The sequence below is a fragment of the Flavobacterium sp. ACN2 genome (assembly GCF_002303885.1).
Lineage (GTDB): Bacteria > Bacteroidota > Bacteroidia > Flavobacteriales > Flavobacteriaceae > Flavobacterium.
Genome location: NZ_MRCM01000007.1, coordinates 57,672 through 173,014 on the forward strand (window position 1 = coordinate 57,672; position 115,343 = coordinate 173,014).

Consider the following 115,343-nt stretch of genomic DNA (forward strand, 5'->3'; position numbering starts at 1 on the left):
CTCTTTTTTTGTATCCATTGATACGGAAGGAGCTCTTTGATAGTCTGCCAAATCTAAAATAGATTTTGAAGGTTTTTGATAAGTTAGATTCTCCTGTGCAAAAGAGAAAAAGCTTATATTTAAAAATAAAAACAGTGTAACCTTTAATTTCATAATTTGAATTTTATGGGTTTGTAAATTGGTATTCAAAATTGTTTGTCTAAGATAGTTTTGTCTTGTTACATCTTGAGCCTGATTTTTAATTTTTTTCAATGTTTGCATGCGAAAATTGTCTTTTCAAGAAGCAAATGATAATAAGTTAGCGTAGAATTAGAATATATTAAATTGCTAATAACGAAAAAAATAGTATTTTGTGTACGTATATTTTAAAGTATGCGTAAATTTGCAATCCAATTTTTTAATAAATAATAATAGATATATGTATCATTCAAAAATAGCTGGTTTAGGATATTATGTTCCTTCTAATGTGGTGACTAACGATGATTTGTCTAAGATAATGGATACCAATGACGAATGGATTCAGGAAAGAACCGGGATTCAGGAAAGAAGACACATTATCCGTGGAGAAGACACTACTACTTCAATGGGAGTAAAAGCAGCTAAAATTGCAATAGAGCGTTCTGGTGTTGCCAAAGAAGATATTGACTTTGTAGTTTTTGCTACATTAAGTCCAGATTATTATTTTCCAGGACCTGGAGTTCTGGTTCAAAGAGATTTAGGTTTAAGAACAGTTGGAGCATTGGATGTTAGAAATCAATGTTCTGGTTTTGTTTATGCAATTTCTGTTGCAGATCAGTATATTAAAACCGGAATGTATAAAAATATTTTGGTTATTGGTTCTGAGGTTCACTCTACAGGATTAGATATGACTACTCGCGGACGTGGAGTTTCTGTAATTTTCGGAGATGGAGCAGGAGCTGCAGTTTTAAGCCGTGAAGAAGATTTAACCAAAGGAATTTTATCTACACACTTACACTCTGAAGGAGAGCATGCAGAAGAATTGGCTTTGCAAGCGCCAGGAATGGGAGCGCGTTGGGTAACAGATATTATTGCAGATAATGATCCGAATGATGAAAGTTATTACCCATATATGAACGGACAGTTTGTATTTAAAAATGCTGTAGTTCGTTTTGCTGAAGTAATCAATGAAGGATTGGAAGCAAATGGTCTTCAGGTTTCAGATATTGATATGCTGATTCCGCATCAGGCGAATTTGAGAATTTCTCAATTCATTCAAAACAAATTCAAATTAACAGACGACCAAGTTCATAACAATATTCAGAAATACGGAAACACAACCGCAGCATCTATTCCGATTGCTTTGACTGAGGCTTGGGAACAAGGGAAAATTAAATCTGGAGATACTGTAGTCTTAGCAGCCTTCGGTAGTGGATTTACTTGGGCAAGTGCTATTATTAAATGGTAAAATAATCATCTTACATTATATTTTTTTAAAACCTGCTTCTTATTGGGAGCAGGTTTTTTTATAAATTGCGTACTCAAACCTGATAGATTTTAAAAACCTGACAGGTTTCATTTGGAGAAAAACTATTTAAATCAAAATGAAAAAAAATCAACTAGAAATAGCTTGTTTTAATTATGAATCGGCATTAATTGCTCAAGCAAACGGTGCGGATAGAATTGAGCTATGTGAAAATATGAAACTGGGAGGAACTACTCCAAACTCTATTTTGGTAGTAAAGGTTCGCGAAAGTATAAATATAAAAATGCATGTTATTATAAGGCCTAGAGGTGGTGATTTTGTTTATTCTGACGAAGAGCTTACCGAAATGAAACAAGATATCAAGCAATATAAAAAACTAGGTGTTGATGGTTTCGTTTTCGGAATTTTAAAAGAAAACGGAAAAGTAAATAAAAAGCAGAATAAGGAATTAGTGCATTTGGCGCATCCGTTATCGTGTACTTTTCACCGTGCTTTTGATGTAGTTAAAAATCCTGAAAAAGCACTTGAAGATGTGATTGATTGTGGCTTCAAAACCATTTTGACTTCAGGTCAAGGTGTAAATGTAGAAGAAGGAATTTTGGCTCTAGAAAGGCTTCAAGAACTAGCGGGAGACAGAATTGAAATTATGCCAGGAGGAGGTTTAAGATCTTCAAATATCAAACTGTTGCAAGAAAAATTAGATCTCACTTTTTATCATTCTTCAGCAATCACAGATAATTCTGAAACTGCAAATCCAGAAGAAATAAAGGAGTTGCGTAACTTTTTATAGAATAGAATAAAACAAAAAAAGTCTGGAGGTGGCAATCTCCAGACTTTTTTTCTACAAGAAATTATTCAAAAAATTATTTAAAAAATTTTCTCAGACAAGATTAGAACATTCCGCCCCCGCCTTTGTTAGTATTGTCATCTCTTTGTTTACGCTGTAAATTTTTGATTTTTCCGCCTCCAAAGTTATAAGTCAAACCAAAGTAAACCGTTTGGCTTTCCCATTTAAACTGACCTGCTTGAGGGTAAGGATACATGGTATCAAAAGCATATTTCATTGTATTGAAAACGTCATTGAAACGAACGCTTAAATTCATTTTGTTGTCCAACAAGGTGTAACGTGTACCAATATCCATTTTATACATTTCGTGACTGTTGTTTTGAAGTCCGTCTGTAGCACCTCTATAGAATCCGAAAGCTAAGAAACTTAAACGTTTGTTTACTTTAAAATTAGAGTTCATACGTCCGTTGAAAGCAGCAACAGTAATTTTTCTATCGATTGGATTACTTGTATTTGTTGCAGGATCGTATTGGAATACAATACCTTGCTGATTAATACTTGAGAAATCAATCGATGGTTGAATATCCCACCATTTTGTGATTTTATAATTGAAAGAAACTTCAAATCCATAAGCTGTATTGTGATCGTAGTTGGTAAAACTCATGATTTGTTTTTCCATGCTCGGATCTGCTGGATCAGGATATAAAATTCTGCTGATTTGGTCATTAATACTTCTCACAAAAACTCCAGTTGTAAAACTTCCTTTTTCAAGAGTTTTAGTATAATTTACTTCAACTGAGTTGGTAAACTGAGGTCTTAATTCAGGATTTCCTAATGAAGTAACTAATGGAGTAGCAAATTCACGAATAGGTTTTGTCTGTTCTAAACTCGGACGGTCTACACGACGGCTGTAGCTAAACTGCAACGTGTTTTTCTCATTCAAATTATACGTTAAATATGCTGATGGATACAATGTAATATAATCATCATCAAATTTAGTCTGACCGTAATTTAAGTTAGCCTGTACTTTATAGCTTTCAAAACGCGCACCCAATTGATAGCTAAACTTTTTGTATTTCTGTCCAAATGTTACATAAGCAGAATAAATATCTGTGTCATACGTATAATGAGACGTTTGGTCTGCTACTGGTAACAAAGGATTTCCAGTCACATAATCGTTATCTGTTCTCGTGATTCTTGCCTCAGCTCCAGCTTCAAGGGTTGTTTTTTCGTTTAACGGATTAACATAATCTACGTTTACAGTACTTAATTTTCTAGTTCCTTGCAGAAAATCATTATATACAATACCCGAAGCAGTATTGTCTATTTTGGTCGTTTTAGTGTCAAAAGCAGCATTTTGAGTTTCTTTATTATCACTATAATTTGCTTCAAAATCTAAAGTGTGACCTTCTTTTTTAAAGATGTGTTTGTATGCCAAATTGTATGTTCCAACTCTATCAGGCCCCCAATAGCTTGATTTCTGAAAGATATTAGAAATATCAGAACCCGTTACATTATTGTAATCAATATCAGTGTCTACAAAACCTTTTCCGTTAGATTTGTTTTGATTGGTGTAGATAGACAAGGTGTTATGATCATCAATTAAATAATCCATTCCTATTTTGTATAAGTAAGAATCATTATCATTCAATACAGCTATATTTTGAACTATATCTTGATCAAATCTTTGGATGAATCCTGTGTTTTGGTAAGTACCAAAGTTTTGCCCCACATTTCCAAAGAAATTTACTTTACCTGTTTTGTAATTTAAATCTAAAGATTGATTGTATTTTGCCGTTTTACCAAAAGTAATACCACCACTATAGCTTCCATTAAAACCAGTGTTTGCATTTTTGTGCAAGATGATATTAATGATTCCAGACATTCCTTCTGGATTGTATTTTGCACTTGGGTTCGTAATCAATTCAATTTTCTTGATAGAAGTTGACGGAATTTGTTTTAACAATTGAGCAGGGTCAATATTACTCGGACGCCCATCAATTAATACACGAACATTATCATTTCCGCGAAGTGAAAGCTTTCCGTCCTGATCCACATTCACAGAAGGAATATTGTTCATAATGTCAGATGCTGAAGCTCCTGCAGTTGTCAAATCCTTACCAACGTTCACTACTTTTCTGTCAATTTTTTGTTCGATTGTAGAACGTTCTGCGATAATGTTGACACCTTTTAATTGCGTTGCTTCTTCTTCAAGAGAAACATTTAAAGTGGCACTTTTTTTGTTTTCGCTCAAAAGTACAGAACCGATATATTTTCTAAATCCAATATATTGAATCTCGATGGTGTAACTTTTTAGAGCAATGTTTTTAAATGAATAGTCTCCGTTATCGTCTGTATTTACTCCAGAAACCACTTTTCCATTTTCTTTAAGCGAAACAGTTGCATAAGAAATCGGCGCGTTGTTCGACTTTTCTGTAATTTTTCCAGTAATACTTCCAGTATTCTGGGCCTGTGCAGTTGCGATTATACCTAATAACGCAAACAGAAAGAATTTTAATTTCATGATTTTTTTACTTATTATTTTTGATTTGATTGATGATGATGATTTCGTTTTGTTAGTTTTTTCTTTTTTTGTTTTTCTTGACCTTAAAAAATTAGAGTCACTATTAAGACTCTTTTACAATTGATATGTTACAAGAAATTAAATAAAAAAGTGTGTTTTTTTTCTCATGGACTGTTTTGTAAGAGATTACGGTTTTGATTTTTTGATAATTTTAACAATTAATAAATGCGCTTTTTTGTCAGATTGAAACTCTTTTTCTGAATTTAATATGTTTTTGATTTTCTCTAATTGATGAATAAGCAGTATCTTTGCTCACTTTAAAATAAGTTTACATGTCATTATCACAAATTCTTACACCTTCTATACAAAAAGCAATACAAGCATTATTTGATGTTACTGTTGATAAAATCGAGTTTCAAACTACTAGAAAAGAGTTTGAAGGAGATATTACAATGGTAATTTTCCCTTTGCTAAAAGTGATTAAAAGTAATCCGGTTGAATTAGGAAATAAAATTGGAAATTATCTAGTTGAGAATGTTTCTGAGGTTGCTCGCTTTAATGTAGTTTCTGGTTTCTTGAATATTGTTATTTCAGACAGTTATTATGTGAATTTCTTTAACGGAATAAAAGACCAAAAACAGTTTGGTTTTGTAGCTCCAAATCCGGCAGAGAAGGCAATTATGGTAGAATATTCTTCTCCAAACACCAACAAACCATTGCACTTAGGACACGTTCGTAACAATTTGTTAGGATATTCTGTTGCAGAAATTTTAAAAGCTTCTGGTAAAAAAGTGTATAAAACTCAAATTATCAACGATAGAGGAATTCATATCTGTAAATCAATGCTGGCTTGGGAGAAATTTGGAAACGGAGAAACGCCTGAAGCATCTGGTTTAAAAGGGGATAAACTAGTAGGTAAATACTACGTAGAGTTTGATAAAGCTTACAAAAATGAAATTAACGGTTTAATAGAAGCTGGAAAAACAGAAGAAGAAGCCAAAAAGCAAGCGCCGATCATTATCGAAGCGCAAGATATGCTTAAGAAATGGGAAGCTGGTGATGAAAAAGTAATTGAGCTTTGGAAAAAAATGAACGAATGGGTTTATGAAGGTTTCGCAACAACTTACACAAATCTTGGAGTTAATTTTGATAAATATTACTACGAAAGCAATACCTATCTTTTAGGAAAAGATGTTGTTCAGGTAGGTTTGGATAAAGGCGTTTTCGAAAAAGATCCAGACGGTTCTGTTTGGATTGATTTGACAGATGAAGGTCTTGACCGAAAAATTGTTTTACGTTCTGATGGAACAGCGGTTTATATGACACAAGATATCGGAACCGCAATTCAACGTGTTAAAGACATGCCAGATGTTGGAGGAATGGTTTACACAGTTGGAAACGAGCAAGATCATCATTTCAAAGTTTTATTCTTAATCTTGAAAAAATTAGGTTTTGATTGGTCTTCAACTTTATATCATTTGTCATACGGAATGGTTGATTTGCCATCTGGAAAAATGAAAAGCCGTGAAGGAACCGTTGTAGATGCTGATGATTTGATGCAAGATATGACCGATACAGCCAAACAAATCTCAGAAGATTTAGGGAAATTGGATAGCTATTCTGCCGAAGAAAAAGCAAAGTTGTACAAAACAATCGGTTTGGGAGCTTTGAAATATTACATTTTAAAGATAGATCCTAAAAAACGTATTTTATTTAATCCAGAAGAATCTGTCGATTTTGCTGGAAATACAGGACCTTTTATTCAATACACATACGCGAGAATTCAGTCAATAATCCGTAAAGCCGATTTTGATTTTTCTAATAAAATTGAAATCGAAGAATTGCATGAAAAAGAGAAAGAATTGGTAAAACAAATCCAACTTTTCCCAGAAGTAATTCAGAATGCGGCTCAGAATCATAGTCCAGCATTAATTGCTAATTATACGTACGATTTAGTAAAAGAATATAACTCTTTTTACCAATCAGTTCATATTTTAGGAGAAGTTGATTTAACTAAAAAAATATTCAGAGTGCAGCTTTCTCAAAAAGTTGCCGAAGTAATCAAATCTGCATTCCAACTATTAGGAATTGAAGTTCCAGAGAGAATGTAAGAATTAAAGCTTAAGAAATTTTAAAGCCAATAGTTTTTGAACTATTGGCTTTTTTTATTGCTTTTTTGGCTTATCCGGTAATATTTACAGTTTGACTCTTTATTAGTTTTGTGTCATATTTCACAGTACTTAATTGCATAGTCATTAAGATATCTCCTAATATTCGTTTTTTAACTATTTTGAATTAGTAAGCTTTTAGTATAAATGATACAGGATTAAAAACCATCTAGAGATAGGTGGTTTTTTTGTTTGTTTAATTTATTTGTAAGTTTATTTTTATAATAAATTATGTTAAATGAATGTATAATCTTGTTAAAATTAATTTAATTTTATAAGTTGCGCCCCTTAATTCAAATAAACTATAATGAAAAGAAAATTTAAAGGATTTGCAATTCTTGTGTTTTTGTTGACTGCTCAATTGTTTTTTGCGCAGGAAAAAACAATTTCAGGAATTGTATCAGATGGAAGCGGACCAATTCCGGGTGCGAATGTTATGGTAAAAGGAACTAGCAATGGAGTTCAAACCGATTTTGATGGAAAATACAAGATTAAAGCAAAAACAGGAGATGTTCTGGTTTTTTCTTACATGGGGATGAAAGATCAGTCGGTTACCGTTGGAAATTCATCTTCTATAAATATTAAAATGCAGGAAGGTGGAGAACAATTAGAAGAAGTTGTGGTTCAGGTGGCTTATGGGACACAAAAGAAACAGGAAATTACAGGAGCTGTTTCTAAAATTGATTCAAAAATGTTAGAAACATCTCAAGCATCTAATGCAGTGCAATCCTTAACAGGGAAAGTTGCCGGCGTACAAATTAGCGCTAATTCTGGTCAGCCTGGAGATGCTCCTCAAGTAAGATTTAGAGGTATTGGTTCGATTTCATCTTCAAATGCACCATTATATGTGGTAGACGGAATACCATTTAATGGAGATATCAACTCTATATCAACTCAGGATATCGAATCAATTAGTTTTTTAAAGGATGCATCGTCTAATGCACTGTATGGAAGTAGAGGAGCAAACGGAGTAATAATTGTTACCACCAAAAAAGGAAAGAAGGGACAATTGACAGTTACTTATGAAACTAAAATTGGAGTTAATTCACGAGCTGTACCTGAATATGATATGATTAAAAGTCCAGCTGATTATTATAAAGCAGTATATAATAGAGTTAAAAATGGTTTAATTTATCAAGGACAAACACCAGCTAATGCTTCAAATATTGCTGCCCAAAATTTAATAGAAGGTGATACTTATTCTCTTGGATATAATAATTATAATGTAGCCAATAATCAGGTTATAAATCCAGCAACAGGAGAAATAAATGCAGATGCTAAGTTACTGTATCATGATAATTGGTCAAAAGCATTATTTAGAGATGCTATTAGACAAGAGCAGTATTTAAGCCTATCAGGTAGTACAGACAATCTAAACTCTTATTTATCTATTGGTTATTTATCAGATGATGGATATACGATCAATTCAAACTTTGAACGTGTAACATTGAGAGCTAATGTAGATTATAATGTTTCGAGTAAAGTAAAAATTGGAACAAATGTAAATTATGCACATTCAAACCAAAATGCTCCAATTTCAAAAACATCATCTTCAACATATAGCAATTTATTTAGTTGGGCTCGAAATATTGCACCTATATATACTATTTGGCAAAGAGATGACAGTGGTAATATGATTTATAATCAAGATGGTACTAAATCTTATGATTTTAACCAAAAAGGAGATCGACCTTATGGTTCAAATTTGAACCCTTATGCAACTACATTATTAAATATTAAATCAAATGAAGAAAATAAATTTGGTGCCAGAGCTTATGCTTCTGTTGAATTCTTAAAGGATTTTAATTTTAGATATAATATTGGATATGATTTTTTATCAGGCTATTATCTGACAAGTACAACAGGTGAAGGTGGTGACGATATGGGAGTGAATGGTCGAATAGGAACGGCTACTAAAAATGAATATACATTAACTAATCAGCAATTATTATCCTGGAAAAAAACTTTAGGAGAGCATACGCTTGATGTATTAATCGGTCATGAATCATCTGATTTTACTTCAAAAATGTTAGCGGGGCAAAAAAGTAATGTGGTCATATCTAATTTACCAATCATTAGCAACGCTACAAAATATGGTTATTTGGATGGTTATAATGACTTATATAAAGTAGAAGGTTATTTTTCAAGATTAAACTATAACTATAAAAACAAATATTTTGTTAATGCAAGCTTTAGAAGAGATGGATCTTCAGTATTTGCTCCAGAAAACAGATGGGGTAATTTTTATGGTTTTGGAGCTGCTTGGTCTGTGATTAAAGAATCATTCTTTCCTAAAACAAAATGGATCACCGATTTTAGAATAAAAGGTAGTTACGGAGAGCAAGGGAATGATAATATAAATTACCCAGTTACGTCACAAATTAGTCATCGCAGTTATTTTGGTAGTTTAAGAAACTATTATGCCTATGAAACTCAATATGAAATAGTACCAGATTCTGACGGTAATGCTAGTGTTTTAAATGTTTTTGAAGCAGATAAGAGTGTTAAATGGGAAAAATCTAAAAATTTAAATATAGGTTTTGATATTAACTTATTTGATAGAATTTCTATTGAAGCTGAATATTTTGAAAGAAATGTTAGTGATTTGATATATAATTTTCCTATCGCTTTATCTACAGGAACATCATTTGTTTCTAAAAACATTGGAGATATGGGAAATAAAGGGATAGAGATAAATTTAGGAGTTGATGTTGTTAAAAATAAAAATGTAGACTTCAATATTTGGGCTAATGCAACAAGGTATAGAAACAAGATAACGTCGTTACCAAAAGCATTTACAGATGGAATTTATCGTTTTGAGGTTGGGGCTCCTGCTTATTCATATTTTTTAAGAGAATTTGCTGGAGTTGATAAAGCAAATGGCGATGCATTATGGTATAAAGATGAGAAAGATACTAATGGAAACTTAACAGGAAATAAAGTAACTACTAATGTCTTTGGAGATGCTACAACATATTTGAGTAAAAAAGATGCCAATCCAGATGTATATGGTGGATTTGGAACTTTATTAAGATATAAAAATATTACGTTTCAAGCTAGTTTTGCTTATCAATTTGGTGGTTATATGTACGATGGAGTTTACCAATCTGCCATGTATTCGGGGTCGGATAATATAGGTCAGAATTATCATAAAGATGTCACAAAAGCATGGACAATTGATAATCCGACTTCAAACATACCAAGAGTTGATCATATATCAATCTATCAAATGGGAAATTCAGATTATTTCTTAATAAAGTCTGATTATATAAGCCTTCAAGATGTTTCGATAGGATATAACTATAATGATACTTGGCTTAAGGATTTAGGTATACAATCTACAAAATTTACTTTGATGGGCTCGAATTTAGCATTATGGTCTAAGAGAACAGGAATGGATCCAAGGCTAAATAGATTAGGAGAAAGGGTAAATAATGGGCAGTCGCTTAATGTGTATGGTGTGATGAGAAGTGTTTCATTTGGTTTAACAGTAAATTTTTAAGGACATGAAAAAGATAATAATAGCAATTCTGTTTTTACTGACTCTTACAAGCTGTGATAAAGAGTTTCTTGATACAGTTCCAGAATCAACAATTAATAAAGAACAATTGGCAACTTCTGCATCGGCGAATCAAGCTATTGTAAGTGGAATTTATTCTGCATTACGATCTTATGGATTAGCAATTGGAAGCAATCATGAAGATTATGGTCATAAATCTGTGCTTTCTGCAATGGATATGATGTCTAATGACATGCTAATGACAAAATCAAGCTGGTATCAATCTTTCTATACTTATATTGGTAGACAACAAACGAATTCAAGATCTAGATTAGTGTGGAATACATACTATCCTCAGATTAAATCTACAAATATTGTACTTGGAGGTATTCCGTCAAGCACTACCGATGAAAATTTAAAGGCAATTCGAGGCCAAGCTTTGGCTTTAAGAGGTTATTTCTATTTTATGTTGGCTCGCACATATGGACCTACATATATTGGCAATGAAACTAAATTATGTGTTCCTCTATATATAGAGCCTACATTAGAAGGTAAGGCGAGATCTAACGTGAGTGAGGTGTATAGCTTGATAGAAACCGATTTGAAGGAATCTATAGAATTATTAGCATCGTATAAGAGATCGAACAATGATTCTGTGGATCAAACAGTTGCAGAGGCTTTTTTAGCAGAAGTATATTTAGAAATGGGAAAGTATACGGATGCGGCAAATATGGCTCATCTTGCAAGAAAAAACTATACTTTGCTTAATGAAGCAGAATGGATGAATGGTTTTTATATTACAAAATCTAATGAAACCATGTGGGGAGCAACACTAAATTCTTCAATTAGTACTTTTGTTGCAAATTTCTTTGGTCATTTTGATAATACAAACGCTTCGGGATATGCAGGAGGAATGGGAATTTATAAAAATATAGACAAAAGTTTGTATAATAGTATTTCAGAAACCGATTTTAGAAAAAAAGCCTTTGTCTCTACATCAGGAAATTTGATCTATCCGTCTTTGCCAGCTTATGCAAATATAAAATTTAGAGATCCAACTATAGACGCCGGTAGTTATATTTATTTGAGATCTTCTGAAATGTATTATATAGAAGCAGAAGCACTAGCAAGATCTGGAAATGAAGCTTCAGCAAAGCAAGTATTGTATGAGATAACAATAACTAGAGATCCGTCATATACGCTTTCTACAAATTCAGGTTCGTCATTAATTAATGAAATAATTCTTCAAAAAAGAATTGAATTGTGGGGAGAAGGTTGTGCTTGGTATGATATGAAGCGATTAGGAGTTTCTTTGACAAGAGATTACGATGGTTCAAATCATCCTGCATTTGGTAAATTTAATATTCAAGCAGGAGATAATAGATTTATTTTTCAAATTCCTCAAGCAGAAATTGATGCCAATCCATTAATTGTGCAAAATCCATTATAATAAAAATTAAAAAACAAAAAAATCCGGAAGCTTTAAAAGCTTCTGGATTTTTTTTTAACAACTAATTCTAATTACTTAACAAATTTGTCAATGATTTTATCTGTTTCTGCTTTTGCAGTATCTGGTTTCAAATCAAATAAAAGAGAGTAAAGTGCTTTTCTGTCAACTTTTGCCTCTAAGTTTAAATCTTGGTGTCTGTCAAAAAGAGTCTGCCATTTGTCACGAACGTTTTTCCAAAGCGCGTTATTTTCTTTCCACCATTTTTGAGCTGCTAGACATTTAACATCTGGAACTTTAGTATAAACGTCAAATCCTTTTTCTTGTGCTAACAAAACATCTTTTCCAGCATCGGCACGAACCAATTTGTCATTGTCTTGTTCATGATTCCATCCTGTAGAAGTAATTTCATGAATGTTTCTTCTTTTTAATACATTGTAATCGTTGCGTTTTGTTTGCTCTCTTCTTGGAAGCGGTGCATCAGCAACGTTTGCCCAATAATCTTGCCCGTCAACGTGAACCCATGTTGAAGACCCTTCATATCTTGGACTATCATCTACTTGATATACTTTTTGAGTCCATTGTCCTTTAACCGCTTTTTTGTCTAGTTTTTTGTATTTCCAAGTATTGCCTTTGTCAAAAGAGTATAAGTCTGTGTTTTCGTATAGCCAATCTTGTCTCCAGTGTTTGATGATCATATCGTCACTTACAATCAATAAGTGCTGCATTACAATTTTGTTTGGAGTATCTTCTAATAACTCTACCCATTCTAATGCAGATTCATGTTTAGTCTCTGACGGCTTATAAGTAAGAGTGTCTTTTGGATATGAAAATGTTTCTGTGAAGTTAAACTTCACTTCGTAACAACCACACATTGATTTAATTGACTTAATGTCTTGTTGTTTTTTGTCCTGACTAAAACCAAGACCACATGTTAAAGCCAAAGCGGCTGACAGAAAAAGGCTTTTTGAAATCATAACTTATTGTTTTGTTTTTAAATTTTTCGCAAATATATAAATTTAATTTAGAACAATTAAAAATAGTTATATATTTGCACCGATTATTAAGACTGAATAAAAATAATGAAAATTAAAATTACCCTTTTTGCTGGATTTCTATTTTGTACATATTCTTTTGCTCAGCAGAAAGATATTATTGCTTCTAAGGAAAAGCTTTCCGAGGTTGTTGTTACGGGACAGTTTGAACCACAATCTATAAAGAAGTCTGTTTTTAATGTGCGTGTAATTTCGAAAGAAAACATAAAACAGCTGGCGGCAAATAATTTAGCAGATGTCTTGAATCAGTATTTAAATATTAGTGTAACATCTAATGGTGATGATGGACGTTCTAAGGTTTCAATGTTTGGACTGGATGCACAATATTTTAAGATTCTGGTTGATAATATACCCTTAGTGAGTGATACAGGAATGGGGACAAATGTTGATTTAACACAGGTCAATCTTGATGATGTAGAGCGAATAGAGATCATTGAAGGATCTATGGGAGTAACTCACGGAGCAAATGCCGTAACAGGAATCTTAAATATTATTACTAAAAAAGGTGGAGGCTATAAATGGCAGATTAGCGCCGCTATTCAGGAAGAAACAGTTGGGAAAGAATTTGCCTTTTTTGATCAGGGTCGTCATATTCAATCAGTTAAAATTGGGCATAACTTCAATGAAAATTGGTTTGTAAACATTGGAGGAAATCGTAATGCAATGGCAGGTTTTTATGATAACAGGCAAGGAAAAGATTATGATGTTAATGATGGATTAAGAGGATATACACAGTTGCCGAAAGAACAATTGGTAGGTAATGCAATTCTTGGTTATCAAAAAGATGCCTTCAGGATTTTTTACAAATTTGATTATTATGGTGAAGATGTACATTATTATAATCCATTAATAAATATACAGGATAATTATCCCTTTGCAGATACTTATTTCTCAAGAGATAAAAGATATATTACCAATCGTTATTACCATCATTTAAATGCTAGTGGAAATCTTTTTTCAAAGTTAAAATATAATGTTTCAGTTTCTCAACAGAAACAAGAACGTGATTTAGAGAAGTTTGTTTATCAATTAGATACAAAACAGGAAGTAGATAATGAAAGAGATACTTATCAGTCAAAAGAAGTATTTTATTCTACTGGTACTCTAAGTAATTTCTTTGATAATAAAAAAGTAGATTTTCAACTCGGGTATGAAATTACTAATGAAAACGGATTTTATGATTCATCTGTTGGGGCTTTTAGAGACGATAATCAAGTAGGACAAGATATTAGAAAGAGGCTAGAGAATTATGATATTTTTTCGGTTGCTGAAATAAGTGTAAATGATAAATTTTCTATTCGTCCCGGGCTTCGATTTTCATTTCAATCTGCTTTCGAAAATCAATATGCAAGTTCATTGGGTTTAAGATATCTCTTTGATAAGGGACTCGAGGCAAGAGCCTCTTTAGGTAAATCTTATCGTACTCCGAATTTTGATGAATTATACACTTATTTTGTTGACTCTAATCATAATATGCAGGGAAATCCAGATTTGATTCCTGAAAATAGTACTTCGTATGAAGTGAGTTTTAAGAGAGCCTGTAGTTTTGATTCGGGAGCTCAGATATCGAACAACTTAGCGGTTACTTTCTTAGATGTTGATGATAGAATTGATATGGTAGTAACGCAGACTATTCCTAGCTGGAATTATAAATATCTTAATATCAATAAATATAAGATGTGGAACATTTCAACAGTTGAACAATATACCCATAAAAATTGGAATGTAATGCTAGGGGCGGCTGTAGTAGGGATTTCAAGAAGACTTGACCTAGCGGCTGAAAACTTAGTATCTGATGATAAATTTTTCTACTCGTTCAGATTGAATTCAAGTATCTCCTACAATATCCCTAAGTGGAATGCTTTGTTAGCAGTTTTTTATAAATATAATGGGCAGCAGCAGCAATATGTTGCTGGTACTGGTGCGGATGGAAAAGCCGCTTTCTTTTTAAGTGAATTACAGCCGTACAGCTGGATGGATGCCTCAGTTCGAAAATCATTCTTTAAAAATCAATTTGAAGTTACAGTTGGAGCAAGGAACCTATTTAATGTTACGAATCTTCAGTCTGTTCAAAACGGAGGAGGAGATGCTTCTGGAGGAGCACACGGTGGCGGCACAAGTACTGACATGATGTTAGGATACGGCCGATCTTACTTTTTAAAACTTTCATATAATCTAAATTTTAATTAATAAATCAATACCATGAAAAAGAACTTTATTCTAATACTATCGTTTGTATTGCTTGCTCTTGGAGCTTGTAGCAGTGATGATGAAGTAGCTCAAGCTAATGCTGTGGCTTTTGCTTCTACATCGTTAAACTTATCCGCGGAAACTACTCCGATCGAAATTAAATTTGCATCTCCAACAGCTGCTGCTGGATCACTAACTTTAACTTATACTGAAACCGCAGTTGCAAATGGTACAGATTACAGTACTACACCAGCTATCGCCGCAAGTAAAGTTGTAGTTCCTTTTGAAAAAAATGTATCTACGGTATCTTTTACATTCAAGAAACTAAAAGAAGCTATTGAAGGTGAAGTAAAAAATGTGGTTTTCACAATCAGTAGTGTAAGTATCAATGCTGTAATTTCTGAAAACAAATCCATTCAGGTAAATTTTAACGAAACTGCATCTTTAGGAAATGCATTGGCTCCAGAAGTTGGAGGTCCTACTGAACCAAATCAAGTTTTTGTTGATTTAAGTAGTGGAAAAATGACTGCTGTTCCTCGAGTTTCATGGGATTTAGGGTTTTATTCTGGAACAGATTTTAGAGTTATAATAAATCATACAGTGAAAATGTCTGCTAAACAAACTGCGAGTACAAATATCGATGAAGTTCAGGAGGAAGATGCAACTATGATTTTCAATCAAGGATCTGGTAGTACAACTCAAGTAGACGATCCAGCTGGAGATATTACTAAAACTACTATTGCAGCTATCTCGGCGACAGACAGTGAAAATAAAGTTTATGTGATTAACATGGGAAGTAACCCAGCGACAACTAAACCAGAAACTGGAAATGAGGGCACTGCTAATGGACCTTCTAGAGGATGGAAAAAAGTTAGAATCTTAAGAAGTGGAAATGATTATAAAGTTCAGTACGCTGATATTGCTGCAACTACTCATAATGAAATTACTATTACTAAAAATGCAGCTTATAACTTTACATTCTTAAGTTTGTTAGACAAGAAAACAGTTAGTGTTGAGCCTCAGAAAGCACAATGGGATATCAGCTTCACAAGTTTTACTAATACAACTAATTTTGGAACAGGTTTAGTGCCATATAATTTTGCAGACTTCGTTTTAAATAACGTTAAAGGTGGTGCAAAAACATATCAGGTGCTTACATCAGCTTTTACATATGATGCTTTTACATTGGCAAATGTTGATAATTCTAAATTTACAGAGGATCAAAGAAATATTGGTTCAAACTGGAGAGGAACTGTTTCAGGAACAGATGCAAATGGTAATCCAACTTCGGGATTTGCAGCTAGATCAGATCGTTTCTATGTGGTTAAAGATCCAGCAGGAAATGTTTATAAAGTAAGATTTACAGCTGGTTTAAATGCCGCTGGAGAAAGAGGTTATCCAACATTCCAATATGCGATCTTAAAATAAATTCATAGATGAAAAAATCTAAAGATTATAAAGAATATTTCATTTTAACTTAAAAATGCTTCGGCATTAAAATTTAGTTAATCATTAGCTTTGTTTTTTTTATTTTTTTTTTTTGATTCAAGAGGTTAGAATTTCTAACCTCTTTTTTTTGTTCTACTTTCTTGTTAAAATGAAACAGAAACAAAATGTTATTCTATCTTTGCACAAATTTTTTCTGCAATAAGTTAACCATTATTTAATTGGTTTAATTTTTGAATGCAGTTCTTCATATTTTATAATTATTTAGGTGAATACAAAATCTTATTTTTTTCAGTCTTTTGCGATCGTGGCGTTAGCGCTGGTTGCTTTTATTGGGTTTAAGCAAATTCTTCCAGACAAAATATTTTCTGAGACTAAATTAGATTCTAAAAATATATTGATAGACAGTCTGCTTTTGGAATCTGTTGCCGAAGATTCTCTATCGCTAGACAAAGACAGTATTGCAAAAAGTGAGCAAGCACTAAACGGGCAAAAAATTGTTTTTGATGAAACCGAAGGAATCGAGTTTCCAGCCGAAACATTTGAAAACTACAAAGGTTATCAATACCTAATTTCTTTCTATGAGAAATTGTATCAGTTAGAAAAAAAACCTCAGAATAAGGTTAGAATTGCTTATTATGGAGATTCTATGACCGATGGAGATTTAATCGTGCAAGACGTTCGTACCAATTATCAGGAGCGATTTGGAGGAAATGGAGTTGGATTCGTTTCTATTACTTCAGAATCTGCTGCTTCGAGAGGTTCTGTAAAATCAAGCTATTCTAAAAACTGGAAAACACAGTCTTACTTAAATGTAAAAAGACCCACAAGTCCTTTTGGAGTTAACGGACATGTGTTTTTTGCAAATGATAAAGCCAATTCGACTTGGGTTCAGTACGAAGCTGGACTTAATAAATATTCTACTTCTTTAGATAATGCAACCTTATTTTACGGTCGCTCGTCTAAAACAGGAAAAGTTAATTTCATTATCGGAAAAGATACCATCAAGAAAAATCTTTCGCCAAATAGTTTAGTGAACACACTAAAAGTTTCATCTGGAAGTTTAAAAGCTTTTAAGGCAAACTTTGTTCAGGCGGATTCTATTCCGATTTACGGATTTAATTTTGATAACGGAAGCGGGGTTCACGTAGATAATTTCTCGCAGAGAGGAAATTCTGGACTTCCAATTTCAATGTTCAATGCAGATGTAATGAGAGCTTTTAATAATAGTCTAAAATACGATTTGATTATTCTGCATTACGGAACGAACGTTTTAAATTACGGAACAAAAAATTATTCTTGGTATGAAAAAGGAATGACTAAAACCGTAAATAAAATTAAAGAATCGTTTCCAGGAGTTTCAATCCTGATTGTTTCTACTGCCGATAAATCGACAAAATATGATTTACAAATGAAGACCGATTCTGCTGTAGTTCCATTAATGAAAGCACAAAAACACTATGCGTTGGAAGCGCAGGCAGGATTTGTGAATTTATATACTTTGATGGGAGGAGATGGTTCTATGATTAAATGGGTTGATGAAACTCCTGCAAAAGCAAATAAAGATTATACCCACTTTAACCAACGTGGTGCAAAAGCAATTGGTAATTTGCTATACGGACAATTGAATAAAGGATACGAAGAATATAAAGTGCTCAGAGAAAAAAGAGATGCTGAAGGAACTAAGCCAAAACCAGTAAGAAAAGCCAGACCCGATTCCGTTTCAGTAACAAAAGATAGTGTATGATAAACAAACTTATTTTTTTCTTTTGTTGTCTTTTTTTTGCAACAAATGAAAAAACTCCAAAAACAGATGTACATCCAACACCCAAAAGTATGATTCAAAAAGCAGATACAGCAATAATTGATGCTCCTTCTGATGGTCAAATTTATAATGCAAAAGCGTTAAATGATTTTTTTCAGAAACTGGAAAAGAACGAAGATCAGAAGAGTCAAAAAATCAATATTGTGCATATCGGAGATTCGCACATTCAAGGTGATTTGATGACTAATGAGATCAGAAAAAAACTGCAGCAGAAATTTGGTAATGCAGGACGCGGTTTAGTGTTTCCGTATCAATTAGCTAAAACAAATGGTTCTTATAACGAACGTTTCAAATCGAACAGAACTTGGGAAAGTTATAGAAATATTCACCCAGTTAAGAATTGTCCGATTGGGTTAAGCGGAATAGGACTTTGGAGAGATTCTGGCGGATTTGTGATGGAAATGAACGTAAAAGATTTGGCTTACAAATTCAATACAATAAAAATTATTACGCCACAGAATCAGAATATGTTTGATTTGGCAGTTTCGTCAAAAATCAATTCCATTCAGACAACAGAGCCAAAAGTTATTACGCACAAAATTAAAAAAGGCGAAGTGCTTGGTACAATTGCAGACAAATACAATGTTTCGATTACAGAAATTAAAAGAGACAATCATTTAAAGTCTAATAATATCAGAGCGGGAAGAACCTTAAAAATTGCCACAAAGGAAACGAGACAAAAGACGATTTCAATGTCAGAGTTTGTTCCCTTAGCAGTAAAGTCTGATTCGTTTTCGCACTATTATAATTCTGAAAATGCTTTGAGCCGAATTTTCTTGATTCCGAACAAAGAAGCAAAGGATTTTGAGTTAAACGGAATTGTTTTAGAAAAAGACACTCCCGGAATTATTTACAGCGGAATTGGAGTAAACGGAGCTAAATATTCAGATTACAATAAATATCCGTTATTCTTTGAGCAATTAAAATCGTTACATCCAGATTTACTGGTTTTCTCTTTAGGAACAAATGAAAGCTATGATCATTTAGATCCAGAAAAATACATTCGTGAGCTAAAAGAATTTATAAGCAATATAAGAGCACAGAAAATAGATGCGCCGATCATTGTAATGACACCGCCGCCATCTTTGCTAAGAAGAAAACCAAATACCTATATTGATGATTATGCTAAACAAATTCTTAATATAGCTCAGAAAGAAAATCTTGCCGTCTGGGATTTATACGATGAGTTTGGCGGAATGAGCGGCATCAAACAATTAAAAGTACAAGGATTAATAGGACCCGATTGGGTTCATTACTCAAAAAAAGGATACGAGAAACAAGGAGATTTGTTTACTCAGGCGTTTTTAAGATCATACGATAATTTTAAATCAAAGAAGTAAGTTGACAACAATAGATAGCATTAATAATTGGTTTATTCAAAATTTTGGTGCAATTACAATAGAGCAAGTTAAAAGTTGGTTCGTTTATAATGAAGACGAAAAACTTTTATTCAATACCGGTTTATTCTTAGGTTTATTTCTGGTTTTCTATTTTGTGTATGGTTTTTTACGCAAAACATTTTATTTGAGATTAACGTATGTTATTCTCTTTTCACTATTCTTTTACTACAAATCGAGCGGAATTTACTTTTTGTTGTTATTGCTCTCATCTGTTGTAGATTATGGTTTGAGCCAAATCATTTACAGAGAAAGCAGAGACAGCGTTAAGAAATTTTACTTGGTAATAAGTGTTATTTTAAACTTAGCGCTTTTAGGCTATTTTAAATACATGAACTTTTTGATTGTGACTTACAATGATATGTTTCATGGTAATTTTGCACTTCACAATGTTTTTCTTCCTGTTGGAATTTCGTTTTATACTTTCCAATCCATGAGTTACATTATTGAGATTTATAGAGAAGAAATTAAACCGACAAAAAATTACATCGAATATTTATTCTTCGTGTCGTTTTTCCCGCAATTAGTTGCTGGACCAATTGTACGTGCGAAAGACTTCTTGCCTCAGATTTATCAAAAATTAAACTTGACTAAAGAAGATGTAAACAATGCTCTGTTTTTAATTATTGGAGGTTTAATCAAAAAAACAGTAATCTCAAATTACATATCAGTAAACTTTGTTGACCGTGTTTTTGACACGCCAATGAGTTATACTTCATTCGAAAACTTAATGGCTTCGTATGGATATGCCATTCAGATTTACTGTGATTTCTCTGGATATTCAGACATGGCAATTGGTATTGCGTTATTGCTTGGATTTAAATTGCCAGTCAACTTTAGAACTCCATACAAATCGACTTCGATTACCGATTTCTGGAGAAGATGGCATATTTCGCTTTCGACTTGGTTAAAAGACTTTTTATACATTTCGATTGGAGGAAACAGAGAAGGTTCTTTCGCAGGATATTTATTCCCAAGTTTATTTTTCTTCGGATTATTGCTTTGGGGAATGTCTTGTTATAATGAAAGTATAATTCCGCTTATCATTGCAGGAGTCAGTATTTTAATTTTCGCTTTGTCATTTTTATTGTCAAGCAAAATAAAACAAACCTTGGTAACCAATTTCAATCTGTTTACCACGATGCTTTTGGGAGGTTTGTGGCACGGAGCAGGAGCACAGTTTATCGTTTGGGGAGCACTTCACGGATTAGCATTGGCAGTTCATAAAATATTTATGGAATTTTTTCCTTCGAAGAAAGACAAAAGTCCAAATTTCTTGTGGAGATTTTTCTCAATCGTAATCACATTCCATTTTGTGGTTTTCTGTTGGATTTTCTTCCGAGCTAGAGATTTCGAAACAGCCTTGCAGGTAATTAATAATATTGGTCAATTAACATTCGAACCAGAACTTTGGAAAACAATTGTATTAGGTTATAAAAATGTTTTCGGATTGATGCTGTTCGGTTATGTTTGGCATTTCTTGCCAGATTCATTCACAAACGGAATGAAATCTGTTTTCGATAAAACACCATTATTAGTAAAAGCAATAATTCTGGGATTTGTTTATTGGATTGTTTACGCAACCGCAGTAGCTGGTTCGCAGCCATTCATTTACTTCCAGTTCTAAAAAGATATGGCCGCAAAGGCGCAAAGGTTTTATTCTTTGCGCTTTTTTTTGTTTTTGCCACAGATTAAAGAATTGAAAAGATTTTTTCACGCAGATTCTGCAGATTTTTTAGCAGATTTTATTTTTTAGATTTTAAATAATAATAATCTGCGCGAATCTGCTTAAATCTTTTTAAATCTGCGTGAAAAAACTTTGCGACTTTGCGAGCAAAAAAACATAGCGTTCTTTGCGTAAACCTTCGTGCACTTTGCGGTTAAATTGCGCTTAAATAAAAATTGCCTGAAATATCTAATTAGATTATCTTTGCACTTCATATAAAGAAAATGATATGTTTGATAATTTAAGTGATAAGTTAGATAAAGCGTTCCATATATTAAAAGGACACGGTAAAATTACAGAAGTAAACGTTGCCGATACCTTAAAAGAAGTTCGTCGAGCATTACTTGATGCCGATGTTAACTTTAAAATTGCTAAAGATTTTACCGCTAGAGTAAAAGACAAAGCAATTGGTCAGGATGTATTAACAACATTACAGCCAGGACAATTATTGGTTAAGTTAGTAAAAGACGAACTTACTGAATTAATGGGTGGAGACGTTGCTGGTGTGAACCTTTCAGGAAATCCAACAGTGATTTTGATGTCAGGACTTCAAGGTTCTGGTAAAACGACTTTCTCTGGAAAATTAGCTAACTTCTTAAAAACAAAGAAAAACAAGAAACCACTTCTTGTAGCGTGTGATATCTACCGTCCAGCGGCGATTAACCAGTTACATGTTGTGGGAGATCAAATAGGTGTTGAGGTTTACTCTGAGCCAGAAAATAAAAATCCTGTAGAAATTGCTCAAAACGCAATTAAACATGCAAAAGCAAACGGATTCAATGTTGTTATCGTCGATACAGCAGGACGTTTAGCCGTAGATCAAGAAATGATGGACGAAATTGCTCGTGTTCACAAAGCAATTCAGCCACAAGAAACATTGTTCGTTGTAGACTCTATGACAGGACAAGACGCTGTAAACACAGCAAAAGCTTTCAACGATATCTTAAACTTTGATGGAGTTATCTTAACGAAATTAGATGGTGATACTCGTGGTGGAGCTGCACTTTCAATCAAATCGATTGTAAACAAACCAATTAAATTTGTTGGTACTGGTGAGAAAATGGAAGCAATTGATGTTTTCTATCCAGAACGTATGGCAGAGCGTATCTTAGGAATGGGAGACGTTGTGTCTCTTGTTGAAAGAGCTCAAGAACAATTTGACGAAGAAGAAGCAAGAAAACTTCAAAAGAAAATCGCTAAAAACGAATTCGGATTTGACGACTTCTTAACGCAGATTCAACAAGTAAAGAAAATGGGTAACATGAAAGACTTGGTTGGAATGATACCAGGTGCTTCAAAAGCCATGAAAGATGTTGAGATCGAAGATGACGCTTTCAAACATATCGAAGCGATCATTTATTCGATGACTCCAGGAGAAAGAAGCAAACCAGCGATTATCGACGTAAAAAGAAAAGCCAGAATCGCAAAAGGTTCGGGAACTAAAGTCGAGCAAGTAAATCAGCTGATGAAACAGTTTGACCAAATGAGCAAGATGATGAAGATGATGCAAGGCCCAGGCGGAAAAAATCTGATGAAAATGATGGGAGGTATGAAAGGGATGCCGGGTGGTATGCCAGGAGGAATGCCGAAATAATAAAAAGAGTTTCAAGTTTAAGGTTTCAAGTTAAGAAACCAAAACTTGAAACTTTTTTAATTCAATAAATAGTAAGTTTCAACAATAACATGAAACTTGAAACTTGAAACAAAAATTAAAACCTGAAACAACACACAATGCAACTACTAGACGGTAAAAAAACATCTAACGACATTAAAAACGAAATTGCAGCCGAAGTTCAATCAATAAAAGTAGCTGGAGGAAAAGTGCCTCATTTAGCAGCCGTTTTAGTAGGTAATAACGGAGCAAGTTTAACTTACGTAGGAAGTAAAGTAAAATCATGCCAAGAGATTGGTTTCGATTCAACTTTGGTTGCTTTACCAGAAACGATTACAGAAGACGAATTATTGGCTAAAATTAAAGAATTGAACGAAGATGATAATCTTGATGGATACATCGTTCAGTTGCCTTTGCCAAAACATATCGACGAGCAAAAAATTTTATTAGCAATCGATCCAGACAAAGATGTTGACGGATTTCACCCAACTAACTTTGGAAGAATGGCTCTTGAAATGGAAAGTTTTATTCCGGCAACACCATTCGGTATTATGGAATTGCTAGAGCGTTACAAAGTAGAAACGGCAGGAAAACATACAGTCGTAATTGGAAGAAGCCATATCGTAGGACGTCCAATGAGTATTTTAATGAGCCGTAAAGGAAATCCAGGTGATTCTACAGTTACGCTAACTCACAGCCGTACAAAAGACTTAGCAGAATTCACTAAAAACGCCGATATCATTATTACAGCTTTAGGAGTTCCAGAATTCTTAAAAGCCGATATGGTCAAAGAAGGAGTAACCGTTATCGACGTTGGAATTACGCGCGTAGACGATGCATCAAATCCAAAAGGATACGTTATCAAAGGAGATGTTGATTTTGACGGAGTAAGCAAAAAAGCTGCGTTTATTACACCAGTTCCAGGTGGAGTAGGGCCAATGACAATTGCAATGTTGCTTAAAAATACTCTTTTAGCGAGAAAAATAAGAAGCGCAAGAAATAAATAAAAATTGCGTCAAAATATAGTTGCAAAGCCTGTTCGATCGAACGGGCTTTGTCTTTTTAATATATAATTAATAGTTTAAAGTTTTGGTTCTTAAAAATAAAGGATACTTTTGCACCACTTAAAAAACACTTCTCCAAATGGACGATTATTATTCGTTAGTATTTAATTAAAGCAGCTTTTGAAATTTTCAAAATGCTGCGCTAAAAACCTGTATTTTGAAATGAAAGCCTTTTACACAAACAACAACGGATTGGTAGAAATCCAAAAATGGACTTCAAATTGCTGGATTCACATCGAATCTCCAACAGAATCAGATAAAAACTATTTAGTGGATGAACTTCAGGTTCCTGAAGCTTTTTACAATGATATTGAGGATATCGACGAAAGACCCCGTATCGAAATCGAAGACGGCTGGACACTTATCATTATGCGTATTCCAGTTAAAAGTGGCGATATCAAAATTCCTTTTCATACCGTTCCTCTCGGAATCATTTTTAAAGATGATATCTGTGTGACCATCAGCTTTTATAAAACAGAAATCATTGCCGATTTTGTGTCGTATTCACAACGTAAAAACATCGAAATTGAAGACAATTTCAACCTTGTACTAAGATTGCTTTTGTCGTCAAGCGTTTGGTATTTGAAATATCTAAAACAAATCAATCATAAAATAAAACTTGCCGAGGATAACTTAGAGAAATCGATCAAAAATGAAGAATTGCAAGCCTTGCTTCAAATCGAAAAATGTTTTGTATTCTTCATCACTTCCCTAAAAGCAAATGACGTTTTATTTCAAAGAATTAAAAATCTAAAAGCCCACAAAGCCAATTACGACCCAGAATTATTAGAAGATGTCGAAATCGAATTAAATCAGGCCCAAGACACAGCCAATATTTACAACAACATCTTAACAGGAATGATGGATGCCTACGCTTCTGTAATTTCAAACAATATGAATACAATCATGAAACAGATGACTTCCATTTCGATCATCTTAATGATTCCAACCCTAATCGCCAGTTTGTACGGAATGAACGTGCCAAACGGCCTAGAAGAAAGTAAGTACGGAATCTGGATTCTACTTTTAGTCTCTATAATTCTATCTACTTTCGGAGTTCTTCTATTCAAAAGAAGAAGATGGTTTTAATTCAAAATTTCAAAATAGTAAAAGCCTGTTCGTTAAGAATGGGCTTTTTGTTTTTATAATTTGGGCGTGACCCCGACCCGTTGAAAGGGCAAACATACTTTACGCTTATGCGCCCTATCAACGGGTCGGGGTCGGGCTATCCGCGCTACTTCGGTAGCCAGCTCCTATCCCTCACGCAACTTTACGGAGAGACCTAACAGGTTTTTAAAACCTGTTAGGTCTTACTTAAATAAAAAAATCACTTTTTTTATTTGTCAATTCAAAATAAATAATAACTTTGTAACGCAAAGTACTTTAATTATGAATCAAAAGCACCAAGAAGATTTAGCACATATTCGTTCCATGATGGAGCGCTCTTCACGATTTATATCATTAAGCGGACTTTCGGGAGTTTTCGCAGGTCTTTCGGCTTTAATTGGCGGAATCTATGTTTACCAGCTTTTTAAAGCAAACGGAATGGATTATCTAAATGATGAGCATAGATTATATTCTACCAATCTGGTTTCAGAATTATTCTGGATCGGAATCACAATTTTAGTATTTGCATTTGCATTCGGAATCTTTTTTACCATTAGAAAAAGCCGAAAATACAATTTGCCAATCTGGACTTCAGCAACAAAAAAGATGTTGTTCAATCTAGCCGTTCCGCTTTTAGCTGGTGGAGTGTTTTGCTTAGCAATGATGTACCACGGTTACTTTGGTTTAGTGGCGCCATCGACATTAATATTTTACGGATTAGCCGTTATAAACGCAGAAAAATATACATTTTCAGATATTAAATATCTAGGTTTTTCGGAACTGATTTTAGGATGTATTGCACTTTTTAATATAGGATATGGTTTGATTTTCTGGATTATCGGATTCGGGATCCTACATATTGTATACGGATTAGTGATGTTCAAAAAATACAAATAACCCAATGGGAATTATTGATAAACTAAATAAAGATTTTGAAAGCCGTGTCAGACTGGGTATAATGTCCGTTCTGATGGTTAACGACTGGGTAGATTTTACCGAGATGAAAGCGCTTTTGAATATCACCGACGGTAATTTAGCGAGTCATTCCTCTGCGCTTGAAAAAGCAGCTTATATCGAAGTGAAGAAAGAATTTGTGGGCAAAAAGCCAAAAACCTCTTATCAGGTAACCGATCTGGGGCGTGCAGCTTTTAAAGAGCACTTATCGTACCTTGAAAAATTAATGAAATCATAAATAACGCTATTTTTTTACCTAAAAACTTTGAATTACAAAGTACTTTTAAATTCATCAATCATGAAAAAACATCAAATTATCTTAGCCTGTACAGCGGTTTTTATACTGCTTTTTTACAACCAATCGGTAGGAATCAATATTTCTATTTTCGGTGTAGTTCTTACGCTCTTGATTAGTTATTTCTTTCAGGAAAAGTTTGTCGACAGATCGCATTTAGTTCTTGTAATGACGTCTATCTTGTCTTGTTTCGCCTTTGCATGGTACGGAGATGCAGCATCATTTTTTGCTTTAGCTTTATCCATTTTATTTTTACAATTTAAAACACAAGATGGAGAACTTAAAATGATTCAGGTTTTCCCTCTAATAGTCTTAAACGGATTTACTTCTATTGGCAGAATATTCATTTTTAAACAATGGCTTCCAGAACGCAAAATCCACAATGATTTTGCTAAAAAATTAATTGCCTTTGTTCTTATTCCAATTATTTTTCTCGGATTGTTTTTTATCGTGTATTCTTTCGGAAGTGATCATTTCTCTTCATTATTTACAGATTACGAATTAGATATTAATCTTCCACAATTAATTGCAATGTGCATTTTAGGATTCTATATCTCGTTCAGTTTTTGGAATTATTGGGTTCCAGACACTTGTTATGAGTACAATCCGAAATTAAATAATGATTTCAGCAATATTTCTGAAATAAAAAATCAAAGTACTTTTTCATTTTTAGATCTTGATTTCGAAAGGAAAAGTGGCGCAATTACTTTATTTCTTTTAAATATCATGCTACTAGTTTTTATAGCAACCTACAATTACGAACAGTTTTTTGAAGTAGTTGAAAAAACAAATCTAAGTTCTGATACGCACGAACGCGTAAACGCCGTAATTTTTTCAATCTTAATGGCAGTAGGGGTAATCTTATTTTATTTTAAAGGAGGTTTTAATTTTGATGAAAAAGCATCTTCTTTAAAAACGCTGGCTAAAGTTTGGCTAGGGCTAAACGTGATTTTAATTATAAGCGCGATTATTAAAAACTCAGAGTATGTTTCTTTTTATGGTCTTACTTATAAAAGGTTAGGCGTGTATGCTTTTCTAATTTTAGCCATTATCGGATTAGTAGTTTCATTTCAGAAAATCAGCAAACAGAAAACAAATGCTTTTCTTTTCAATCAAATGCTTTGGTATTTCTACGGAACGATTCTTTTATGCAGTTATATAAACTGGGGCGGTTTAATTACGAATTACAATATTTCTGTAAACAAAGGCGTAGAGCCAATTTTCCTTAGCGGGTTAAATTTTAATGATGAAGCTCGACGAGAATATTTCAAAAAGAACAATTTAGACGGAAAATATGCAGAATCGGTCAGAGAAGAAATGATCTGGAATTATCAAGATGCTAGCTTTTTATCTAAAGCATTATATTATGATTTTTTGAATAAAGAAAAGAAATAGAACAAAATGAAAAATCCCATTCAGTTACTTGAATGGGATTTCTGTTTTATTTATTATCTCCTCTTTTTTTAAATCGAGGATCGTGTTTGGAGATATAATTTTTTCTTCTAGTTGGAGTTGCACTTGAATTCGAAGTTTCAACTTTAGGAAGACTCGCTTCTTCGGTTTTGCTAGAAGGCTCAATCAACTGATTTAATTCTTTTATTTCAGCATCTGTTAAATCTCTATATCTTCCAACAGGAACATCCAAAGAAATATTAATGATTCTAATACGTTTTAACGCCGTAACTTCATACCCCAAGTATTCAGACATTCTTCTAATCTGACGGTTTAATCCTTGCGTTAAAATGATCTTAAAAGTGTATTTGCTGATTTGCTCTACTTTACATTTTTTAGTAACCGTATCTAAAATCGGAACACCATTTCCCATTCTCTGAATAAAACGATCTGTAATGGGTCTGTCAACGGTAACGGTATATTCTTTTTCGTGATTGTTTCTAGCACGAAGAATCTTGTTTACGATATCACCATCATTGGTCATAAAAATTAATCCTTCGCTGGCTTTATCCAATCTTCCAATTGGGAAAATACGTTTTGGATAATTGATATAATCAACAATGTTATTTTTAACCTCTAAGTTGGTAGTGCATTCAATGCCAACTGGTTTATTGAAAGCCAGATAAACCAGTTTCTCGTTTTTTTCAACGATTAATTTTCCGTCAATACGTACTTCATCATCTGGCGAAACTTTAGTTCCCATTTCAGCCACAGCGCCATTTATTGTAACGCGTCCTTCTTCGATCAATTTATCGGCTTCACGACGAGAACAATAACCAGTTTCTCCTATAAATTTATTGAGACGTTTCAAATTTTCTTCCATACTGCAAAAGTAGGCAAAAGTTTAGATATCTTAGAATTTTAGAATTTAGACTTTAGATTTTAGATTTTTGAGAAAAAACTTAGAACCTTAGTAGCTTAGAATCTTAGCACCTTTTCTACGAATCATGAAAAACCGAACTATCACTCGGAGTTTCTTTTCGATCAAACATTCCATAATCACGAACCACAGTCGCAATTCGTAAATGATAATCTTTAAAAACTTCATTTCGACCTTTTGCCTGCGCGTGACGATGCATTTCCAGATTTCTCCATTGCTGAATACTTTCTTCATCTTTCCAAAATGATAAAGACAACACTTTTGAAGGATCGGTAAAACTTTGAAATCGTTCTATAGAAATGAATCCTTCAAATGGTCTAATTCTGGACGCAGACTTGCAGCGATGTCCAGATATTCTTCTTTTTTTCCTTCGTTAGGAATTACTTCAAAAATTACAGCTATCATATTTTTATTTTTTTTATTGTAATGAAATCCAGATATTCTTCGGTAATCTGGCATTTATCATGGGTTCGTATTGAATATTATTTTCTAGAATGGTAACGGTATTGAATTGATTAAATAAAAAACATAAAGCTTCGGTAGTTAAATGAATAGAGAAATGTTTAGCCAGACACATATGACCGCCAATTCCGAAAGTTAGATTTTCAGCATTATTATTTCTTTCAATGTCAAATTTTGATTCATTTTCAAACTTCTTCCAATCTCGATTTGCCGACGCAAGCACAACTAAAATAGGATCATTTTTTTTAATTAGGCTTTTGCCGATGTAAAAATCTTCCGTCGCAACTCGTCTTGTATTGTGAATGGGCGGGTCAAAGCGTAAAGTTTCTATTACCGATTTTTCAATTTCTGTTTTACTAGAAAAAGTTTTATTATTCAGAATCTGCAAGAGAGAATTGCTCAAAATTCCTCTTCCCGCATCAAAACTCTGAATAAACAATCCAATTAAATTGCTAATGCTTATTGTTTTAATTTCGTCAAGCGAAAGAGAATTTGATTCCGAAATTTTGGCTGATAAAGATTCATAAAAGTTTAATTGAAAAAGCTGTTTTTCTACGATTGAAAATATTGTTGCTGAAACTTCATTTATAGATTTTACTTGTTCTTCTGTTTTCTGCGGAAGCATTATTTTAACCATAGATTCTATTTGGTTTGCAATAAACTCACAATCCTTTTCTTCAAAATTAAAACTTTGTAAAACAACTAGAACTGGCAGTTTCTTGCAAACCGAATTTACCCAATCTATTTTGTTTTCAGCTAAATTGCTTTTTATTAATTGGGAAATAATTGAATTGATATCTACAGATTTCATTTTTGAAAACAACAACATTGCGATTTCTTTTGAAATTTTATGCTGAGTTCCGTTTGATAATCGTGTCAGATTATTTAAAATTTCCAATGCCTTTTTATTTAGTTTTTGTTCGTTATTTGGATTTATAACCGGAATTTCGGCTTTAGGATTTTTCAAAATAGAAACACAATCTTCATAAGAATATATTGCCCATATTTTATTGGTTTCATCCCAATAAACGGGATTGTTTTGCAACATGGTTTTATAGATCAAATAAGGATCGCTGCTTTCAGATTGAAGGAATAAAGTTGACTTCATGTGGAATGTTTTTAGCAAAGTTATTTAACTTTACAAGGCAATAGTTCATTCTGCACTTAACTATGAACATCTAAATGGAAGATCAATTTATAAAAACAGCATCCTTAATTGGAGATCCTACTCGCGCTTCAATTTTGTGGACTTTAATGGACGGAAGGGCTTTTACAGCTACAGAACTGGCAGTAAGCGTCAACACATCTCCGCAAAATATTAGTATGCATTTAGGGAAGCTTCTCGATGCCGATTTGCTTTGTGTAGAAAAACAAGGGCGTCATAAATATTACCGATTTTCAAATAAAGAAGTCGCATACGCGCTTGAAGCAATGGCAAGTTTAGTTCCGAAACCTGAAGTTGCTTCGAAAGGTAAAGCAGAAACTTATCCTCCAATAAAATTCTGCAGAACTTGCTATGATCATCTAGCGGGAAAGATTGGCGTGGCTTTAACGGATAGTTTATTGGAACAAAAAATAATTGTCAATCAAAATAACACTTTTGAAATAAGTTCAGATGGGAAAAAGTGGTTTTCAGATTTTGGAATTAATTTGGAAGAAGCACAAAAACAAAAACGAATTTTCTTAAAACCGTGCTTAGATTGGAGTGAACGTAGAAATCATATTGCCGGTTCAATTGGAACATTGCTTTTTAATAAAATGTTGAAAGAAGACTGGCTCAGAAAAACTGAAAATTCGAGAGCTATTACTGTTACTGGAAAAGGAGAGAAGGAATTGCTGAAGTATTTTAAGATTGTTGTTTAAAAATTTTAGATTGCAGATTTTAGATTAATAGATTTCACGCAATCTTGTCATTTCGACGAAGGAGAAATCTTCGTGAGAAGCTCGACAAAGATTGGGTTTTCGTTACGGAGTTACTTGCGAAGATTTGCTTCGCCTGTTCGCTATCGCTCGAGTCTCCTTCGTCGAAATGACAATACTGCCGTTTTTTAAGGGAAAAACTTAGTGCCTTAGCGACTTAGTGGCTCAGAACCTTCAGGCGAAAAAAGAAACTCAATCACTTTATCATACAATTCATCATCATGCATTCCGTGGCCTAAACCAGAAGTTTCAATAAACTGACTATTTTTCCAATTGCTTGCTATTTTTTGCCCTTCGGCGAAAGCCACAATTTTATCTGAAGTATCATGAGCAATAAATCCAGGAATAGTAAATTGGGAGGCAAATTTCTGTCCCGAAAAATCTTCCAATTTAAAATTGAAGTGGTCCAAGAATTTACTTTCTAAAAGAGAAAACATTTTGGTATTTAGGCTCAGCATTGAAACGTAATTGTCTATTAAAGTTTTTAACTCTGAAGGAGCTCCTAAAATTACCATTTTGTTGATGCTGGTATTCGGGAATAAATATTGATGGTAAACGCAAGCTGCGCCTCCAATCGAATGTCCGATAATAATTTCTGGCTGGTATTTTTCTACTGCTTTATTAATAAATTCGGCATAAAGCGGAACATTAAATTCTTTTCCGCTGCTTTGCCCGTGAGCTGGAGCGTCAATGGCAATAATAGTGCTTCCAGATTTTTGAAGGTGAGGTAATGTTTTTTTCCATCGTGCGGCATTGCTTTCCCAACCGTGCACTAATAGGATTTTAGTTTCATTTCCTTTCCAGATGTAGGTTTGAAAATGATGTTCGTTATGATGAAACGTTTCTGTTTCTGTGTGTCGCAAAACTTTCGGAAGTTCTTCTTTTTTTAATCGGCCAATTCGCGGTTGGCTAAAAAGAGCATAAGAAAGCTCCATTGCTTTTTTCGGACGCACATAACTCAAAAAATTAATATAAGATCCGACTGATTTTAATGTAATAAAACGAATGCCTTTTTTAATTCCCAAAACTTAAATTTTTTCTAAAGGTAAAAAATGTTTTGCCACAGATTAAAACGATTAAAAAGATTTTATTCAGCATAAGAATAATTTAATGTGTGTTATTCCTTTTATCCCGATTTCTATCGGGAGTAGCAAAAGTAAAGGCAAAAAAAAGTCCCGATTTAATCGGGACTTGATATTAGAATTTTGCGAACAATTGTTCCATTTTTTCTTTTTCTTCTTCAGCTAACTGAGTATCAACTAAAATTCTTCCAGAGTGCTCATCAGTAATGATTTTCTTTCTTGAAGCAATTTCAACCTGAGTTTGTGGCGGAATTGTAAAGAAAGATCCAGCAGAAGCTCCTCTTTCGATAGAAACTACAGCTAATCCGTTACGAACACTGCTTCTGATTCTGTTGTAAGCTGCTAATAATCTGTCTTCGATTTGTGAAGCAAATTCAGCAGATTTTTCAGTTAAGAAAGTTTCTTCTTTCTGAGTTTCAGCCATGATAGCATCTAACTCAGATTTTTTATGTTTTAAATGAGAGCTTTTAGCATCAAGTTTTTCTTTTAAATTAGAAATAACTTCTTTTTTGTGCTCGATAGAAGCTTTCATTTCTTTGATTTGCTTTTCAGCCAATTGAATTTCTAATTCTTGAAATTCAACTTCTTTTGTCAAAGAATTAAATTCTCTGTTGTTACGTACTGATTCTTGTTGTTTAGTGTACTTCTTGATAACCTCTTTATGCTCCTCAATAGCAATTTTCTTTGCTTTGATTTGCTCCTCAATCACTTCAAGTTCACCTTTCAGTTTTTCTGAACGAGTGCTCAAACCTGCAACTTCATCTTCTAAATCTTCAACCTCTAAAGGAAGTTCTCCTCTAACGTTTCTGATTTCGTCAATTCTAGAGTCAATAAGCTGTAAATCGTATATTGCTCTTAACTTGTCCTCAACACTTAATTCTTTCGTATTCGTCATATTCTATAAGTACTTAACTGGATTTGTATTTTCTTCCGATAAAATGATTGCAAAATTAAGAATTTTTTTTCGAAGATAATCAACAATATAATTTTTTGTATAGCGTTCGCTCTCAAAATGACCAATATCTGCCAAAAGTAGCTTGTTTTCAGCTTCATAAAACTGGTGATACTTCAAATCGGCAGTCAAAAAAGCGTCGGCTCCAGCCTGAATTGCATTTTTTATGGCAAAACTTCCAGATCCTCCCAAAACAGCAACTTTTTTTATTTTTTTACCTAAAAAAGCAGAATGACGAATTCCGTCGGCAATCATTTTTTCTTTTACAGAAACAAGGAAATCTTTTTCATCCATTTCAGTTTCAAACTCACCAATCATTCCTAAACCAATATTTTGGTGAGCATTCTTTAAATCGTAGATCTCATAAGCGACTTCTTCGTAAATATGATTCGCAAAAAGTGCTTTTAAAATTCTGGACTGAAGATGTTTTTCAAAAACCACTTCAATTTTAATTTCTTCTCCTGTATGCAGTTTTCCTTTTTCTCCAATTACAGGATTGCTGTCTTCATTTCCTTGAAAAGTAAAAAAACCTTGCGTGTTGAAACTGCAATTGTCATAGTTTCCAATTGTTCCAGCTCCAGCTTCAAACATGGCATTTCGAACTTTATCTGCATTATCTGGAACAGTGAAAGTGACTAATTTTTGAATGAAATTTTGTTTCGGAATCAAAACCTTAGTATTTGTCAATCCTAATGCATCGCAGAAAATTTTATTTACGCCTTGCGAATGATTGTCAAGTGCGGTATGAACGGCATAAATAGCAATATCGTTTTTGATCGCTTTTAAAATAGCGCGTTCTACATAATTTTTGCCTGTAATTTTTTTAATTCCAGAAAATAATATCGGGTGAAAACAAACGACTAGATTACAGTTTTTAGCAACAGCTTCGTCAATAACACTTTCTAAGGCATCATGACAGACTAAAACTCCCGTAGATTCGGTTTCAGAATCTCCAACTAAAAGTCCAACATTGTCAAAATCTTCGGCATAAGCCAAAGGAGCCATTTCTTCAAGAGCCGATATAATATTTTTGATTTTCATTTTCAGTTTTTTCCAAATTTTTGTTGGTAACAACTATTTATACTAATGGTAATAATAGTTGATACTAAAAGTACAAATTTAGTACATTTGTAATATAAAATTTATAAGTTATGACAACTATAAAAATTAACGAACGCACGAAGACAGGAAAAGCATTTATGGAAATGTTTGAAGCTTTCTTTAAAGGTCTTGATGGTATTGAAATTGTAGAAACGGATAGTTATGGACAGGTTAATGAGGAGCCAAGTATTTATAGTGCAGAATTTATTGAAAAAGTTAAAAAAGCAGAAGAGAATATTAAACAAGGAAAAACGACAAGATTAAATCCAGATGATATATGGGGAAGTATTTTGTAGAATTTGACGATATTGCTCGTAAAGATTTGAAAAGTCACTATAAATCAGGAAATAAAGCTACCATAAAAAAGATCGAAAAAATACTTTTGGAACTAACTGAAACCCCTTTTTTTGGAGAAGGACAACCAGAGGAATTGAAGTATAGTCTTAATGGATATTGGTCTAGAAGAATTAATCAAAAAGATAGAATGATTTATCGGGTAGAAGAAGATATCGTAACCGTTATTATAGTTTCAGCAATGGGACATTATTCAGATAAATAATTCTATGAACTTACTTCGAAAAATACTTTTCCCTTTCGCCATTTTATACGGATTCATTACTTCGATCCGTAATTTTCTTTTTGATAAAGGGATTCTAAAATCCACTTCGTTTGATATTCCAGTAATTGCGGTTGGAAATCTTAGCGTTGGCGGTACTGGTAAAACACCTCAAATAGAATATTTAATTCGTTTATTATCTGATAAATATAAAATTGCCACTTTAAGCCGCGGTTATAAAAGAAAGTCAGAAGGTTTTGTTTTGGCTAATGAAAATTCGAATGCCGAAATTTTGGGAGATGAACCTTTTCAGTTTTATCAAAAATTTCAAAATATAATGGTTGCTGTTGATGCCAATCGTACAAACGGAATTCAGCAATTACTTTCTCAAAACGAACAGCCAGAAATTGTTCTGTTGGATGATGCCTATCAGCATAGAAAAGTAAAAGCTGGTTTTTATATTTTACTGACTTCTTATGGTGATTTATATGCAGACGATTTTATGCTGCCAACGGGGAATTTGCGTGAAAGCAGGAGCGGAGCAGAAAGGGCTAGTATAGTAGTTGTTACAAAATGTCCTAAAATTTTAACAGAAGAAGAACAAACTGAGATTAGATTAAAATTGAAGTTGAAAGGCAGTCAGAAAGTCTTTTTTACTTTTATAGACTACGATATGATCATTTATGGTAAAAACGAAAAAATTGCCGTTAGTGAAATCAAATCAGAACCAAAACTTCTTTTAGCTGGAATTGCAAAACCAAAACCATTTTTTGACTACCTAAAAAATGAAAGTGATGAATGCTTGACTTTTCCAGATCATCATCATTTTTCTGATGCAGATTTAAATTCAATTCGAAATAAAGCAAACGGAAGGAAAATAATCACCACCGAAAAAGATTATGTGAGATTGAAAGACTCAGAGTTAGTAGATCAATTGTATTATTTGCCAATAAAAAGCTCGTTCATCAATCATCAGCAAGATTTTGATGCAACGATTTTAGAGTATGTAAAAGAAAACTCAAAATCTTAGCATCTCAGAAACTTAGTTTCTCAGTTAATCAAAAAACTTAGCAATAGTAGTGTAGAAATCGTCTGGTACAAAAGGTTTGGTAATTACGTCATCCATTCCAAAAGAAAGAAGCATATCTCGGTTTTCGTCAAGCGAAATAGCTGTTAAAGCAATAATTGGAGTCGCTTTATCAAATTCGCGAATCAATTTGGTAGCTGTCGTTCCGTTAATTCCAGGAAGATGAACATCCATTAGAATCATGTCGAAGCGTTTAACTTTTAAAAGTTCGACAGCATCTTCTCCATTGTCAACAATTTCGCAAGTTATATTTTTGTTTTCCAACATTTTGCGAGTGATCATTTGATTGATCTTGTTGTCCTCAATCAATAAAATAGATTTGTTTTTCAATTGTTTGTCATTATAAGGTTTTACTTCTTCGATTACTTCCAATGGTTCATTATTGATTTTGAAGTTTAACTTGAAGGTAAATGTAGAACCTTTACCTACTTCACTTTTTAATTTTATTTCGCCTCCTAAAAGTTCTATTAATTTTTTTACAATTGTAAGACCAAGACCTGTTCCTCCATATTTTCTGTTTACTTCGATAGAACCTTGAGAAAAGCTCTCAAAAACAGATTGAAGTTTGTCTTCAGGAATTCCGATTCCAGTGTCGACAATTTCGAAATAAACCGTTGCATTTTCTTCTTCCTGAGAATACAGTTTTGCGATAACATTTACGTGGCCGTTCTGAGTAAATTTTAAAGCATTGTTGATTAAGTTTAGTATAATTTGAGATAATTTAGTTGGATCTCCAATTAGATTGTCAGGAATGGTTTTGTCTATCTCTAGGTTGAAGTAATTCTTATTAGCGGTTGCCAATTCTTTTAATGAACTTTGAATGTTAAAAAGCAGTTCTTTAAGATTAAAACTGATATTTTCAATTTCGACTTTAGTCGAATCAATTTTGTTGATCTCTAAGATTTCATTGATAAAAGTGGTCAAATAATTCCCAGAGAATTTTAAAGATTCTAAGTATTTTAATTGTTTTTTCTTCGGTTTGTCTTCCAGTAGAATATGGGTAATTCCGTTAATTGCATTCAAAGGTGTCCGGAGTTCATGGCTTACTGTAGACAAAAATTCAGATCTTGCTTTTGATGCTTTTTCTGCTTTGTTTTTGGCCAGAATCAATTCTTTGTTTTTTTCTCGAAGCAATAAATTGTTCTGGTTTCTGATGATGTTGTTTTTGTATAGCGCTAAACTCAAAAGAGATAAAATCGAAATCAAAGCAATTGCCAAAATACTAACCAATTTAGAATAGCGATATGTTTTGAGTTGAAATTTTTCTTCGCTTTCTTTCTTAATTGTGTTGCTTAAAGATTGATTTTTTTTGAACTTTTGAAATTCATCCAAATCAATTTTGGCATTTTTTAGTTTTAGCATATAATTTTCCAGCTGATAATGCTCGTCTAGGTAGGAATATGCCAGATCATAGTTTTTATTTTGCTTGTAGTATTGACTTATGGCTAAAACGATTTTCGATTTCTTCGGAAAATCATTGATTTTGTCATTGTAATCTAAGGCTTTATTAAAATATATAATTGCCGAATCATTTCTTTTAAGTTGGCCTTCAATTAAACCAAGCTGATAATAGGTATCTACTTTGGTTTTTATAATTGCATTGTTGTCTGGTTTTTTAGTGATCGCTTTAAAAGTCTTTAGTGCCGATTTAAGATCGTTATTGGTTTTAAATGCTAAAGCTTTCTGATAATTTAATATTTCTGCGTTGTCATTGATGTTCAGATTTTTAAGTAAATCTTTGGCTTTTGTGTAATAAACGTTAGCTGTTTTGTAATCGCCTTTTGCGGTATTTGTTACGCCAATATAATGCAATGCCAAAACTTTTGTGCAGCTTGGTTTTAAAGTGTCAAATAAAGAAACCGTTTTATGAAAGTTTTTTAAAGCGTCTTCAAATTTTTTCTGGTTGTAATAGATTTTTCCAAGCTTAAAAGTCTGATTGGCCAAATTCTCTTTTTTGCCATTTTCTTCACAGAAATTAATCGACTTTTCGGTGTAATAAACCGCCTGATCAAACTTTTTATTGTTAAGGTTAGAATTAGCCAGCTTGTTATAATAGGTAACACTATCTGTATTCTTTTTAGCTTGAGAATACAAAAATGAGTTAAAAAAACAAACAACAATAAAAAGATAGTATTTCATGTATGGCAATGCTATTACAATGAATCTTATTTTTTTCTTATCAGTAAAATTAAATCGATCAATCTTGATGAATAGCCAATTTCGTTATCGTACCAGCCTACAACTTTTACCATTTTATCGATAACCGAAGTTAGCTGTGCATCAAATAAACAAGAATTTGTATTGCCAATTACATCAACCGAAACAATCGGATCTTCGGTATAATCTAATATTCCTTTTAAATTTGTCTTTGAGGCTTGTTGGAATGCTTTATTTATTTCTTCAATGCTCACGGCACGTTTTACATTGAAGGTTATGTCTGTTAATGAACCGTCTGGAACTGGGACTCTAATACCACAACCGCCCATTTTATTGTGCAATTTAGGAAAAATTTTTGTTAATGCCTTAGCTGCACCTGTAGTTGTTGGAACAATCGACTGGCTGGCACCTCTCGCACGGCGTAAATCCTTATGAGGCTGGTCATGAAGACTTTGGTCTGTCGTGAAAGAATGTATAGTAGTAATGTAAGCTTGCTCAATTCCGCACAATTCTTCGATAATTTTGATCATCGGAGCAGCATTATTCGTTGTACAGCTTGCATTAGAAACTATATCTTCGTTTCCATCCAAAATATGTTCGTTTACACCAAGAACTACCGTTTTGATAGTGTCAACTTCTGATGGAGCCGAAAGAATTACTTTTTTTGCTCCAGCTTCCAGATGCGCATTTAATTCTTCATGCGTTTTATATTTACCTGTCGATTCAATCACAATATCAATCGAATGCGATTTCCAGTCTATGTTTGAAATGTTTTTTTCATGAAAAAAGAAAAAATGCCTTCCGTCTACAATGATACTATTTTCGTCATGACTTACTTCGGCTTTCAAAACACCGTGAATACTGTCATATTTAATTAAATGCGACATGGTTTTGTTGTCTGCAATATCATTTATAGCAACGACTTCGATTTCGGGGTGATTTAAAAGCAATCGGAATAAATTTCTTCCAATTCTCCCAAATCCATTAATAGCAATTCTTGTTTTCAATTATTCGGTTTATTCGTTTAATTGGTTAATCGTTTAATTGTTTCAAACCGTTAAACGTCTTTGCGATTAAACGATTAACCTAAATTTATAAAATATGTTTTTGTGCTTTATATGAAGAACGAACAAGAGGTCCACTCTCAACATGTCTGAAACCTAAATCAAGACCAAATTTTTCATATCTGGCAAATTGTTCAGGTGTAATAAATTCTTTTACAGGAAGATGTTTTTTACTTGGTTGTAAATACTGTCCAATTGTTACAACATCAACATTTGCATTTCTTAAATCTGTCATAGTCTGGAAAACTTCTTCTTCAGTTTCTCCAAGACCAAGCATAATTCCAGATTTTGTTCTGTTGATTCCTTTTTCTTTCAGATAACGAAGTACTTCTAAACTTCTGTCATATTTAGCTTGAATACGAACTTCGCGAGTCAAACGTCGTACAGTTTCCATGTTATGCGAAACAACTTCAGGATTTGCTTCTACAATTCGATCAAGGTTTCTTTCAATTCCTTGAAAATCTGGGATCAAAGTTTCAAGAGTAGTTTGAGGGTTCATTCTTCTGATGGCTCTCACGGTTTCCATCCAAATGATAGAACCACCGTCTTTAATATCGTCTCTGTCAACGCTAGTGATTACAGCATGTTTGATATTCATGATTTTAATAGAACGAGCTACTTTTTCAGGCTCATCCCAATCTACCGTTTCTGGTCTGCCTGTTTTTACACCGCAGAAACCGCAAGAACGCGTACAGACATTTCCTAAAATCATAAAAGTTGCTGTTCCTTCACCCCAACATTCGCCCATGTTTGGACAGCTTCCAGAAGTACAAATGGTATTTAAACTATATTTATCAACTAAACCTCTAAGTTCAGTATATTTTTGTCCGATAGGTAATTTTACTTTTAACCACTTTGGTTTTGTGGTTTGTATATTTTCAGTGACTGTTTCCATATATCAATGTTCAAAGTGCAAAGATACGGAATGTAGTTTATTTTGAGATGTTTATTTGCTTTTCCTTTGCTTTTTCGAATTTGCTTTTTTTTAAATTTTTTAGCGTATACCTTAATCTATTGCAAATTTGTCTTTTTGGGATACTGCAGAAAAAAAAGGGAAGCTAATTTTACCCGATACTTTAAAAGATTAAGGACATGAAAAAGAAATTTGTTGTATTAGGAGTTTTAATTGCAATCTTAGGTCTTACTAAAATGAATGCACAAGAGAGCTCAGATAAGAAAGAATTATCGCTTTTAGATAAAACTATGTTAGGATTTACTTTTAGTGACGCCGATGCAGTAGCTATGGCTCAAAAAGGAATTACAGAACTAGATGCAAATAATCCGGTGGCTGAAGCGACAGATGGTTATGCAATTCGATTAAATCGCTTATTTGGAAAACATTCTTCTAGTGAGGGCGTTACTTTGAATTATAAAGTTTATTTAGTAAAAGACATAAATGCTTTTGCTTGTGCGGATGGAAGTGTTCGTGTATTTGCAGGTTTAATGAATATTATGGACGATAATGAATTACTGGCAATTATTGGGCATGAAATTGGCCATGTGGTAAATCATGATAGTAAAAATGGAATTAAAGCATTTTATAAAAAAGAAGCTTTATTGCATGCGGCGGCATCACAGTCGGATATTGTATCTACTCTTTCAAAATCTGAATATGGAAAATTAGGAAGTGCAATGATTGATAGTGGGCATAATAGAAAACAAGAGTCTAAAGCAGATTCTTTTGCTTACGATTTTATGAAAAAAAATGGTTACGATGTTAACGCTGTAGAGTCATCTTTTAGAATTCTACAAAAAATAAGTGAAGGAGCAGACTCATCTTTTATTTCAAGAATGCAGAGTTCTCATCCAGATCCAGGAAAAAGGGCTGATGAAGCCAAAAAAAGAGCAACAAAAGATGGTTTATATCATGTTTATGAGCAACAGAAAATTGTCAATACAGCTCCAGTAAATGCTACAAAAAAGACAACCACAGCAACAAAGAAAACAAGTACAGCAAAAAAGAAATAAGTTATACATTATTCAAAACCGGTAAATCTAAAGAGTTTGCCGGTTTTTTCTTTTTAGGATAGAAGCAAAATCCACTATATATTGATTATCAGCTCATAAAAATGTTATATCTTTATTTGTTGAAAAACAAGTTTTGTGTGAAATTAAAAAAGCATTTTGTTATGCTACATTTGTTGTTAAATTGTAATTATAAAAAAATATGAAAAAGAAATTTATAATAGCGGGACTTTTATTTACAGCATTTGGTTTGACTAAAATGACTGCACAGATTAATTTTGGAGATAAGGCGATTGGTGCAGTTCAAAAAGGAGTTACGGGTTTTACTTTTAGTAATGCCGATGCGGCAAAATTATCTAAAGAAGCGGTAGATAAATTAGATGCCGAACATGAAATTGCTGGACCAACTGACGGTTACACTTTAAGATTAAATCGTGTTTTTGGAAAACATGCTTCTGGTGACGGATTTACTTTAAATTATAAAGTATATAAGTTGAAAGAAGTAAATGCTTTTGCAACTGCAGACGGAAGCGTTCGTGTATATTCAGGTTTAATGGATATTATGGATGACAATGAATTAATTGCTGTAATTGGGCATGAAATCGGACACGTAGCAAACAATGATTCGAGAGATGCTATTCGCGCGGCTTATCAAAAAGAAGCTTTAATGGATGGAGCAGCTTCTCAGTCTGCAACAGTGGCGACAGTTACCGATAGTCAGCTTGGAAAAATTGGAAGCGCAATTATTGATAGTAAATATAGTCGTAAACAAGAATCTGAGGCAGATTTATTTGCTTACAATTTCATGAAGAAAAATGGTTACGATGTAAATGCTGAAGAATCTGCTTTTAGAATTTTGGCAAAAATGAGCGAAGGGTCACAAGCTTCGTTTATTGATCAAATGATGAGTTCGCATCCAGATTCACAGAAAAGAGCAGATGAAGCTAAGAAAAGGGCAGAAAAAGATGGTTTGTATAAACCTTATGTGCAACAAAAGATTGTAAATACAGTTCCAGCAGCCACTACAACTAAAAAAGCAACAACTGCTAAGAAAACTACAACCAAAAAGAAATAAGAGTTGTGTGTAATCATAAAAAACAAACCCGGCATTTTGCCGGGTTTGTTTTTTATCCTAATACATGAAAAGCAAGAATCTTTTGCACTTCATAAACATTAACCGATTTATTGAATTGTTTTACAATACTCGGATGTTGTTCGCTTGAAATCCAGATTTTTAATTCGGCATCCAAATCAAAAGTTCCAGCTGTTTCTACACTAAAACGAGTAATGCTTTTATAACCAATAGATTTGTATTCTGTTTTACTTCCTGTAATTCCTTGTACATCAACCAAGATTAATCGTTTGTTGGTGAAAATAAAAGTATCGCGAATAAGTTTAAAACCCATTTCGATTTCTTCATTTGCCGTCAAAAGCTGTCCGTATTTTTTAATTAAATCTTCTTGACTTACTGAACCTGCATTGCCAAGAATTGCTGAAAATATTCCCATTATTCTGTTTTAATTTAGTTAAAATGATTTCAGTTTTGAAGGAGTAAATGTAGTCGATTTTGTTAATTTTTTTGGTTTGATTTAAATTTAATTATTAACGGAACAACTGTTATGGCCGTTAAGAAGGATGCTATAAAAGTGACAATTAAATTTCCAATATTTAAAGCTTTTGGATCTAATGCAAATCTCATTAATAAAATCGTAGCGGTAAATAAAACAACAGCACTCCAATACAGTTTATTAATAGCGGTTTGGGGATAAGAAACTTTTGGAAGTTTAGAGAAAGCATATACTATAACACTAATTCCAAAAAGAGTGCTTGAATGCTGAGCTATTTTCCAAAACGGAATTTCTACTCCAAATATTGATAAGGTGTTTTGAAAAGTATCAAATTGATGAACAAAATAACCATGTTTATGTGTAAAAGCATCCCAGAAAATATGAGAAAATATTCCAACCAATAAAGAGATTAAAACGATAAGCCAATTTTTTTTAAAATAAACATTCCAGTCAAAATCTGTAAAAATTAGAATTCTGTTTTTTATAAAAAATGGAAGATTTTGAAACAAGAGATTTCTAGTTAAATTATGGAAAAGAAAAGTTAGTAAAAGAGCAAAAGGCAAATCAAACCAGAAAACACCATTTAGAGTATGGCTGTAATCGCTTTTGACTTTCATGCGGAGAAAATATTCGAAATCAGGAGTAAGGCTTCCGATTACTAAAGCTGTTAAAGAAAACCATGATTTTGGTAAATATCTTAACGGAAGAATTATTGCAGGATGCGAAAATGTAAAAGGCATTAAAGTTGAATTTTAATTAGATAGGGTTTGATAGATGAATTAAATGTAAACAAAAAAGCAGAACCTAAGTTCTGCTTTTTCACTTTTCAAAATATTTATATTATTCGACTTCTGTTTTTATTGTGATTGGAAGATTGTATGCAGTTCTAACTGGTTTTCCGTCTAGAACTCCTGGAGCCCATTTTGTTTTTAATGATTTCAAGACTCTAATAGCTTCTTTTCCTACTCCATAACCAGGATCATTTTTTACCATAATGTCTGTAAGCGATCCGTCTTTTTCAACTACAAACGATACATACACTCTTAATGTTTTTTCTACATCAAGTTCTGGTCTGCGGAAATTGTTTCCAACATACTTGTAAAACTGCGCGATTCCACCTGGGAATTCTGGAAGCTTATCCAGAACCGCAACAGAAACAGGATCGTTTGTTGGCGGTGCAACCGAAGCAACATCTCCATTTCCTCCAGAAGAAGGCATTGTATTAATTGCAGGTCCATTTCCAGTTGTATTGTCTGTAGCAGGTACATTTTCTGTATTTGATGCAATATTTTCAACTGCCTCTTGTGTTCTCGCTACTACAGGATTTGTTAGCTGTACCGCATCTGTTTTTGGTGCTGAACTCTGTTCAACCATAGGTGCAGGCGGAGCTGGCGGTGGTGGCACAACAATAGGATCTACGGGGATAACCGTAGGTTTGTAGATTGTTGGTTCTGGCTCAACTTCAACAGTTGAAGACGTAATTTTGCTAATAAGTACAGGTGCACTTCCTAAAGCCGTTATTAACAATAAACCCATAAAGAGAGCTGTAACAGAGTTTTTGGAATTCTCCTGACGTAGCTGATAAGCGCCGTATTCTTTGTTTTTGTTCTCGAAAACAAGATCGGTCCACTTGTTTTCATAAATGCTTAATTTAGACATAATTTTTGGGTTTTAAGGTTAAGTAACTTTAAATCATACGCAGAAAAGGTTTAGGTTTGAGCTAACAACGTAAAAGTTGTAGTTTTAGTATTATGGAAATCTGTTTATTTTAAGAATAAAACGAGTAATTATTTATTCTTTATTTAAAGATAATAAATTATCTGTTACGTTCGATAATTTCGGCTAATAATTTTTTAGCTCGCAAAAGTTTCACTTTAACGCTACTTAATGGTTCGTTTATCTTAACGGCAATTTCCTGATAAGACATTTCCTGAAAATAACGAAGCTGAATTACTTCTTGGTAGTGTGGTTTAAGTTCTTTGATGCATAGAAGCAGACGAGAAAGATTCTGTTCTTTAATTAAAGCATCTTCTGCAGATGGAGTAGGGTCGGCAATGTTGTATGCCTGCTGGTCTTCGTTGTCTGTGATTTCTATAAAAAGATTGGTCTTCTTTTTTCGAAGCAAATCAATATAGACATTTTTTGCAATTGCAATAAGCCAGGTGTTAAACTGAAATTCTGAATTATAAGAAGCTATTTTATCAAAAGCTTTAGAGAAGGTTTCTATGGTAATATCTTCTGCGGTGGTTTCGTTTTCGGTTCGTTTGAGCATAAACGAATACACTTCATTCCAATAATGATCTAATAAAAAAGTAAAGGCGATCTGATCGCCTTTTTTTGCTTTTTCTATTTTAGAATTTATTTCCAATATACGGGTTTTGAAAAGATATTAGTTATAAAGATATTAATTTGCGTTAATATAAGCGCTATCTCAACAACTGGAAACCAAATTTTAATATCTTTTTCTTTTAATTTTCCTGCTGAAAATCCAATTACGGTCCATACAACGGTATAGCGTGTCGCTAAAATTGCTAATACGGCAATCCATTGGAATTGAAATGCTAGTAATACAATAACTAATAAAAAGAAAAATAATTGTGAAATGAAGAATAATCCTAACTGCATTTTATCAAAGAACTTGTAATGTTCTGCGGTAGAAATATGTCTTCTTTTCTGAGTAAACCATTCCTTGTAAGTGGTCTTAGGTTTTGAATAGGTAAAACTTTCAGGGGTATAAGAAATAGTCGTGTTTGTTTTATTTGCGGCCTGATTAATGAATAAATCGTCATCGCCAGAACGAATCTGAATGTGGTCAATAAAACCATTTACATTAAAAAACTCTTCTTTTTTGTAAGCAAGATTTCTGCCGACTCCCATATAAGGAAGTCCCATTTTTGCCCAAGAAAAATATTGTATTGCTGTTAGGACAGTTTCAAAGCGAATAATTTTATTTAAAAACGAACGTTCTACTTTTTCGTAACCTCCATATCCTAAAACGATTGTTTTGTTCATAGTAAAATGAGAAGTCATAGAAGTAATCCAGTCTTTTGAATTTGGGAAACAATCTGCATCTGTAAAAAGCAAATAATCTTTCTTTGCCGCTTTTATTCCAAGCGTTAAAGCGTATTTTTTATTTCCCCAGAAAGCCTCGTTATTTTCAACTTTTACCAAACGGATATTAGAGAATTCTTTTTCAAATTCTTCAAAAACTTCAAGAGTTTCATCGCTAGATGCATCGTCAATTAAGACAATTTCAAAATCTGGATAATCTTGCTGTGCCAAAAGCGGAATGTATTTTTTTACATTCTCTTCTTCGTTTTTAGCGCAAACGATTACAGAAACTGGAAGATTTTTAGGCTTAATGTGCTGTGGTTTAGCAAAAGCAAATTTCCCAAAGACTCCTAAATAATAAAATAATTGAACTACGACAATAGCAATAAAAAAGTAAAATATGTATATAAGCATCTGATTTATTTGATTCTATTAATTTTCACGTTCTGCGACTGCAAATGTACTTATCAATTCGATAATTTCAATAGCTAAAGCAGATTTACTTTCGGCATTTTGACATTTCTTTTGCAACAGCAATAGACTGAGGGTTTTCGGTTTTTTCTAATTCCGAAATTATGTTTTTGTAATTATGATCGTCACGGTTTTGGGAGAGTTTTTTTGTGGCTTGAATTTCGTCAATTTCGATTTCAAAACCAAAAATCTCTCTGGCTTCGCGCATTGTTTTTTCAGATAAATCTTCAACTCGTACTGGATTTTTAGAATTTGCTTCGTATTTATCTACAAGTTTTTTCAGTTGTTCTACTGAAGTTTCGTAATCCACAATCTTGATTCTTCCGTAAACATGTACAGCTATGTAATTCCAAGTTGGCACATTTTCGTGATCGTACCAAGAAGAAGAAATGTAACTGTGTGGACCTGTAAAAATGGCCAAAATCTGATCATTTGCCACAAAACCTTCCGCTTGCGGATTCAGTTTTGAAATATGCCCTTGCAAAATTTCTTTTCCGTCAGCATTCATTTCCAATTCTATCGGAATATGCGTTGCGCATAATTTTCCGTTGGTCTGATTGATCAGGATTCCAAAACTATTTTCTTTCAAAAAAGCTCTAATTTCCTCAGGATTTTCGTTTTTATATAAATCAGGTGTGTACATTATTTGTGGTTTAAGAAAGAGATTTTACAAACAAACTCAAGGTTTAACTCTCAATTGTTGCTTTGTTTAAGTTGAACAATTTTGAATTTGCGCCAAAATAAATAAGGACAAAACCAATAATGGTAAAGATAATTCCTTCTATTAAACATTGTATGGCAAAACTATCTGAAAGTAATACTCTAAGTGGTCGGAAAAGAAGTGAAAATATTTCTTTTCTAAAAAACTTTAATCGTAAAAGAACATATAGGGCAAGTGCCAATAAAATAGTGTTTATAGAAGAAAGTCTGTTTTTCCAGTTCAGGAATCCAACATAAAAAATGCCAACCAGAAGAGCAAAAAAGATCCAGATATAGACACTTGGCCAGAAATTTAAAACATCTTCATTTGTAGGGAATAATCTATTCCAGATTTCAGGTTTCTGAAATTGAAATTGATGCTTCATGCAAATAACTTTATCTGCAACAGTAAATAATCGTAATTGATAAATGCCATCAATTAGGAAAATCATTCCTAAAAAATGAATTATAAGAATCCCTACGTTTAATTTTTTCATTAAAAAGATTTCATTAATGAAGTTTTATTTTCAAATCACATTTACTTCTGCTTCAATTTGAATGCCGAATTTTTCAAAAACGGTTTTCTGAACTTCTTTTGAAACGGCTAAAATTTCTTGTCCAGTTGCATTTCCATAATTCACTAAAACTAAAGCTTGGTTTTTATGTACTCCGGCATCTCCAAAACGTTTCCCTTTAAAACCAGCTTGTTCAATCAGCCAACCTGCAGGAACTTTTACTTCGGTTTCTGAAACTTCGTAAAATTTCATTTCTGGAAATTTTTGGTGGATTTTCTCAAAATCAGATTTCAATAAAATCGGATTTTTGAAGAAACTTCCGCTGTTTCCTAGTTCTTTCGGATCTGGCAATTTACTTTGTCTAATCGCGATTACAGCATTGCTCACATCTTTTAGTGTTGGTTCTGTAATGTTGTTTTTAGCCAATTCGGCCAAAATATCTCCATAAGAGGTGTTGATTTTATGATTGCGTTTGGTCAATTTAAAAATAACCGAAGTAATAATATATTGGTCTTTTACTTCATGTTTGAAAATACTTTCGCGGTAGCCAAAATTACATTCAGCATTGTTGAAAGTTCTCATTTCCTGAGTTTCAATATTCATGGCTTCGCAAGAAACGAAAGTGTCTTTAATTTCCGTTCCATAAGCTCCAATATTCTGAACTGGCGTTGTGCCGACATTTCCAGGAATAAGCGACATGTTTTCTAATCCGCCAAAATTATTATCAATTGTATAAAGTACGAAATCGTGCCAAGTTTCTCCAGCCTGACTTTCAACCCAAACAAAATCGTCGTCTTCTTTAATTGTTTTTTTGCCTTTTAAATCGATATGAATCACCAAAGCGTCAATATCTTTTGTTAAAAGCATATTGCTTCCGCCTCCTAAAATAAATTTTTTCTCGTTTTGGTTTGCTGCTAAAACTGTTTTCAATTCAGCAATAGAATGAACGGCAACAAATTGTTTGGCATTGGCTTCAATGCCGAAAGTATTATATTTTTTTAAAGAAAAATTGGATTGGATTTCCATAAATAAAAGGCTTTTTAATATAGTTCAAAAGTATGAATTATAATTTATTTGTGGCTGTATTTTACCGCAAAGGCACAAAGTTTACGCAAAGTTCGCTAAGCTTTGCGTTCTTGGCGTTTAAATATCATGCAGATTCAGCAATTCATGATACTTCTCCGAAATAACTTTCATATTAATATCATAATTCGCATTTTCCTCGACAAATTTTCTATTTCGAGTAATCGCTTCATTTCGCAATTTAGGATTTTCAAAAGACCAGATTAATTCATTGGCTAACATTTTAATGTCATCAATTGTAATTAATTGACCATTTTCTCGGTGTGTAATCCAGCTTTGGTTTCCAGGAATATCAGAAACAACAGGAAAACAATTGGAAGCCATTGCCTCAAACAAAGAGGCCGAAACGCCTTCGGTAATTGGCATGCTGATATAAATATTCGATTGCTGTAATAATTTTGGAAGCTCTGTATTCGGGATTCTTCCTGTAAAAATCACTTTATTTTCGATTTGCAGCTCTCTCGCCAAATCTTTTAAATATTGCAGTCTTGTTCCATCGCCAACAATCGTCAAAGAAAAATCAATTCCTTTTTGGCTTAAGATTCCGAAAGCTTTTAAAATAGAATCGTGTCGGTATTCTGGCTGAAGCGAGCGCGTAACAATCGCTTCAATTTTGTTTGAATTATTTGTTGATGGAGTAAAAAGTGATAAGTCAATTCCTTTTGGAAGAACTAGAACTTTGTTCATGTCAACTCCAGATGCTTTCATGTGAATTGCCATAACGGGTCCCCAAGCATGAATTAAATGTGCTTTTTTGAAAGCGTATTTTTGGATAAATTTCTTAAAAGGATATAATTTAGATTCTTCTGGCCATAAATCGGTTCGTCCTTGCTGTGCGATTGCAATGGTTTTAGAGCCAGAAATTGCTGCAAGAAAACCATAACTAGTGGTTCTTTCAGCAATTACCATGTCTGGTTTTTCTTTTCTGATTGTTTTTCGAATGGAAAAAGGAGAGAAGAAATACTCTAAAATACGTTTGAATCTATGGTTGTTAGAAGTTTGAAGTTCCCAAGTAATAATTTCAAAATCACCAAATTCTTTCAGGCCTTTCATCCAAGTGATAGCATCAGCGCGATAAGATTCTCCAAGAAAAAGTATTTTCCTTTTCATTATAAAAGTTTTTTCACCACGAATTCACGAATTAATTTTGAATAATTCGTGAATTCGTAGCGATTTTTTTTTATCTCTAAAATTCTTCAGTATCCAAAGCGCGGTTGATGAATTCGTTTAGTGGTTTTAAAGCAATAAGTTTTTGGCTCATTTTCTTTACGAAATCTTTTTCCGTCACCTCAGAAACATTATAAACCTGAGTTGCAGTGAAACTTTTCAATTTTAAAAACTCAATTGCAGGATGGTCTTTTTCATAACCGCGAGGCATGCTTTTAAGTGAATTGTTTTCGTTGATGTCTAAACTTCCAAATTCTTTCTTGAAGTTTTTATCGTTTAAAATTTCCTGTAAATCTTCGTAGAAAAAAGCGATTTCTTTACGGACTTTCTTTAAGTCTTCCGCTTCAGGCGAATAAAATCCGCCAGCAATAAAACTCGCACCTTTTTCTATATGAACATAATATCCGGCACGATTTGCACCTTTTGCACCTTTTGCACCAGCTGACATCCAAACGCCCAAATGTGCTTTATAAGGAGATTTGTCTTTAGAAAAACGAATGTCACGGTTTATTCTGAAAGTGCAGTTTTTAACTTCCAATAATTCCAATGAAGGATCAAGCGGTTTCATGGCATCCAAAAAATCGCTTACCAATTGATGGTAATCTTTCTTGAAAACTTCGTATCGCTTTTTATTTTCCTGAAACCATTCGCGGTTATTGTTCTTTTTTAAATCGTCTAAAAATTGCAATGATTCTTTCGTTAACATAATCCTTATATATTTTATTGCAGTTGTTTTTAAGTTTTTTTGTTCAGGCTAATTTACTGATTTCTATTTTGTGATTAATTATGAAAACTGATACAAATTGTACCAAATTTCCCGAATTACAAATTGAATATCTTATAAGTCTGATGTGTCGATTTTACAATCGCTTCGGTTCTTTCTGGATGTGTATCCGAAATAAAAAGCTGTCCAAAGGTTTCACTGTTTACCATTTCTACAATTTTGGCAACACGCGTTTCGTCCAGTTTATCAAAAATATCATCGAACAAAAGAATGGGCTTTACACCGCTTTGTTTTTTCAAAAACTCGAATTGCGCCAATTTTAAAGCAATTAGAAAAGATTTCTGCTGACCTTGAGATCCGAATTTTTTTATCGGATGCAAATCAATTTCAAAAGACAAATCATCTTTATGGATTCCAACAGAGGTATAATGCAGCGCTCGATCTTTATTGATGTTTTCCTGCAAAAGCGTTAAAAGGTCTTTTTCGAACAAATGACTTTCGTAAACCAATTGCACACTTTCTTCAGATCCCGTTATTGCCTGATGGTGTCTATTAAATATAGGTATAAACTGTTCTAGAAAATCTTTTCGTTTTTCAAAAATCGATTTTCCGTAACCTTGTAACTGTTCGTTATATATAGATAAGGTATCATTGTCAAAAACATGATTCAAAGCAAAATATTTTAAAAGTGCATTTCGCTGTGTGATTACCTTTTGATATTGTATTAATTCGTGTAGATAAGTAGCATCTAATTGCGAAATCACACTGTCCATAAATTTACGGCGAGTTTCGCTTCCTTCAACGATTAAATCTCTATCTGCAGGCGAAATAATAACTAACGGAATAAAACCAATATGATCGGAGAATTTGTCGTAAGGTTTTCCATTTCGCTTTAGAACTTTTTTCTGTCCTTTTTTTAAACTGCAAACAATCTGCTCGGTTCTCTCATTTTTTTCGAGTTCGGCATCAATTACAAAAAACTCTTCGCCATGTTTGATGTTTTGAACAGCAAGCGGATTAAAATAACTTTTCCCGTATGCCAAATGATAAATAGCATCGAGCACATTAGTTTTTCCAATGCCATTTTTTCCAACAAAACAGTTTATTTTGATGTCAAAATCAAAACTTGCTTCAGAAAAGTTCTTGTAATTAAATAATGAGATTTTGTTTAAATGCATTTGTAAGGACTCCAAGTGTAATATTTACTGCTTTTGAGCAGTAAAAATTTGAGGCTGCAAATTACCGAAAATTATCGATATAATTGGCTTTAGCCCTTTCTTAGGCTTATTTATTTTACCGCTTTTGCGAAAGGATAAGTGAATCATGAAAATATTTCTTTTAAAATAGTGATAAAATTGAAATTTTTTACCTCAGTTTCAATAAAAATTTTATTTTTGCCGTTCACTAAATAAATTTTAAATGGCAACTTACAATAAAAGAGGATATAAGACACCAAAAGAAAAGGAAGTAAAAGAAGTGGTTAATGAAGAGCAACAAGTAGTTATTGACGAAAAAGACAGCACAACAGCTGGAGTTTTCTCAAAATTAGACGAAACAGCTTCAAGAACTGAGGATTGGGTGGCTAAAAATCAAAAAATCATTATTGGTTTAGTTGCTGGTATCGCGGTTGCTACAATTGGATATTTGGCTTACCAAAAATTTATAGCAACTCCTAAACAAGAAGAGGCTGCAAGTGAAATGTTTGTTGCTCAACAAAACTTTGAAAAAGCTGTAAACGGCGTTTCTAGCGATTCATTATTCAAATTATCATTAAACGGTTCTGAAGGTAAATTCGGATTTATTAAAATCGCGGACGAATATTCTGGAACTGACGCTGGAAATTTGGCAAATTACTATGCTGGTATCGCTTACTTAAATACTGGTAAATTTGATGAGGCAATTAAATATTTAGGTGAATTTAAATCAGAAGATGTAGTTTTAAGTGCTTTAGCTAAAGGTGCTACAGGAGATGCTTACTCTCAAAAAAATCAGCAAAAAGAAGCTTTAGATTTTTATGTGAAAGCTGCTGAATCTAACAAAAACGATTTTACAACACCTCGTTTCTTGTTAAAAGCTGGAAAAACTGCTTTAGCTTTAGGGCAAAAAGAAGATGCTTTGAAATACTTTAATGATATTAAAGATAATTACGATAATACTCCAGAAGCAGCTTCTGTTGATGCTTTGATTGGATTAGCGCAATAAAAATTTTAGACTTTAGATTTAAGATTGTAGATTTGTAGTTACGAATCTAAATTCTAAAATCAAAAATCTAAAATATTACAGATGGCTACTGAAAATAAAAATCTATCAGAATACGATAAAAACACAATCCCAAACGCGAAAGACTTTCGGTTTGGGATTGTTGTTTCTGAATGGAATGATACTATAACAGAAGGACTTTATAATGGTGCTTTTGATGCTTTGGTTGATTGCGATGTTCCTGCCCAACAAATTATCCGTTGGAATGTTCCAGGAAGTTTTGAGCTAATCTACGGCGCTAAAAAAATGCTTCAGACACAAAATGTGGATGCCGTTATCGTAATTGGATGTGTAATCCAAGGAGAAACGAAACATTTTGATTTTGTTTGTGAAGGTGTTACACAAGGAATTAAAGATTTGAATGTTCAAACTGATGTTCCGGTTATTTTCTGTGTTTTAACAGATAATAATATGCAGCAATCTATTGACAGAAGTGGAGGAGTTCACGGAAACAAAGGAACTGAAGCGGCAATTGCGGCGATTAAAATGGCTTATATTCGTCAACAGGCTTCAATAGCTCACGTTTATAATCAGCCATTATTAGCTTCGGGAGCCATTCAAATTGAAGATTCTCCGAAAAAAATAGAAAACGAATAAGCGCGTTTGTTTTAAAAAATATTAAAACCTATACTGTTAAAAGTATAGGTTTTTTTTATGCTTTTTTTGTGATTGTGTTAAGTCGCATCGAATTCGGAATTATATTACATTTGAGTTGATCTTTAATTTCGTTTCTATGAAAAAATATCTACTTTGTGCTTTTATTTTATGCTTTAGTCTAAGTTATGCTCAGAATAAAATCAATGAAAATTTGAAAAGAGAACTAGATTCGATTATGAAATCAGATCAAATTCTTAGAGAATATGTCAATTTTGATACTTCTGATGATCGAAAAAAAGAAATCTTAAAAGACCTTGGTCGTGAAAATGATCCGAATTTTAGAAAAGGCATTTGGCTAGAGATGAAAAAACGAGATTCTCTTAATTTGATTAAGGTTGAAGAAATTATAAAACTATATGGTTATCCAGGAAAAAGCTTAGTGGGTGAGCCAACAAATATTGCTGCGTGGTATGTTATTCAACACAGTTCTAAAATTGGAGAATATTTATCAATGTTTGAGGAAGAAGCAAAAAAGAAAGAAATACCTTTTACTTATTTTGCTAAAATGCAAGATCGTTTTTTAACACAACAAGGAAAAGAACAGATTTATGGAACACAAGGTCAGATGAAACAAATAACGAACAAAGAAACAGGAAAAAAAGAGTTTTTTAATTACATCTCGCCAATTGAAAATCCTGCTAAAGTTAATGATCGAAGAAAGAAAGCAGGTTTTACAACTACAGTTGAGGAAAATGCAAAAGAAATGGGTATGGAATACAAGGTTTATACCTTGGATGAAATCAAGAAAATGAACTAGTTTTTTTGTGTATAACGTGCAATCATACTGTTTTATAGACTGTTGTAGTTTTTGTTTTTTTTATGATTATTCTTATTCTAAAAGCCAACCAAAATTCACTAAATTTGTACTTCTTGGTTTATAAAAAACCTAATCTAAACTTTAAAATTATTTTTGCTTAATGTCGAGTATTATTCAATTGCTTCCTGATCACGTTGCTAACCAAATTGCTGCTGGAGAAGTGGTTCAAAGACCAGCTTCAGTCGTAAAAGAATTGTTAGAAAATGCTGTTGACGCCAAAGCAACTGATATCAAATTAATTATAAAAGATGCTGGTAAATCGCTAGTTCAGGTAATTGATAATGGTGTTGGAATGACCGTTACAGATGCCCGTTTGTGTTTTGCCCGTCATGCTACTTCCAAAATCCGCCAGGCAGAAGACTTATTTTCGCTTGGAACAAAAGGTTTCCGTGGAGAGGCTTTGGCTTCTATCGCGGCGATTGCGCACATGGAAATGAAAACCAAACAGGATCAGGACGAACTTGGAACGCATATTGTAATTGAGGGAAGTAAATTTGTTTCGCAAGAAGTCGCTGTTTTGCCAAAAGGAACTTCATTTGCGGTTAAAAACTTATTTTTTAATATTCCAGCTCGCCGTAATTTCTTAAAGTCCGATACGGTTGAATTTCGTCACGTGATGGATGAGTTCCAGCGTGTAGCATTGGCACATCCAAATATTCATTTTAGTTTTTACCATAACGGAAGCGAAATGTACAATCTTCCTGCAGCAGGATATCGCCAGCGAATTGTTGGTATTATGGCAGGAAAAACGAATGAAAAATTGGTTCCTGTAAACGAGGATACCGAAATTATAAACGTTCAAGGTTTTGTATGTAAGCCTGAATTTGCTAAGAAAAATAGGGGTGAGCAGTTCTTTTTTGTAAACGATCGATTTATAAAAAGCAGTTTCTTGCATCATGCTGTAATGTCTGCATACGACGGATTACTGAAAGACGGTTCTCAGCCAAGTTATTTCTTATATCTGCAGGTTCCGCCAAATACAATTGATATCAATATACATCCAACTAAAACGGAAATTAAGTTTGATGACGAGCAAGCATTGTATGCTATTTTAAGAGCGTCTATCAAGCACAGCTTAGGACAGTTTAATGTTGCTCCTGTTTTAGATTTTGACAGAGATGCTAATTTAGATACGCCATATCATTATAAAGATATGGAAGTGGGAATTCCAACGATTCAGGTAGATGGAACTTTTAATCCGTTTACTGATGATAAAACCAATCAGCATTATAGTAAAGCTACTTCGGGATCATCAGGATATAGTTCGGGGTCTTCTTTTTCATCTTCGTCGGGATCATCTTCTTCTGGGGTGTCGTATTCGGGTTATTCCAAAAGGGTAGAACCAACCACAAGCTGGGAAAGTTTATATGTTGGTTTAGATGTCGAAAATCCAGAAAGCATAGAAAGTTCGCCATTCACATTTGAAAATGAAGAAGTGACTTCTTCTTTGTTTAATGATGAAGATGTAGAACAAGCTACTCAGAAAACGTATCAAATTCATAAAAAATATATCGTTTCGCCTATAAAATCGGGAATGATTATTGTGGATCAGCAGCGTGCGCATCAGCGAATTTTGTACGAACAATTTTTGCTGAATATGACCGTTAATCAAGCTTCGAGCCAACAGTTGCTTTTTCCTTTAGATTTGTTTTATTCGGCATCTGAAATGGAATTAATTGAAGAATTAAAACCTTCTTTAGAAACTACTGGATTTGTTTTTGACGAAAGCAAAACCGATCATGTTGTAATTTCTGGAATCCCTGTAAATATTACAGAAAGTGAAGTCTCACAGGTAATCGAACAATTGTTAAGCGATTTGCAAGACGGAATTCCAGCAAATAGTTACAGTCAGAACGATACAATTGCCAAGTCAATGGCCAAAAGTTTAGCGGTTAAACCAGGATCTTATTTAACCGAAAAAGAACAAGATAATTTGGTAAACGGATTGTTTGCTTGTAAAGATCCGAATATTTCACCTTTTCAAAAACCTACCTTCATTACCATGCGTGTTGAAGATATAGATAAAAAGTTTGCTTTATGATGAATATGACTCCAGTAGTTAAACAACTGCTTATTATTAATATTATATTTTTTATTGGCTCTCAAATAGTACCAGTTTCTTATGACTATTTAATGATGTATTATCCTGAGAGCGATAATTTTAGGGTATGGCAGATTATTACGCATATGTTTATGCATGCGCCATTGCCAAATTTTGCACATATTTTATTTAATATGTTTGCATTGTATAGTTTTGGTTCTGCATTAGAACATTTTTGGGGCGGAAAGAAATTCTTGTTTTTTTATATCTCTTGCGGATTAGGTGCGGCATTGTTGCACACTGGAGTAAACTATTTGCAATTACAGTCCCTTCTAAGTTCTGTTTCTGATTTGAATTTGTCTAAATCAGAATTACATTTGATTTTGAATGCAAACTATTCATCATTATTTGATGCGAGCGGAAAAATGGTGCAAGGTGATATTGCTGCTATTTTAAACAAAGTGCATTGTACTCAAGAACAATTCAATGCACTGGCGCAGTCGAGTGCTATAGTTCAGTCACCTGTTTTAGGTGCTTCTGGGGCAATTTATGGTTTGCTTACAGCTTTTGCATTTATGTTTCCAAATGCACAGCTTGGCCTAATGTTTATTCCTATTCCAATTAAAGCAAAATATTTTGTTCCTGGAATTTTAGCAATCGACTTATTTTTAGGCTTTAAAGGAAGCTCTTTATTTGGAAGCGGCGGTACAGGTATAGCGCATTTTGCCCACGTTGGAGGTGCAATTACTGGTTTTTTAATGATGTGGTACTGGAAAAAAAATCAGTTTAATAACAACCGTTGGAATTAATTTTTAACTTTAAAGTACAAATTCTAAAACAAAAGAGTTTCTATGAATATTTTAGACGATTTAAAATTACAATATAGATTAGGAGGTATTGCCATGCGTGTCATGTACTGGAATATAGCATGTTTTATTGTATCGCTTATTTTCTTCTATAACTATTCAAATGGTTTTTTTAATTTTCCAAGTTGGATTGCTTTGTCTTCAGATCCTCAGGTTTTTATGTTTAAACCATGGACTTTTTTAACGTACGCTTTCTTTCATGATGGATTTTTGCATTTGTTGTTTAATATGATGGTGCTTAATTTTGCCAGCTCTTTGTTTCTCACGTATTTTACTCAAAAACAATATTTAGGATTGTATCTTTTAAGCGCTCTTTTTGCAGGAGTGGCTTTTGCGTTGAGTTTTTATCTGTCTAATATTGGTGGTTCCATTGTTGGAGCATCTGCTGCCATCATGGCAATTTTGGTTGCTACAACAACTTATTCTCCGTTAATGAATGTTCGCTTGTTTCTATTTGGAAATGTAAAGCTTTGGCATATTACGGCTGTTATTATAATTTTAGATTTGATGCAGTTTCGTCTTGGAAACATGGGCGGACATATTTCACATCTAGCCGGTGCCTTCTTCGGATTTGTTTATATTAAATTGCTACAAAACGGTACCGATTTAAGTACTATCGTTTCTAAAACTTTAGATTTCTTTGCGAATCTTTTTAAAAAATCTCCTACGACCCCATTTACAAAAGTTCATAAAAATTACAAAAAACCTACAGAAAAAACCACATCAAGAATTGTTACTAAAGATAAAACGCAGCAACAGATTGATGAAATTTTAGACAAAATAAGCCAGTCGGGATACGACTGTTTGACAAAAGAAGAAAAAGAGTTTTTATTTAAAGCTGGAAAATAAACTTGTAGGAGATAAATATGAAAAACCTTTCTTGGTTTAATAAAATAATGTTCTTTTTGAACATAGTGCTGACTGTGCTTACATTTAGCGTCTATGTTTTGCCTTTTTTAGCACCTAAAAGCTTTCCGCTTTTATCGGTGCTTACTTTGTTTATGCCGGCCTTTTTTGTGGCCAATATATTGTTTTTTATCTATTGGGGAATTCAGTTTAAAAAACGTCTTATTTTGTCTGGTTTGGTTTTGCTAACAGGAATTACATTTATTAGTAAATTTTATAAGTTTTCTGGTAAAGAGTATGTGAAGGACGAAAAGGATTTTTCTGTGATGAGTTATAATGTACGTCTGTTTAATGTCTTTAAGTGGCTGGATCGTGATGATATTCCGTCCAATATTAAATCTTTTATCGACGAAAAAGATCCTGACATTTTGTGTATTCAAGAATATTCAAATTCTGCACATTTAGATTTGAAAGTATATCCGCACCGTTATATTTTTATTGATGGTAAAAAAATTAAAACGGGACAGGCTATTTTTTCTAAATTTCCTATTATAGACGAAGGAAAGATTGTTTTTCCTAAATCAGATAATAATGTTGTTTATGCTGATATTAAGCGAGGAAAAGATATTATTCGTGTCTATAACATGCACTTGCAATCCATTAAGATATCTCCAGATGTAAGTGAGATTTCTGATGATATTGATAATGTAAATCAGAAAAAATCACAGCGTATTTATGCTAGAATCAGTAAAGGGTTCACACAGCAGCAAGAACAGGCTGAAATTTTTAAAGAGCATATTAAGAAATGCAATTATCCGATTATTATTTGTGGCGACATGAATAACAGTCCGTTTTCTTATGTTTATAGAAGTATTAAAGGCAAGCTAAAGGATGCCTTTGAGGAAGCGGGAGAAGGTTTTGGAGCTACTTATAAGTTTAAATATTATCCTGCAAGAATTGACTATATTTTTACAGACAGTAAAATGAAAGTAAAGCAATTTGAAAGTTTCTCTGATTTCGAAAACTCAGATCATTATCCCATAATGACAAGACTTTTGGTGGAATGATTTATTAGCAGAAAGTGAAAAGTGAAAAGTGAAAAGTTAAGGCGATATGAGAATTCATAATTCATAACTTATAACCCGTAATTCATATCTTATATAATTTTCTGTGTTTTTAGATAATCCATTGCAAACTTACCTTCATTAAAAAGTAAATCCAAAACACTTAAATTGTTGATGAAGCCATGTTTGTCGTCAAAAACCTGAGTGTATTTTTCGAAAGAATTTGCATCTTTTTTACCATTTGCCAAATATCTGAAATCGGTAAAATCATTTACTTCATGAAAATATTCTGTTGTTTTTCCAAATTCTAATTTCATTCTAAGACATTTCGTAACAATGTCTAAAACTTCGAAGTTTAAATCCATCAAAAATTGGTGTTTTTTCTCAAAAATAGCAGCAATATCGTCTTCAAAGTACTCGAAGAACGGAGAGCTTCTATATGCCGCTTCAAGCGATTTAAAATGCTGTTTCTGCCAATCAAATTCGTTTTCGATCAAAACGTCTTTTGTTTTCTGATGTGTCGCTTTAGAATGCTTAACAGGGATATTTAATAATTGAATTCCATTAGGACTATAGATGTAAGTTCTATTTCTATTAGTTTGTTTCTGAAAATTATCTTCCATTTCAAAAGTGATGCTGTCAGATTGCGCAATTACGGCAAAATGACTGATAGATGGAAAATAAGTTGGAAGTATTAAGGAATTCATTTCGTTTTGTTTCAAGTTTAAAAGTATCAGGTTTCAAGTTGACGTAAAAACGTGAAACTTGAAACCTGATACAAAAATAACTTTTTTTTAATTATGCTTTATTCTCTCTTCTTTTTTTCCAAATAAAATCTCCTACAAAATAGATAGCTAGAAGAATTAAGAAGTATTTGAAGTAAGATTGAGGCTGACCTTCACCATCTACAGTTGTAAATACTCGGCTCCAGCGAACTTTATTGATGCCTTTTCCGTTAGTATCCCAGCTCATCCAAATGAAAACTGGTTTTCCTACGATATGATCTTCTGGAACATAACCCCAGTAACGGCTATCTTCTGAGTTATGACGGTTGTCTCCCATCATCCAGTAATAGTTTTGTTTGAAGGTATATGTTGTTGCAGGTTTTCCATTAATTATGAATTTTGAACCTTGCAGTTCTAATGTATTTCCTTCATAATTGGTGATAATCTCTTTGTAGAAAGGAAGAGACTCATTTGTTAGGGCAACTGTTTTTCCCGCTTCAGGAATGTAAATAGGTCCCATGTTGTCTTGGTTCCATTTGTTGATGTGAGGGAAAATGTCGTTGTTGTCTCCTGTGTCAACTTTTCTAATTACAGCAGTAACTCCTGGAGTGTGTTTAAATCTTTCTGCTCCAGCTTCTGTTAATGCACCTAGATAAAGAGTGTCTCTTTTTTCAGTTCTAAAACCTGCTGGATCTGTAATATCTAATTCTTTGAAAATAGTTTCAAAGTCAATAGGTGTTTTTCCGTCTAATGCTACAGCGTATGAGTACTGCGGTTTTGCTCTTTCAGGTAAAACTAGTTTTTTTCCATTAATAAAAACATAACCGTCTTTTATTGATAAGCTATCTCCAGGAATTCCAACACATCTTTTTACATAGTTTGATTTTTTATCAATTGGCTTGATAACACCCGGTCTTCCTTTTGGTTCAAAGAAATAGTGAACTGTATCGACGGGCCAGTTGAAGACGACAATGTCGCATCGGTTTATTTTCTGAATAGCTGGCAACCTAAAATAAGGTAATTGTGGCCAGCTTAAATATGATTTGCTTTTTGTTAAAGGAATAGAGTCGTGAACCATTGGTAATGCAACAGTTGTCATTGGAACTCTAGGGCCGTAGTTTAATTTGCTTACAAATAAGAAATCACCAATCAATAAAGATTTTTCTAAAGATGATGTTGGAATTGTGTAAGGCTGTACAACATAAGTATGGACTAAAGTTGCGACTATAATGGCGAATAATAAAGAGCTAACAGTATCTGCTGCTTTATTTTCAGGAGTTAATTTACGCTCTTTATGGTACTCTAATTTTTGAGTGTAATTAACAACATAAATGTAAAAACCGAATGTGAAAAGTCCTAAAATAGTGTCTAAGGTTGATTTTTTACCAAAGGTTCTTAGTGTTTCCACCCAAATAACTGGAAACATAATCAAGTTGATAATCGGGATGAAAAGTAGTAATGTCCACCATGTTGGGCGTCCGATAATCTTCATTAAAACGATAGAATTGTATACCGGAATTGCTGCTTCCCAGCTTTTTCTTCCTGCTGCCTGATACAATTTCCATGTTCCAAGAAAATGAATAATTTGAACGGCTAAGAAAAATACGAACCAAGAGTAAAGTGTCATAATATTGTATTTTAAGTTTCAAATTCAAGTTTTTAATAATCCTGAATTTTGGTCAATTATTGTAAGTTTAGTACATTTTTCATAGAGAAAATTCCCTGTTTTCCTGCTAGCCATTCTGCTGCAACGACAGCACCAAGGGCAAAACCTTCGCGGTTATGAGCAGTATGTTTAATTTCGATGCTGTCAATAGCAGAATCGTAATTTACAGTGTGTGTTCCGGGTACTTCTCCAATTCTTTTTGCTTCAATATGAATTTCATTCTTTTTTGCTTCATCCATAGTCCAATTTGCGTAGTCGCTGTTTTGGATAACGCCTTGAGCTAAAGAAATAGCTGTTCCGCTAGGAGCATCAAGTTTGTGGATATGGTGAATTTCTTCCATCGAAACTTTATAAGAATCGAATTGCTTCATGATTTTAGCTAAATATTCATTTAGTCCGAAGAAAATATTTACTCCCAAACTGAAGTTCGAACTTGAAATAAATCCTCCTTTTTTTTCATTACAAAGTGCAATCATTTCGTCATAATGTTCTAACCAACCAGTAGTTCCTGATACCACAGGAACATTAGCGTTAAAAGATGCAGAAATGTTGCTCACTGCTGCTGATGGAACGCTGAAATCGATGGCAACATCGGCTGTTGAAAGCCCGTCATAGGTGTTAAATTCATCTTTTCTTAAAACTATTTCATGACCTCTTTCTAAAGCAATTCTTTCGATTACTTTACCCATTTTTCCGTATCCTAAAAGCGCAATTTTCATTATGATTTGTTTTTTGATTTTTTAAATAGAATTCAATCTATTAAAACTTATAATTAAAAGTTAGACCCACGTTTGGTTTGAATGTTACATCGGCAGGATAAATTTCTGGACGCATTGAAAGTCTTTCGTTTACATTAAATTGTATCAACGCAGCGTCAACATTGGCATCGATTATGTTTAAAACATAGAATCCGACAACGAATAAAGCAGATAAATCTCTATTTCTTTGGTAGAATTTTTGTCCAGCAATAAGTCGGCTATCATCCAGATATTTGTAATTGTCATCGTTATAACCTTCTAATCTTCGTTTGTAGGCGTCACGATAATCATGGTATTTTTTATTGTTGTCTATGTAGAAATACAAACTTGTTCCGATTGCTCCGTAAACCAATGGAATTTTCCAATATTTTTTGTTGTATGCTTGACCTAAACCTGGTAAAACTGCAGAGTAAAAAGCTGCTTTTGCTGGTGTAAGCGGATCTATTTCTTCTAATGATGTGGTGTCTTTTACGACCAAAACCGTGTCTTCTTTTACCTGGGCAAAAAGAGAAACGGTTCCTGTTAGAAAGAACAATAGACCAATGGGGACAATTTTATTCACTATCCGTTTATTAATTTCATAATTCTGTTAAAGTCAGCTTCAGAATTAAATGGAATTGTAATTTTTCCTTTTCCGTTACCAGCGACTTTTATATCAACTTTTGAACCAAAATAATCGTTGAAAGAATTTTTTTGAGTTTCTCTAACTACGAATGCAGCATCTGCTTTTGGCTTTCCATCTGCTTTTGGCTGTAAACCTTCGTGGTAATTTTTAACTAAAGCTTCTGTTTCGCGAACAGATAGATTTTGGCTAACGATTTTTTGGTAAATATCGGTTTGAACGTCTAAATCTTCAATGTTGATAATTGCTCTACCGTGTCCCATGCTAATAAAACCATCACGAATACCAGTCTGGATAATCGGATCTAATTTTAAAAGACGCAAATAGTTGGCAATTGTCGAACGTTTTTTACCCACTCTTTCACTCATTTGCTCTTGAGTTAATTGAATTTCGTCGATTAAACGTTGATATGATAAAGCAATCTCAATTGGATCTAAATCATGACGTTGGATGTTTTCAACCAAAGCCATAACCAATGATTCGTTGTCATTTGCAATACGAATATAAGCAGGAACGTGAGTTAAGCCTACTAATTTAGACGCGCGAAGACGACGCTCTCCAGAGATTAACTGGTATTTGTTAAAATCTAATTTACGAACAGTAATAGGTTGAATTACACCAAGTTCTTTAATAGAAGTGGCTAACTCGCGTAATGATTCTTCATTAAAATTGCTTCTAGGCTGAAACGGATTTATCTCAATCGCACTTATTTCAAGCTCAATGATGTTTCCAACAACTTTGTCAGCATTTTTGTCTTCTACTGATTTGATGTCGTTTTCCGGATCTTTTAATAAGGCAGATAATCCTCTTCCTAAGGCTTGTTTTTTAATTACTTTTGTCATAAAAACTATTTACTGTTTTTCTTTATAATTTCCTGTGCTAAATGAATATAGTTTACGGCACCTTTGCTTGTCGCATCATAATTAATGATACTTTCTCCAAAACTTGGAGCCTCACTTAGTTTTACATTTCGCTGAATTACAGTATCAAAAACCATATCGTTAAAGTGTTTTTGAACTTCTTCTACAACCTGATTTGATAAACGTAATCTTGAATCGTACATTGTTAGTAATAAACCTTCAATGTCAAGATCTGGGTTGTGGATTTTTTGAATACTCTTAATAGTGTTCAATAATTTTCCTAATCCTTCAAGTGCAAAATATTCACATTGGATAGGAATAACTACAGAATCTGCTGCTGTTAAAGCATTCAAGGTTAACAAACCTAAAGAAGGTGCGCAGTCGATAATGATATAATCATATTCTTCTTTTGCTTCTTCCAATGCTTTTTTAAGCATGTATTCGCGGTTTTCTTTGTCAACCAATTCAATTTCGATAGCAACAAGGTCAATGTGAGCAGGGATCACGTCAACGTTTGGAGCTGTACATTTTAAAACGGCTTCTTTTGGTGTTACAGTATGTTCAAGTATTTGGTAAGTTCCGGTTTCAACTGTTTCTACGTCAATTCCAAGACCAGATGTAGCATTGGCCTGTGGATCAGCGTCGATTAATAATACTTTTTTTTCTAAAACACCTAATGAGGCAGCAAGATTTACTGATGTAGTAGTCTTTCCAACGCCTCCTTTTTGATTAGCAATAGCAATGATTTTGCCCATTTATTTTCTGAATTTTGAACCGTAAAAATACAATTATTTATGGTTTCTGAAAATCTATTTTGTTAACATTTGTGAAAGTGTGCCTAATCGGGCTTTCATGGGTGTTTGATAGAAAATTATTCTAGTTATGAATGAAGTTATTAATAAGTTTTTGATACAATTTAGTGGTATTCTTGCCTCAAAAAGACAAGAATCTAATTTTGTAGCGAGAAAAACTTTTTATTTTAAAATCTCGATAGTGACATAAACTAAGCCACTTTTTTTATTGGATGCAATGTCCATAAAAGCTCTTTTGCTGAGATCGATTTCTCTTCCTTTAACAAAAGGTCCGCGATCTGTAATTTCTACGATCGTGAATTTATTGTTTGCCTCGTTTGTTATTTTTAGTATTGTGCCAAAAGGGAATTTTTTATGTGCAGCAGTTAGCTCATTGTTGTTGAATCTTTTTCCACTTGCTGTTTTTCTTCCATTAAATTTATCATGATAATAAGAAGCGTGGGCATTTTTCTTATATAAGACACTTTCTTTTGCTAATGAACACGAATCTATTGAAATGATGTTTTTTTCTTGCGCGATTATAGCAGTAGAGAAAACTAAAGCAATAAATAATAGAATCTTTTTCATTTTGTTTTTCCTTTCCTATTTGGGGGCAAAAAAAAGCTATTAAAGAAAAACAGATGTCTTGGATAAGGCATATTTATGTTAGAAAAAGACAAAATTTAGAGATTTTGTAGTGTTTTTGATAAGAAAATTGAGATCAAAAGTGGACTCGAAGGTTGAAGATTATTGCTATTTTGGGCTTTCTTAAAATTACAATTATTACAATCTATCAAACCACAAAATGAACATTCTTATGAGTAAAAAAGCAATTTCATTATTTACGGCATTTGCATTTATACTGCTTTTATGCAGTTTTACTTCGTCGTTTTCGAATAACGAAAAAATAGAGGGGAGTAAAAAAATTGAACGCAAAATTGTTTACAGCAAAAAGAAACATAATATTACATTATCATGGTCGGCTTTTGGTACTTCTGGAAATTATATGATTACTAGAGGGGGCAGCCGTTTGGCATCTGATTTTGTTTCAGTAGGATCAACTTCTAAATTAACATTTACCGATAATAAGCCGAATGCAGCTAAATATGAGAATTATTATAAAGTAACTCGAAACGATGTTACCATTATAATTTCACTCGAAAATCAGATTTTTGGAGATAATATGTATTTCTATGATAGAAAACATGAAAAAGCTGAAACAGCCCGAAATGAAATTAACGCACAATTTAGCAGTATTGGTTTAGGCGGTGCAAATGGAGAGTGGACAACAAAACGTCAGGCTTATTATTTTAAACCAAATCTTAAGGGACAAACCTACGATTTGGGCGGATCGGGTTCTGCATCGTCTGCAACATCTAATGCCATAGAATTAGGGTTTTATTCTCATATTGGAGGTTTAGGAAAAGTGCCTTCAGACGTTAAATTGGGGGCAATATTTACAAGACCTCATCTTTCTGGTGGAGCAAATGCGACTTGTACATTTTGGCGTTCTGTTGAAAATGTAGAAGTAATACGTGATTTTTCATGGACGGTTTCTCAGTCAACTAGCGCCAGAAGATTGCTGATTGAAAATACTTCAAAGTATATTTCGGATATTGGAGATACTAACTTTTGGGGCAGCGGCGGTTTTATTGCAGATACTCATTATACATCTGCAAGACCGAACTGGGGTGGACAGCAACAATGGTATACTAGAAATACTGTTTTTCCTTCCGGTTCTGAGGCTATGGGAGGATCGTATAATATGGTTTGGCAGGGATGTGTAAATCCTCCGCAGGCAGATGATGCCAATTCTCCAATTCCGACAACTCCTATTATAAGAGAAAAACCTTTTCTTTTTATCGATAATGACGGAGAATATAAAATTTTTGTTCCAGCTTGGCAAAAGGATAGAGTTGGAGTTTCATGGTCGGCAACAGATATAGGAAAAGGTGAAATTCAAGATTTGATTGCAAACTGGTATGTGGCTAAAGAAGGAGATACTGATGTAGAAATTAATGCTGCATTGAAAGCGGGTAAAAATATATTTTTCACTCCGGGACATTATGCTTTGAATGCTCCGATTCAGGTAAACAGAAAAGGCGCGATACTTCTAGGAGCTGGTATTGCTTCTGTAACGCTAGAGCCAACAGAAAAAAATAGTTGGGGATGTATTTATGCTGATGATAAAGACGGAATCATCATTGCTGGACTTTTAATGGATTCATCGAATAGTACGACGTATCAAGTTAGAATTGGTAATGAAGGAGCAAATGCAGGCCATAGTGCAGATCCTATTTTGCTTAGCGATATTACTTGCCGAGTGGGCGGGGTTCAGTCAAAAAATGTTCAGATTCAGGCTTCTATGCAGTTAAATAGTAACAATGTTGTAGGAGATCATTTCTGGTTGTGGCGTGCCGATCATGGTTCGCAGAAAGGTGGTGACGCACGTTGGAAAAGAGACAGATGTAAAAACGGACTTATTGTAGCGGGTAATGATGTAACGCTTTATGCCTTGTTTGTGGAGCATTATCAGGAATATGAAGTATTATGGTTAGGAGAACGTGGTCGAACTTTCTTCTTTCAAAACGAACCACCATACGATGCGCCAAATCAGGAAAGCTGGAGCAGTCAGGGAGGTAGAGTTGATGGTTATGCTGCATTTAAAGTTACGAATACAGTAAAAGAACATCAAAGTATCGGAATGGGATCTTATGCTGTTTTTACTGGAACAGATGGGAATGTAAATAAGAAAAATGGTTTTGAAGTACCTAATAGTCCAAATGTGAAATTGGAGAAAATGTGTATTACTCGTTTTGCAGGTTCAGGAAATATTCAGAATGTTATTAACGGTACTGGCGGAAGCACGGCGACTGGTGTAAAACGTGTGGCATCATATAATAATGGAGAAGGCGTACAACCTTTTGATGAAGAATTTACTTTGCCTAATAAGGGATCTTATCCTTCTTATATAAGTATGGAAAAATAGTAAGAACGATTTTTTTGCCACGAATTCACGAATTATTTTTTCAAATCTTCGCGATTATTTATTCGAATTAATTCGAATAATATTAGATAAAGTATTTAAAAAGAAAATTCGTGAATTCGTGGCGAATACTATTTGTTTCGTTTCTAGTATGTTTAGGAATAGCTAACAAAGGCGCAAAGTTTTTTATTTGAGTTTAAAGCAAAAAAAAAGTCTTTTCAAAATTGAAAAGACTTTTGTCGGGGTGGCAGTCCCGAAAGCTTTCGGGAGAACCTGCGGCCTTCCCGATTTTCAATCGGGACGCGATAACCGTTCGATTATATAGGTTTTAGTTTATTGCAAAAAAAAAGTCTTTTCAAATAAATGAAAAGACTTTTGTCGGGGTGGCAGGATTCGAACCTGCGGCCTCCTGCTCCCAAAGCAGGCGCGATAACCGGGCTACGCTACACCCCGAAGATGTAATTTTGTTGTAGTGCCCGAAAGCGGTTGCAAAGATATAAATAAATTTGATTTGTAAAAGGAAAAAATGAAAATAAATAAAACTTATTTCTACATAGCTATTTCAGATTTATTTTAGACGTTATTTTTTATAATAAAGTTTACATTTGCAACTCAAAAATACTATTACTATGTCAAATACAATCGAAAAAATTAAATGCCTTATTATAGGTTCTGGTCCTGCAGGTTATACTGCGGCTATTTATGCGGCTAGAGCTAACATGAATCCAGTATTATATCAAGGAATGCAGCCTGGTGGTCAATTGACAACTACTAATGAGGTTGAAAACTTTCCTGGTTATGTTGATGGAGTAACAGGACCTGAAATGATGATTCAGTTACAAGATCAAGCAAAACGTTTTGGTGCAGACATTCGTGACGGATGGGCAACAAAAGTTGATTTTTCTGGAGATATTCATAAAGTTTGGATTAACGATACAATCGAATTGCACTGTGAAACTGTAATTATTTCTACAGGTGCTTCGGCTAAATATTTAGGATTGCCATCAGAACAGCACTATTTAAATATGGGAGGTGGAGTTTCTGCTTGTGCAGTTTGTGACGGATTCTTCTACAGAAACCAAGATGTTGTTATTGTTGGAGCAGGAGATTCTGCTTGCGAAGAAGCACATTACTTATCTAAACTTTGTAAAAAAGTAACGATGTTGGTTAGAAGCGAAAAATTTAGAGCTTCTAAAATCATGGAAGAGCGTGTTCGTAAAACTGAAAATATTGAGATTTTAATGAATCATGATACAGTTGAAGTTTTAGGAGACAACAATGTTGTTCATGCTATTAAAGCTTTAAACAAAACAACTGGCGAAACAATCGAAATTCCTGCAACTGGTTTCTTTGTGGCAATTGGTCACAAACCTAATACAGATATTTTTAAAGATTATATCACTCTTGACGAAACTGGTTATATCGTAAATACACCAGGAACATCTAAAACAAATGTAGATGGTGTTTTCGTAGCTGGTGATGCTGCAGATAATGTATACCGTCAGGCAATTACGGCTGCGGGTACAGGTTGTATGGCGGCTTTGGATGCTGAAAGATATTTGGCTTCAAAGGAGTAAGTTAAAAAGTTTCAAGTTTCAGGTTTCAAGTTGTTGGAACTTTGAAATCTTTGTAATAAAAAATCCCAGTCTAAAATTTTTAGACTGGGATTTTTCTTTTTCGGTATATTGATTTTTAAACTTTAAAAAGTTTACAATGTCGTTGTTTTTGCTTTTGTTGCGCCTGGCTTTTTAATTAGTTTTGCTTCTTCGCTAAAGCGTGTAAGGTCTATTTTTGGATCGCCATATAATGAAATTTCAGACTTGTCTCCAGCTGCTATTGCAATGGTGGTATCTGCTAAAATAGTAGCAACGGCAGAACCTTCAGCGGTAACATTTGCATCTTTCAAAGTAAATTTTGTTCCTGTAAAAACAGAATTATTGTCTAATCTAATAGTTGCTTTTTCGGCAATGCCTTCAATTGCAGCAGTTGCTTTTTGATACAAATCACATTTGAATTTTACAGCAGAAACCAATGTTTTAACCACGGCATTTTTACTCAATTGTAAATTTCCGTCTTCGGCTTTCAAGTTTAATTCTGTTCTAGATTTATCATCGGCAATTAAAGTAAATCTCTTTGCATTTACATTCAGATACAATTTAGAATAATCAACGCAATTCATCGTAATATCATCTAATTGCAATTCCTGAATAGCATAAACAATAGCTTCATTTTTAGTGATTACTTTATTTAATGATTTAGTATAAGTAACCTTAACAGATAATTTCTTGAATATAGAAGATTCTTTATTGGTATATAATCGAAGTGTTTTTTCTCTTAAATCCATTCCAATGATATCGTGAAGATTGTCATCGGCTTCAATTTTAATTTCGTTTTTTTCTCCTTGTTCCAAATAAACTTCAATATTATCATCGACTTCAAGGGCATCAAAACTTCCAACTTCTTTTATTGAGGTTGTCACAATTTTAGAACCTTTAATTTTTTCTCTTTTTTGAGCGAAAGTAAGAGTCGTAACACATAATAATAGGAGCAGGGCTGTACTTTTTTTCATTAATTCTAGATTTGATTTTGACAAATATAAAAAAATCATCCACTTTTGATGAATGATTTCGTTTATATTTAACAGTTGCGTTTTTAGCTTTTATTTACGCTTCCTCCAGATGTTGCCGATTTTTCAATTGTTTTTGGAGTACCGCCATAGTTAATATTTCCTCCGCTAGAAGCGTCTGCTTTTAAGCTTAAGATTGGTCGTACAGAAACTGTTCCTCCGCTTGAAGCATCTGCCTGAACATCATTGGCCATTAATTTTTCGGCATCAATACTTCCTCCGCTAGAAACAGAAGTAGTAAGACTTAATGCTTTACCTTCAATATCTATAGATCCGCCACTTCCAGCATCTATTGCGATTCTGTCAGATTCAATTTTAACATCCATCGAAGCTGCACTAGAGGCTTCTAAAGTAATGTCTTCACCTTGAATAAGTCCATTGGTTTCGACAGTTGAAGCGCTTGAAGCTTCTATTTTATGAATAGCAGGCATTTTTACCGTTACCGTTTTTGATGTAATATTGCGGAAAGAGCTGTATTTGCATTCTATAATAAGTGTTCCGTTTTCTACTTTAGTAACGATTTCTTTTTGAAGATTGTCATCAGCTTCAACGGTAATTTCTGTAACATCAGACTGTACAATAACCAAATCGATAGCATTGCTTACCGAGATGTTTTTAAACTCTCCTTGAACGGTTCTTTTTTCTGTTGTAACATTGCCGCTTCCTTCAATTGCATTCATGTTAAAATTACATGAAGCAAACAATAAAGCAGTAATAGTTATGATTATAAATTTCGTAATATGAATGATTATTTTTATCATGGTTTAGTTAATTTTGATTATTACTCCGTTTTTATCAGTGGTTAGTCTTCCTTTAGTTTTCTTTCCGTTTATAACTTCTTTTCCGTTAATTTTAACCGAAACTTCTCTTACCGTATCATTGGCTTCAATTTGAGCATCATTAATGGCATTATTAACTTCTTCGTTTATATTCTCGTAGTCAGTTTCATCGTTGTCACTATCTTCATCAGCAGGACAGTTTAAACATTTTACTTTAGACCCGATAACTTTGTAATTGTAATCTCCGTTGTAATTTAATTCAAAGAAATTGTCATCTGAATTATAGTAATCTCTTACAGAAGAATCTGGTTTAACTAATTGGCCTTCTGGTAAGTAAAGATAGATGTCAACTTCTTGGCCTCTAAATTTGTTTTTTACATCTGTCAGAAAATAGTTATCCAAAATTAAATGATTTCCGTTAACTTGAAACTTATAATCGATTTTTTCTGCTCTTTTTTTAGCATTTGTAAAAGAGTTTCCTCTTGCACTTTTTTCAATCTGCATAAATGGAGTCGATTCGTCTGTGCGTAATACGTGTATACGTACATCATTAGAATAAATCAGTTCTTTGTTTGCAGAATCTTGTACAAACTCAAATTCTCTATAGTGGTTCAAGCTTTTTGTGTAATAATCATTGTACTTGAACTTAATGTATAAAGTATCGGTAGGTTTGATTGCCAGAACTTTTTTCTCTACTACTTTATTATCGTATGAAATTTCAGTTGCCTGTTTGATTCCGATACTAGTAAGAATTGCGATAGAAATAATCCAAAGAGCTAAAAGAGTGTATTTTGTTATGTTTCCGATTGATTTTAAATTTGGAGATAACAGTTTAAATCCTAAAAGAGTTAAGAAGAAAAACGGTATTCCAACAGCAAAGAACATTAACAATCCGAACGACCAAAGCGGGTATTCTGTAAAGTTTCCAGCTTCAACAAAATTCTGCCAAGGGAAATCAATAAAAATATTAGTTCCTAAAGTAAATACGCCAATCAATAACATGATTAAGGTAGAAATCCCTGAGATAATTAAAATTACGCCTAAAAATTTAGCAAAGATTTTAAAAACCGTCATGACAAAGTCTCCAAATGAACTACTTATTCTCCCAGCTCCCGACTTTACTTGGTTTCCCATTTTGTCATAATCTGCATTTTTGAATTTCTCAGAAAGCGAGTCAATTTCTTCTCTAACTTTTTTTTCGATGTTAGAAATGGTTACTGGTTCTCCTGTCATTTCCAATTTTTCAGAAGTTGTAATAGCTTCAGGAGTTACAATCCAAAGAACGAAGTAAGCTAAGATTCCTGTTCCAAAACCTGCAAAAACAAAGATTAAGAATATGATTTTAATCCAAACCGCGTCAATTCCGAAATAATGTCCTAAACCTGTCGCTACACCGCCAATCATACCATTTTCTTTGTCACGATATAATTTTTTGTGTTTTCTTGCGCTGTAGTTATTGAAAGATTGATTTGCATTTTCTTCGTCTTCAATTCTATAATCTTCTGGTTGACCCATTACAGCAATCACTTCGTCAACATCTTTCAGTCCAACAACATGTTTTTCGCTTTTTTGTTTTTCTGTCAACAATTCAGAAACACGCATTTCGATATCTTTAATAATTTCATCTTGTCCAGATGAGTTGTTAAGTGATCGTTTTATAGCGTCAAAGTAGCGTGTCAATTTTAAGTATGCATCTTCATCGATGTGAAAAAACATCCCGCCTAAGTTAATATTTACTGTTTTGTTCATGACTTATTGATTTTGATTGGTGATTAGATTTACGGCGTCAGATAATTCTGTCCAGGTGCCGCTAAGTTCGTTTAAAAAAGTTTGTCCTATCTCGGTTAGCCCATAATATTTTCGTGGTGGCCCAGAGGTCGATTCTTCCCAGCGATAATTAAGTAAACCGTCATTTTTTAATCTAGTTAACAACGGGTAAACGGTTCCTTCTACAACTAGTAATTTTGCGTTTTTTAAAGTGTCTAATATTTCAGATGTATATGCGTCTTTTTCTTTTAGAACTGATAAGATGCAAAACTCAAGAACACCTTTGCGCATCTGTGCTTTTGTGTTTTCAATGTTCATAATTTCATTTTGTTTTTTTTTGATTGAACAATTCGTTTTTTGATTGATGATAATTTGATTGATGATTGATTGCGAAACTTATTTGATTTGATTGATGTTTCGACTATAACTTTTAATTTTTTAGTGTCACTTTATAAAAGGAATCGTAAGGGGATATTTGTATAATTCTCCGTTTGAAGCTTTTATTGAAGCATAGATCACTAAAAAGAATTCAACGAATTTTAAAACTCCAAAAAGGACCACAGCGGTAATTCCAACACTTAAAAGTCCAATGTTTGCTTGAAAGTTAAAGTTTCTAATTACAAAATCGTCGTCATTAAAAACAGCTTCTAACGGAAGATTCTGCAAAAAAACAGTAACGAAAATCGGAATAGCAATAAGTGCTAAGATCAAACTGTAAAGCAAAATGCTTAACTGAAAATTTAAAGCTTGTTTTCCGTGATGATCTGCAAATTCAGATTTGTCTTTATAGTTTGTCCAAATGATTAGCGGAAAAATATAGTTCCCAAACGGAATTATATATTGGCTTAAAGTACTCAAATGAGTAAATGATGCTGTATTCTTTTCTGATGTTTTTTCCATGATGAGTGGTGTTGTTGTTTCCATGATTAAAAGTATATAGTAATTTCTTATGCAAATATATGTCTAAAAGACAGTATCTTGTTTTACATAGTACCAAATATTAACAAAAAATTAACAAATTTAAAATCCAGAAATAACCTTTAAAAGACTGAAAATCATTCCGAATCCTTGTCTTTATTGGGAATCTTTTGATATGCGAATAATTTATTGTGCATGCATAGTTTTTTTGTATTTTTACAAGAAAAAACAAATCATATGGCACTTTCGGTCTCAAAACTTAACAAATTCGTCTTGTTCAAATTACCTTCTGCATACTTTTGTGGTGTGCGTGTAAAAGCAATTGATAGTGATAGTTGCATTGTAAGTGTCAAGCATCGCTGGATCAATCAGAATCCGTTTAACTCCATGTATTTTGCTGTTCAAGCTATGGCGGCAGAGCTTACAACGGGAGCTTTAGTGATTTCTCAGATTCAGCAAAGTGGAAAAAAGATCTCGATGTTGGTAGCCAACAACAAGGGAAACTTCACAAAAAAAGCGACAGGAAGAATTACTTTTGTATGCAATGACGGACATTTAATTACAGAGGCAATAAAGAAAACCCTAGAAACTGGAGAAGGGCAGACGTTCTGGATGAAATCTATTGGAACTAACGAAGAAGGTGTTCAGGTTTCTGAAATGGATTTTGAATGGAGTATTCGAGTTAAATAGTTTTTTTGCCACGAATTCACGAATTACAATTTAAGAACTTTGTCAAAGTTTTAAACTGTGACACAGTTTTGCAACAGTATAAAAAAAGGCCTCAATTATTTGAGGCCTTTTTTGTTGAAATCAATTTCAATTATTTTTTAACACAGCAAGATTTTGTGTCTTTTTTTTCTGTTGTCTTTTTACAGCAAGATTCTTTTTTGGTTTTATCTTTTGTTGCTGGTTTTGTGTCCTGAGCCATTACGCCAATAGAAAAGAAAGCAACTGTTACTACGGTGATTACTTTTGTCATTTTGTTTAAATGTTTTTTGTGTTAGAGATTATAATTGGTAGCCCAAATATATGTTGATTTCTTATTCGTGAGAATAGTCTTATTGTTAATATTTTGATAAAAGTGGATTAAAACATTAAAAGCCATAAGCAACTTTACGCTCTTTATATTGACCTTTTTCTATAACCCAAGCCAATTCATAACTTCTGGCACCATCGCTATTGCTTGAAGAAATATATAAAATGTTAGAGTCTTTGTCATAATTTATTTGAGTTCTAAAAAGATTCGGTTCAAATAAATCCTCGAAAGCATTTTTAGGAAGTTCAATAGTTTGAGATCCTATGGTTATCGTTATGGATTTAAAAGTTGTTTTAGGAATTCCGCCGTCAGTTCCCCAAAAATGCTTCCCGTTAATTTTTTCTACGATCGATTTATTGTCTTTAAAATAGCTAAGTTTTGCAGTGTTTGATTGGAAATTTTTACTTTCAATACTAATAGTAATATCAGCTTTTTGGAAAACAACTTTCGTTTTAGTTTCCTTTACTAACGGAATTTTATCGAAATCTGATAAATACTTAACTCTATCTTTGTATAAATAACCACTTAAATCTTTGTTGTTTTTAGAATAATCTATATTGATCCAATTGTTTACTGGTTCAAAGCAATAGACAACAAAATCATTGTTTAGCTTATCTGAAATGTTATTTCCTTTTGAAGCTTCTGTTCTAATATTTACATATCCATCGTTATCTTTTATTACAGCAAATTGGGCAAAGGAAGTGTAACCAATTAATAATATAAGGGTAAGTTGTATAAATTTCATTTGTTTTTAAAATCATTTTTTAGACAATCCAAGCATCTTCTATTTTATCCACGACCCATTTGTTTTTTATTTTTTTGATGAAAATTCGATAACCATACCCGCACATACCGCCACATTCACTTCCTGCAGTGAGAATGCCATATTTTTTTTCATCATCAAATTGAATTCTGCTTAAACTAATAACTCCTCTTATAGAATAACAGCATTCATTGTAAAATCTTCGGTCATTTCCACGTGGTATTCTTGGAACGTAATGAAGCTTAAAAGCTTGATATGAATCTAATCTTTTTCTATTAAACTTATAATTGAGAGTATCTAAAGTATTGTTTTCTGAAATTACGGCATCTTTAAAGTGGTCTTGAAGTTTTTTAGAATTGTTTCTTACAACTGTTTTATCCAAAAAAACAAGATCAACTGGAAATTTCTTTTTTTTAAATTCTGCTAGCTCTTTATTGAATCGCTTGTTTGATTCATTTCGTCGATTCAGTTTATATTCTGATGGATCAACTCCTGGCGGTGGAGGCGGGACATAAGTTAGCACAGCATTTACCCAAATAGAATCAATTAGTGCAGGATAAACTTTATACATTACGTCTTTTTCAAATTTCAAATTAGATTCTCTATTATTACAACCTGCTAAGATTATTAGTGAAATAAAAAGTAATGTAAAATAGATTTTTCTCATATTTTAGTTAAAAAAATTGTCGTCAATTTCAATGTTTAAAGATTTCATAATTATGCCTTTATAATTTTCTTTTAGTAATTTATGCATTGTTTGTTGTGATTTGAAAATGATCTTATAGTTATCATTTTCAATTTCAATGCTTTTAATAGATTTGCTAATTTCACTAATATTTTTATCGTTCCATCGTCCTCTTCCAAAATAAATATAGCCTTCTTTTTCTTCAGGATTATGAGGGACTAAATTAAAAACAATTGAATCTCCTTTTTTCATTTCATCCAATTGATCGTTTATCACTTGTGGATTTATTATCAATTTTACTTTGACATTACTTTCTCCTTTATTAGTAAACAAAATACCATGTGATGGATCACAGCTTGTTAAAGTTATTCCAAGGATTAGGAGAAGTAAAAAAGATGTTTTCCTCATGATTATTGATTTTAAGAAAACTAAGATAAAATTTATTTCATTACTTAGAATTCTTTTCAATGAACTTAAATCACTTATATGGTGAAAAATTAAATTAATAATTCAAATTTACCCCAAATCCAATTCCCATATCGCTGTCATAATGTGTTGTGATTCCGAAGTTTCGGGCAACAATATATTTCAATCCCGCCATATATTCTTTATCGGTATTCCACATTAAATTCATTCGAAGTCTTTGCGAAAGCGGAATATCTTTTCGTTCAAATTGTAAACGAACATTTCCATCCGTATAAACTTCAACTTGTGCTTTTATGAGCATTGGTAAAGTATATTCGACACCGGCACTAAAAACCGAACGATTGTCTTTGGTATTTTTCTGCCCGAAAAGATTTTGTTCCTGTTCGTCCATTCCCATTTTTCGATAGCGCCAGTCAAAACCAATGAAAGGCATTAACCATTGATTTTTTCCGATGTAACGTCCAATATGTGTTTCCGTTTCGTAGCCATGTTTGTCGTTGTAACCCAATCTCCATTCCGTTCCGATGCTCCAACGTGTGTTGCTGAACATGGCTTCACCATCATTTCCGTTGGTTGCAAAATCATTTTCAGCCATAAAATGAAACATACGGTCATCCATTTTCAGCATTTTGAAAGCCATTTCTGGATGATGAATCAACGGATTTGGCGCTGAATTTTCGTAACTGAAAATTCTCCCCATTCCAGCCATCATGTGATATAAAATATGACAGTGAAAAAACCAGTCGCCATCAGCATTTGCCTGAAATTCGATCTTATCGGTTTCCATAGGCATAATATCAATCACATTTTTCAGTGGAGAATAATCTCCGTGTTCATTTAAAATTCTAAAATCATGTCCGTGTAAGTGCATTGGGTGGCGCATCATCGAACCGTTGTATAAAACAATACGAACGTTTTCTCCTTTTTTAATTAAAATTTTATCGGTTTCAGAAACCACTTTATTGTCCAAACTCCAAACATAACGATTCATATTTCCAGAAAGCGTAAAACGTAATTCTTTTACAGGTGCATCTTTCGGAAGATTGGTTTTAAAAGGAGATTTGAGCATTCCGTAATTTAAAGTCACAATTTCTGAAGTTTCAGTGCTGTCACTTTCCATTTTCATGCCTTCCATATTATGATTTGAATGATCCATAGCAGGTTTTGCATTCTCATCTTCACCCGAAATTTCAGGATACATTACGGCATTCATGTCCATTTTGTTCAAAGACATATTCATGCCCATGTCGTTCATGTCGCCGTTCATTTTCATCATATCGTTCATCATTTTCATGCCTTCAAAATATTTTAGTTTTGAAAGATGATGAACAGGCTGTTTTTCTCCATTTCCTAAAAATAAAGATGCTGATCCCGTTCTGTCTTCGGCTGTAGCCAAAAAAGCAAAAGATTTATGGTCTTCGGGAATCGTTACGACAACGTCATACGTTTCAGAAACGGCAATAATCAAACGATCCACTTCTACAGGATCAACATCATTTCCGTCGCTGGCCACCACCGTAATTTTCCCTCCGCCATAAGTCAGCCAGAAATAACTGGAAGCACCTCCGTTGGCAATTCGTAAGCGGACTTTTGAGCCAGGTTTAAGGTCTGAAAACTGCTGTTCGTTTTTTCCATTGATGAGAAATTTTTCATAATACACGTCACTGACATCCATAGCATTCATTCGTTTCCATTCGTTGGTCACTTTGGTTGAAAAATGTCCTTGTTTTATGGCTTCGGCATAACTTTGAGTTGTTCCTTTTTTTATAGCAAACCAATCATTGGCATTATGCAGCATACGTTGAATATTCTCTGGCTTTAGATCTGACCATTCGCTTAAAATAACTGGAATTGTTGGCAAATCGTCAATTCCTTTTCGAATAGTAGAATCGTCTTTTTTCTTATTGATGATAAAAAGGCCGTATAAACCAATTTGTTCCTGTAAACCAGAATGACTGTGATACCAATACGTTCCGTTCTGAATAATCGGAAAGGTATATTTATGAGTAGTTCTAGGTTCAATCGGCATTTGAGTTAAATACGGAACGCCATCTTCTTTATTAGGTAAAAACAATCCGTGCCAATGCATCGAAGTTGTTTCCTTTTTTAATTCGTTATGTACGTAAATTTCTGCAATATCCCCTTCGGTAAAAGTTAGAGTCGGCATCGGAATTTGTCCATTTACTGCAATCGCTCGTTTTTCTTTACCCGAAAAATTGACAATGGTATCACGAACATGCAAATCATAACGCACTACTTTTTGAGCCCTTAGCTGAAAAGCGATTAAAGAAAGTATTAGGATATATTTGATATTAATCATAAATTATAATTTTAGATTTCTCAATCGTAAAGCGTTTACAATTACTGAGACTGAACTCAAACTCATGGCAACAGCAGCCAACATCGGCGAAAGTAAGATCCCTAAAAACGGATATAAAATCCCCGCTGCAATTGGCACGCCCAAAGTATTGTAGATAAAAGCAAAAAATAAATTCTGTTTAATATTTGACATTACGGCATGGCTGAGGTTTTTAGCTTTTACGATTCCGTTTAAATCGCCTTTTACCAAAGTAATTTTAGCACTTTCTATCGCAACATCAGTTCCTGTTCCCATTGCAATTCCGATATTCGATTGCGCTAAAGCTGGCGCATCATTAATTCCATCTCCCGCCATGGCTACAATTTTTCCTTGTGCTTGAAGACGTTCGATTTCTTTTAGTTTATCTTCTGGAAGACAATCTGCTTTAAAGGAACTCAGATGCAAATGTTCAGCAACAGCTTTTGCGGTATTATGATTATCGCCCGTCATCATGATAACCTCAACACCTTGAGCGATTAATTCTTTAATGGCTTTTGCACTGTTTTCTTTGATAGCATCAGTAATGGCAACATAGCCTAAAACAATAGTGTCAATTGCGATATATGAAATAGTTTTTCCTAAATTTTGTTCGGCAATAACTTTTTGTTCTAAATCATCAGAAACAGAAGCGCCTATTTCTTCCATTAATTTTTTATTTCCTAGAGCAACTTTTTTGCTTTCAATGTTTCCTAAAACACCTTTTCCAGCTATGGTTTCAAAACCTTGAACTTCTTTAAATTTAGTGTTTTTTGCTTTCGCGAAATTGACTACAGCTTGCGCCAAAGGATGTTCGCTATGCTGATTTAAAGAGGCAATGTTTTGAAGCAGAAAATCTTCCTCATTATTAATTGAATATATTTTTTCTACAGATGGTTTTCCTTCGGTAATTGTTCCTGTTTTATCGGTTATCAAAACATCAATTTTATTCATGTTTTCTAATGCTTCGGCATTTTTAATCAGGATTCCGTTTTGAGCGCCTTTTCCCACTCCAACCATTACAGACATTGGCGTTGCTAATCCGAGTGCGCAAGGGCAAGCAATAATTAAAACGGCAATCGCATTAATTAATCCGTAAACGTAAGCGGGTTCTGGACCAAATTTTGCCCAAAGAAAGAATGTTAAAATCGAAATGATCACAACTGTCGGCACAAAATATTTAGAAACGCGATCGGCTAATTTCTGAATTGGAGCGCGAGATCTGCTGGCATCATTTACCATTTGAATAATTTGCGATAACATGGTTTCTGATCCTACTTTTTCAGCAATCATCACAAATGATTTTGTTCCGTTTATAGTTCCAGAAATTACTGCATCGCCTGTTTTTTTATCAACCGGGATTGGTTCTCCAGTAATCATAGATTCGTCGATACTGCTTTCTCCAGTTGTTATTTTACCGTCAACTGGAATTTTTTCTCCTGGTTTAACACGAAGTAAATCGCCTTTTTTGATATTGTGAATAGAAATCACTTTATCTACTCCGTTTTCAACCAAAGTTGCTTCTGTTGGAGCTAATTTTAATAATTCTTTAATAGCACCATTTGTTTGTCCGTGTGCTTTGGCTTCTAATAATTGTCCCAATAAAACTAAAGTGATAATTACAGTTGCAGCTTCAAAATACAAATGAATGGTTCCGTGATGTGATTTGAATTCCGATGGAAAAATATCTGGGAAAAACATTCCGACAATACTAAATAGGAACGCAATACTGGTTCCGATTCCAATTAAAGTAAACATGTTTAAATTCCAAGTCACAATAGATTTGTAGGCGCGAACGAAAAACATCCATCCTGCGTAAAATAAAACAGGAATCGAAAATAAAAGCTGAACCCAATTCCACTTTTCGATAGACATTATATTATAGAGTGGATTATTCGGAATCATTTCTGACATTGAGATGATGAAAATAGGAAGCGTAAACAAAATCGCAATTTTCATCTTCTTCAATAAATCAGAATAGGTTTTGTTTTCTTCACTTTCTGAAGCTTGCATCGGAACTAAATCCATTCCGCAGATCGGACAATCGCCAGGTTCACTTGAAATGATTTCGGGATGCATTGGACAAGTAAATTGTGTTGCTGTTATGGCAACTTGTGGTACTAAATCCATTCCGCAGACTGGGCAGTCTCCAGGTTTATTGTATGTTTTGTCTCCCTCGCAATGCATTGGACAATAATAAACGCCATTTGCACTGTGCTGATGTACTTTTTTAGTTTCTGTTTTATGATGATCGTGATTGTCTTTTTTATGGCCAGAACAGCAAGATTTAGCAGCTTCCCCATGATTTTTAGGAGAATCCATTTCGATAGTATAATTTCCTGCAGCAGACAAAACTTCTTGAAATTTTTCTGTTGGAACATGTTTGTCCATTGTAATCGTAGCCGTTGGCGGATTCAATGTTACTTCCGCCTGAACGCCTTCAACTTCATTTAGAGTTTTTTCTACTTTGGTTCGGCATCCGTTGCAAGACATTCCTGAAATTATATATTGATGAGTCATTGTATTGGTTTTTAAGTATTACAATGCAAATTTCCGAAGTATCTATGAGTTCGGTTTGTATAATTTTGGGAATGATTTGTAAGATTTACTAAATTTTATTTAAACGCAAAGAGCGCAAGGATTTTTGCTATGCAGGGTTTTATATAAAAACGCAAAGTTCGCAAAGCTTTGTCTTAAAACATCTTTGCGAACCTTGCGTAAATTCTTTGCGTCCTTTGCGGTTAAATCAAAAACTATATATTCTCAATCTGAATACGCATTTTATCTTTTGATTGCTTGAATGAAGTAGGAGTAAAGCCCGTAATTTTCTTGAATTGATTGCTTAAATGCGCCACATTGCTGTAGTTGAGAATATCTGCAATTTCGCTTAACGAAAGCTCATTATAAATCAATAATTCTTTTACTTTTTCAATTTTCTGGCTGATGAAATACTTTTCAATCGTGGTATTTTCAATTTCGGAAAATAAGTTGCTTAACGAATTATAATCCTGATTTAAGTTTTCTGCCAAATAATCAGATAAGTTAATTTTAAGTTCGTTGTTTTTATGATGCACTAAATCGACAATCAGATTTTTTATTCTTTCGACGGTTTTTGTTTTTTTATCGTCAATTAAATCAAAACCTAAAACTTGAAGGTTTTTTAATAGAACTTCTTTTTGCTCGTCGCTGATTTCTTTTTCCAGTTCAACCTCACCCAATTCAACAGAAATAGTAGGAAGTCCGAGTTTTTCGAACTCAGACTTCACTACCATTTTGCATCGGCTGCACACCATATTTTTGATGTAAAGCTTCATATTATTTAATCGTTTCTACCACATTTCCGCAAGTCAGCATCGAAGAACCGTAATACGGATTCTTAACTGCTTTTTCTTTGCTTAACCAATCAGCATCTGCCATTGGGCAATATTGTTTGTAGATTGGTTGTTCAGGATTAGAAACTTTTATAAGATCGTAAGTGCTTTTAGATAAAGATTTAAAAGTCTCGCGCTGTTTTTTAAGATCTGTTGTCGCTGAAATACTTTTAGCATCGGCAGTTAATTTTTTAACCACTTTCATCCAAACGGTATGTTCGTTGCTTTTTAGTTTGTCCATTTTTACTGCAGTAATCGCTGTCAGTAAGTCTTTGGCTTTCGCCGAAGTCAATTTGCTGTCACTTTTAATAAGTGCATCTTTTACAGTAAAATAAGCATCGTAAACAGATTGAAGCTGGCTCGCATCAACGATTTCTGTTGTTCCCGATTCTAATTTTGTTGTATTTGCCTGAATGTTATTTGCACTTAATAATACGGTAAGTAATGCTGTTAAAGCTATAATTGATTTTTTCATTGTATGTAATATTTGTATAAAGGATTTTATTTCCTTTAAAATTAACTAAAAATTTCGTTTTAAAAAAGACCCAATATGGGCTGTCATAAATACGATAATTATATTTTCGGCTTCAGCCAAATAGAAGTAAATCCAGAAGAAATGGTAGAATTACTATAAGACGAAATAGTGTTTTTTAAAGAAAAATTGAAAACATCATTTTGTAACTCAAGATCATTTGAAGTTAAAATAACAAATTGCAATGCAGAAGTTGTGCAGCCAGAATGACGACATTTTCCGTCACAATTGTGTTTTTCCTTTTTTGAAGTTTTCTTTTCGCAGCATTTTTTAGAACAGCTGTTTTCTTCTTTAGAAGCAATTTCTTTATGATGCACCATATTGCATGCGTAGGTATAACTCGGATTCAAAAAGAAACTGAGTGTTATAAAAAGCAGCATTATATGGATTTTCTTTTTCAAAGAAATTGTTTTTAGAAGTACAAATTTAGTTAAAAATGTGTGCAGAAATTACTTTTTAAGATTTCAATAACTACAGTTTCTTAAAATCGGTTGGTTTCATGTTTTTTCGCTTTTTGAAATAATTCGTCAAATGACTTTCATCTGTAAAACCAAATTCGTAGGCAATCTGTTTAATTGGCAATTGATTGTTATGAAATCTTTTTTCGATTAAAGTCGTTCTTAAATTATGAATGTATTCGCGATAACTGATGCTGAAAGTTCTTTTGAAATAAGCACTAAAATAGGTTTGAGCAATATTAAAATGATCTGCAATCACTTTTACCTGAACCAGTTTGGGCTGATAAATATTCTGATGAATGTAATTCGCAATTTGTTCGCTATCCAAATGAGTCGATTTCATCTGTAAATTCATGCCTCGAATTGTTTCTTTAATTAAACCAAAAAGAGAAAGAATCTGATAGAAAACAATGGGAGATGAGGTGACATCTATATAATGTCCGTAGGTTACAATGTTTTCAACCGTGTTTTTTAAAATCGTTTTGCAAGGTTCGTCAAACTTCAAAACCGTTTCTTTTAGGATCTTATCACGCATGAAGCTTTCGGGAGTATTTACTAAAAATTCATCGCAAGTAAGATTCTGTTTGGAGTTGAAATAATTATCAGTGAATTTGATAAAAATGAATCTTGTACTTTTCTTTATATCAAAATAATGTTCGTCGTCTGGCGAAATAACAAATAGATCTCCAGCTTTATAAGGAAGCAGATTGTTATTGAGGTGATGAATTCCGCTTCCTTTCTTTATATAGATGATTTCATAATACGTATGCGTATGCGGAGGGAGATGAAACTTCTCTTCTTCAAATTCATCAAGAACAAGCGTTTTAAACTGATTTAATTTAGGCATAACTTAAATATACAATTTTATGTCACAAATTTACAATTTTTTTTAAGGCTAACGGTGTTAATTTTGCCTCGTAGAAATCTATTCCTTTCTACAATAAATCAAAATGAAAAAAAGTCTTATTGCGCTCTCTTTAGGAGGGTTAACTATTGGTATTACAGAATTTGTAATGATGGGATTGCTCCCAGATATTGCTTCAGATATGAAAGTTTCAATCCCAGTTGCCGGATATTTAATTTCATCTTATGCACTTGGAGTTGTTATTGGAGCGCCTTTGTTAGTAATCGCAGGAAGAAATTATGCACCTAAAAAAATGCTTTTAATTTTAGCTTTAATGTTGGCCGTTTTTAACGCATTGTCAATTATTGCTCCCGATTATAATATTTTATTTGCATCTAGATTTTTATCTGGATTGCCGCATGGAGCATTCTTTGGAGTGGGAGCGGTAGTCGCAAGCCGTTTGGCAGATAAAGGAAAAGAAGCGCAGGCAATCTCTATAATGTTTGCTGGTTTAACTATTGCCAACTTAATAGGTGTGCCAATTGGAACTTATATAGGTCATCATTTTATTTGGCGTTATACTTTCGTATTAATTGCTATTGTTGGATTATTGACTTTCTTGGCCATTTATCTATGGATGCCAAATCTTGAAAAAGGAGAAAGTGTAAATATGAAAACACAACTTCAGTTCTTTAAGAAGACAGAAGCTTGGTTGATTATCGGAATTACCGCAATTGGTTTTGGTGGGCTTTTTGCCTGGATCAGTTATATTGCTCCTTTATTAATTAATGTGTCTAAATTTTCACCAGAAGATGTTTCTTCTATCTTGATTTTAGCAGGACTAGGAATGGTAGTGGGGAATTTTGTTGGAGGTAAATTGGCAGATCGTTTTTCGCCAGCGCCAACGACATTAGCTTTATTATTAGTAATGTCTTTAGATTTAATTCTAGTTTACTTTTTCTCATTCAATCAATATGTATCGCTGTTTCTTACTTTTTTGACCGGAGCTATTTCATTCTCGGTTATTGCGCCAATTCAAATGCTTATGATTCGTACAGCAAAAGGAGCAGAAATGATTGCTTCGGCATCACTTCAAGGGAGTTTTAATATTGGTAATGCTTTAGGTGCTTTCCTTGGCGGATTACCTTTGGCTGCGGGTTTCAGTTATTCGTCTCCAAACCTTATTGGAGTTGTGATGTCGGTAATCGGAATGATTATTACATTCATATTGATGAGGTTACATCAAAAACAAGTTCAGATGCAGCCTGCATAAACTTTAATATATTATCTTTTTAAGCCCTTAACGTTTGTTTAAGGGCTTTTTTTGTGCTTTTAAAGAAGTAAACTTATAGTCAAAATTACTTTTTCCTTCAACTTGCCGACTTCATTTATAGGTAAAATCATTGTAAATTTTAAAATATAAATAAAATCTCTCTAATTTTTTTAGCTTGATTTTAACTTTTTAAGTGTAAAATTAACACCTAATAATTTCGTAATAGTTATTCATGTAATCGATTGTTTTTTTTATAAAAATCGAATCAAATGCGCGAATAATAAAAATATATTTAATATTTTATATCGAGATAAATTATATATGTCATAGAAAAAACCAATATATTTTTTAATATCTAATTTTTTTTATGAAATTTTTGGGAAATATTATTTTTCGTTTAAAAAAAATATCTATGTTTGTGTAATCGATTACAACTTTGTTTTTAATCTTCGAAATCGATTAAGTTATAGGATGGAAAACAGAGCAGGAATAAAGCTTTGGGGGAGGAGTAAATAAATTACTGTTAAATAAAAACCACAAATATTAACTATAAAATGAATTGAAAGTAACCACAAAAAACCACTTAAACCAAAAAGAAAAAACTTTTAATAACTTAAACAATCAACCATGAACTTTAAAGAACTATTAAACAAAGGAGCAAATTTTTGCTTTAAACTTGTTTTCTTACTGTGCTTATTGATCGGTAGTCAAGTACACGCGCAGGGCACAACGATAGAGGGAACCGTGAAGGATGCTGCGGGACTTTCTCTTCCTGGGGTAAACGTCTTAGAAAAAGGAACTAAGAACGGAACTTCTACCGATTTTGACGGGCATTACAAAATAAAACTAACCAATCCGAAAGCAGTATTAAGTTTTTCTTTTATAGGATTCAAAAACATTGACATTTCTGCCGAGGGAAAAACGAAGGTTAACGCAACGATGTCTGAAGATTCTAACAACTTAAATGAAGTTGTTGTAATTGGATATGGAACTGCTAAGAAATCTGATTTAACTGGTGCAGTTTCTACTATTTCAGGTGCTGATTTGAAAAAAGTGCCGGTAGCCAATGTTGCTGAAGCTTTAACGGGTAGAATTGCCGGTGTGCAGGTAACTGCCGCAGAGGGTTCTCCAGATGCTGATATTAAAATTAGAGTTCGTGGAGGAGGTTCACTTACTCAAGACGCTTCGCCTTTAATTATTGTGGATGGATTTCCAATCAATAATATGAATGATATTTCTTCATCTGATATTGAAACAATGACGGTTTTAAAAGATGCAGCTTCAACTGCAATCTACGGATCACGTGGTGCAAATGGGGTAATTCTTATTACAACAAAAAGCGGAAAAGATGGAAAAATGGCCGTAAACTTTAATATGTTTTACGGTATGAAAAAGATGGCGAATAAAATTGATGTTTTATCTCCAGAGGATTATACGAAATGGCAATATGAATATGCTTTGCTTTCGCAAAGTGGAACTAAAGTAGCTTCTAATCCAGATAGCTATACAAAGTATTTTGGAAATTGGCAAGATCACGATCTGTACCAAGGTCTTAAAGGTGATGATTGGCAAGAGCAAATTTTTGGGCGCACAGGAGAAGTTCAAAGCCGTGATCTAGGAATTAGAGGCGGAACGGATAAACTTAATTATAATTTTAATTATGCTCATTACGATGAAAAGGCGATTATGATTGGTTCAAACTACAAAAGAAATAACTTAGCATTAGCTTTAAAAAGTAAAATAAGTAATAAGATAGATGTTGGTTTTACTGTGCGTTATTCAGATACTGAAATTGATGGTGGTGGTGTAAATGAACAAAATGAGAAATCTTCATCAGATTCACGTATGCGTACTATTGTGGGTTATGCGCCACTTCCGGTTGCGGGGTTAACTTCAGAAGATGTTAATGGGGATGGGACAGATATGTTAATAAATCCTTTTACTTCTATTTCGGATAATAATCGTCAGCAGTTTCGTAAAAACTTTAATATGTTAGGAAGTTTTGGATGGGAGATTGTAGATAATTTAAAATTGAAAGTAGATTTAGGTCTAGATAATTTTAATAATCAGGATTATCGCTTTTATGGTCTTACTACTTATTATGTGGCTAATTCACCGCTGGCGACTTTACAGAATATGCCTGCAATGATTATGTCAGATAGTAAAGAGAGACGTTTCAGAAATGCTAATACGTTAAATTATGATTTCAAAAAAATAATGGGAGAAGATCATCATTTGACGGCTCTTGTTGGAGAAGAAAGCATTAATTATACAACAAATACGCTTACATCGACAATACATGGATATCCTACTTTTTTTGATTTTGAAAAAGCAAAAACATTAACAACACAAGGAACTCCACAATCAGTAGATAATTATTACAGCCCTGATGATAGATTATTATCTTTCTTCGGACGTGCAAATTACGATTACAAAAATCGTTATATTTTCACAGCGACATTTCGTGCAGATGGTTCTAGTAAATTCCAAGAGCAAAACCGTTGGGGATATTTTCCAGCATTTGCTGCAGGATGGAAACTTTCTGAAGAGAATTTCTTGAAAAATAAAAGCTGGTTAAGCCTTTTAAAATTAAGAGCAAGTTATGGTGAGGCAGGAAACAATAATATTCCTGTTGGACAGCAAGTACAAATTTTCCAATCTACAGCAACTACATGGATTAACGGGGTTACTAGTGTTTGGGCACCTTCTAAAACAATGCCTAACCCAGATTTGAAATGGGAAACAACAGTGACTCAGAACTTTGGTTTAGATTTCGCGTTTTTCAAAAATCGCTTAAGTGGTAATTTTGATGTTTATAAAAATGTTACAAGTGACTTATTAATCAATTTTCCAGTTTCAGGAGTTGGATATGATTTCCAATATCGTAACATGGGAGAAACACAAAACACAGGTTTTGAAGCTACTATAAATGTTGTTGCGATTGAAAAAGCAAAATACGGATTGAATTTTTCATTCAATATGGGAATAAACAAAAATCGTATTAACTCGTTAGGGGTTATGAGTGATTTTGGACAAGCAACAGGATGGGCTTCTTCACAAATTGGAGATGATTATTTAGTGGCAGTGGGTTCTTCTTTAGGTAGTATGTATGGTTATAGAAATGATGGTAGATATGAAGTTTCAGACTTTGATTTTGTTGGAGGAAAATATGTTTTGAAAAGCGGAGTGGTTAATACTTCTACTTCTCTAGTAGGAGACGGAAGCAGTCTTAAGCCTGGAGATATGAAATTAAAAGACATTAATGGAGATGGTAAAGTAGATGTAAACGATAAAACCGTTATTGGTAATGTTAATCCTAAAAGCACAGGAGGTTTTGTAATTAATGGAAATGCTTATGGTTTCGATTTAATGGCAGCTTTTAACTGGAGTATTGGTAATGAGGTATACAATGCCGATAAAATTGAATTTTCTACAGCTACAGCTTCAGGAAGATATAAAAACTTAAATTCTACTATGGCTGATGGTCAAAGATGGACAAATTTAGATCCAGCAACAGGACAATTAGTAACAGATAATCCTGAAGCATTAGCAGCTCTTAATGCTAATACAACGATGTGGTCTCCTTATATGAGATCGGCTATTTTTACTGATTGGGCAGTTGAAGATGCATCTTTTTTAAGATTGAATACTTTGACATTAGGGTATACTACACCCGAAATGTTTACATCTAAACTAGGAATTTCAAAATTGAGATTTTATTTAACGGCTAGCAATGTTTTTGTTTGGACTGACTTTAGTGGTTCTGACCCTGAAGTTTCAACAAAAAGAAAAAATCCACTTACACCAGGGGTAGATTCAAGTCCTTATCCAAGAAGCAGACAGATGATTTTTGGAATGAATCTTAATTTCTAATTTTAAACGATCACAAAATGAAACATAAAATAATAATAGCGGGATTGATTATTGCGGCTTTATTTAGTTCTTGCCAGCAATTTGAAGATGACTATTTAGAAACAGATGCAAAGTCAACATTAGAACCATCTTTGATATTTTCTGAAGTAGCACTTGCAAAAGGAGCTATTGATGGAATAAAAGTGCCATTTGCAGAAACCAATTCTTATAGAGGAAGATTTTTACCATATTATGGATTAAATACAGATGTAGAATGGTACAATACTTCGCAAACAGCAGGAGATAAAGCAGATTTGTGTGTGTATGATGCGAAGCCAACTAATACGGAGATGAATACTACCAACAATGCTTATTCAATGATGTATTCAGGTATTGAGCGTGCGAATATCTGTATTAAAGGTCTACGTCAATATGGGAATCCTACACCAGGCTCAGAAATGGGACAACTACTAGGAGAAGCTTTAACATTAAGAGCAATCTATTATGCCGATTTGCTTAAGTCTTGGGGTGATGTTCCAGCTCGTTTTGAGCCTATCACTACTGCGACATTATATTTGCCTAAAGCGAGTAGAGATGTTATTTACAAACAATTAATTGCAGATTTAGGTGAGGCATCAACATTAGTGGCATGGCCTAACGAAACTTCTTATACAAGTACGGTAGAACATGTAAATAAAGCTTTTGTAAAAGCATTTAGAGCACGTTTGGCCTTGGCGGCAAGTGGTTATCAGCAATATCCTGATGGAGTAAGAAGAAGTAGCGATCCAGAACTTTCAGTTGCCAACATGTATGCATTGGCATTAAAAGAATCTCGTGAGGTAATTCAAAGTGGTTCTGCTCGTTTAGAATCTACTTTTGAAGGATTATGGAGAAAATATAATGAAGAAAATACTGCTGCAGGAGGAGAATCTCTTTGGGAACTTCCTTTCTCTGATGGGCGTGGTAGAATGTTATTCACTTTTGCAGTAAAACACACTGCAGCAGCTGACCAATTTCAAGCTAATGGAGCTAACCGTGGAGGTGTAGCAGGACCATTGCCATTTGTTTTCTATGACTATGATCAAGCAGATACACGTAGAAATGTTACTTGTGTACCTTACAAATATGGTGCGGCAGTAAATGGTATTGCAAAACAAGAATTGGGTACTCTAGATACATGGTATTTTGGTAAATACCGTTACGAATGGATGAAACGTTATGTAACTTCTACAAATGATGACGGGGTTAATAAAATGTACATGCGTTATGCTGAGGTACTTTTAATTGCTGCTGAAACAGCAAACGAATTAGAAGGCCCAAGTGCAGCAATGCCTTATTTGAAAGAAATTCGCAGAAGATCATTTTCTACAGCAGATCAACCGACTAAAGTTGAAACTTATGTAAATGGCTTAACGAGCAAAGAAGCAATGTTTAATGCTCTTGTTGAAGAAAATAAATATGAGTTTACAGGAGAGATGGAACGTAAACAAGCGCTTATCCGTTGGAACTTGCTTAAAGCAAACTTAGATAAAGCAAAACAAAAAATGGCAGAACTATCTACTCGTACAGGACAATATGCAGATGTGCCCGCTACTTTGTACTATAAATATCAGTCAGATAATGTAAGTTTAGATATCTATGGACTTAATCGTGGAGAAACTACAAATCCAGGAGCATTGTATTCTTCTACTGCTTGGACATGGACAGGAACTGCTGCAGATGCTAAGATAGCATCATTGTATAAAGCAGGAGTGAACCCTGATGAGAGACAATTCTGGCCAATATGGCAAGTATTTCTTGATGCAAGTAATGGTCAGTTAAAAAATGATTACGGTTATTAAAATCTTTCAAAAAACTAATAATAAATTATAAGTTATTATGATGAAAACAATAAATATATTTAAAGGATTAATAACCGTATTATTTCTTTCAGTTGCAGTTTCTAGCTGTGAAAGTTATAATGAAGCGTTATTAGACGGTATAGGAAATACAAGAGAATTTTCTCCCATCGGACTTAAAGCTACTATCAGAAACTCAACCACGGTTGAGTTAGATTGGACGGTTAAAGCAGATGAAAATGCAGATCATTATGTAGTTGAATTTAGTGCCGATGATCCGAGCTTCGCTACAATTTATAAAACGATAAATGTTGCTCCTACAGAACTTCCTGTAAAAGTAGCATTAGAAGGAGAAACGGTTTATTCTATTAGAGTAAAAGCAGTTACTTCTGGCTTAGCAGATTCTAAATGGTCGGTTATAACAGCTACAACATTATCAGAGCAGATCATGTTCCCTGTTCAAGATGCAGATATTCAAGCAACTCAAGTTACATTGAGATGGACTCCAAATAGCGCTGTAACACAAATTACTGCTATGCCTGGAAATATTGCGCACACCATTACAGCAGCTGAAAAAACAGCTGGGGTAGCTACAATCACAGGCTTAACACCAGAAACTGCTTATACTGCAATTTTATTAAACGGAACAAAGAAAAGGGGTAATGCAACTTTTACTACGGGAATAGATATTGGAACAGGAATATTAGTTAAAGAGGGAGATAATTTCCTTCAGAAAATTATTGATGCGCCTTCTGGATCTGTTTTAGTTTTCATGCCAGGAGATTATACAGCTCAAACGGGAACAATTGCAATAAATAAAACAATAACGTTAAGAGGTTTAAGACCAGAGAACAAACCAAAACTAAAAGTTAATTTCACTTTGGCTAATAATCCGGCTAATTCAAGTGAAGTGGTTAACCTTTCTTTAATCGATTTAGACTTAAATGGAACTGGTACAACTGGAGGAGCAATAACAATTGGTACAGCAGCTACTACAGGTTTAGGAGATGTTTTAATAAGCGGATGTTATGTTCATGATTATCCTTCTCAATTAATCTACGGAAATGCCTCAGCAAGATTGAAATCATTCTCTGTGGATAATAGTATTATTGAAAATGTAAACGTTAATGCTGGTGCTGATTTTATTGACTTCAGAACTACTTATGTGGCAAGTGTTTCTTTAACAAAAAGTACATTTGACACTTGTTCATCACGTGATTTCATCCGTTTAGATGCTGCTGCAGGATTAACAGGAACAGGATTAACTAGTAATGTGCTAATCGATGGATGTACAATCTATGCACCTACATTACCGGCAGCAAGTAGAATTCTGTATATACGTTTTGTTTCTAATTTATCAACAGTACGTAATACATTATTAGCAGTTGGATCTGCAGTTTACACCAATTCTACAGCAACGGCTGTTCCAGGATTTGCAAATAATAATAATTTCAATTCGCCTAATTTACAGATAACAACAGGTAACAATAGACCAGATGCTTCTGCAACTGTATTAGATCCTCAATTTACGAATGCAGTAAATGGCGATTTTACAGTTAAAAATCAAACATTAATTGATAGAAAAGTGGGAGATCCACGTTGGATAAAATAAAAATCGTGGTTGATTAAATAGAGAAAGCGGGATACAATTTAGTTTGTAGTCCCGCTTTTTTAGTTTTCAGTCTCAGTTTTCAGTCACGGTTTTCAATCTCAGTTTTCAATCTCAGTTTTCAGTCACGGTTTTCAGTTACTGAAAACTGTGACTGCGACTGAAAACTAAAAATCATTCTATGGATAAATCAAATTTTTGAAGCAAACCCGCAAGTGCCGTATGGGAAACCTTTGTTCCTTTAATTTTATTTTCGGATGGATCAAAAGCATAATTTTTGGAAGTTCTGAAATCGGTTTTCTCCAAAATGCTTTCCACAAAAGTGGCCCCCGAAAGATCACAGTTTTTAAAAACAGCCAAAGATAAATCGGTATTAGAAAAATCAGTTTCTTTTAAAAGGCAATCTGTAAAATTGGTTTTCTTCAGTTTTTTATAAATGAAAGTAGAATAGTCTAAAACACAATCTTGAAAATTCATCGAAAATAAAAAACTATTGCAAGCGCTAAAATCCAACCCCATTAATTTACAGCCTATAAAATTGATGTTTTTTAATCCCGTATTTCTCAAAGTAGCCAAAGAAAGATTGCAGTTTTTAAAAGTGCAATCTAGAAAGTCGTTATGACTTAAGTCACTTTTAGAAAAGTTGCAATTAATGAATTCGCAGTTTACAAATTCGACATGGGCTAAACTCTGATCCGAATAATCAATCGTTTCAAAAGTTCGGTTTTGGTATAATTTTGATTCCATATAAATTTAAAAGGCTTGTAAAGTTTTATTCTAATTCGATACAATCGAAAATACTATTGTTTTGAAGTAATGCGGTTACATTCAGCTCGCTGTCAACTCTCAGAATGTTGTCGCAATCTTCAAGGTCAAAATTCCACAAAGAATTAGGCAATAATTCATTTAGGAGTACAGAGGCCGATTCAAATTTGGATGGGCTGTCAACAGAAGTTTTAAAAACATAAATCATAATTTGCATTTTTGAGGAAGCAAATTTCTGAAAAACACCCGCATATTTGTTAGGATTCTATAATCAATAATTAGGACTTATCAATCATTTTTCGATACCGAATAGGAGAGATTCCTTCTGCTTTTTTAAAAAATCGACTAAAGTAAGATTGATCTTCAAAGCCTACTTGCGTTGCAATTTCACCTACAGAAAGTGTGGTTTGAAACAATAAATATTTGGCCTCTAGCAATATGTTTTCGTCAATCCATTTTACAGCAGATTTTCCTGTTACATTTTTGACACATTTGTTTAAATGATTGGGAGTAACATTTAGCATCGAGGAATAGTAATTGACCTGATGTTGGGTTTTAATATGGTCATGAATCAATTCTTTAAATTTCCCCGTAATTGCTTCTGCCGCCGAAATACTTTTAGAAGTCTTCACCGCATTTTTATTCATTTCATAAAACAAAGTAATCAGATACGACTGAACAATATTTAAATCTGTAACCGTTTTTTCAGAATATTCCTTTTTCAATCGTTCCAAAATATTGGTAATTGGGGCAATATCTTCGGGAGCAAGTTTAATTTTGGGATCTCCTGAAATTTTTAGAAAATCAAAATCATTGAGCAGTTCACGGCTGCCATATTTTCGAATCAATATATCGGGATGAAATTGGCAGATATAACCTTTATGAATGTTGTTGACATTATCAAGCGAAAAAATCTGACCAGCAGGAACCATAATCATTTCATTATCGGTCGTGGCATATTCCTGATAACCCAATTTCATAACATGCTGACCTGAAGAAATAAAAATCAAAGTATGGCAAGAATGTTTCGAAGGCGGAACAGGATGCTGCATCTGCATCATTTCTTCGATTTCCAAACAGAAAAAATGATCAGAATTCGATTTAAAAAGTAAATGAATAGGATTGTCTTCTCCTAAAAACTTTTCTCGAAATCCTTTTGGATTATAGGTTTTTATTTTCTCCGCCTGCTTTTTCATTCTAATAATATAATCTAAAATCAAGCAGTTTGCAGAGATTGTAATGTTTAGCATATAGATCTTCAACCACTTCAATTATATTGTCGTTTTCCTGATACAAGCTAAAAAAAGCTTTGTCAATCGTGCTACAACTGGCAATTTTATTGTAGGTAGAACCGTAGCCAGAAATGGCTCTTGCTCCAGTTATGTCTAAGAAATATTGCGCTTCTTCTTCGTTTAAATCTAAAACCTTAAGATTGGCAAAATGAATAATTTTACCTTTCATTTTTCCTTCAAACAATTCGGCAATTTCTTCAATGCTGTAATAATAATCGTGAAGGCAGATATTATTTTCCTGCCCAGGCATGGCTAAATAAATGATTTCATAATCTTTGAAATTATGATCTTCGTAAAGCAGAATATTCAGACTTTCTTCTAAACCTTCGATCGTATCGCAAGTTTTATGAATGCTCGAAATGCCTTGGTCTATGGCCAATTCTTCCAAACATTTTACCACATTGGTTTGGGTATGATCGTCTATATCTTTAACGCCTTCAAGGCAGAAAATAAATTTTTCACTATCCATGCAGTTATTCTTTCTGGTTTTAAACTTTTTTTACTGGTTCTCGCAAATGTATTTTTTATATCATAAAATCCAATAGCGAAAACAGACTTTAACGTCTTTTTTGGATTTTAAATTTAGGTTAGAGCATCGTAAATTTTTAAACGTATTTTTGTAAACCGAAAATAAATTACACATGATACAAATTAATCAAACGGCATCATTTGCGGTTGAAGAGATATTATTCTGTTTTGCGCTCGAATCTGAAGCGGCAGAAGTTTTTAAAGATCACAATGTCTTAATTACCGGAATCGGAAAAGTAAATGCAGCTTATGAATTGACAAAAGCCATTCAAAAGAAAAAGCCCTCTGTAATTATTAATCTGGGTTCAGCGGGAAGTAGCTGTTTTCAAAAAGGAGATGTAATTTGCTGCACCAAATTTGTACAAAGAGATATGGACGTTCGCGGTTTGGGTTTTGCTTTATACGAAACGCCACTTTCTGGTTTGCCGCCACTTTTAGAATATGGTTTGTTGATGGATAATCTTCAAGAAGGAATCTGCGGAACTGGAGATAACTTTGAAATGGGCCATTGTTCAGACTCGTATAATGTGGTCGATATGGAAGGTTACGCTTTAGCCATGATTGCTATGAAAGAAAATATTCCGTTTTTAAGCTTAAAATATATTTCTGATGGAGCCGATGATAATGCTGCAGAAGATTGGACGATTCAGGTTCATAAAGCAGCAATTGCTTACGGTAAAATTTTGGGATTGATTGAAGAAAATAAAGAAGCCATTTCTTAGTTGAAATGGCTTATTACCTTGTTAATAAATCTGTTTTCTACTCTCTTTAGTCTTCACTGATGCGCTATGCAAAATGTCTCTAACTTGTACAGTTTTTTATAAAGGACACTTTTTATAAAGGCTCAAAATTTAATTTAATTTTGAATTAAGATAGTTTCATCTAACTATATTTTTTGATTTACTTATTAAGTTCATAATAATTGTTTTCTCCATTACATTTTAAATTTATTGCTTTAGGAAAACCATTATCAAGATTAATGATATTCTTTTCCTTGCAATCTTTGTTGTCGAAATATAGTTTACATTTCTTCAATATAGTGGGGAGTTCATTAATATGGCTTAAATAATAATATCCAAAAAATTGCTTTTTATCAGTATATATAAAAATATGATTTTCAGCACTTGGACTATTTTTTAAATTAAAAATAAATGATGAAATAACAATATAATATTTTCCTTGATTAGTCTTTACTTCTCCTAAGTATCTACCTTGAAATCTTTCAGAATCATTTATTTTTTTATAAGATAATATTTTCTGATTTTTACTTATGAGCTTTAAATTAAAAAGATTTCTCTCTTTTTTGTATTCAAAATAATTTTGTGAAAAAATATTGTTTGTAAGGAAGATGAATGTTAGTATGATAATTGCTCTCATATTGGAGTTTTAACTATAGTATGCATATGTTTAATTATTTCTTTAATCAATTTTAAAGCTTCAGTAGATGTTTTTCGAATGATGATTTTATTCTTTTTATCTTTTATCAAAGCCGTAAACTGATTGTCTTCTATATTAATATCGACAATAGTTCCGCCATATTTTAAAGTGGTCTCTGCAATTGCAACAGGTAGATTCGTTGCGCCAGAAGTTCCTAGAATAAAAAGTATTCCAGAATTTTTGGCAATTTTCAAAGAACTGAACTTTTTATTTGTCTGTTCATCATAATATTCGTCAAACCACAGAATATTTGGTCTCATCCAACTTCCGCAACTTTTGCATTTTAAAAGCTCTATTTCTCTTTCGGTTAAATCTTCATCAATCTCTTTTCCTTTTATTTCCTCAGGTAAATTTATAATTTCTCTGCAACCGTTTGAACACTTTATTTGTCTGTTATTTCCATGAATTTCGAAAATTCTTTCTGTTCCGCTTAACCGGTGTAAGTTGTCTATGTTTTGAGTAATTAGATGAAATCTGTCTTTTAAAATGTTTTCAATTTCGACCAATTCGTAATGGCTTGCATTTGGCTTTGCATTTTCGAACATTTTTTTTCTAAACAATGAATATTGCCAAACTTCTTCAGGGTTTTCTTTGAAGTATTTAAAAGTTCCAAACTCTTCAGGTTTATGAAATTTTGTTCCCTTGATCCAAATACCATCAACACCTCTATAAGTCGGAATTCCACTTTCAGAAGAAATTCCAGCGCCCGTTAAAAAGGTAAAAAGGTTTCTTTTATTTTTAGTTGAAACTTGTTTTATTATGTTTTCTAATTGTTCCATGTTAAATGAAAAAAGGATAAATCTTTTGGGATTAAATATAGACTAAAAATTATTATCTAGAAATTCTGAGTCTTTATGAATTGCTCCAGCGGAGCAAAATATTTATAGCATAATTTAAATCCTCAGATTCAAAAAGCTCCTGCGGAGCGACATATAAATTCTTATTGGTAATACATCGTTTTAAGACAAACAAAGTAAATACGCCTCATAACACAAAACTGATAAGTATTTGATGGGGTATTTTATAGAAATGAATGAGTTTGATTTAATACAGCTTTAAAGAAACTTTTTAACTTTATAATCTTCATATTTTACTAACTAAAGACTCTCAAAACCAAAATGATTTTAACTATGAAAAAGATAATAATGCTGTGTTGTACTTTTCTGTTAATGGGAAAAACAATAGCACAGGAAATTCCGTTGGTATCTAACATTTCATCTCGAAACAATATTACATTAAACGGAAAATGGAGATATATTGTAGATCCTCTCGAAAACGGATATTATAATTATCGTTTAGAGCCTTTTAAAGACAATGGCTTTTTCGAAAATAAAAAATGGAATACTACAGAGTTGAGCGAATATAATTTCGCAACCTCATCAGTTATGGATATTCCGTCTGATTGGAATTCGAAAGATCAAAGATTGTTTTTTTATGAAGGAACGGTTTGGTTTCAGAAAGATTTCAATTATAAAAAAGATGCCAAGACCAAAGGAATTCTTCATTTTGGAGCTGTCAATTATGATGCGAAAGTTTACGTAAACGGAAAACTGGCAGGAACACATATTGGCGGTTATACTCCTTTCAATTTTGATGTTACCAATTTATTAGTCGACGGAAACAATTTCGCAGTAGTAAAAGTCGATAACAAACGCCATAAAGACAATGTTCCAACGGTAAATATGGATTGGTGGAATTACGGCGGAATCACAAGAGACGTAACTCTGGCTCAAGTTCCGAATACGTATATCGAAGATTATCTAGTTCAATTGGATAAAAAAGAAAAAGGAAAAATTTCGGGTTGGATAAAACTAAACAGCGAATCAGCAAATCAAACGGTTTCTATTTCCATTCCAGAATTGAAAATCAAAAAAAGCGTTACAACAGATGCTAAGGGAATTGCCTCTTTTGAAATTAAAGCCAATCCTATTTTATGGACACCAGAAAAACCAAAATTATATGATGTAACCATTTCTAAAGCAGATGAAAATATCGCCGATCAAATTGGTTTTAGAACCATTGAAACCAAGGGCAAGGAAATTCTGTTAAACGGAAAAAAAGTCTTTTTACGCGGAATTAGCATTCACGAAGAAGCGCCTTTTAGATCTGGAAGAGCTTGGTCTCAAGACGATGCCATTACGTTATTGACTTGGGCAAAAGAATTAGGCTGTAATTATGTTCGTTTGGCGCATTATCCGCACAATGAAAATATGGTTAAAGAAGCCGAAAAAATGGGATTAATGATTTGGTCTGAAGTTCCGGTTTATTGGACCATTTCGTGGACAAATCCAGATACGTATGCCAATGCCGAACACCAATTGCATGACATGATTTACAGAGATAAAAACCGTTGCGGAATCGTAATTTGGTCAATTGCCAATGAAACGCCTCATGGCGATGACCGTGATGTTTTCTTAAGCAAATTGGCAAAATATGCGCGTACGCAGGATAATTCTCGTTTGATTAGTATGGCGATGGAAGTTACTTCGAGCTCCAATAATATCAATACGCTTCACGACAATATGAATGAATATGTAGATATCGTAAGTTTCAACCAATACTTAGGTTGGTATAGAGGAACCAACGAATCTTGTAAAGACATGCAATGGGTAATTCCGTATAATAGACCCGTTATTATAAGTGAATTTGGAGGCGAAGCCTTACAAGGTCTTCATGGCAATAAAAAAGAACGTTGGAACGAAGAATATCAAGAAGAATTGTACATTCAAAACACACAAATGTTCAACAGAATTGAAGGTCTAGCAGGAGTTTCTCCTTGGATTTTAGTCGATTTTAGATCGCCAAGAAGACAGTTGCCAGACATTCAGGATTTCTTCAATCGTAAAGGTTTAATTTCTGATCAGGGAATTAAAAAGAAAGCTTTTTATGTCATGAAAGATTGGTATGCACAAAAAGAAAAAGAATATAAGTAAACTGGATTTTTAAAATTTATTTTTGTCTGAAAAGTTGTATTTTTGTCATGATATAAAAATAGGTTTCTATTTACTGTTTTTCGGTATCATACAGAACAAATTATGTAAGACACATATTTCTTATTTTTAAAGTCGTAATTATTATCTTTGAACTATGAGTACATTAACCAGACCAAATCACATCGGTAGAAAAATAAGCCGTATTCGTGAACTGAAAGACATGAAACAAGAAGCATTGGCACAGGTGCTAGGAACAAACCAGCAAGCTGTTTCTATTATGGAAAATAGTGAGACTATTGATGAAGAGAAACTAATTCAAGTTGCTAAAGCTTTAGGCGTAAGTGTTGAAGCTATTAAGAATTTTTCTGAGGAAGGAGTAATTAATTATTTTAATACTTTCACAGAAAATGATTTTAGCCATAGTCAGGGAACTAATTTTGGAAGTAATAATGTATGCACATTTAATCCATTAGATAAATTAATAGAATCTGTTGAAGAAAATAAAAAGCTTTACGAACGCCTTCTACAAGCTGAAAAAGATAAAATTGAATATTTAGAAAAGCTATTGAAAGAAAAATAGTCCTTAGTATAAAATAGTAAATGTAAAACCTTCAAAGTCATTTTGATTTTGGAGGTTTTTTTGTGTTTTTTCCTTAATTTTAATGGAAAAATTACAAGACTTAAATGGAAGTAGAAATTATCATAAGATTGCTTTTAGCCGCATTTTGGGGAGCTTTAATTGGAGCTGAAAGAGAATATAGAGGAAAAGCCGCTGGACTTCGCACCACAATAATGATTTCTGTCGGAGCTTGTTTTTTTACTTTGATGTCCCAATGGATTGGAGGAGCTGGAAATCCAGATCGTATAGCTTCTAATATTGTTACCGGTTTAGGTTTTCTTTGTGCGGGAGTAATCTTTAGATCAGACAGTCATGTTTCGGGCATTACAACGGCAGCGACAATATGGTCGGTTGCGGCAGTTAGTATGGGAGTAGGAGCGGGTTATTACTTTGCTTCGGCTTGTGCAGCACTTATGATTCTTATAATTCTAACGATGCTAACTTTTCTTCAAGATAAAATTGATCTAATAAACGAACATAAAACGCTTCGAATAACCTTTAAACGCTCAGATGCAGGTCATGCAAGATGTAAAGAGCTTTTTTCCACTTATGGTATAAAAGCTAAACTGTTAGTGCAACACCGTACTGTAGATCATATTATTTTAGAATGGCAGATACATGGTTCTAAACATGCTATAGAATCTTTATATGGTTCGCTTTTGCAAGATCCAATTTTTGAGGAATTAGTTTTATAAAAATAACAATAATGAATTTTAATTTACAACCCGTTTTAGAAAATGATCTTTGCATTCTATCTCCTTTAGAAGAAAAAGATTTTGATGCATTATACAAAGTAGCTTCCGATCCTAAAATTTGGGAACAGCATCCTAATAAAGACCGATGGAAAAAAGAAGTCTTTGAAAACTTTTTTGAAGGAGCGATTAAAAGTAAAGGCGCTTTTAAAATTATAAATAAAGAAAACGGAGAAGTTATTGGAAGTACACGATTTTACGATTTTGATCAAGAAGACGATAGTGTTTTTATTGGCTATACTTTTTATGCTGTTTCGTGCTGGGGAAAAGGCGTAAATCAAAGTGTAAAAAAGACCATGCTGGATTATCTTTTTCAATATGTTTCAAAAGTAAAATTCCATATTGGTGCCGAGAATATTCGTTCGCAAATTGCGATTTCAAGAATAGGAGCCGAAAAAATAGCAGAGGAAGTAGTAGCTTATTTTGGAGAAAAACCGAAATTGAATTTCATTTATGAAATTGAGAAGCCAAATTAGAAATGAAATATTTTATTTTTTGTATCCAAACTTGAAATATAGTATGGTGTCTTTTTTATGAATTGTAAAAAAATCTTCGTTTTGTTTTTTGACTATTGTGTCACCAATTTCAAAGTCTTTGTAATGCCAAGCGAATAAAGTATTCTCTTCACAATAAATCTCAATCGTATTATTTTTGTTGTTTTTTATTTTTAAATTAACTTCTCTCCCATGGTTTAGCGGTTTCTTTTCTAAAATGACAAAATCTAAATCTATCCCTTCAAAATATGCTTCTGATTTGCTTCTGTTATACTTTTTACAGGAGGAGACTAAAACGAGACAAGATAATATAAACAGAGCTTTTTTTATTTTCATTTTTAAGAAATGATGCAGAGATTAGTGGCTAGACCATCAAGTCAACAATAAAGAAACTTTGATGTGTTCTTAATTAATTTGTACTAAAATATAGAAAAAAGTTGTTTCACTCAAATTTTAGAATAAATAAAAAACCACCTCTTTTGAAAGGTGGTTTTTTACTTCTTATTGCACCAAATAATCAATTTGATCGGCTTCGCACAATCTAAAATAGCCAAAGGCGAAATTATTAGCATCAGAAGTATTTATAATATTTCCTCTAATATTTCCTGGAGGTACAGAAAAAGGATTTGAACTGGAAGCTTCCAAAATTAATTTCCAGTAATTATAGAAGTTTTTAGAAACGCCTCTGTGCGTAATTGTAACCGTATTTCCAGGTTTCATTTTGTCTTCATGAGAATATCTTGTACTGATTTCGTTTCCGTTATAAAATTCATCATTTGTAATTTCATATTCAGGATAAATCAAAAATGAAGCTTGATAATCGGTTACATAATAATTGATCTGATCTGCTGGGTCGTTGTAATAAAAAGTCAATTCAATGATATCTGTTCCGTCAAAATCAGGAACAATTTTTTGTTCAATTTTATTAATCGGAGTTACAGAAGTTAGTTTTTCAACTGCCGTAAAACTTTGCCCTTCAGCATTGATAAATAATTTATAATCGGCATCGATTACAGGAATAAAATTGGTGCATTTGTAAACTCCAGCCTCGGTTTCGTTAAAGGTAAAAACATCTCCGCTACTGTTTTCTACTCGTACTTGCGCACCAGAAACTTTTGGCGTAGAATTGTTGTAATAAGGAGCTGTTTTACTAATTTTTATAGTTTGCTCCTTTCCGTCAGTTCCTTTTTTCCAGATTATTTCGGCATCGATAACCAGTTTCGTTTCGCCTGTTTCCAGATCCAGATTGACTACATCTTCGCAAGAAGCAAAAGAAAAAACAAAAAGAAGACTTATTAATGCCAATGCTCTGTTCATTATCGTATATTTTTTCAATTTATTCATAGCATTAAAATTTAAAATTATAAGAAACTCCAGGAACAATTCCGAAAATAGAAAGCCTTCTGGTTTCATTTGCTCCTGTATCTTCATTGGTTGTAAAACTCATAGAAGCCGCATTTTTTCTGTTGTAAATATTATAAAGGCTGAATACCCAATAGCTCTGCCATCCTTTCTTTTTGTCTGGTTTTGGCGTGTATGTAGCCGCAACATCTAAGTGATGGAAAAGCGGTAATCTATTTTCGTTTCTCAAAGAATAATTCGGAATATGAATGCCTCCCATTTCATAATAGCCATTGGCATACGTTACCGGCTGTCCAGACTGTAACGTGAAATTTCCATTAAATGACCATTTTGGGTTCAATTCATAACTTCCCACAATACTCAAATTATGCAGTTTGTCGTAACCAGATAAATACCAGTCGCCATTTGCAATTCCTGGTTCTTCGGGAGTTCTCCCTGGCGTTTTTTGTTCTGCTCTAGATAAAGTATAAGAGACCCATCCAGTGAAAACGCCTGTATTTTTTCTGAATAACAATTCTAAACCATAAGATCTGGCTTTTCCGTTTAGAATAACTTGCTCAATATTGTTGTTAGCCAAAACATCAGCGCCGTCAATATAGTCAATACGATTTTGAACATTTTTATAGAATAATTCGGTTTCTAAAGAGTAATCTCCGTCTTTGAAATTTCTGAAATACCCCATCGCATATTGGTCCAAAAGCTGAGGTTTTGTAAAAGGTCCGCTTGGTGTCCAGATGCTCATTGGTAAAGGAGACTGTGTGTTTGATAAAATATGGATGTATTGTGCCATTCTGTTGTAACTTGCTTTTACAGAAGTTTCGTCGTTAAAAGCATAAGACAATGCAGCTCTCGGTTCAAAATTATTGAAAGTGCTGATTTTTTTTCCTTTTCCATAAGAAATGCTTCCGTTTGGAGTTCCTTCCTCATAAATATTGTATAAAGGATTATAAACAACAGCCTGATTGTTTTCGTAAGTGCTGATGGTTTCGTCTCCTAAACGGTAAAACATGCTGTAACGAAGTCCATAGCGGAAAGTCAGTTTTTCTGTAATCTGATTTTCAAAATCGACAAAAGCAGAAGTTTCTAAAGCATATTTTTTATCCAGTTGCATGTAATTAAACTGAGAATCTGAAGAAGTAGGTTTTACAACGCCAGGATTGAAATTATAATACAAACCATCAATTCCATAATTGATTTTAAACTTCTCCGATTGTTGAAAATTCCAATTGTATTTCAATCCGTAGCTCGCAATATTGCTGTCCCATTTAAAACTTTCAATTGGAATTTCTAGATTAAATCTGTAATCACTGTAGAAAACAGATAAATTGCTGTTTAAACGATCAGTAAATTTATGCTTCCAATTTAAAATCCCCATTGTGCTTCCGTACGTACTTGCAAAACGATCGTTAATATCGAATAAATCATTTCCGAAATAACCCGAAAACGAAAGTGTATTCTTGGCATTAAAACGATAATTTAATTTGGCATTCAAATCATAAAACATCGCTGAGTTATTATTATCTGCCAATTTCAAAAATAAATGCGCATAAGAAGCACGTCCAGAAACAATAAATGAACCTTTTTCTTTTTCTAACGGACCTTGAACTAAAAGACGGCTGGAGATAATTCCAATTCCTCCATTTACTTTATATTCTTCAAAATCTCCAGTTTGCTGCGTTACATCTAAAACAGAAGAAACACGTCCTCCAAATTTTGAAGGAATCCCTCCTTTATATAAATCTAAACCGTTAATCATATCGGCATTAAAAATAGAGAAGAATCCAAACATATGCGAATCGGCATAAACTGGCGCGCCATCCAAAAGGATCAAATTCTGATCGGCAGCACCACCTCGGACATTAAAACCTGAAGAAGCTTCTCCCGCATTGGTAACTCCAGGAAGTGTCAAAATTGATTTTAAAGGATCTGGCTCGCCCATAGCAACAGGAATTTTTTTAATTTCCTGCATCGAAAGCTTATTAACACTCATTTGAGTGGCTTTAATATCGGCAGCTTTATTGTTCATTACAATAACTTCTCCCAATTGCTGGCTATCTGGATCTATGTTGAAATTGACTTTATTGTCATCTGTAACAGAAACTCGTTTTTCTTCATTTTTAAATCCAACATAACTTACTTGAACCGTATAATTTCCGTCAGGAACTTCAATGCTATAATTTCCATTAACATCTGTTACAACTCCTGTTTCCAATTCTTTAATAAAAACATTGGCGCCAATAACGGGTTGTCTTTCATCATCAAAAATACGACCTGTCAGCTTATTTTTTTTTTTAGCTGTTTTTTGAGTTTGAGATTTCTGTTTGACAAAAATATTATTGCCCGAAATAGAAAAATGTACAATCGAAGTTTGATTTAATTCAGAAATAAGCTTCTCAATTTCGATAGTCTTAAAAGTGCTTTTTTTCGTAAAATATTTTTTATTCGTATCAATTTGATCTGTAAAAGCAAATTTAAAATCGGTTTGACTTTCAATCTGCTTGAAGAACTCTTTTAATGTCGTATTTTGATCTACAGTTATGGTAACGCTCTGAGCAGACATACATAAACTGAATAAAAAAAAGCATGCTGAAATTATATGCTTCATGAAATTTTGTATTTTTGAATATTATTAAATGGAATAACCTCGTGTTATCCTGAAAATTAGGAGGATGTGGAGTTTCGCGGCTTACATCCTTTCTTGCTTTTTATTGAAAAGTGATCTGTTTTAAATCTTCATTTATTTCAAAATTTAGGTTATACATTTCTGATATTAATTGTAAAATTGTTTTTAAATCTTCCTTTTTATTGATGCGAATTGTAATTTTCTGATCAAGATTTTCTTTCGGAATATTGACTTTATAACCATAGTTTTCTTCAATGTATTGACTGATAATAGACAGTTTTTCATTATCAAAATCAATAAATCTGCTAAATTCTGTTACTGAAGCCGTTTGGTTTCCGTAGGTAAATTTATCACCAGGTTTCAAAATCCATTTTTGATTTTGGCCTTTTACATTCATTTGAACGCTTCCTTCAAAAAGTTCAACGGTCACTTCTTCATTTTTAGATTCTTTAACTGTAAAAGAAGTTCCTAAAACTGTAGTTGTTGTTTCATCGCAAAAAACCTGAAAAGGATGCTGTTTGTCTTTTTTAACTTTAAAATAAGCCTCACCATCAATTTCTATTTTTCTGTTTAAAGCAAAATTGTTTCCGTAAATAATTTTAGAATTTGGACCTAGTTCTACTTTTGAACTATCTGGCAAAACAACATACTTTATGGCTGAGGTTGTATTTTCGATTACATTTTCGGCAAGAACTATATTTTCAGCAGCAGTTTCCTGGTTGAAATAAATTCCAGTTCCAATAAGCGTAAAAAGTAAAACCGAAGCCGCCGCATAAAGATGCCAAGGTCTAAATTTTCTTTTCTTCTCAGAAAATGTTTTAGCATGGAATTGTTCCCACGAAGCTTCTTTTTCGCTGTCCGAATGAGAAAGGGGAGACTCTTCCCATAACTTTTTAAATTCCTCGTCAAATTTTTCCTGATCCATTTTTTTTAGGTGTAAATGATTTGACAATGAAAACCTTGTTTGTTAAAAACACTGTAAACCATTTCTTTAATGTCTCGATTAGTTTCGATTTTAAGGATGTTTTCTTTTCCTTGACGATCAAAATTTATGATACAATCAGAAATAATAAACTGTAAATAAGCTACAAGTAAACTTGCGTCTTTCTTTGTTTTTACATTAGTTTTATACGCTTCGATATGCATTTTTAGTTCTTGTTTTTTAGTATAACAAACGAGAACTAAAAAGTTCCTAATGGTTTTCGATTTTTTTTCGAATAAATTTACTGGCGAGATAAATATGATTGGCAATGGTCTTTTCAGAAAGATCCGTTATTTCTGCAATCTCCTTATAGCTAAGGTTTTCCAGTTTGTGTAAAGTGAATATTTTTTGCTGCTGCTCTGGAAGCTGATTTATGAAATTTTGTAGTTTTTCTTGTCTTTCTTCAAAAATTCCAGTGTCAGTTTCTTCATCTAGCATTTCAACTTGAGAAGGATCAAGCTGTACTATTTTATTTTCTCTGTTAACATGATTGATAATAATGTTCTTGCAGATAGTAAAGATCTGTTTGTCGAACAGCACCTCTTCGTTAAGCAGTTCCCTTTTATTGTATAATCTTATGAAGGTTTCCTGAACAAAATCTTCGGGAGTAAGTACAGAAGAATGGAATCGTTTGGCAATATTTATAAGTTTATCGTAATAGTTGAAGTAGACTTCTTTGAAAGCTGCTTCATTACCTTTTTTTAAACTTAAAATAAATTTTTTATTGTCCATAACGAAAATATCGTGACTAGCTTCCTAGTTCTAAACTCATTGGAGTCAATATTATTGTATTCAGAAATTGAGTAATCCCAAGTGAGAATGTAATAAGTTACAAAGAACCGTAATTTAATTTAAGATTTGACGCTTTTGCATAATAAATGTTACAATTTGTATGCTTCTTTTTTTATTTATAAAAACAAATTAGCAAAGGAAAAGCAATGTAAGTATTGGTGTTTTTAGAGCCATTACTGCGATAAACCGATTTTTATCCTTAAATTGTTGGTTACAAAAATTAACTGCTATGACTTTGCAAAGACTTTTAGTTTTAATCCTTATTCCTTTTTTGATTTCCTGTGATAATAAAAAAGAACGAGAACTTACAGAAAGAGAAAACGCGCTTCTGGAACGCGAACAGAAATTTGCCGACAAAGAAGCCGAATATGAATTATTGTTGAAGATGAAAGACAGTCTTCAATTGGCTGTACAGATAAAAGATTCGGTGCCCAAGATTCAGACTTGGCCAGATAGCCTAAAGATTAAATGGAACAGTAAAATGATTTGCCGAGAATCCAATTGCAGTAATTATGTTATTGGAGATCAGCGTACAGAAGTCTGGGAATTTGCATCAGATTCTACAGGAATGTACGCGAATGTATTAAGCAATAATCAGATTAAGAGAGTCTTTAGAGGACAGTATTTAGTCAATAAAATAGTACTCGATTCAGCCAAAGAGAGTTCTGCTAAAAGCAATATAAAAATTAATGTCGTATTGGACGATATCAAAAAAAATGTCATTAAAGGAACACAGACCATAACTGGACAAGACAATTGCACTACAAAATTCTCGGTCGAACTTACGCCATCTAAAAAATAATTTATGTTTTTGAGTATACATCATATAACTCTCCCAATAGAAGATCCGCTTTTAAAATTTCTTATCGAAATTATCATCATCTTGTGCATTCCTCTTTTATTGAATAAAATTAAGGTGCCACATTTGCTTGGGCTTATCATTGCTGGAGCTGTTGTTGGTCCTAACGGTTTTGGATTGCTTTCAAGAGACAGCAGCGTTGTGGTGACGGGTACAACAGGATTGTTGTATATTATGTTTTTGGCTGGATTGGAAATTGATATGGCCGATTTCAAAAAAAATAAATGGAAGAGCATCACCTTTTCTCTTTACACTTTTGCCGTTCCTTTTATTTTAGGACTTGTTGGTGGTTATTATATTTTAGGTTTTTCATTATTGACTTCGGTGCTTTTTGCCAGTTTGTTTTCATCGCATACTTTAATTGTATATCCAATGATCAGCAGTTTAGGAATTGCTAAAAATCTTGCGGTTAATGTAACGGTAGGCGGAACCATGATAACAGATGTTCTTTCTCTTCTTGTTTTGGCCGTTGTAGTCGGAATGTCGCAAGGAGAAGTGGGAACAGCGTTTTGGCTGAAACTTTCCATTTCTATGGTTCTATTTACTTTGATTGTTTTATTAGTGTTTCCTATTATTGCCCGCTGGTTTTTTAAGACTGTAGAAGATAAAATTTCGCAATATCTTTTTGTTATTGTAATGATTTACCTTGCCGCGCTTCTAGCTGAACTTGCTGGAATTGAATCGATAATTGGAGCATTTTTTGCAGGACTGGCGTTAAACAGACTGATTCCGCATACTTCCTCTTTAATGAATAGGGTAGAGTTTGTAGGGAATGCCATTTTTATTCCTTTCTTCTTGATAAGTGTGGGAATGCTTATTGATTTTAGTGCTTTTATACAAAGTTGGGAAACTTTGTGGGTGGCTGCAATTATGCTGATTGCTTCAATTGGCGGAAAATATTTTGCAGCAATCTTAACTCAGAAAACATTTAAATTGACCAATGATGAAGGTAAACTGATTTTCGGAATGAGTTCGGCTTCTGCTGCGGCAACTTTAGCATCGGTGATGGTTGGTTACAATATCATTATTGGAGAAAATGATGCCGGCGAACCAATAAGACTTTTAAACGATCATGTTTTAAATGGCAGCATACTTCTGATTTTGATTTCCTGTACTGTATCTTCTTTCGTTTCTATGGCAACTGCCCAGCGTATAGCAGATGCAGATAAGGACAATAAAGTATCGGGAAATAGTGAAGAAAAAGAAAATATACTTTTGGCGCTTAACCATGAAGATACCGTAGATAAAATGGTCAATCTGGGACTTATGGTAAAAACTTCAACCAACACAGATCGAATTTTTGCTGTAAATGTTATTAATGAAGAAGAAAATGAATCGTCGGTAAAAAATGCCGAAAGAATTTTAGAAGCGGCAGTAAAAGCAGCTTCGGCGGCCGATGTTAAACTAAATCCCATTACGCGCCATGATAATGATACCGCCAGCGGAATAAGTAATGTTGTTAAAGAAAAAGAAATTACCGATCTTATTGTAGGATTACAAGGTGGAAAAGGCTTTTCGGCTTCTTTTGTATACAATTTGTACAACGGATACCTTCGAAATAAAAATATAAATCTCATGGTGTATCATGCAGTTCAGCCGGTATCGACAATTAAAAAATATGCTGTGCTGATACCTGAAAATGCAGAAATGGATGCTGGATTTTTTCATTCGATGTTAAGGATCTGGAATATCGGACGTAATTCTGGTGCGAAAATGAGTTTCTATGGAAAAGACAAAACCATGCTCATTTTGAAAAGGATTGTAAAAAAAGCATCAATTGAAGCTACATTTGAAACCATTGGTTCTTGGCAAGAAGCGCAAGAAATTGCTTTCGATCTAGGACAAGACGTTGGATTGATAATTATGATGGCCGATAAAGGAATGCGTTCTTACGTTCCGCATATGAAGGATGTGCCAGACCTGCTTAATAGTAGAGCGAGCAATAATAATTATATACTCATTTATCCTTTTAGCAAAACAGAAATAAATACTACAGAAAAAAGAGCTGTAAGCAGTCACGACGATTTTGTGGAGATTGGTAAAGTCATTCGAAATATTTTTAAATAAGGATAAAAATAAAACCCCTTAAACACAGATAGATTTAAGGGGTTTTGTTTTTTTGGGATATTTAAGAATTCAGCGTAAGCATCATTTGAATATCTACTCTGTCGTAAGATGACGAAATGCCTGTTATTTCTTTAAAACCTAGTTTTTCATACAATTTAATAGCGGGTTTCAGTTTGGTGTTGCTTTCCAGATAGATTTTAGAAGCGCCTTGTTCTATAGCCCATTTTATTGCCGATTCAGCCAATAATAGTCCAACACCTTTTCCTTGCGCTTTCGGACTTACAGCCATTTTGGCCAATTCGTAATCATAATTTTTTCCGTCACTTTTGATTAAGGAGCAAACGCCCAAAACTTCATCATTTAAAATGGCAGAAAATATTTCTCCACCTTTATTTATAATATATTCTTCGGCATGATCTAGTGCTTTTAAGTCATTAGGTTCAACTACAAAATAAGTCGAAATCCACTCTATGTTTAAATCCTTAAAACTTTTTTGATACTTCGGGTTATAAGTAACTATTTCTACATGGTCTTTATTCTTCATAATGCTATTAAATACTGTTTTTTATTATTCTGCCCAATTTTTCTAAATCAGAATCGACGCGTTCATTCCATTCTAAAACATACGTTAATCTCATGCAGTTGTTGTATTGATTGTACTGAGAAAAAATTCTTCCCGGCGCAAAGACAATTTTTTGGGCTAGGGCAGTGTTGTATAATTCTGTTGTAGAAATTCTTTCATCTAATTCTAGCCATAACATAAAGCCGCCTTTTGGTTGTGCTATTTTAGTGTTGTCCGGGAAATAAGATTCTACAGCTCGGTTAATCTGGAGATAATTAGCATAAAGCTTATTTCTAAATGTTCTAAGATGATGATCGTAACGTCCGTGTTCTAAGAAATCTGCAATAACATCTGAGTATAAAGAGGAATTACAAACTGTTTGAACCAGCTTTTGACGTATAATTTTGTCTTTAAATTTTCCAGGAGCAATCCAACCAACACGATAACCAGGCGCAAGAGTTTTAGAAACAGATCCGATCCACAAAACCAAACCAGCTTCATCATAAAATTTACAAGGTTTCGGGCGCTCTGAACCAAAGTAAAGATTACCGTAAATATCATCTTCAATTAACGGAATGTTGTATTGAGTAATTAGCCTTACCAATTCCCGTTTGTTTTCATCAGGCATTTGAAATCCCATTGGATTATTGAAATTGGTAACAAAACAACAAGCCTTAATCTCAGGCAGTACTTTTTTCAAGGCATCAAGATCTAATCCATACAAAGGATGGGTTGGAATTTCAACAGCTTTAAGGCCTAATGCCTTAATTGCTTGAAGTATTCCAAAATAGGCTGGACTTTCTACCGCAACGCTATCTCCAGGAGATGTCACGGCCATAAGCGCATTATACATTGCGTGCATGGCACCAGAAGTAATTACAAGATCATCTTCCGTAATTTTTCCTTCCATAACCAATGCCCATTTTGCAATGGCTCGTCGAAGTTCTTCCGATCCCTGAACTGGTTCGTAGGCAGTGCCTGCATCACCTCTATTGCGAACAGCATTGATGATTCCTTTATTAAGTTTAGCAACTGGAAGGAAATTCTTTCCGGGTAATCCGAGTGCAAATTGTGTTACATCGGTTTGATTGATGGTGCCGAAAACTTTATCAATAAGATCTTCAGGGGTGTTTTTTGTTTCGTGATTGTTTATACTCGCAATTGTGGGAAGTGCCGTCGTTCGCTGCGAACTTTTACTCACATAATATCCCGTTTTTGGGCGAGATTCTATAAGCGAACGGCTCTCTAATTCCAAATACGCTTGCTTAATGGTATTTAAGCTAACATTATACAGTTTTTGTGCACTTCTAACAGAAGGCAGTTTGTCGCCAAGCGAAAGAGTCTCATTGTGAATTTGATCCTCAATAATTTTGGCAATTTTAAAATATAATGTTTCGTGATTTTTCATTTTTTCTTTTCCGTTAAGCGTCTAAAAGCTCAGGCAGTGAACAAAATGTTCTGTGCTTTGCCTTAATTGTTCGGCGTTATTGAAATTTGCATTTCTCTTTTTCTTTAAAAAATTCAGAATGTATTCATTAAATATTATTCTGTCTTCATTAGTCAAACTTCCGTCATCATATATTTGAAATATGATTTCGTTCTTTTCATCCAATATTAAACTAGCAAACGAATTAATTTTATTGTCTTTTTCGCAAAGAAGAAAAGGAATTCCAAAAAGCATTTTATCTTCAGCTATCACATTGCTATTTTTATTGAAGATGTCTTGTAAAATCTCCATGTCAAATATATATACCTCTCTAAAAGTTATTTTTTTCTGTGTTGTTGCTTTAGATTCCATATCTTTTTTTTAGCAAAATTATTGCTCTTAAAGATTTGGGTACAGATACAGAAAAATATTTTTTTAAGGGTACAGATAAAATTACTGTTTTTTGATGACAGGGAAAAGAATTGTAAAAAGAAAGTCCCTGAATATATTTATTCAAGGACTTTTACTATTTTCTTAAAAATTATTAAGGAAAGACTAAAAAATAATTATTGCTTTTCCTGTTCCAAATCTGCAGCAGAAATCTGATCTAAGATGTTGGTTTGATTTGGCGAAATGTAGTTTTTGTTTTCGCTAATTTGCTCTTTCTTAAAAAGAAGATCAAGCGCATTGTAAAGTTTTAATAAAACATCTTTGTCTTCTTTGGCAATATCTAAAGCAGTATTGAAATTAAAAACATAATTATTAGAATTACGTACTTCTACTTTTATAGTTTTAGATGTGATCTTAAATTTTACTATGTCCATATGTTATAAATTACCTCTGCAAAATAACTATTTTAATGGCAGTTTTTATGGTTATTTTTTGATTTTTTAATTACAAAGAATTTTTATTTTCTTCTTTCAATTTCAGAAGTACATCCATTGCTTTCAGTGCGTCATTTTCGTCAACAAATATGTGGTCGTGTAAATAGGCAGCAACTACATTGCAACTAATATTGGCATTTCCTAGTGCCTGAGAAAACGCAGCGGTCAAACCCACAGCGGCTGAAGAAGAATGAACTTCTAAAGTAATCCAAGAAGCAAATATAAGAGAAATGAAGATTAAGCTCTTCTGCAAAATGTTTTTCTAATACTACAGTAATCCCTTCTTTTTCTTTAAATAGAAATAAAATTTTTGAAAAAGGAACCTGTTCCAGAGAATCTACTTTTGTAAAAACATATTTTCCTTCATTAAGAACAGGATTAAGATTCTCCAAAATAGTATTTAGATTTATTTCGCCTTCCATAAAATGAGGAGTGTTTTTTATTTAAAGATAATAAAAAACCCTTAAACATTTCTGTCTAAGGGTTTTACCTTTTAGTAGCGAGGACGGGAGTTGAACCCGTGACCTCAGGGTTATGAAAAGTGAAAATTACATATTTTCACATTGTAAATTGTTGATATTTAGTATATTGTAATTTTTATAAAAATCGGTTTTGTAATGTTTTTTGCGTTTTCCTCACTTGAATTCCTCACTTGAGCATTAAACCAATCTCGATTATTTTTTACTCTTGTGATAGATGGTTTTATTAACATGACATTTGTAACGTGTTAACTTTTTTGACTTTTTCTAACATGAGAATTTTAACATGTTAAGTTTTTTTATTTTTTTTTACATGACACTAAAATATGAGTAAAAAAAAAATTATTTGAACTTAAACTGTTGTGGTGCATTATGCAAAAAGTCATACAAAGCAGTATTGATGTAAAAATTTTCTTTTCCTATTTTGTGTAATGTCACTAACTTAAGTTCTATAAGTTGATCTAAATATTTTGAAGCTGTTTGTCTAGTAATATCCAAATCTTGCACCAGAAAATCAATCTTAGTATAAGGATGTTTAAATAAATTATTGATTAGATCTTGAGAATATATTTTGGGCAAATTAGTTCGAATCTTTTGTTTGTAATCCATCATTAGTTTTTTAATTCCTCTTATAATACCGGTAGTTTGAATAGATGTTTGTTCTACAGCCTCAAGTATAAATAAAATCCATGGCTCCCAATTTTGAGTAATTCTTGTTTCTTGCAATAAATGATAATAACTTCCTTTGTTTTGATTGATGTACCTGCTTAAATAAAGGATAGGCAAGTGGAGTAAATCTTCTTTTACGAGATATAAAATATTAATTATTCTTCCGGTTCTACCATTTCCATCATAAAATGGATGAATACTTTCAAACTGATGATGAATAATTGCCATTTTTACAAGTGCATCAATATCAGTCAAAGTATCGTCATTCATAAATGTTTCTAGATTACTCATTAAAGCAATAATTTCATCGTGGTTTTGTGGTGGAGTATAAACAGTTTCGCCGGTTTCACCATTCTTAAGTGCAGTACCAGGAAGTTTTCTAAAACCCGACTTAGTTTCTTCAAGTACACTTTGGATTTCTATAATGTGATTACAAGTAATAAGTTGCTTTTCACGGACTATACTAAATCCTTCTTTTAAAGCAGAAGCATAATTATAAACTTCTTTAGCAGCTGAACTAGCAAATTGCTGGGCTATACTATCGCTACTAAACAATTCATCATGTGTTGTAATGATATTTTCAATTGCCGAACTATCTTTTGCTTCTTGTAGAGAAAGTGTATTTAAGATAATTACTTCATTTGGAATAGTTTCAGCAACTCCATTAAGTTCAGCTAGTGCCTTGTGAGCCAATGCTAATTTTTTAAGCACTACCTTACTTTCTACTTCATGTTGTAAAGGCAGTAATGGAAGAGGATATTGGCTCATTTATTTTAAATTTTATAATCACTTTTTAAGTTGATTCATTTTTAATGCAATTGAAATTAATTTTAAATAACATTTCTTTCGAATTGTAAATCTAAGTAATTTTTATAATATCGACTTTATTATATCTGGTCTCCATTTAAACTAAACCAGAAAATTAAGTTAATCTTTCCTCGAGCAAACCTTTCCATGTTGTAAAACCCTTTTTATCATCTGAATAATCGTGAAGGATTCGACTAAAGTTTTCAGAGCGATTTTCCATAAAAGCCTGCCGTCCATTATTTCTAATGAAATTTAAGTAATGGTCGACTTTCTTTAAATTGTCAGGAAGAGATTTTTTATCATTATCAAAATGCCAAATATAAGTTGCTTCTTCTGTGTTTAGTGTTTCTAAAACAATGTGGAAACCGGTTTTCCCTGTCAGAAGAAATACAAAAGAAAATGGAGTTAATACGAATCGAATTTTTAGAATAGTCCGTTGGTGATT

At 33.2% G+C, this 115,343-nt stretch carries 106 protein-coding genes, 1 tRNA gene and 1 pseudogene (1 of these 108 only partly in view); 43 read left to right on the forward strand and 65 right to left on the reverse strand.

Features of this window, described 5'->3' with window-relative positions:
* Nucleotides 1-418 precede the first annotated feature (418 nt).
* The gene (locus tag BSF41_RS10155; protein WP_095929390.1) at nucleotides 419-1,426 is read left to right on the forward strand and encodes a 3-oxoacyl-ACP synthase III family protein; all 1,008 of its coding nucleotides are present in this window, start codon (nucleotides 419-421) and stop codon (nucleotides 1,424-1,426) included.
* Nucleotides 1,427-1,562: 136 nt separating this feature from the next.
* Complete coding sequence (locus BSF41_RS10160; RefSeq protein ID WP_095929391.1) at nucleotides 1,563-2,234, forward strand: copper homeostasis protein CutC; 672 nt, start codon at nucleotides 1,563-1,565, stop codon at nucleotides 2,232-2,234.
* Nucleotides 2,235-2,334: 100 nt separating this feature from the next.
* Here the strand turns inward: BSF41_RS10160 and BSF41_RS10165 are convergent, their stop codons facing one another.
* Nucleotides 2,335-4,755, reverse strand: coding sequence for a TonB-dependent receptor domain-containing protein (locus tag BSF41_RS10165; RefSeq protein ID WP_095929392.1), 2,421 nt, complete (start codon nucleotides 4,753-4,755; stop codon nucleotides 2,335-2,337).
* A gap of 332 nt (nucleotides 4,756-5,087) precedes the next feature.
* Here BSF41_RS10165 and argS point away from each other — a divergent pair, with 332 nt between their 5' ends.
* The 3 genes from argS (at nucleotide 5,088) to BSF41_RS10180 (ending at nucleotide 11,872) form a co-directional block, all read left to right on the forward strand.
* A complete protein-coding gene (argS, locus tag BSF41_RS10170) occupies nucleotides 5,088-6,866 on the forward strand; it encodes an arginine--tRNA ligase (protein WP_095929393.1) in 1,779 nt (592 codons plus the stop codon).
* A 364-nt stretch (nucleotides 6,867-7,230) separates the two neighbouring features.
* Nucleotides 7,231-10,425, forward strand: coding sequence for a SusC/RagA family TonB-linked outer membrane protein (locus BSF41_RS10175; RefSeq protein WP_095929394.1), 3,195 nt, complete (start codon nucleotides 7,231-7,233; stop codon nucleotides 10,423-10,425).
* 4 nt (nucleotides 10,426-10,429) lie between these two features.
* A complete protein-coding gene (locus BSF41_RS10180; RefSeq protein ID WP_095929395.1) occupies nucleotides 10,430-11,872 on the forward strand; it encodes a RagB/SusD family nutrient uptake outer membrane protein in 1,443 nt (480 codons plus the stop codon).
* A 71-nt stretch (nucleotides 11,873-11,943) separates the two neighbouring features.
* Here BSF41_RS10180 and BSF41_RS10185 read toward each other — a convergent pair whose 3' ends face one another.
* Nucleotides 11,944-12,846: a DUF6607 family protein gene (locus BSF41_RS10185; RefSeq protein WP_095929396.1), complete on the reverse strand. Its 903-nt coding sequence runs from the start codon at nucleotides 12,844-12,846 to the stop codon at nucleotides 11,944-11,946.
* A gap of 105 nt (nucleotides 12,847-12,951) precedes the next feature.
* On the opposite strand from BSF41_RS10185, the gene BSF41_RS10190 reads away from it, so the two are divergent.
* The 11 genes from BSF41_RS10190 to BSF41_RS10240 all read left to right on the forward strand — a co-directional run bounded on the left by BSF41_RS10190 (nucleotide 12,952) and on the right by BSF41_RS10240 (nucleotide 27,935).
* Entirely contained in the window at nucleotides 12,952-15,114 is a 2,163-nt protein-coding gene (locus BSF41_RS10190; protein WP_095929397.1) for a TonB-dependent siderophore receptor, read from the forward strand.
* A gap of 12 nt (nucleotides 15,115-15,126) precedes the next feature.
* Nucleotides 15,127-16,542: an HmuY family protein gene (locus BSF41_RS10195; protein WP_095929398.1), complete on the forward strand. Its 1,416-nt coding sequence runs from the start codon at nucleotides 15,127-15,129 to the stop codon at nucleotides 16,540-16,542.
* 286 nt (nucleotides 16,543-16,828) lie between these two features.
* On the forward strand, nucleotides 16,829-18,307 hold the full coding sequence (locus BSF41_RS10200; protein ID WP_095929399.1) for an SGNH/GDSL hydrolase family protein: 1,479 nt from the start codon (nucleotides 16,829-16,831) through the stop codon (nucleotides 18,305-18,307).
* 89 nt (nucleotides 18,308-18,396) lie between these two features.
* On the forward strand, nucleotides 18,397-19,725 hold the full coding sequence (locus BSF41_RS10205) for a GDSL-type esterase/lipase family protein (RefSeq protein WP_253251798.1): 1,329 nt from the start codon (nucleotides 18,397-18,399) through the stop codon (nucleotides 19,723-19,725).
* Between the two features lies 1 nt (nucleotide 19,726).
* Nucleotides 19,727-21,409 carry an MBOAT family protein gene (locus BSF41_RS10210; RefSeq protein ID WP_095929401.1) on the forward strand — a complete coding sequence of 561 codons (1,683 nt, stop codon included), beginning with the start codon at nucleotides 19,727-19,729 and terminating at the stop codon, nucleotides 21,407-21,409.
* Nucleotides 21,410-21,737: 328 nt separating this feature from the next.
* Nucleotides 21,738-23,102 (forward strand): signal recognition particle protein, encoded by a 1,365-nt coding sequence (gene ffh, locus BSF41_RS10215; RefSeq protein WP_095929402.1) that lies wholly within the window; start codon nucleotides 21,738-21,740, stop codon nucleotides 23,100-23,102.
* A 137-nt stretch (nucleotides 23,103-23,239) separates the two neighbouring features.
* A complete protein-coding gene (locus tag BSF41_RS10220; RefSeq protein WP_095929403.1) occupies nucleotides 23,240-24,127 on the forward strand; it encodes a bifunctional 5,10-methylenetetrahydrofolate dehydrogenase/5,10-methenyltetrahydrofolate cyclohydrolase in 888 nt (295 codons plus the stop codon).
* 219 nt (nucleotides 24,128-24,346) lie between these two features.
* Nucleotides 24,347-25,273, forward strand: coding sequence for a magnesium transporter CorA family protein (locus BSF41_RS10225; protein WP_095929404.1), 927 nt, complete (start codon nucleotides 24,347-24,349; stop codon nucleotides 25,271-25,273).
* 300 nt (nucleotides 25,274-25,573) lie between these two features.
* A complete protein-coding gene (locus BSF41_RS10230; protein ID WP_095929405.1) occupies nucleotides 25,574-26,188 on the forward strand; it encodes a hypothetical protein in 615 nt (204 codons plus the stop codon).
* 4 nt (nucleotides 26,189-26,192) lie between these two features.
* On the forward strand, nucleotides 26,193-26,483 hold the full coding sequence (locus tag BSF41_RS10235; protein WP_095929406.1) for a transcriptional regulator: 291 nt from the start codon (nucleotides 26,193-26,195) through the stop codon (nucleotides 26,481-26,483).
* Between the two features lie 60 nt (nucleotides 26,484-26,543).
* The gene (locus BSF41_RS10240) at nucleotides 26,544-27,935 is read left to right on the forward strand and encodes a DUF4173 domain-containing protein (RefSeq protein ID WP_095929407.1); all 1,392 of its coding nucleotides are present in this window, start codon (nucleotides 26,544-26,546) and stop codon (nucleotides 27,933-27,935) included.
* Between the two features lie 46 nt (nucleotides 27,936-27,981).
* Here BSF41_RS10240 and rluF read toward each other — a convergent pair whose 3' ends face one another.
* From rluF to BSF41_RS10255, 3 genes are all read right to left on the reverse strand, one after another.
* Complete coding sequence (rluF, locus tag BSF41_RS10245; RefSeq protein ID WP_095929408.1) at nucleotides 27,982-28,815, reverse strand: 23S rRNA pseudouridine(2604) synthase RluF; 834 nt, start codon at nucleotides 28,813-28,815, stop codon at nucleotides 27,982-27,984.
* Nucleotides 28,816-28,930: 115 nt separating this feature from the next.
* Nucleotides 28,931-29,194: an antibiotic biosynthesis monooxygenase gene (locus tag BSF41_RS10250; protein WP_371611125.1), complete on the reverse strand. Its 264-nt coding sequence runs from the start codon at nucleotides 29,192-29,194 to the stop codon at nucleotides 28,931-28,933.
* 96 nt (nucleotides 29,195-29,290) lie between these two features.
* Nucleotides 29,291-30,442, reverse strand: a complete 1,152-nt coding sequence (locus tag BSF41_RS10255; RefSeq protein ID WP_095929409.1) for a cytochrome P450 — start codon at nucleotides 30,440-30,442, stop codon at nucleotides 29,291-29,293.
* Nucleotides 30,443-30,516: 74 nt separating this feature from the next.
* Here BSF41_RS10255 and BSF41_RS10260 point away from each other — a divergent pair, with 74 nt between their 5' ends.
* Complete coding sequence (locus BSF41_RS10260) at nucleotides 30,517-31,197, forward strand: helix-turn-helix transcriptional regulator (protein WP_095929410.1); 681 nt, start codon at nucleotides 30,517-30,519, stop codon at nucleotides 31,195-31,197.
* A 206-nt stretch (nucleotides 31,198-31,403) separates the two neighbouring features.
* Here BSF41_RS10260 and BSF41_RS10265 read toward each other — a convergent pair whose 3' ends face one another.
* The 3 genes from BSF41_RS10265 to BSF41_RS10275 form a co-directional block, all read right to left on the reverse strand.
* The gene (locus tag BSF41_RS10265; RefSeq protein ID WP_095929411.1) at nucleotides 31,404-32,279 is read right to left on the reverse strand and encodes an alpha/beta fold hydrolase; all 876 of its coding nucleotides are present in this window, start codon (nucleotides 32,277-32,279) and stop codon (nucleotides 31,404-31,406) included.
* Between the two features lie 172 nt (nucleotides 32,280-32,451).
* Nucleotides 32,452-33,231 carry a zinc ribbon domain-containing protein gene (locus BSF41_RS10270; RefSeq protein ID WP_095929412.1) on the reverse strand — a complete coding sequence of 260 codons (780 nt, stop codon included), beginning with the start codon at nucleotides 33,229-33,231 and terminating at the stop codon, nucleotides 32,452-32,454.
* A gap of 3 nt (nucleotides 33,232-33,234) precedes the next feature.
* Nucleotides 33,235-34,329 (reverse strand): Nif3-like dinuclear metal center hexameric protein, encoded by a 1,095-nt coding sequence (locus BSF41_RS10275; protein WP_095929562.1) that lies wholly within the window; start codon nucleotides 34,327-34,329, stop codon nucleotides 33,235-33,237.
* A 110-nt stretch (nucleotides 34,330-34,439) separates the two neighbouring features.
* Here BSF41_RS10275 and BSF41_RS10280 point away from each other — a divergent pair, with 110 nt between their 5' ends.
* Genes BSF41_RS10280 through lpxK form a run of 3 tightly spaced genes read left to right on the forward strand, consistent with a single transcriptional unit; the run spans nucleotide 34,440 to nucleotide 35,975 of the window.
* Nucleotides 34,440-34,685 (forward strand): DUF2683 family protein, encoded by a 246-nt coding sequence (locus tag BSF41_RS10280; protein ID WP_095929413.1) that lies wholly within the window; start codon nucleotides 34,440-34,442, stop codon nucleotides 34,683-34,685.
* Nucleotides 34,667-34,948 (forward strand): Txe/YoeB family addiction module toxin, encoded by a 282-nt coding sequence (locus BSF41_RS10285; protein WP_095929414.1) that lies wholly within the window; start codon nucleotides 34,667-34,669, stop codon nucleotides 34,946-34,948. The genes BSF41_RS10280 and BSF41_RS10285 overlap by 19 nt, the downstream gene beginning before the upstream one ends.
* A 4-nt stretch (nucleotides 34,949-34,952) precedes the next feature.
* A complete protein-coding gene (gene lpxK / locus BSF41_RS10290; RefSeq protein WP_095929415.1) occupies nucleotides 34,953-35,975 on the forward strand; it encodes a tetraacyldisaccharide 4'-kinase in 1,023 nt (340 codons plus the stop codon).
* Nucleotides 35,976-35,999: 24 nt separating this feature from the next.
* On the opposite strand, the gene BSF41_RS10295 is transcribed toward lpxK, so the two are convergent.
* The 3 genes from BSF41_RS10295 to lipA all read right to left on the reverse strand — a co-directional run bounded on the left by BSF41_RS10295 (nucleotide 36,000) and on the right by lipA (nucleotide 40,148).
* Nucleotides 36,000-38,171 carry an ATP-binding protein gene (locus BSF41_RS10295; protein ID WP_095929416.1) on the reverse strand — a complete coding sequence of 724 codons (2,172 nt, stop codon included), beginning with the start codon at nucleotides 38,169-38,171 and terminating at the stop codon, nucleotides 36,000-36,002.
* 26 nt (nucleotides 38,172-38,197) lie between these two features.
* Nucleotides 38,198-39,196 (reverse strand): type I glyceraldehyde-3-phosphate dehydrogenase, encoded by a 999-nt coding sequence (gene gap, locus BSF41_RS10300; protein WP_095929417.1) that lies wholly within the window; start codon nucleotides 39,194-39,196, stop codon nucleotides 38,198-38,200.
* A gap of 85 nt (nucleotides 39,197-39,281) precedes the next feature.
* The gene (gene lipA, locus BSF41_RS10305) at nucleotides 39,282-40,148 is read right to left on the reverse strand and encodes a lipoyl synthase (protein WP_095929418.1); all 867 of its coding nucleotides are present in this window, start codon (nucleotides 40,146-40,148) and stop codon (nucleotides 39,282-39,284) included.
* 197 nt (nucleotides 40,149-40,345) lie between these two features.
* On the opposite strand from lipA, the gene BSF41_RS10310 reads away from it, so the two are divergent.
* Together BSF41_RS10310 and BSF41_RS10315 are read left to right on the forward strand one after the other, a co-directional pair.
* Nucleotides 40,346-41,221: a M48 family metalloprotease gene (locus tag BSF41_RS10310; protein WP_095929419.1), complete on the forward strand. Its 876-nt coding sequence runs from the start codon at nucleotides 40,346-40,348 to the stop codon at nucleotides 41,219-41,221.
* A gap of 199 nt (nucleotides 41,222-41,420) precedes the next feature.
* A complete protein-coding gene (locus tag BSF41_RS10315; protein WP_095929420.1) occupies nucleotides 41,421-42,293 on the forward strand; it encodes a M48 family metalloprotease in 873 nt (290 codons plus the stop codon).
* 52 nt (nucleotides 42,294-42,345) lie between these two features.
* On the opposite strand, the gene BSF41_RS10320 is transcribed toward BSF41_RS10315, so the two are convergent.
* The 11 genes from BSF41_RS10320 to BSF41_RS10370 all read right to left on the reverse strand — a co-directional run bounded on the left by BSF41_RS10320 (nucleotide 42,346) and on the right by BSF41_RS10370 (nucleotide 51,674).
* Nucleotides 42,346-42,726, reverse strand: coding sequence for a PH domain-containing protein (locus tag BSF41_RS10320; RefSeq protein WP_095929421.1), 381 nt, complete (start codon nucleotides 42,724-42,726; stop codon nucleotides 42,346-42,348).
* Nucleotides 42,727-42,788: 62 nt separating this feature from the next.
* A complete protein-coding gene (locus BSF41_RS10325; RefSeq protein WP_095929422.1) occupies nucleotides 42,789-43,526 on the reverse strand; it encodes a DUF4184 family protein in 738 nt (245 codons plus the stop codon).
* Between the two features lie 100 nt (nucleotides 43,527-43,626).
* Nucleotides 43,627-44,445, reverse strand: a complete 819-nt coding sequence (locus tag BSF41_RS10330) for an energy transducer TonB (protein ID WP_095929423.1) — start codon at nucleotides 44,443-44,445, stop codon at nucleotides 43,627-43,629.
* 157 nt (nucleotides 44,446-44,602) lie between these two features.
* A complete protein-coding gene (locus tag BSF41_RS10335; RefSeq protein ID WP_095929424.1) occupies nucleotides 44,603-45,154 on the reverse strand; it encodes an RNA polymerase sigma factor in 552 nt (183 codons plus the stop codon).
* Nucleotides 45,145-46,251 (reverse strand): glycosyltransferase, encoded by a 1,107-nt coding sequence (locus BSF41_RS10340; protein WP_095929425.1) that lies wholly within the window; start codon nucleotides 46,249-46,251, stop codon nucleotides 45,145-45,147. Before BSF41_RS10340 ends, BSF41_RS10335 begins: the two co-directional genes overlap by 10 nt.
* Nucleotides 46,252-46,336: 85 nt before the next feature.
* Nucleotides 46,337-46,951 carry an FMN-binding negative transcriptional regulator gene (locus tag BSF41_RS10345; protein ID WP_095929426.1) on the reverse strand — a complete coding sequence of 205 codons (615 nt, stop codon included), beginning with the start codon at nucleotides 46,949-46,951 and terminating at the stop codon, nucleotides 46,337-46,339.
* A 43-nt stretch (nucleotides 46,952-46,994) separates the two neighbouring features.
* A complete protein-coding gene (locus tag BSF41_RS10350; protein WP_095929427.1) occupies nucleotides 46,995-47,504 on the reverse strand; it encodes a hypothetical protein in 510 nt (169 codons plus the stop codon).
* Nucleotides 47,505-47,534: 30 nt separating this feature from the next.
* Nucleotides 47,535-48,548, reverse strand: coding sequence for a UDP-N-acetylmuramate dehydrogenase (gene murB, locus BSF41_RS10355; protein WP_095929428.1), 1,014 nt, complete (start codon nucleotides 48,546-48,548; stop codon nucleotides 47,535-47,537).
* Nucleotides 48,549-48,665: 117 nt separating this feature from the next.
* Nucleotides 48,666-49,715, reverse strand: a complete 1,050-nt coding sequence (locus BSF41_RS10360; RefSeq protein ID WP_095929429.1) for a glycosyltransferase — start codon at nucleotides 49,713-49,715, stop codon at nucleotides 48,666-48,668.
* A gap of 76 nt (nucleotides 49,716-49,791) precedes the next feature.
* The gene (locus BSF41_RS10365; protein WP_095929430.1) at nucleotides 49,792-50,478 is read right to left on the reverse strand and encodes a DUF2461 domain-containing protein; all 687 of its coding nucleotides are present in this window, start codon (nucleotides 50,476-50,478) and stop codon (nucleotides 49,792-49,794) included.
* Between the two features lie 116 nt (nucleotides 50,479-50,594).
* A complete protein-coding gene (locus BSF41_RS10370; RefSeq protein ID WP_095929431.1) occupies nucleotides 50,595-51,674 on the reverse strand; it encodes a DNA replication/repair protein RecF in 1,080 nt (359 codons plus the stop codon).
* Between the two features lie 241 nt (nucleotides 51,675-51,915).
* On the opposite strand from BSF41_RS10370, the gene BSF41_RS10375 reads away from it, so the two are divergent.
* The 7 genes from BSF41_RS10375 (at nucleotide 51,916) to BSF41_RS10405 (ending at nucleotide 59,049) form a co-directional block, all read left to right on the forward strand.
* Nucleotides 51,916-52,698: a tetratricopeptide repeat protein gene (locus BSF41_RS10375; protein ID WP_095929432.1), complete on the forward strand. Its 783-nt coding sequence runs from the start codon at nucleotides 51,916-51,918 to the stop codon at nucleotides 52,696-52,698.
* A gap of 81 nt (nucleotides 52,699-52,779) precedes the next feature.
* Nucleotides 52,780-53,352, forward strand: coding sequence for a 6,7-dimethyl-8-ribityllumazine synthase (gene ribH / locus BSF41_RS10380; RefSeq protein ID WP_095929433.1), 573 nt, complete (start codon nucleotides 52,780-52,782; stop codon nucleotides 53,350-53,352).
* 136 nt (nucleotides 53,353-53,488) lie between these two features.
* Nucleotides 53,489-54,169: a DUF6624 domain-containing protein gene (locus tag BSF41_RS10385; protein WP_095929434.1), complete on the forward strand. Its 681-nt coding sequence runs from the start codon at nucleotides 53,489-53,491 to the stop codon at nucleotides 54,167-54,169.
* Between the two features lie 160 nt (nucleotides 54,170-54,329).
* Nucleotides 54,330-56,270 carry a DNA mismatch repair endonuclease MutL gene (mutL, locus tag BSF41_RS10390; RefSeq protein WP_095929435.1) on the forward strand — a complete coding sequence of 647 codons (1,941 nt, stop codon included), beginning with the start codon at nucleotides 54,330-54,332 and terminating at the stop codon, nucleotides 56,268-56,270.
* On the forward strand, nucleotides 56,267-57,079 hold the full coding sequence (locus BSF41_RS10395) for a rhomboid family intramembrane serine protease (protein WP_172426882.1): 813 nt from the start codon (nucleotides 56,267-56,269) through the stop codon (nucleotides 57,077-57,079). Before mutL ends, BSF41_RS10395 begins: the two co-directional genes overlap by 4 nt.
* A gap of 42 nt (nucleotides 57,080-57,121) precedes the next feature.
* Nucleotides 57,122-57,985 carry a rhomboid family intramembrane serine protease gene (locus tag BSF41_RS10400; RefSeq protein ID WP_095929436.1) on the forward strand — a complete coding sequence of 288 codons (864 nt, stop codon included), beginning with the start codon at nucleotides 57,122-57,124 and terminating at the stop codon, nucleotides 57,983-57,985.
* A gap of 17 nt (nucleotides 57,986-58,002) precedes the next feature.
* The gene (locus tag BSF41_RS10405; RefSeq protein ID WP_172426883.1) at nucleotides 58,003-59,049 is read left to right on the forward strand and encodes an endonuclease/exonuclease/phosphatase family protein; all 1,047 of its coding nucleotides are present in this window, start codon (nucleotides 58,003-58,005) and stop codon (nucleotides 59,047-59,049) included.
* An 89-nt stretch (nucleotides 59,050-59,138) separates the two neighbouring features.
* Here the strand turns inward: BSF41_RS10405 and BSF41_RS10410 are convergent, their stop codons facing one another.
* From BSF41_RS10410 to BSF41_RS10440, 7 genes are all read right to left on the reverse strand, one after another.
* Nucleotides 59,139-59,753, reverse strand: coding sequence for a WbqC family protein (locus BSF41_RS10410; RefSeq protein ID WP_095929437.1), 615 nt, complete (start codon nucleotides 59,751-59,753; stop codon nucleotides 59,139-59,141).
* Nucleotides 59,754-59,844: 91 nt separating this feature from the next.
* Nucleotides 59,845-61,398, reverse strand: coding sequence for a signal peptidase I (gene lepB / locus BSF41_RS10415; RefSeq protein WP_095929438.1), 1,554 nt, complete (start codon nucleotides 61,396-61,398; stop codon nucleotides 59,845-59,847).
* Between the two features lie 56 nt (nucleotides 61,399-61,454).
* Nucleotides 61,455-62,156, reverse strand: coding sequence for a 4-hydroxy-tetrahydrodipicolinate reductase (gene dapB / locus BSF41_RS10420; RefSeq protein WP_095929439.1), 702 nt, complete (start codon nucleotides 62,154-62,156; stop codon nucleotides 61,455-61,457).
* Between the two features lie 40 nt (nucleotides 62,157-62,196).
* Nucleotides 62,197-62,757 (reverse strand): DUF5683 domain-containing protein, encoded by a 561-nt coding sequence (locus BSF41_RS10425; RefSeq protein ID WP_095929440.1) that lies wholly within the window; start codon nucleotides 62,755-62,757, stop codon nucleotides 62,197-62,199.
* Nucleotides 62,757-63,659 (reverse strand): ParB/RepB/Spo0J family partition protein, encoded by a 903-nt coding sequence (locus BSF41_RS10430; RefSeq protein ID WP_095929441.1) that lies wholly within the window; start codon nucleotides 63,657-63,659, stop codon nucleotides 62,757-62,759. The genes BSF41_RS10425 and BSF41_RS10430 overlap by 1 nt, the downstream gene beginning before the upstream one ends.
* A gap of 5 nt (nucleotides 63,660-63,664) precedes the next feature.
* Nucleotides 63,665-64,432 carry a ParA family protein gene (locus BSF41_RS10435; RefSeq protein WP_008464569.1) on the reverse strand — a complete coding sequence of 256 codons (768 nt, stop codon included), beginning with the start codon at nucleotides 64,430-64,432 and terminating at the stop codon, nucleotides 63,665-63,667.
* A gap of 219 nt (nucleotides 64,433-64,651) precedes the next feature.
* Nucleotides 64,652-65,056, reverse strand: coding sequence for a septal ring lytic transglycosylase RlpA family protein (locus BSF41_RS10440; protein ID WP_095929442.1), 405 nt, complete (start codon nucleotides 65,054-65,056; stop codon nucleotides 64,652-64,654).
* 229 nt (nucleotides 65,057-65,285) lie between these two features.
* On the opposite strand from BSF41_RS10440, the gene BSF41_RS10445 reads away from it, so the two are divergent.
* Entirely contained in the window at nucleotides 65,286-67,457 is a 2,172-nt protein-coding gene (locus BSF41_RS10445; RefSeq protein WP_095929565.1) for a hypothetical protein, read from the forward strand.
* 375 nt (nucleotides 67,458-67,832) lie between these two features.
* On the opposite strand, the gene BSF41_RS10450 is transcribed toward BSF41_RS10445, so the two are convergent.
* Nucleotides 67,833-67,907: transfer RNA gene (locus BSF41_RS10450), tRNA-Pro, on the reverse strand.
* A 176-nt stretch (nucleotides 67,908-68,083) separates the two neighbouring features.
* Here BSF41_RS10450 and trxB point away from each other — a divergent pair.
* On the forward strand, nucleotides 68,084-69,031 hold the full coding sequence (gene trxB / locus BSF41_RS10455) for a thioredoxin-disulfide reductase (RefSeq protein WP_095929443.1): 948 nt from the start codon (nucleotides 68,084-68,086) through the stop codon (nucleotides 69,029-69,031).
* A 131-nt stretch (nucleotides 69,032-69,162) separates the two neighbouring features.
* Here the strand turns inward: trxB and BSF41_RS10460 are convergent, their stop codons facing one another.
* From BSF41_RS10460 to BSF41_RS10480, 5 genes are all read right to left on the reverse strand, one after another.
* Nucleotides 69,163-70,023, reverse strand: a complete 861-nt coding sequence (locus BSF41_RS10460; protein WP_253251799.1) for a GIN domain-containing protein — start codon at nucleotides 70,021-70,023, stop codon at nucleotides 69,163-69,165.
* An 83-nt stretch (nucleotides 70,024-70,106) separates the two neighbouring features.
* Nucleotides 70,107-70,841 (reverse strand): head GIN domain-containing protein, encoded by a 735-nt coding sequence (locus BSF41_RS10465; RefSeq protein WP_095929445.1) that lies wholly within the window; start codon nucleotides 70,839-70,841, stop codon nucleotides 70,107-70,109.
* Between the two features lie 3 nt (nucleotides 70,842-70,844).
* Nucleotides 70,845-72,608, reverse strand: a complete 1,764-nt coding sequence (locus tag BSF41_RS10470; RefSeq protein ID WP_095929446.1) for a PspC domain-containing protein — start codon at nucleotides 72,606-72,608, stop codon at nucleotides 70,845-70,847.
* A gap of 3 nt (nucleotides 72,609-72,611) precedes the next feature.
* A complete protein-coding gene (locus BSF41_RS10475) occupies nucleotides 72,612-72,944 on the reverse strand; it encodes a PadR family transcriptional regulator (protein ID WP_008464689.1) in 333 nt (110 codons plus the stop codon).
* Nucleotides 72,945-73,070: 126 nt separating this feature from the next.
* Nucleotides 73,071-73,526, reverse strand: coding sequence for a DUF4870 domain-containing protein (locus tag BSF41_RS10480; RefSeq protein WP_095929566.1), 456 nt, complete (start codon nucleotides 73,524-73,526; stop codon nucleotides 73,071-73,073).
* 255 nt (nucleotides 73,527-73,781) lie between these two features.
* On the opposite strand from BSF41_RS10480, the gene BSF41_RS10485 reads away from it, so the two are divergent.
* Entirely contained in the window at nucleotides 73,782-74,234 is a 453-nt protein-coding gene (locus BSF41_RS10485) for a DUF4442 domain-containing protein (protein ID WP_095929567.1), read from the forward strand.
* A gap of 130 nt (nucleotides 74,235-74,364) precedes the next feature.
* Here BSF41_RS10485 and BSF41_RS23735 read toward each other — a convergent pair whose 3' ends face one another.
* The 10 genes from BSF41_RS23735 to BSF41_RS10530 form a co-directional block, all read right to left on the reverse strand.
* Nucleotides 74,365-74,523, reverse strand: a complete 159-nt coding sequence (locus tag BSF41_RS23735) for a hypothetical protein (protein WP_172426884.1) — start codon at nucleotides 74,521-74,523, stop codon at nucleotides 74,365-74,367.
* Nucleotides 74,524-74,638: 115 nt separating this feature from the next.
* Entirely contained in the window at nucleotides 74,639-75,325 is a 687-nt protein-coding gene (locus BSF41_RS10490; protein ID WP_095929447.1) for a hypothetical protein, read from the reverse strand.
* 19 nt (nucleotides 75,326-75,344) lie between these two features.
* Nucleotides 75,345-76,010, reverse strand: a complete 666-nt coding sequence (locus tag BSF41_RS10495) for a hypothetical protein (protein ID WP_095929448.1) — start codon at nucleotides 76,008-76,010, stop codon at nucleotides 75,345-75,347.
* Nucleotides 76,011-76,013: 3 nt separating this feature from the next.
* Nucleotides 76,014-76,436, reverse strand: a complete 423-nt coding sequence (locus BSF41_RS10500) for a hypothetical protein (protein ID WP_095929449.1) — start codon at nucleotides 76,434-76,436, stop codon at nucleotides 76,014-76,016.
* A 94-nt stretch (nucleotides 76,437-76,530) separates the two neighbouring features.
* A complete protein-coding gene (locus tag BSF41_RS10505; protein WP_095929450.1) occupies nucleotides 76,531-78,774 on the reverse strand; it encodes a multicopper oxidase family protein in 2,244 nt (747 codons plus the stop codon).
* Between the two features lie 3 nt (nucleotides 78,775-78,777).
* The gene (locus tag BSF41_RS10510) at nucleotides 78,778-81,309 is read right to left on the reverse strand and encodes a heavy metal translocating P-type ATPase (protein WP_095929451.1); all 2,532 of its coding nucleotides are present in this window, start codon (nucleotides 81,307-81,309) and stop codon (nucleotides 78,778-78,780) included.
* A 233-nt stretch (nucleotides 81,310-81,542) separates the two neighbouring features.
* Nucleotides 81,543-82,103 carry an AraC family transcriptional regulator gene (locus BSF41_RS10515; RefSeq protein WP_095929452.1) on the reverse strand — a complete coding sequence of 187 codons (561 nt, stop codon included), beginning with the start codon at nucleotides 82,101-82,103 and terminating at the stop codon, nucleotides 81,543-81,545.
* Nucleotide 82,104: 1 nt separating this feature from the next.
* Nucleotides 82,105-82,635, reverse strand: a complete 531-nt coding sequence (locus tag BSF41_RS10520) for a DUF3347 domain-containing protein (RefSeq protein WP_095929453.1) — start codon at nucleotides 82,633-82,635, stop codon at nucleotides 82,105-82,107.
* A 98-nt stretch (nucleotides 82,636-82,733) separates the two neighbouring features.
* A complete protein-coding gene (locus BSF41_RS10525) occupies nucleotides 82,734-83,093 on the reverse strand; it encodes a hypothetical protein (protein WP_253251800.1) in 360 nt (119 codons plus the stop codon).
* Nucleotides 83,094-83,163: 70 nt separating this feature from the next.
* Nucleotides 83,164-83,997, reverse strand: coding sequence for an AraC family transcriptional regulator (locus tag BSF41_RS10530; RefSeq protein ID WP_095929454.1), 834 nt, complete (start codon nucleotides 83,995-83,997; stop codon nucleotides 83,164-83,166).
* A 103-nt stretch (nucleotides 83,998-84,100) separates the two neighbouring features.
* Between BSF41_RS10530 and BSF41_RS10535 the strand changes: the two genes are divergently transcribed.
* The 4 genes from BSF41_RS10535 (at nucleotide 84,101) to BSF41_RS10550 (ending at nucleotide 92,569) form a co-directional block, all read left to right on the forward strand.
* Complete coding sequence (locus tag BSF41_RS10535; protein WP_095929455.1) at nucleotides 84,101-85,267, forward strand: MFS transporter; 1,167 nt, start codon at nucleotides 84,101-84,103, stop codon at nucleotides 85,265-85,267.
* Nucleotides 85,268-85,894: 627 nt separating this feature from the next.
* Nucleotides 85,895-89,140, forward strand: a complete 3,246-nt coding sequence (locus BSF41_RS10540; protein WP_095929456.1) for a TonB-dependent receptor — start codon at nucleotides 85,895-85,897, stop codon at nucleotides 89,138-89,140.
* A 17-nt stretch (nucleotides 89,141-89,157) separates the two neighbouring features.
* Entirely contained in the window at nucleotides 89,158-90,960 is a 1,803-nt protein-coding gene (locus tag BSF41_RS10545; RefSeq protein WP_095929457.1) for a RagB/SusD family nutrient uptake outer membrane protein, read from the forward strand.
* Nucleotides 90,961-90,997: 37 nt separating this feature from the next.
* Entirely contained in the window at nucleotides 90,998-92,569 is a 1,572-nt protein-coding gene (locus BSF41_RS10550; RefSeq protein WP_095929458.1) for a DUF4957 domain-containing protein, read from the forward strand.
* 171 nt (nucleotides 92,570-92,740) lie between these two features.
* On the opposite strand, the gene BSF41_RS10555 is transcribed toward BSF41_RS10550, so the two are convergent.
* The 4 genes from BSF41_RS10555 to BSF41_RS10570 form a co-directional block, all read right to left on the reverse strand.
* Nucleotides 92,741-93,313, reverse strand: a complete 573-nt coding sequence (locus tag BSF41_RS10555) for a pentapeptide repeat-containing protein (protein WP_095929459.1) — start codon at nucleotides 93,311-93,313, stop codon at nucleotides 92,741-92,743.
* A 25-nt stretch (nucleotides 93,314-93,338) separates the two neighbouring features.
* Nucleotides 93,339-93,539 (reverse strand): hypothetical protein, encoded by a 201-nt coding sequence (locus tag BSF41_RS10560; protein WP_095929569.1) that lies wholly within the window; start codon nucleotides 93,537-93,539, stop codon nucleotides 93,339-93,341.
* A 70-nt stretch (nucleotides 93,540-93,609) separates the two neighbouring features.
* Nucleotides 93,610-94,527, reverse strand: a complete 918-nt coding sequence (locus BSF41_RS10565; protein ID WP_253251801.1) for an AraC family transcriptional regulator — start codon at nucleotides 94,525-94,527, stop codon at nucleotides 93,610-93,612.
* Nucleotide 94,528: 1 nt separating this feature from the next.
* Complete coding sequence (locus tag BSF41_RS10570) at nucleotides 94,529-95,092, reverse strand: DUF6642 family protein (protein ID WP_095929461.1); 564 nt, start codon at nucleotides 95,090-95,092, stop codon at nucleotides 94,529-94,531.
* Between the two features lie 172 nt (nucleotides 95,093-95,264).
* Between BSF41_RS10570 and BSF41_RS10575 the strand changes: the two genes are divergently transcribed.
* On the forward strand, nucleotides 95,265-95,873 hold the full coding sequence (locus BSF41_RS10575) for a 5'-methylthioadenosine/S-adenosylhomocysteine nucleosidase (RefSeq protein ID WP_095929462.1): 609 nt from the start codon (nucleotides 95,265-95,267) through the stop codon (nucleotides 95,871-95,873).
* A 178-nt stretch (nucleotides 95,874-96,051) separates the two neighbouring features.
* Here BSF41_RS10575 and BSF41_RS10580 read toward each other — a convergent pair whose 3' ends face one another.
* Both BSF41_RS10580 and BSF41_RS10585 read right to left on the reverse strand, forming a co-directional pair.
* On the reverse strand, nucleotides 96,052-96,528 hold the full coding sequence (locus BSF41_RS10580; protein WP_095929463.1) for a hypothetical protein: 477 nt from the start codon (nucleotides 96,526-96,528) through the stop codon (nucleotides 96,052-96,054).
* Nucleotides 96,525-97,367 (reverse strand): Sir2 family NAD-dependent protein deacetylase, encoded by an 843-nt coding sequence (locus BSF41_RS10585; protein ID WP_095929464.1) that lies wholly within the window; start codon nucleotides 97,365-97,367, stop codon nucleotides 96,525-96,527. The genes BSF41_RS10580 and BSF41_RS10585 overlap by 4 nt, the downstream gene beginning before the upstream one ends.
* 351 nt (nucleotides 97,368-97,718) lie before the next feature.
* On the opposite strand from BSF41_RS10585, the gene BSF41_RS10590 reads away from it, so the two are divergent.
* From BSF41_RS10590 to BSF41_RS10605, 4 genes are all read left to right on the forward strand, one after another.
* Nucleotides 97,719-99,521, forward strand: a complete 1,803-nt coding sequence (locus BSF41_RS10590) for a glycoside hydrolase family 2 protein (protein WP_095929570.1) — start codon at nucleotides 97,719-97,721, stop codon at nucleotides 99,519-99,521.
* Nucleotides 99,522-99,675: 154 nt separating this feature from the next.
* Complete coding sequence (locus tag BSF41_RS10595; RefSeq protein ID WP_095929465.1) at nucleotides 99,676-100,101, forward strand: helix-turn-helix domain-containing protein; 426 nt, start codon at nucleotides 99,676-99,678, stop codon at nucleotides 100,099-100,101.
* Between the two features lie 104 nt (nucleotides 100,102-100,205).
* Nucleotides 100,206-100,835: an MgtC/SapB family protein gene (locus tag BSF41_RS10600; RefSeq protein WP_095929466.1), complete on the forward strand. Its 630-nt coding sequence runs from the start codon at nucleotides 100,206-100,208 to the stop codon at nucleotides 100,833-100,835.
* An 11-nt stretch (nucleotides 100,836-100,846) separates the two neighbouring features.
* Entirely contained in the window at nucleotides 100,847-101,368 is a 522-nt protein-coding gene (locus tag BSF41_RS10605; protein ID WP_095929467.1) for a GNAT family N-acetyltransferase, read from the forward strand.
* A 12-nt stretch (nucleotides 101,369-101,380) separates the two neighbouring features.
* Here BSF41_RS10605 and BSF41_RS10610 read toward each other — a convergent pair whose 3' ends face one another.
* The 6 genes from BSF41_RS10610 to BSF41_RS10635 all read right to left on the reverse strand — a co-directional run bounded on the left by BSF41_RS10610 (nucleotide 101,381) and on the right by BSF41_RS10635 (nucleotide 107,085).
* Nucleotides 101,381-101,722 carry a hypothetical protein gene (locus BSF41_RS10610; protein ID WP_095929468.1) on the reverse strand — a complete coding sequence of 114 codons (342 nt, stop codon included), beginning with the start codon at nucleotides 101,720-101,722 and terminating at the stop codon, nucleotides 101,381-101,383.
* 165 nt (nucleotides 101,723-101,887) lie between these two features.
* A complete protein-coding gene (locus tag BSF41_RS10615; protein ID WP_253251802.1) occupies nucleotides 101,888-102,730 on the reverse strand; it encodes a DUF4249 domain-containing protein in 843 nt (280 codons plus the stop codon).
* 4 nt (nucleotides 102,731-102,734) lie between these two features.
* Nucleotides 102,735-105,353: a carboxypeptidase-like regulatory domain-containing protein gene (locus BSF41_RS10620; protein ID WP_095929470.1), complete on the reverse strand. Its 2,619-nt coding sequence runs from the start codon at nucleotides 105,351-105,353 to the stop codon at nucleotides 102,735-102,737.
* A gap of 100 nt (nucleotides 105,354-105,453) precedes the next feature.
* The gene (locus BSF41_RS10625; RefSeq protein WP_095929471.1) at nucleotides 105,454-106,296 is read right to left on the reverse strand and encodes a FecR family protein; all 843 of its coding nucleotides are present in this window, start codon (nucleotides 106,294-106,296) and stop codon (nucleotides 105,454-105,456) included.
* A 5-nt stretch (nucleotides 106,297-106,301) separates the two neighbouring features.
* Nucleotides 106,302-106,517, reverse strand: coding sequence for a hypothetical protein (locus BSF41_RS10630; protein ID WP_095929472.1), 216 nt, complete (start codon nucleotides 106,515-106,517; stop codon nucleotides 106,302-106,304).
* Between the two features lie 46 nt (nucleotides 106,518-106,563).
* Complete coding sequence (locus BSF41_RS10635) at nucleotides 106,564-107,085, reverse strand: RNA polymerase sigma factor (protein WP_095929473.1); 522 nt, start codon at nucleotides 107,083-107,085, stop codon at nucleotides 106,564-106,566.
* A gap of 289 nt (nucleotides 107,086-107,374) precedes the next feature.
* Here BSF41_RS10635 and BSF41_RS10640 point away from each other — a divergent pair, with 289 nt between their 5' ends.
* Together BSF41_RS10640 and BSF41_RS10645 are read left to right on the forward strand one after the other, a co-directional pair.
* On the forward strand, nucleotides 107,375-107,947 hold the full coding sequence (locus tag BSF41_RS10640; protein WP_095929474.1) for a hypothetical protein: 573 nt from the start codon (nucleotides 107,375-107,377) through the stop codon (nucleotides 107,945-107,947).
* A 3-nt stretch (nucleotides 107,948-107,950) separates the two neighbouring features.
* Nucleotides 107,951-110,071 carry a cation:proton antiporter gene (locus tag BSF41_RS10645; protein WP_095929475.1) on the forward strand — a complete coding sequence of 707 codons (2,121 nt, stop codon included), beginning with the start codon at nucleotides 107,951-107,953 and terminating at the stop codon, nucleotides 110,069-110,071.
* A gap of 61 nt (nucleotides 110,072-110,132) precedes the next feature.
* Here BSF41_RS10645 and BSF41_RS10650 read toward each other — a convergent pair whose 3' ends face one another.
* The 8 genes and pseudogenes from BSF41_RS10650 to BSF41_RS10680 all read right to left on the reverse strand — a co-directional run.
* A complete protein-coding gene (locus tag BSF41_RS10650) occupies nucleotides 110,133-110,615 on the reverse strand; it encodes a GNAT family N-acetyltransferase (protein ID WP_095929476.1) in 483 nt (160 codons plus the stop codon).
* A gap of 7 nt (nucleotides 110,616-110,622) precedes the next feature.
* Entirely contained in the window at nucleotides 110,623-112,041 is a 1,419-nt protein-coding gene (locus BSF41_RS10655) for a PLP-dependent aminotransferase family protein (RefSeq protein WP_095929477.1), read from the reverse strand.
* A 21-nt stretch (nucleotides 112,042-112,062) separates the two neighbouring features.
* Nucleotides 112,063-112,431: a hypothetical protein gene (locus BSF41_RS10660; protein WP_095929478.1), complete on the reverse strand. Its 369-nt coding sequence runs from the start codon at nucleotides 112,429-112,431 to the stop codon at nucleotides 112,063-112,065.
* Nucleotides 112,432-112,625: 194 nt separating this feature from the next.
* Nucleotides 112,626-112,883 (reverse strand): hypothetical protein, encoded by a 258-nt coding sequence (locus BSF41_RS10665; RefSeq protein WP_095929479.1) that lies wholly within the window; start codon nucleotides 112,881-112,883, stop codon nucleotides 112,626-112,628.
* A 70-nt stretch (nucleotides 112,884-112,953) separates the two neighbouring features.
* The gene (locus tag BSF41_RS23955; protein ID WP_253251803.1) at nucleotides 112,954-113,196 is read right to left on the reverse strand and encodes an ACT domain-containing protein; all 243 of its coding nucleotides are present in this window, start codon (nucleotides 113,194-113,196) and stop codon (nucleotides 112,954-112,956) included.
* A gap of 22 nt (nucleotides 113,197-113,218) precedes the next feature.
* Nucleotides 113,219-113,365, reverse strand: a pseudogene (locus tag BSF41_RS23960) (ACT domain-containing protein); the annotation flags it as partial.
* A 399-nt stretch (nucleotides 113,366-113,764) separates the two neighbouring features.
* Nucleotides 113,765-114,859 (reverse strand): Fic family protein, encoded by a 1,095-nt coding sequence (locus BSF41_RS10675; protein WP_095929480.1) that lies wholly within the window; start codon nucleotides 114,857-114,859, stop codon nucleotides 113,765-113,767.
* A 154-nt stretch (nucleotides 114,860-115,013) separates the two neighbouring features.
* A protein-coding gene (locus BSF41_RS10680; protein ID WP_172426885.1) for a DEAD/DEAH box helicase crosses the window boundary here: on the reverse strand, nucleotides 115,014-115,343 show its 3' end. Its footprint extends 2,664 nt past the window's final position; 330 of the gene's 2,994 nt are visible here — the last part of the coding sequence; the start codon falls outside the window, past its right edge; it ends in the stop codon at nucleotides 115,014-115,016.

Bases quoted from the DNA above. Each gene is read 5' to 3' on its own strand.
- BSF41_RS10460 (WP_253251799.1), bottom strand. From the start codon at position 70,023: ATGAAAAAAAGTACAGCCCTGCTCCTATTATTATGTGTTACGACTCTT.
- BSF41_RS10495 (WP_095929448.1), bottom strand. From the start codon at position 76,010: ATGAGAAAAATCTATTTTACATTACTTTTTATTTCACTAATAATCTTA.
- BSF41_RS10480 (WP_095929566.1), bottom strand. From the start codon at position 73,526: ATGGAAAAAACATCAGAAAAGAATACAGCATCATTTACTCATTTGAGT.
- BSF41_RS10255 (WP_095929409.1), bottom strand. From the start codon at position 30,442: ATGAAGTCAACTTTATTCCTTCAATCTGAAAGCAGCGATCCTTATTTG.
- BSF41_RS10285 (WP_095929414.1), top strand. From the start codon at position 34,667: ATGGGGAAGTATTTTGTAGAATTTGACGATATTGCTCGTAAAGATTTG.
- BSF41_RS10550 (WP_095929458.1), top strand. From the start codon at position 90,998: ATGATGAAAACAATAAATATATTTAAAGGATTAATAACCGTATTATTT.
- BSF41_RS10490 (WP_095929447.1), bottom strand. From the start codon at position 75,325: ATGAAATTTATACAACTTACCCTTATATTATTAATTGGTTACACTTCC.
- BSF41_RS10230 (WP_095929405.1), top strand. From the start codon at position 25,574: ATGAATCAAAAGCACCAAGAAGATTTAGCACATATTCGTTCCATGATG.
- BSF41_RS10225 (WP_095929404.1), top strand. From the start codon at position 24,347: ATGAAAGCCTTTTACACAAACAACAACGGATTGGTAGAAATCCAAAAA.
- BSF41_RS10590 (WP_095929570.1), top strand. From the start codon at position 97,719: ATGAAAAAGATAATAATGCTGTGTTGTACTTTTCTGTTAATGGGAAAA.
- BSF41_RS10645 (WP_095929475.1), top strand. From the start codon at position 107,951: ATGTTTTTGAGTATACATCATATAACTCTCCCAATAGAAGATCCGCTT.
- BSF41_RS10675 (WP_095929480.1), bottom strand. From the start codon at position 114,859: ATGAGCCAATATCCTCTTCCATTACTGCCTTTACAACATGAAGTAGAA.
- BSF41_RS10315 (WP_095929420.1), top strand. From the start codon at position 41,421: ATGAAAAAGAAATTTATAATAGCGGGACTTTTATTTACAGCATTTGGT.
- BSF41_RS10510 (WP_095929451.1), bottom strand. From the start codon at position 81,309: ATGACTCATCAATATATAATTTCAGGAATGTCTTGCAACGGATGCCGA.
- BSF41_RS10580 (WP_095929463.1), bottom strand. From the start codon at position 96,528: ATGAGAGCAATTATCATACTAACATTCATCTTCCTTACAAACAATATT.
- BSF41_RS10405 (WP_172426883.1), top strand. From the start codon at position 58,003: ATGAAAAACCTTTCTTGGTTTAATAAAATAATGTTCTTTTTGAACATA.
- BSF41_RS10180 (WP_095929395.1), top strand. From the start codon at position 10,430: ATGAAAAAGATAATAATAGCAATTCTGTTTTTACTGACTCTTACAAGC.
- BSF41_RS10330 (WP_095929423.1), bottom strand. From the start codon at position 44,445: ATGTCTAAATTAAGCATTTATGAAAACAAGTGGACCGATCTTGTTTTC.
- argS (WP_095929393.1), top strand. From the start codon at position 5,088: ATGTCATTATCACAAATTCTTACACCTTCTATACAAAAAGCAATACAA.
- trxB (WP_095929443.1), top strand. From the start codon at position 68,084: ATGTCAAATACAATCGAAAAAATTAAATGCCTTATTATAGGTTCTGGT.
- BSF41_RS10635 (WP_095929473.1), bottom strand. From the start codon at position 107,085: ATGGACAATAAAAAATTTATTTTAAGTTTAAAAAAAGGTAATGAAGCA.
- BSF41_RS10505 (WP_095929450.1), bottom strand. From the start codon at position 78,774: ATGATTAATATCAAATATATCCTAATACTTTCTTTAATCGCTTTTCAG.
- BSF41_RS10470 (WP_095929446.1), bottom strand. From the start codon at position 72,608: ATGAACAAAACAGTAAATATTAACTTAGGCGGGATGTTTTTTCACATC.
- BSF41_RS10175 (WP_095929394.1), top strand. From the start codon at position 7,231: ATGAAAAGAAAATTTAAAGGATTTGCAATTCTTGTGTTTTTGTTGACT.
- BSF41_RS10275 (WP_095929562.1), bottom strand. From the start codon at position 34,329: ATGAAAATCAAAAATATTATATCGGCTCTTGAAGAAATGGCTCCTTTG.
- BSF41_RS10515 (WP_095929452.1), bottom strand. From the start codon at position 82,103: ATGAAGCTTTACATCAAAAATATGGTGTGCAGCCGATGCAAAATGGTA.
- BSF41_RS10660 (WP_095929478.1), bottom strand. From the start codon at position 112,431: ATGGAATCTAAAGCAACAACACAGAAAAAAATAACTTTTAGAGAGGTA.
- BSF41_RS10385 (WP_095929434.1), top strand. From the start codon at position 53,489: ATGAAAAAATATCTACTTTGTGCTTTTATTTTATGCTTTAGTCTAAGT.
- BSF41_RS10585 (WP_095929464.1), bottom strand. From the start codon at position 97,367: ATGGAACAATTAGAAAACATAATAAAACAAGTTTCAACTAAAAATAAA.
- BSF41_RS10395 (WP_172426882.1), top strand. From the start codon at position 56,267: ATGATGAATATGACTCCAGTAGTTAAACAACTGCTTATTATTAATATT.
- BSF41_RS10430 (WP_095929441.1), bottom strand. From the start codon at position 63,659: ATGACAAAAGTAATTAAAAAACAAGCCTTAGGAAGAGGATTATCTGCC.
- rluF (WP_095929408.1), bottom strand. From the start codon at position 28,815: ATGGAAGAAAATTTGAAACGTCTCAATAAATTTATAGGAGAAACTGGT.
- BSF41_RS10500 (WP_095929449.1), bottom strand. From the start codon at position 76,436: ATGAGGAAAACATCTTTTTTACTTCTCCTAATCCTTGGAATAACTTTA.
- BSF41_RS10310 (WP_095929419.1), top strand. From the start codon at position 40,346: ATGAAAAAGAAATTTGTTGTATTAGGAGTTTTAATTGCAATCTTAGGT.
- BSF41_RS23735 (WP_172426884.1), bottom strand. From the start codon at position 74,523: ATGACAAAAGTAATCACCGTAGTAACAGTTGCTTTCTTTTCTATTGGC.
- BSF41_RS10625 (WP_095929471.1), bottom strand. From the start codon at position 106,296: ATGGATCAGGAAAAATTTGACGAGGAATTTAAAAAGTTATGGGAAGAG.
- BSF41_RS10190 (WP_095929397.1), top strand. From the start codon at position 12,952: ATGAAAATTAAAATTACCCTTTTTGCTGGATTTCTATTTTGTACATAT.
- BSF41_RS10475 (WP_008464689.1), bottom strand. From the start codon at position 72,944: ATGAACATTGAAAACACAAAAGCACAGATGCGCAAAGGTGTTCTTGAG.
- BSF41_RS10665 (WP_095929479.1), bottom strand. From the start codon at position 112,883: ATGGACATAGTAAAATTTAAGATCACATCTAAAACTATAAAAGTAGAA.
- BSF41_RS10565 (WP_253251801.1), bottom strand. From the start codon at position 94,527: ATGAAAAAGCAGGCGGAGAAAATAAAAACCTATAATCCAAAAGGATTT.
- BSF41_RS10365 (WP_095929430.1), bottom strand. From the start codon at position 50,478: ATGTTAACGAAAGAATCATTGCAATTTTTAGACGATTTAAAAAAGAAC.
- BSF41_RS10615 (WP_253251802.1), bottom strand. From the start codon at position 102,730: ATGAATAAATTGAAAAAATATACGATAATGAACAGAGCATTGGCATTA.
- BSF41_RS10360 (WP_095929429.1), bottom strand. From the start codon at position 49,715: ATGAAAAGGAAAATACTTTTTCTTGGAGAATCTTATCGCGCTGATGCT.
- BSF41_RS10520 (WP_095929453.1), bottom strand. From the start codon at position 82,635: ATGAAAAAATCAATTATAGCTTTAACAGCATTACTTACCGTATTATTA.
- BSF41_RS10655 (WP_095929477.1), bottom strand. From the start codon at position 112,041: ATGAAAAATCACGAAACATTATATTTTAAAATTGCCAAAATTATTGAG.
- BSF41_RS10295 (WP_095929416.1), bottom strand. From the start codon at position 38,171: ATGAAATACTATCTTTTTATTGTTGTTTGTTTTTTTAACTCATTTTTG.
- BSF41_RS10530 (WP_095929454.1), bottom strand. From the start codon at position 83,997: ATGCCTAAATTAAATCAGTTTAAAACGCTTGTTCTTGATGAATTTGAA.
- BSF41_RS10610 (WP_095929468.1), bottom strand. From the start codon at position 101,722: ATGAAAATAAAAAAAGCTCTGTTTATATTATCTTGTCTCGTTTTAGTC.
- BSF41_RS10545 (WP_095929457.1), top strand. From the start codon at position 89,158: ATGAAACATAAAATAATAATAGCGGGATTGATTATTGCGGCTTTATTT.
- murB (WP_095929428.1), bottom strand. From the start codon at position 48,548: ATGGAAATCCAATCCAATTTTTCTTTAAAAAAATATAATACTTTCGGC.
- BSF41_RS10540 (WP_095929456.1), top strand. From the start codon at position 85,895: ATGAACTTTAAAGAACTATTAAACAAAGGAGCAAATTTTTGCTTTAAA.
- BSF41_RS10325 (WP_095929422.1), bottom strand. From the start codon at position 43,526: ATGCCTTTTACATTTTCGCATCCTGCAATAATTCTTCCGTTAAGATAT.
- BSF41_RS10465 (WP_095929445.1), bottom strand. From the start codon at position 70,841: ATGATAAAAATAATCATTCATATTACGAAATTTATAATCATAACTATT.
- BSF41_RS10350 (WP_095929427.1), bottom strand. From the start codon at position 47,504: ATGAAAAAATTAAACGTAGGGATTCTTATAATTCATTTTTTAGGAATG.
- BSF41_RS10650 (WP_095929476.1), bottom strand. From the start codon at position 110,615: ATGAAGAATAAAGACCATGTAGAAATAGTTACTTATAACCCGAAGTAT.
- BSF41_RS10555 (WP_095929459.1), bottom strand. From the start codon at position 93,313: ATGGAATCAAAATTATACCAAAACCGAACTTTTGAAACGATTGATTAT.
- BSF41_RS10640 (WP_095929474.1), top strand. From the start codon at position 107,375: ATGACTTTGCAAAGACTTTTAGTTTTAATCCTTATTCCTTTTTTGATT.
- BSF41_RS10410 (WP_095929437.1), bottom strand. From the start codon at position 59,753: ATGAATTCCTTAATACTTCCAACTTATTTTCCATCTATCAGTCATTTT.
- BSF41_RS10185 (WP_095929396.1), bottom strand. From the start codon at position 12,846: ATGATTTCAAAAAGCCTTTTTCTGTCAGCCGCTTTGGCTTTAACATGT.
- BSF41_RS10160 (WP_095929391.1), top strand. From the start codon at position 1,563: ATGAAAAAAAATCAACTAGAAATAGCTTGTTTTAATTATGAATCGGCA.
- BSF41_RS10205 (WP_253251798.1), top strand. From the start codon at position 18,397: ATGATTCAAAAAGCAGATACAGCAATAATTGATGCTCCTTCTGATGGT.
- BSF41_RS10320 (WP_095929421.1), bottom strand. From the start codon at position 42,726: ATGGGAATATTTTCAGCAATTCTTGGCAATGCAGGTTCAGTAAGTCAA.
- ribH (WP_095929433.1), top strand. From the start codon at position 52,780: ATGGCTACTGAAAATAAAAATCTATCAGAATACGATAAAAACACAATC.
- BSF41_RS10270 (WP_095929412.1), bottom strand. From the start codon at position 33,231: ATGACGAATACGAAAGAATTAAGTGTTGAGGACAAGTTAAGAGCAATA.
- BSF41_RS10630 (WP_095929472.1), bottom strand. From the start codon at position 106,517: ATGCATATCGAAGCGTATAAAACTAATGTAAAAACAAAGAAAGACGCA.
- BSF41_RS10575 (WP_095929462.1), top strand. From the start codon at position 95,265: ATGATACAAATTAATCAAACGGCATCATTTGCGGTTGAAGAGATATTA.
- BSF41_RS10400 (WP_095929436.1), top strand. From the start codon at position 57,122: ATGAATATTTTAGACGATTTAAAATTACAATATAGATTAGGAGGTATT.
- BSF41_RS10220 (WP_095929403.1), top strand. From the start codon at position 23,240: ATGCAACTACTAGACGGTAAAAAAACATCTAACGACATTAAAAACGAA.
- BSF41_RS10445 (WP_095929565.1), top strand. From the start codon at position 65,286: ATGAGTAAAAAAGCAATTTCATTATTTACGGCATTTGCATTTATACTG.
- BSF41_RS10595 (WP_095929465.1), top strand. From the start codon at position 99,676: ATGAGTACATTAACCAGACCAAATCACATCGGTAGAAAAATAAGCCGT.
- BSF41_RS10600 (WP_095929466.1), top strand. From the start codon at position 100,206: ATGGAAGTAGAAATTATCATAAGATTGCTTTTAGCCGCATTTTGGGGA.
- BSF41_RS10605 (WP_095929467.1), top strand. From the start codon at position 100,847: ATGAATTTTAATTTACAACCCGTTTTAGAAAATGATCTTTGCATTCTA.
- BSF41_RS10345 (WP_095929426.1), bottom strand. From the start codon at position 46,951: ATGTACACACCTGATTTATATAAAAACGAAAATCCTGAGGAAATTAGA.
- lepB (WP_095929438.1), bottom strand. From the start codon at position 61,398: ATGACACTTTACTCTTGGTTCGTATTTTTCTTAGCCGTTCAAATTATT.
- mutL (WP_095929435.1), top strand. From the start codon at position 54,330: ATGTCGAGTATTATTCAATTGCTTCCTGATCACGTTGCTAACCAAATT.
- BSF41_RS10340 (WP_095929425.1), bottom strand. From the start codon at position 46,251: ATGCTTATATACATATTTTACTTTTTTATTGCTATTGTCGTAGTTCAA.
- BSF41_RS10280 (WP_095929413.1), top strand. From the start codon at position 34,440: ATGACAACTATAAAAATTAACGAACGCACGAAGACAGGAAAAGCATTT.
- BSF41_RS10235 (WP_095929406.1), top strand. From the start codon at position 26,193: ATGGGAATTATTGATAAACTAAATAAAGATTTTGAAAGCCGTGTCAGA.
- BSF41_RS10370 (WP_095929431.1), bottom strand. From the start codon at position 51,674: ATGCATTTAAACAAAATCTCATTATTTAATTACAAGAACTTTTCTGAA.
- BSF41_RS10195 (WP_095929398.1), top strand. From the start codon at position 15,127: ATGAAAAAGAACTTTATTCTAATACTATCGTTTGTATTGCTTGCTCTT.
- dapB (WP_095929439.1), bottom strand. From the start codon at position 62,156: ATGAAAATTGCGCTTTTAGGATACGGAAAAATGGGTAAAGTAATCGAA.
- BSF41_RS10620 (WP_095929470.1), bottom strand. From the start codon at position 105,353: ATGAAGCATATAATTTCAGCATGCTTTTTTTTATTCAGTTTATGTATG.
- BSF41_RS10560 (WP_095929569.1), bottom strand. From the start codon at position 93,539: ATGATTTATGTTTTTAAAACTTCTGTTGACAGCCCATCCAAATTTGAA.
- BSF41_RS10485 (WP_095929567.1), top strand. From the start codon at position 73,782: ATGGCACTTTCGGTCTCAAAACTTAACAAATTCGTCTTGTTCAAATTA.
- BSF41_RS10375 (WP_095929432.1), top strand. From the start codon at position 51,916: ATGGCAACTTACAATAAAAGAGGATATAAGACACCAAAAGAAAAGGAA.
- BSF41_RS10440 (WP_095929442.1), bottom strand. From the start codon at position 65,056: ATGAAAAAGATTCTATTATTTATTGCTTTAGTTTTCTCTACTGCTATA.
- BSF41_RS10240 (WP_095929407.1), top strand. From the start codon at position 26,544: ATGAAAAAACATCAAATTATCTTAGCCTGTACAGCGGTTTTTATACTG.
- BSF41_RS10155 (WP_095929390.1), top strand. From the start codon at position 419: ATGTATCATTCAAAAATAGCTGGTTTAGGATATTATGTTCCTTCTAAT.
- lipA (WP_095929418.1), bottom strand. From the start codon at position 40,148: ATGGAAACAGTCACTGAAAATATACAAACCACAAAACCAAAGTGGTTA.
- BSF41_RS10570 (WP_095929461.1), bottom strand. From the start codon at position 95,092: ATGGATAGTGAAAAATTTATTTTCTGCCTTGAAGGCGTTAAAGATATA.
- lpxK (WP_095929415.1), top strand. From the start codon at position 34,953: ATGAACTTACTTCGAAAAATACTTTTCCCTTTCGCCATTTTATACGGA.
- BSF41_RS10535 (WP_095929455.1), top strand. From the start codon at position 84,101: ATGAAAAAAAGTCTTATTGCGCTCTCTTTAGGAGGGTTAACTATTGGT.
- ffh (WP_095929402.1), top strand. From the start codon at position 21,738: ATGTTTGATAATTTAAGTGATAAGTTAGATAAAGCGTTCCATATATTA.
- BSF41_RS10435 (WP_008464569.1), bottom strand. From the start codon at position 64,432: ATGGGCAAAATCATTGCTATTGCTAATCAAAAAGGAGGCGTTGGAAAG.
- BSF41_RS10260 (WP_095929410.1), top strand. From the start codon at position 30,517: ATGGAAGATCAATTTATAAAAACAGCATCCTTAATTGGAGATCCTACT.
- BSF41_RS10165 (WP_095929392.1), bottom strand. From the start codon at position 4,755: ATGAAATTAAAATTCTTTCTGTTTGCGTTATTAGGTATAATCGCAACT.